The organism is Pseudomonas sp. TUM22785 (genome assembly GCF_028198105.1).
Taxonomy (GTDB): Bacteria; Pseudomonadota; Gammaproteobacteria; order Pseudomonadales; family Pseudomonadaceae; genus Metapseudomonas; species Metapseudomonas solani.
In genome coordinates, this window is sequence record NZ_CP116239.1 from 1,844,534 (window position 1) to 1,959,876 (window position 115,343).

A 115,343-nucleotide genomic window follows, 5' to 3' on the forward strand; every position below is an offset into this window, starting at 1 on the left:
TTCATCACCACGGCGGCTCGCCAGGTGTTGTAGTGGCCTTCATCGCCTTGCACGTTGTCGTCGGCGGTGGTGGCCAGCTCGGCGTCGAAGCGCGGGTAGAACGGTGACTTGGCCGACTCGTATTGCTTCTCCGCCGCCTGCACGTCGGCCTGGGCCGATTTCAGGAAGGGGTTGTTGTCCATCATGGTCTGGCGTGCGGCCAGCAGGTCCGCCGGCATTTCGCCGCGGATGGTCGCCGGGGTTTCCAGTTCGTCGGCCGGACGACCGACGGCGCTGAGGAAGTTGGCCTCGGCGTCGGCCAGGTTCACTTCCTCGGTGTAGAGGTTGTTCTCGGCCAGGGCCAGACGGGCGGCGGACTGGTCGGAGTCGGCCATGCTGCCGACGCCGCGCTGGCTGCGCAGGTTGATCTGGTCGCCCACGCGCTGGTGCGACTGCAGGTTGTTGCGGGCCAGGGCCACCATTTCGCGACGCTTGAGCACTTCGAGGTACACCTCGATGGTGCGCAGCGCCAGGCTCTCGGACGTGCCCAGGGTGTAGTAGGCGCGGGAGTTGATCACGGCCTCGGTACGGCCCACCTCGTTAGGGGTGTTGAAGCCGTCGAAGAGCATCTGCCGCAGGCGCAACTCGGCGTTGCGGTAGTTCATCGTCTCCGTGTTGTGATCGCCCAGCGCGCGCGTGCTCGGACTATCGGTGTTTTCACGGCCCACGCCGGCTATCAGATCGACGGTCGGTAGATAGCCGCCCTTGGCGACCTTCTTCTCCTCGTCGGCGACGAGCCGTGCGTTGGCTGCTGCCCGGATCTCCGGGTGGTTGTCGAGAGTGCTCTGGATGGCCTCGGTGAGGTTCATCGCCTGGACCTGGGCGCTGGCGAGTGCCAACAGCATGCTGCTCCAGAGTGGGGTCATTGCTCGCATGAGAGGGTGTCTCCTTGTTCGATGCTCTTTTTACGGATCGCCATTTTTTTGGCGAAATCGCCTGTTCAACCGTTTCAGGCTTGTAACATCAGAGCTAAGAACATCTTTTGGAGAACCTAAGAAATTTTTTTCACATGGTTTATGCCGAAAAAATCTTATGCACTCCTCTGAATCGAGCACATCTTCTTTCCCTGTCAGCCGCGTTTATTGAGGCCTGCAGGGCCTTTTCGGCGAACGGCTTGGGTGGTCAAACCAGTTTCACAGCCAAAGGGGCGGGGATGTTCTGATGGAGTAGTACGACACGGAGAATGAGTGACGATTTTTTGTCGCGAATTTTTTGACCAAAATACTGTCGTTCCATTCCGCTTCAGTTTTTCCTTTTTCCAGTCCCCGATGCAGAACGGTCTTGGCCCTATTGCGATAGGTGTCGGCGGTGGTCGGCAGCGTGGTGGAGGAAGGATTCATGGCTACGGTAATCGGTGTCGTCAGTCGGGTAGTAGGCGAGGTGTTCGCGGTAGCAGGCGACGGAACGCGCCGGCCCCTGGTGGAAGGCGACAGGCTGTTCGCCGGCGAGCAATTGCTCACCGGTGCTGAAGGTGCGGTCTCGGTGGCGCTGGCCAATGGCGGCGAGCTGACCCTGGGACGCGACAGCAGCATGAACCTCGGTACCCAGTTGCTGGCCAACCCCGGCAACGGCGATGCGCCGGTCGACCCCACCGCTGACGCGCAGCAGCCGCAACCGCCGAGCCAGCAGGACCTGACCGACGTGCAGCAACTGCAGGCCGCGATCGAGGCCGGCGCCGACCCGACCCAGACCGGTGAAGCGACCGCAGCAGGCCCCGGTGCCGGTGGTGCAGGCGGTGCAGGGGGGGTTGGCGGTGGCCACTCCTTCGTGCTGCTGTCGGAAACCGCCGGTGCGCTCGACCCGACCATCGGTTTCCCCACCGGCCCCATCACCGCCGGCCCGTTGTTCCCCGAGGCGGAGATTCTCGCGCCTGCCGACTTCAGCCCCGAGCTGACCGTGGTCTTCCTCGATAAGGAGGGCAGTGTGGTCACCGGCCCCGGCGTGGTGGACGAAGAAGCGCTGGATGGCGGCGAGAACGGTGGCGGCCACCCGGGCAGCAACCCCGGCAGCAACGCCGAGACCACCTCGGGCACCCTGATCATCAATTCCCCCGACGGCATCAGCCGCATCGAAGTGCTGGACGCCGCCGGCAACTGGATCAACGTCGCCGGTGGCGGCACCGTGCAGGGCACCTATGGCGTGCTGGTGTTCGATGCCGCCGGCAACTGGACCTACACCCTCACCGACAACAGCCTGGATCACAGCAACCCCAATGCCACCGGGGCCGACGACCAGCTGTTCGATAACTTCAGCGTGCGCGTGTTCGACCTCGACGGCGACGTATCGCCCACCGTGCCGCTGACCATCGCCATCAATGACGACGGCCCCAGCGCCGGCCTGGAACTCTCCCGCGAAGGCGGCGACGTGATCATCGACGAGAGCGCCGGCCTGCAACCGGGCAGCCATGACGTCGCCGGCCCCCTGGCGGTATTCGATGGCGTTGCCAACCCTTCGTCGGATATGCGCGCCTACGCCCAGGGCACCGCCCCGGCGGTGATTGCCAACTATGACTTCGGCGCCGACGAAGGCGGCGCCACCGCCGTCTATTCCCTGGCGCTGATCGAAGGCGAGGGCGGCGAAGGCCAAGGGGAGGGCGGCTTCGGGATCGAGGCCGTCAGTGGGCTCACCACCACCAGTGGCAGCCCCATCACCCTGAGTGTGGAAGGTGGCCTGGTGGTCGGCCGCGACGCCGACGGCAACGCCGCGTTCGCCATTGCCATCGACCCGGATACCGGCGTCATCAGCGTCGCCCAGTACCAGTCCCTGCATCACCCCGATGGCAGCGACGCCAATGACAGCATCGACCTCAGCGGCCTGATCCGCGCCGTGCTGACCGTCACCGATGGCGACGGCGACAAGGCCGTGGCCAGTGCCGACATCGGCCAGCTGATCCGCTTCGTCGACGACGGCCCCACCGCCAGCATCCAGACCAACGAAGGCGTGCGCGTCAGCCATGACGAAAGCGCCGGCCTGCAGAACGGCACCGTCACGCCCACCCCCGGCGGTGACGCCAACGACAACGACACCAATGCCCCGTCGGTGGTCAGCCTGTTCAGCGGCGTGAGCAACACCGGCACCGACCTGTCCAGCACCGGTTACGCCACCAGCAATGGCGCGGTGGTGGATATCTCCGGCAGCAGCACGGGTGAGGACAACGAAGGCGCCACCACCGTGCTCAGCCTCTCCATCGTCGACGGCAACGGCAGTGACTCCGGCCTCACCACCACCGATGGCCAGACCATTCGCCTGTACCTGGAGAACGGCCTGATCGTCGGCCGCGTGGACGGTGGCGACACCGGCCCCGGCGCGGCGGCCTTCGCCATCGCCATCGGCCAGGACGGCAGCGTCAGCGTGGCCCAGTACATCTCCCTCAACCACCCCGACACCGGCAGCGCCGATGATGCCGTGACCCTGTCCGGCAAGGTCCGCGCGGTGGTCACCGTGACCGACGGCGACGGCGATGTGGACACCGCCCAGGTGGGCATCGGCGGCGCCATCCGCTTCGAGGACGACGGCCCCAGCGCCGTGATCGAGCGGCTGGAAGGCGTGCGCGTCACCCATGACGAGAGCGCCGGGCTGCAGAACGGCACCGCGACCCCGACGCCCCAGGGCGATGCCCTGGATGACGACACCAGCAACCCGGATGTGATCGCCCTTTTCGCCGGCGTGAACAACGTCGGCACCGACCTGTCGGGCTATGCCACCAGCGCCGGCCCGGTGGTCAGCACCGCGGGCACCAGCACCGGTGAAGACAACGAAGGCGCCACCACCGTATTGAGCCTGGAGATCACCGGCGGCGACGGCACCGATTCGGGCCTCACCACCACCGCCGGCCAGGTCATCCGCCTTTATATGGAGAACGGCCTGATCGTCGGCCGCGTCGACGGGGGCGACCAGGGCCCCGGCGCCGCGGTGTTCGCCGTGGCCATGGGCCAGGACGGCACCCTCAGCGTTGCCCAGTACATGTCGTTGAACCACCCGGACACCGGCAGCCGCGATGAGGGCGTCGACCTCGGCGGCCTGGTCAAGGCCGTGGTCACCGTCACCGACGGCGATGGCGATGTGGACGTGGCCAAGGTCAACATCGGCGGAGCCATCCGCTTCGAGGACGATGCGCCCACCGCGAACATCCAAGCGGTCGAAGGTGCACGCGTCACCCATGACGAGACCCCCGGCCTGCAGAATGGCACCGCCACCCCGACCCCGGGCAGCGACGCCAATGACAACGACACCAACAACCCCAGCGTGATCGCGCTGTTCAGCAGTGTGACCGATGCCGGCACCGCGCTGGCGGCCGGCTATGCCACCAGCAACGGCCCGGTGGTCGACGCCTCCGGCAGCAGCACCGGTGAAGACCAGGAGGGCGCGACCACCGTGCTCAGCCTGGAAGTGCAGGACGCCAACTCGGGCCTCACCACCCTGGACGGTTCGTCCATCGTGCTCACCGTGGAGAACGGCCTGATCGTCGGCCGCGTGGACGGCGGCACCTACAACGGCCAGGCCGCGTTCGCCGTGGCCATCGTCCAGGACGGCAGCATCAGCATCGCCCAGTACATTCCGCTGCAGCACCCGGATACTGCCAGCCATGACGAGGCGCTCAACCTCTCCGGCAAGATCCGCGCCGTGGTCACCGTCACCGACGGCGATGGCGACGTGTCGACGGATTCCGTCGGCATCGGCGGCGCCGTGCGCTTCGAGGACGACGGCCCCACCGCCACCAAGGTGACCGCCACCAGTACCCTGGACGACGAGGGCCTGTCCGGCGGCATCAATGGCGGGCCTGGCGACGTCTCCGGCGCCCACACCAGCACCAGCGGCAGCCTCGGCTACGATGCCGGCGCCGACGGGCTGAAATCCATCGAGCTCACCGGGCCCAGCAGCCTGGGCAGCGAGAGCGTCACCTCCACCTGGAACGCCTCGACCAACACCCTGACCATCAGCAGCGCCCGTGGCGACCTGATGACCGTGGTGCTGACCGATCTGGCCACCGGCGCCTACACCGTCAACCTGCTGAAACCGCTGATGCACACGGTGAGCGGCACCGAGGACAACATCACCCTCAACGTCGGCTACAAGGTCACCGACGGCGATGGCGACACCGCCGACGGCTCCCTGGCGGTGACCATCAACGACGACACCCCGACCTTGCAGGTGGGCGCCCTGGACCTGAACTCCTCGGTGACCTTCGTCGGCACCGATGCCGGCTACAGCAACAGCTACGGCTACTACATCAAGGGCGACGACGGCACCCCGCTCAGCGGCAAGGTGATCTGGGCCAACGTCCACGACCAGAGCACCGGCGACACCTTCGACCTGGGCAACCTGGACCCGGCCAGCACCGGATTCTTCATCATTCCCGACGGCGGGGCCAACGGCGGCCTGGCCAACGGCGCCGACATCACCTTCCAACTGGTGGGCGGCAAGTGGCAGGCCTTTATCGGCAGCACCCCGCTGACCGGCGCCGACGGTGCCAACGTGCTGTTCAGCGACGCCGCCCTCAACCCCGGCGGCTCGCACCTGCAGGACACCGGCAACGCCGGCAACCAGAACTGGGAAGACAAGACCGCCACCTCCGATTACGACTACAACGACGTCAGTACCAGCGTCACCTGGGGCTCGACCCTGCAACTGCAGGTGGATGAGACCAACCTCGGGCTGGGTGCCACGGCCACCGCCAGCGCTGATTTCAGCGGCCTGTTCAACGTGCAGCCCGGTGCCGATGGCCTGGGCAGCCTGGACTACGGGCTGGAAGTCACCAACCCGGCCTCCGGGCTGGTGGACACCGAGACCGGCGATGACGTGGTGCTGTTCCTGGAGAACGGCCAGGTCGTGGGCCGCGTCGGCGACGCCAGCGGCGAAGTGGTCTTCACCCTGACCGTGGGCGCGGACGGCAAGGTCACCCTCGAGCAACTGCGTGCCATCGAGCACCCGACCTCCGACCCGGACGAAGCGGCCTTCCTCGGCTCCGGCCACGTCAAGCTCAACCTGACGGTGACCGACGGCGACGGCGACACCGCCAGCGGCGGCCTGGACATCGGCAAGGTCATCAGCTTCCGTGACGATGCCCCGAGCATCAGCGCCGGCGAGATCGCCAGCGGTGAGCTGCAGGTGGATGAAACCAACCTGCTGGTGGACAAGACCGTCGACTACAGCACCGCCTTCACCTCCAGCTACGGCGCCGACGGGGCCGGCAGCATCAGCTACAAGCTGGCCATCAGTGCCACGGGGGCCGACAGCGGCCTGAAGGACACCGCCAGCGGCAGTGACATCAAGCTGTACCTGGAAGGCGGGCAAGTGGTTGGCCGCGTGGGCGGCCCGGCCGGGGCGATTTCCTTCACCGTCACGGTGGACGCCGACGGCAAGGTCACCCTCGACCAGAAACTGGCCATCGTCCACCCCACCGGCGACCCGGACGAGGCCACGGGCCTTTCCGCCGCCGACCTGGTGAAACTGGTGGCGACCATCACCGACAAGGATGGTGATTCCAGCAGCGCCACCCTCAACCTGGGCAACGCCATCAGCTTCAAGGACGACGGCCCGAACATCGACCCGGGCCCGGTCGAATCCGGCAGCCTGCAAGTGGATGAAACCGTCCTCGGCACCGATGCCACCCGTGACTTCAGCGGCTCGTTCACCCACGCCTTCGGCAACGATGGCGCCGGCACCATCACCTATGCGCTGACCATCAGCGCACCGGGCGCCGACAGCGGGCTGAAAGACACCGCCAGCGGCAGCGACATCAAGCTGTACCTGGAAGGTGACGAAGTGGTGGGCCGTGTGGGCGACCAGAGCGGCGCCGTCGCCTTCAAGGTCACGGTGGATGCTTCCGGCAACGTCACCCTCGACCAGGTGCGTGCCATCGTGCACTCGCCCAACACCGGGCCGGACCAGGCCACCGGCCTGTCTGCGGCCGACCTGGTGAAACTGACGGCGACCATCACCGACAAGGACGGTGACACCGACAGCGCCACGGTGAACCTGGGCAATGCCATCAGCTTCAAGGATGACGCGCCCAGCATCCGTGCGGCCGAAATTCCGGCTGACAGCCTGCAGGTGGATGAAACCTTCCTCGGCAGCAACAGCACCACGGACTTCAGCTCCGCCTTCATCAAGAACTACGGCGCCGACGGCGCCGGCACCACCACCTATGCCCTGGACGTGAAGTCCCAGGGCGTCGACAGCGGCTTGAAGGACACGGCCACCGGCAGCGACATCAAGCTGTACCTGGAGGGCGGTGAAGTGGTGGGCCGTGTCGGCGGCGACACCGGTGCCGTCGCCTTCAAGGTCACGGTGGATGCCAGCGGCAAGGTCACCCTCGACCAGGTGCGCGCCATCGTCCACTCGCCGAACACCGGCCCTGACCAGGAAAGCAGCCTGGGTGCGGCCGACCTGGTGAAACTGGTGGCGATCATCACCGACAAGGACGGTGACGCCAACAGCGCCACCCTCAACCTCGGCAATGCCATCAGCTTCAAGGACGATGCCCCGAGCATCAACGCCGGCCAGGCCCAGGTGGGCAGCCTGCAGGTGGACGAAACCAACCTGGCGCTCAACGCCACCACCAACTTCAGCGGCGCCTTCACCGGCAACTACGGCGCCGACGGTGCCGGCAGCATCGGCTATGCGCTGGAGGTAAAAGCCCAGGGCGCTGACAGCGGCCTGAAGGACACCGCCACCGGCAGCGATATCAAGCTGTACCTGGAAGGGGGCGAAGTGGTGGGCCGTGTCGGCACCTCCACCGGTGCCGTTGCCTTCAAGGTCACGGTGGATGCCTCGGGCAATGTCACCCTCGATCAGGTGCGTGCCATCGTGCACTCGCCCAACACCGGGCCGGACCAGGCCACTGGCCTCTCTGCGGCCGACCTGGTGAAACTGGTGGCCACCATTACCGACAAGGACGGTGACGCCAGCAGCGCCAGCCTCAACCTCGGCAATGCCATCAGCTTCAAGGACGACGCCCCGACCATCAACGCCGGTACGGCCACTGCGGCCAGCCTGCAGGTGGATGAAACCAATCTGGCGCTCAACGCCACCACCAACTTCAGCGGTTCCTTCACCAGCAGCTACGGCGCCGACGGTGCCGGCAGCATCGGCTATGCGCTGGAGGTAAAAGCCCAGGGCGCTGACAGCGGCCTGAAAGACACCGCCAGCGGCAGCGACATCAAGCTGTACCTGGAAGGTGACGAAGTGGTGGGCCGTGTGGGCGACCAGAGCGGCGCCGTCGCCTTCAAGGTCACGGTGGATGCTTCCGGCAACGTCACCCTCGACCAGGTGCGTGCCATCGTGCACTCGCCCAACACCGGGCCGGACCAGGCCACCGGCCTGTCTGCGGCCGACCTGGTGAAACTGGTGGCCACCATCACCGACAAGGACGGTGACGCCAGCAGTGCCAGCCTCAACCTGGGCAATGCCATCAGCTTCAAGGATGACGCGCCCAGCATCCGTGCGGCCGAAATTCCGGCTGACAGCCTGCAGGTGGATGAAACCTTCCTCGGCAGCAACAGCACCACGGACTTCAGCTCCGCCTTCATCAAGAACTACGGCGCCGACGGCGCCGGCACCACCACCTATGCCCTGGACGTGAAGTCCCAGGGCGTCGACAGCGGCTTGAAGGACACGGCCACCGGCAGCGACATCAAGCTGTACCTGGAGGGCGGTGAAGTGGTGGGCCGTGTCGGCGGCGACACCGGTGCCGTCGCCTTCAGGGTCACGGTGGACGCCAGCGGCAAGGTCACCCTCGACCAGGTGCGCGCCATCGTCCACTCGCCGAACACCGGCCCTGACCAGGAAAGCAGCCTGGGTGCGGCTGACCTGGTGAAACTGGTGGCGACCATCACCGACAAGGACGGTGACGCCAACAGCGCCACCCTCAACCTCGGCAATGCCATCAGCTTCAAGGACGATGCCCCGAGCATCAACGCCGGCCAGGCCCAGGTGGGCAGCCTGCAGGTGGACGAAACCAACCTGGCGCTCAACGCCACCACCAACTTCAGCGGCGCCTTCACCGGCAACTACGGCGCCGACGGTGCCGGCAGCATCGGCTATGCGCTGGAGGTAAAAGCCCAGGGCGCTGACAGCGGCCTGAAGGACACCGCCACCGGCAGCGATATCAAGCTGTACCTGGAAGGGGGCGAAGTGGTGGGCCGTGTCGGCACCTCCACCGGTGCCGTTGCCTTCAAGGTCACGGTGGATGCCTCGGGCAATGTCACCCTCGATCAGGTGCGTGCCATCGTGCACTCGCCCAACACCGGGCCGGACCAGGCCACTGGCCTCTCTGCGGCCGACCTGGTGAAACTGGTGGCCACCATTACCGACAAGGACGGTGACGCCAGCAGCGCCAGCCTCAACCTCGGCAATGCCATCAGCTTCAAGGACGACGCTCCGACCATCAGCGCCGGCCAGGTCGAAGCCGGCAGCCTGCAGGTGGACGAAACCGTTCTCGGCACCGATGCCACCCGTGACTTCAGCGGTTCCTTCATCCGCAACTACGGCGCCGACGGTGCCGGTACCACCACCTACGCCCTGGACGTCAAGGCCGCAGGCGCCGACAGCGGCCTGAAAGACTCCGCCACTGGCAGCGACATCAAGCTGTACCTGGAAGGCAATGCCGTGGTCGGCCGTGTCGGCAGCGACACCGGTGCCGTCGCCTTCAGGGTCACGGTGGATGCCGACGGCAAGGTCACCCTCGACCAGAAACTGGCCGTGCTGCACACCCCCAACAGCGGCCCGGATCAGCCTACCGGCCTCTCCGCCGCCGACCTGGTGAAACTGACCGCGACCATCACCGACAAGGACGGTGACGCCAGCAGCGCCACCCTCAACCTGGGCAATGCCATCAGCTTCCGTGACGACGCGCCCACCGCCGGCAACAGCACCGCTCCGAACGTGCTGGACGACGAAGGCCTGTCCGGCGGCATCAACGGCGGGCCCGGCGATGTGGCCGGCGCCAGCACCAGCACCAGCGGCACGCTGAACTACAGCGCCGGCGCCGACGGGCTGAAGTCCATCGAACTGACCGGGCCCACCAGCCTGGGCAGCGAGAGCGTGACCTCCACCTGGAACGCCTCGACCAACACCCTGACCATCAGCAGCGCCCGCGGCGCCCTGATGACCGTGGTGCTGACCGACCTGGCCAGTGGCGCCTACACCGTCAACCTGCTGAAACCGCTGATGCACACGGTGAACGGCACCGAGGACAACATCACCCTCAACGTCGGCTACAAGGTCACCGACAAGGACGATGACTCGGCCACCGGCAGCCTGGCCGTGACCATCAACGACGACACCCCGACCATCCAGGTCGGCGCCCTGGACCTCAACTCCTCGGTGACCTTCGTTGGCAGCTCGGCCGGCTACAGCAACAGCTATGGCTACTACATCAAGGGCGACGACGGCACCCCGGTCAGCGGCAAGGTGATCTGGGCCAACGTGCACAGCCAGACCGCTGGCGACACCTCCGACATCAGTGGCCTGGACCCGGCGCACACCGGCTTCTTCATCATCCCCAACGGCGGCGCCAACGCCGGGCTGGCCAACGGTGCGGAAATCACCTTCCAGCTGGTGGGCGGCAAGTGGCAGGCCTTCATCGGCAGCACCCCGCTGACCGGCGCCGACGGTGCCAACGTGCTGTTCAGCGACGCCACGCTGAACCCCGGCGGCTCGCACCTGCAGGACACCGGCAGCGCCGGCAACCAGAACTGGGAGGACCAGACCAACTCGTCCGACTACGACTACAACGACGTCAGCACCAGCGTGACCTGGGGCGCCACCCAGCAGTTGCAGGTGGACGAGTCGAACCTGGCGCTGAACGCCACCGCTGATTTCAGCGGCCTGTTCAACGTGCAACCGGGTGCCGACGGCCTGCAGAGCCTGGCCTACAAACTGACCGTGCAGGACGCCAACTCCGGCCTGGTGGATACCGCCAGCGGGCAGAACGTGGTGCTCAGCGTCAACGGCGCAGGCGTGGTCGAAGGGCGTACCGCCACCGGCAACGACCTGGTGTTCACCCTCACCGTGGGTGCGGACGGCAAGGTCACCCTTGACCAGCTCCGCTCCATCGTCCACCCGACCTCTGATCCGGACGAGGCCAAGTTCCTTGGCTCGGGCCATATCAGCCTGAGTGCCACCGCCACCGATAAGGACGGCGATACGGCCACCGGCAACCTGGACATCGGCAAGGTCATCAGCTTCAAGGACGACGCCCCGGCCACCGGCACCAACCAGACGGTGCAGCTGGACGACGACGCACGGCCCAACGGCATCCCCGGCGGTACCGGCGACGACGCCGACTCGCAGAATGCCACCGGCACCCTCAGCCATAGCTATGGCAACGACGGTGCGGGCAGCATCAGCTGGGTCAACACCGGCGCACCGGCAGGCTTCACCTACGAGACCTCGGGCAACAACCTGGTGATCAAGCAGGGCACCACCACCGTACTGACGGTGACCCTGACCAATAGCCAGACCGGTGCCTACTCGGTGGTGCAGAACGCGCCGATCCACCACGCCGATGGCGACAACGAGAACAACCAGGCCTTCCAGCTCACCTACAAGGTCACCGACAAGGACGGTGACAGCGCCAACGGCACCCTGAACATCAACGTCGACGACGACACCCCGGTGGCGAAGAACGACGTGGCGACCGTGGGCGAAAGCGTGGCGCCGGACATCAACATGGTGTTCGTGCTGGACTTCAGCGGCAGCATCAGCAAGTCCGAACTCGGGCAGATGCTCGATGCCGTGAAGGCTGCTGCCCAGGCGCTGTTCACCGGTAACACCGGTGATGTGCAGATGCAGGTGGTGGCCTTCTCGGGAGACGCCAAGTCCTACGCGCCGGTGACCAGCTATGCGGCCTTCGAAAGCCTGATCAACTCCCTCGACCCGAACGAGCCCGGTGGCGTGCGCCCCTATGACGGCAACACCGACTTCACTGCGGCCATCGAGAAGACCATGGATGCCTTCAACCCGCTTCCGGGCTGGAACAACCAGGTCGTGTTCATCAGCGACGGCAACCCCAACGAGCAGACCCAGAGCGGCAATGCGCTGCTCAACCAGACGGCCACCGACTGGCAGCAGTTCATCAACGACAACGGCATCAACGTCACCACCATCGGTATCGGTGACGGCATCGACAACGACAACCTGCAGGACGTCGATCTCGACGGCAGCGGCTCGCCCATCCTGATCGGGGACTTCTCCGACCTGGTGGACACCCTGCTCGACCAGGTCAGCACCGGCATGGTTTCCGGCAACGTGCTCAATGGCAGCGATGGCGTCGCCGGCACCGCCGACGACGACGGCTTCGGCGCCGACGGCAAGGGCGGTATCAAGTCCCTGACCGTCGATGGCGACGTGTATACCTGGAACGGCAGCAATGCCACCGCCCAGTTGAACATCACCACCGACCTGGGTGGCAAGCTGGCCTTCAACTTCGCCACCGGCGCCTGGAGCTACACCGCGCCGAGCGGGTTGACCGGCAATACCGCCGAGCAGATCGGCTACACCATCGTCGACTCCGACGGTGACCCGTCCAGTGCCACGCTGACCATCAACATCACCGCCGCGAACGACGCGCCGGTGGCGGTCAACGACACCTTCAGCACCAACGAAGACACCTCGGTGACCATCACCAGCGCAGGCCTGTTCGGCGCCGATGGCACCGGGCCGCTGAACGACCACGACGCGGACTCCAGCGCCTTCACCACCATCAAGGTGACCCAGCTGGCGAGCAACGGCGTGCTGCAGTTCAACGGCGCTGCGGTGACCCTGAACCAGGTGATCAGCATCGCCGACATCAACGCCGGCAAGCTGGTGTTCGTGCCGGACGGCAACGAGAACGGCGCGCCCTATGCGACCTTCAAGTACCAGGTCAGCGACGGCAGCACCTACAGCAACGTGGCCACGGTGACCATCAACGTCGCGGCGGTCAACGATGCGCCGGTGGCGGTCGACGACAGCTTCAGCACCAACGAGGACACGGCCGTCACCATCACCGCCAACGGGCTGATCGGCGCCGATGGCACCGGGCCGAACAACGACAGTGATGTCGATTCGGGTGCCTTCGACAACATCAAGGTGACCCAGCTGGCCACCGACGGTGTGCTCAAGCTCAACGGCGTGGCCGTGACCTTGAACCAGGTGATCACCCTCGCCGATATCAACGCCGGCAAGCTGGTGTTCGTGCCCGATGGCAACGAGAACGGCTCGCCCTATGCCACCTTCCAGTACCAGGTGAGCGACGGCAGCCTCTATAGCAACACGGCCACCGTGACCATCACCGTCAACCCGGTGAACGATGCGCCGGTGGCGGTCAACGATACCTTCAGCACCACCGAGGACACCTCGGTGACCATCACCGCCGCCGGGCTGTTCGGCGCCGATGGCACCGGGCCGGACAACGACAGCGACGTGGACTCCAGCAGCTTCGCCAACATCAAGGTGACCCAGCTGGCCAGCAACGGCGTACTGCAGTTGAACGGCGTGGCCGTGACCCTCGGCCAGGTGATCAGCGCCGCTGACATCAACGCCAACAAGCTGGTGTTCGTGCCGGACAGCAACGAGAACGGCTCGCCCTACGCGACCTTCCAGTACCAGGTGAGCGACGGCAGCCTCTATAGCAACACGGCGACCGTCACCATCAACGTCTCGGCGGTGAACGATGCGCCGGTGGCGGTCAACGACACCTTCACCACCACCGAAGACAACGCGGTGACCATCACCAGCACCGGGCTGTTCGGTACCGATGGCACCGGGCCGCTGAACGACAGCGACGTCGACTCCGGCGCCTTCACCGACATCAAGGTGACCCAGCTGGCTACCGACGGCGTGCTCAAGCTCAACGGCGTGGCGGTGACCCTGAACCAGGTGATCAGCATCGCCGACATCAACGCCGGCAAGCTGGTGTTCGTGCCGGACGGCAACGAGAACGGCGCGCCATATGCCACCTTCCAGTATCAGGTGAGCGACGGCAGCCTCTATAGCAACACGGCCACGGTGACCATCAACGTCACGGCGGTGAACGACGCGCCGCTGCTTGATCTGGACGGCAACGACAGTGCCGGTGTGGTGGGTACGGGTTACCAGACCACCTACACCGAAGGCTCTGCCGCGGTGGCCATCGCCGATATCGACACCCTGGTGACCGATATCGACAACAGCACCATCGCCTCGGCCAAGGTCGTGCTGACCAACGCCCAGGCAGGAGACGTGCTGACCGCCACCGGCCTGCCGAGCGGCATCACCGGCGTGGTGGACACCAGCGTCGCCGGCAAGATCACCGTCACCCTCACCGGTGTCGCCACCAAGGCGGCCTACGAGACGGCGATCGAGACCATCCGCTACTCCAGCACCAGCACCAACCCGAGCACCACGCCGCGCAACGTGACGGTGGTGGTCAACGACGGTGTGACCGACTCCAACACCGCGCAGACCACCATCAAGGTGGTGGCGGTGGACAACGGGCCGGATGCCAAGAACGATGTCGCCAACGTGGTCGAAGGCCATGGCCAGGACTTCAACGTGGTCTTCGTCCTCGACTTCAGCGGCAGCATCGACAACACCGAGCTGAACCAGATGCTCACGGCGGTCAAGCAGGCGGGCGCCGAGCTGTTCGACGGCACCTCGGGGCATGTGCAGCTGCAGATCGTGGCGTTCTCCTCGACCGCCACCTCTTATGTGCCGGTCACCAGCGTCGAGGCCTTCAGCTCGCTGATCGACAGCCTCAACCCGAATGCCGGTGGGGTCCGTCCGTTCGACGGCAACACCGACTTCACCGCAGGTATCCAGCAGACCATGAGTGCCTACACCCCGATCTCGGGCTGGAGCAACCAGGTCGTGTTCATCAGCGATGGCAACCCCAACGAGCAGACCGGTACCGGTGGCAACTCGCTGACGGATGCCACCTCGACGGCCTGGAACACCTTCGTCGACAGCAATGGCATCAACGTCACCACCGTGGGCATCGGCGACGGCATCAACAATGCCCGCCTGCAGGACGTCGACCTCGACGGCCAGGGTTCGCCGCTCAACGTGGCCGGCTTCGGCCAGCTGGTGGACGCGCTGCTCGGCCAGGTGGTCGGTGGCGATGTCTCCGGCAACGTGCTCTGGGGCAGCGATGGCGTCAGCGGTACCGCGGACGACGACAGCTACGGCGTTGACGGGGCCGGCTACATCAAGTCGGTCACCATCGGCAGCGTCACCTACACCTGGAACGGCACCTCGACCATCACCCCGAGCAGCGGCTCGCCGATTTCCGGCAGTGTGCTGACCGGTATCGAGACGCCGGAACACGGCAAGCTGACCTTCAACTTCGCCACCGGTGCGTGGAGCTACGTGGCGCCCGACGGGCTCACCAGCAACCTCACCGAGCAGTTCGGCTACAGCCTGGTGGATTCCGATGGCACCACCGACACCGCGACCCTGACGGTCAACGTGACCGACGCCAACAGCCCACCGGCCGGTGCGGACGCGACCCTCAGCCTGCTGGAAGATGCCAGCCACGTGCTGAGCGCGAGCAGCTTCGGCTTCTCCGATGCCGAGGGCGACAGCCTGGCTGCCGTGAAGATCACCACCCTGCCCACCGCCGGTCAGCTCACCCTGAACGGCAGCGCCATCAGTGCCGGGACCACCGTCTCGGTGGCTGATATCAACGCCGGCAAGCTGGTCTTCACCCCGGCGGCGAATGCCAGCGGCACCGGCTACGCCAAGTTCACCTTCCAGGTGCAGGACGACGGCGGCACGGCCAACGGCGGGGTCAACCTCGACCCGAACCCCAACACCATCACCTTCAACGTCACCGCGGTGAACGATGCGCCGGTGCTGGGTGGCATGGGCGGTACGCTGAACTACACCGAGAACGCCGGCGTGAAGATCATCGACAGCAGCGTCACGCTGAGCGATGTCGACTCGCCGAACTTCAACGGTGGCTCGCTGGTGGTGGCCTTCACCGCCAACGGCACGGCAGCCGACCAGCTGTCGGTGGTCAACCAGGGCACCGGTAGTGGCCAGCTCAACGTGAGCGGCAGCAACCTGCGCCTCGGCTCCACCAACATCGGCACCATCGCCGGCGGCACCAACGGCAGCAGCCTGACGATCAGCTTCACCAACAACCTGGCGACCCTCGCCGTGGTCCAGGCGCTGATCCAGCAGATCGCCTACGCCAACACCTCCGACAACCCGTCCACCCTGGACCGTACCCTGAGCTTCACCGTCAAGGATGGCGACGGCACCGCCAACGGCGGCGTCGACAGCGCCTCGGCCATCGCCTACGTGCACCTCAATGCCGTGAACGATGCACCGGTCGCCAACGCCGACCACGTGGTGGCCTACAACGCCTCGGTGGTGGTGCCGGACTGGGCGCTGCTGTGGAACGACAGCGATGCAGACAGCAATGTCCTTTCGCTGAACAGCGTCGGCGGTGCCAGCGGTGGTTCGGTCTCCCACAGCGGCAGCGGGCTGGCGGGCACCACCAGCTTCACCGACAGCGGCTCGGTGGGCGGCTCCTTCACCTACACCACCAAGGATGAGCAGGGCGCCGTCAGTGGCTCGACCACGGTCGATGTCGACCGCGACAACAGCGGCACCCTTGGCAGTTCGGGTGACAGCAGCGACCAGATCGTCATCGACAACAGTGCTCTCGGGAACACGCTGGCCGGTGGCAGTGGCAACGATGTGCTGATCGGTGGCGTGGGCGATGACACCCTCAACGGTGGCAACGGCAACGACCTGCTGGTGGGGGGCGCCGGCAACGACGCGCTCAACGGCGGCGGCGGGATCGATACCGCCAGCTACATCGACGCCACCTCGGGGGTGACGGTGAGCCTGGCTTCCGCAGCAGCGCAGAACACCGGCGGTGCGGGCACCGACACCCTGTCGGGGATCGAGAACCTGATCGGCTCCAACTTCGGCGATGTGCTCACCGGCAACTCCGGTGACAACACGCTGAGCGGGCTGGCGGGCAACGACACCCTGATCGGCAACGGTGGCAACGACATCCTCAGTGGCGGCGACGGGGCCGACACCTTCAAGTGGCAGGCGGGCGAGACGGGGCTGACCCATATCACCGACTTCACCAAGGGTGTGGATTCGCTGGACCTGTCCCAGCTGCTCTCCGGCGAACATGCCAACCTGGGCAGCCTGAGCCAGTACCTGACCTTCAGCTTCGGGGCCAGCACCACCATCACGGTGGACTCCAATGGCGCCGGTGCCGGGGCCACGGGGCCGACCATCGTGCTGGACGGCATCAACCTGCAAACCTCCTACGGGGTGGCGGATGCTGGCGGTGTGATCTCCGGCATGCTGGGCGATGGCACGTTGAAGGTTGACGTCTAAGCTCTGTAAACGAAGCGGCCCGCCACCTCTCCGGGTGGCGGGCCTTTTTTATGCGGATTGGGGAGAGCAGTCCATGGTGTACGTACAGCGTGATGAGCGGGGCCGGGTGCTGCGGGTCGAGTCGGAGCCTTTCGAGCACATGACCCACAGCATGCCGGCCGCAGATCCGGAGGTGCAGAGCTGGCTGGCCAGCCGCTCGCTGCACGAGCACCTGATGTCGCTGCAGCATTCCGACCTGGAGCTGGTGCGGGTGATCGAGGACCTGGTCAGTGTCCTCGTCGACCGTGGCGTGATGCGCTACACCGACCTGCCCGAAGCCGCACGCAACAAGCTCCAGCACCGTGCCCAGGCCCGCGCCCAGGTGGAAGGGCTGGGCAGCCTGGTGCAGGACGAGGGGCGTTTGCCGTATTGAGCCACGGTCGCCGTTGGGCGGTGCCCATGCGCGAAAGGGCTTGGATGCGTGCCTGGGCCCATCGCGGTTGAAACCGCTCCCACGGGCTTTTTCTTCCTGAAATGAATGGCAAAGGATAAAGCCCCGGAGGCGACAGAACCGGCGCCTGCCGTTGCGTTCTATTGCGCGACGGCTCCTCGGTTCACCGAGGGTGACCCGGGTTGCGGCCGTCATGTCCTCTTCAGGAGCGATACGCGAGATGGCGACAAAAGCGGGTGTCTTCACCAGACGAGTGTTGGGCGTGCTTTTGACTGTGGTGGCGCTTGGGGCGGTGACGGCCCATGCGGTGGATTACGACCTGGATAACGATGGCTATCGTGATGCCCAGTTCGGTGGCAGCGACCACGACCTGGACAACGACGGCTACCGCGATGCCCAGTTCGGCGGCAGTGACCATGACCTGGACAACGACGGCTATCGCGATGCCGAGTTCGGTGGCAGCGACCATGACCAGGACAATGACGGTTACCGCGATGCGCAGTTCGGCGGCAGTGATCATGATCTGGACAACGACGGCTACCGTGATGCCCAGTTCGGTGGCAGTGACCATGACAGCGACAACGACACCAACCGTGACGATTAACCGGCTCCACCCGTAACGAGAACGCCCGCAGATGCGGGCGTTTTCTTTATCTGCGTTAAGTGTTGCTAGGGGATTTGAGCCCCGCTGATTGTCGAGTTTTGCTGATGCTTTTGGTTTCGCCCACCCGGGCGAGTCACTTTTCTCAGTCGCCAGAAAAGTAACCAAAAGGGCTTGCCCCTCCATACGGGTCTGGCTGAAGCCAGACTTCCCTCGCTCCATCATCGTTCCAGGGGCACGCCGCGAAGGGCCATCCCTGGCCCATCGCGGCTCTCGCGACATCCATGTCGCTCAACCCCTTCCACGACGATTCGCTCGGCCTCCTGGGAAGGGGCGTTTGGCGGCTGCTCCAACTGTCTTCGCCCAACGTATCAACCACGTGGTGCGCACGGACTTTCGTAGGATGGGTCGGGCGGCGCTCCGCGAGCGGAGCGAAACCCATGCAGTGGAGGTGGCAGAGGTCCATAAATGCCCGGAAACCACTGTGCTTAAGCGCTTGCTTTAACGCCGCAACAGCTAACGCAGGCATAGCCTTTTCTTTTGCGGACGGCTTGGTGGGCTGAAGCCCACCCTACGGGTTGTGGGAGCGAATTCATTCGCGAAAAGGGCTGGGCCGGGTGCCTGGGTTTTCGCGGTTGAAACCGCTCCCACAGGTGCGCCGCCGGCCAACATTCATCAGGCCTGGGTTTCGCTCCAGGGGGCGGGGGGGCCGATGAGGCGGCCCATGGCGCCCTGGATGCCCAGCTCGCCGAGCACGGCCAGCTCGCCCGGGGTTTCCACCATCTCGGCGATCAATGGCAGGTCGATACTGTTGGTGGCGCGGTACATCGCTTCGATGAACATGCGCTTGTCGTTCTCCTGGTCGATGGCGCGGATGTAGGTGCCGTCGATCTTCAGGTAGGCCAGCCCCAGGTGGGTGAGGTTGCCGATCAGGCTGAAGCGCCCGCCGAAGTGTTGCAGGCCGAGGTGGAAGCCGGCTTCGCGTACCGCCTGGCTGAGCTGCTCCAGAGCGGCGGGGGGCGGCAGGAAGCGCTCGTCCACTTCCAGGGTCATCAGGTCGGCGTGCTGCGGGTGGGCGCGGAGCATGGCGAGCAGGCGTTCCTGGCTGGCAGGCTCGCGCAGGGTGGCGGCGGAGAGGCTCAGGGCCAGCGGCTCGGGGTGCTGCTCCAGATGGGTGAGGGTGTGTTCGAGCATCGCCAGGTCGAAGCGCGCGGCCCAGCCCAGGCGTTCGATCCAGGGCAGGAAGCGGCCGGCGGCCACGGCTTCGCCCTGCGGGTCGAGCAGGCGCGCGAGGACCTTGCGGTGCAACAGCTTGCCGGTATCGGCGCAGTCGGCCACGGGCTGGAAGTAGAGCTGCAGCTTGCCTTGCTGCAGGGCTTCGTCGATCCACGCGCGCCAGCTGTGCAGGCCCTGATTGGGCGCGGCCTGGTAGTCGTCGAGGCGCTCCCAGGGGTGTGTCGGGTTGCTTTGCGCCTGGGCCAGGGCCTGGTCGGCGCGGCCGATGACGCTGGCGGCGTCCTCGCCGGGGCGGAAGGCGGCGATGCCCAGGTGGGCCACCGGGGTGCAGTCGCTGGCGCCGGTGCTGCGCAGGCTTTCCAGGGCGTCGCTGAGGCTCTGGGCGAGGAGGTCGGCGTCGTCGTTGACCAGGCCGGGGGCGAGCAGGGTGAATTCACCGCCCCGGCTGCGGGCCGCCAGCCAGTCGGGGTTGCCGCGGTCTTCCAGGACTTTCTTCAGCAGTTCGCCGATCTCGCCGATCAGGGCGTCGGTGCGCTGGCCGCCGAGGCGCTGGTTGAGGCCGCCCAGGTCATTGACCCGCAGCAGCAGCAGGTAGCCGGCGGCGTTCTGCTCGGCCACGGCCAGCTGGTTGCCCAGGCGGATGTCGAACTGGCGGCGGTTGGCCAGGCCCGTGAGGCTGTCCTGGTAGGCCTCCTCGCGCAGCTTCTCGCTGCGCGCGGCCTCTTCGGCGAACAGGGTCTTGAGCTTGTCGACCATCTGGTTCATGGCCAGCACCACGCGCTTGAGTTCGGGTGTGCGCGGCACCCGGGGCAGGGTGAGGAACTCGCGGCGGCTGATGGCCTGGGCCTGCTGCACCATGTTGTCCAGCGGGCGCAGCTGGGTGCGCAGGAGGAAGCCGCCGAGCACGGCGCTGACCAGGCCGCAGAGCAGCAGCCAGAGGAGGCTGCCGATGGCGCTGTCCCACAGCTTGGCCAGGGCGAATTGCGGGTGGCTGAGCACCTCGACCCGCGCGGCCTGCTCCCAGCCGCGCATGATCAGGGCGTCGCCGCCCTGGGCACGCAGGTCGACCAGTTTCACGAACCAGGCGGGCACCTTGTCCGAGGTCGGGTCGGCCTGGCGTTCGACGATGACCTTTTCGTCGGCGATGTTGACCACGCGGATGCGGGCGAAGTAGCCGCTGTCGAAGATGGAGCTGACCATCAGCTCGATCATCGCTGGGTCGTCCACGTGGGGCGTCATGGACAGGGCGAGGGCGGTGGCGGCGTCCTGGGCGTGGGAGCGCAACTGGCTGCGTAGCTGTTCCCGGGAGCTTTCCACCCCGGCGAGGAAGCTGCCGGTGAAGGCCACCACGAGGAACAGGCAGATCGCCAGAAACAGCTGCTTGAGTAACGACATCGTCTATCCCTCTCCAATGGCGAAGCCTTCGGCGCGCATCTTCTGCAGGATGTCCTGCCAGCGCGAAAGCTTCTTGCTGTCACCACTGCGCTTGCCGGCGGTGTACAGGCCTTCGGCGTTGAAGGCGTACACGGGCAGCAGGTCCTTGCGTTGCGAGGCCGGCCTTATTTCGCCGATCAGGTTGTCCAGTACCAGCGGGTCCGAGCTGGGGCTGGCGTAGTAGGTGAGCACCATGTGTGCCTGGTTGTAGTTGAGTGCCTTGACGTAGGTGATGCGCAGCTTCTCGGACGGGATGCCGAGGCGGCGCAGGGTGAAGTACTTGGCGATGGAGTAGTCCTCGCAATCGCCGGCGCCCTTGACCAGGGCTTCGACGGGGGTGGCCCAGTAATCGTTCTGGCCCCAGTTGCGCTGGTCGTCGACGAAGCGCAGCTGGCGGTTGAAGAAGCGGTTGACCGTGGCGAGCTTCTCCTTCTCGGGCAGCTCGCCACTGCCGTTGATCAGCGCGCTCCAGGCCTCGATGCGTTCCTTGGCGGTGCCCAGGCTGCCGTAGCGTTTCTGCGCGTTCTGCAGGATCAGGCCGAAATCCCAGTTGGCGGCGACCGCCGAGACCAGCAGGCAGGCGAGCAAGGCCAGCCACGTCGTTCGTGGCCGTCCTTGCTTCGCTTTCGCACGCCGCCCTAGCTGCATCATCAGGGTCTCCGCCCTTGGATCAGTGCAGTCTAGGTGGTGGCCGGGCTTTTTGCCGGTGGGCTCGAAGGATGTTGCGGGGTGGGCTCAGTCGCGCCCCAGGGTCTTCTGGCGAAGGATGTAGAGGGTGACCAGCACGGCGCTGGTGAGCATGAAACCGCGCGCCCAGGGCAGTGGCACGAGGTAGCAGGAGAAGGCGATGCTGATCCACATCAGGCCGATGGCGTAGACCTTGCCCTTGAGCGGGATGCCGTTGCCTTCGAGGTAGTCCCTGATCCAGGGGCCGAGATGCCTGTGGTTGACCAGCCAGAGGTAGAAGCGCCGCGAGCTGCGCACGAAGCAGGCGGCGGCGAGGAGGAGGAAGGGCGTGGTCGGCAATACCGGCAGGAAGATGCCGATCACGCCCAGGGCGACGGCGAGCCAGCCGACCACCAGCAGTACGTAGCGCACTGCCGGGCTGCGGCTCTGGCGGATGTCACCGTGCGCCATCAGCGCGACCGTCTCAGTGACGCGGCTTGAGCAGGGCGGGCTTTTCTTCCGGGGCGTTGCACAGCAGGAACAGGGCGGTCAGCAGCTCGGGGATCTGCTCGACCATTTCGTCGACCAGGTTGCGATCGGCGGCGATATCGGCGAATTCGGGCTGTTCGTCGAACAGGCCGGAACCGACCATGATCGGCAGCAGCAGCTCGCTGACTTCCTCTTCGGCGTCTTCGAACCACACGGATTCGCGCAGGAACACGCCTTCCATGAAGCCGATGCACCAGCCGCGCAGGTCGGAATCATCCGGGTCGTCGCCCAGGTCGAGGTCGCAGGGCATCTCCGGGTCTTCGTCGCTGGCCAGCTGGCGGGCGATGTGGGCCTTGAGCAGCAGCAGGGTGGCTTCGATCTCCTCGCGCTCGGCGTCGCTGCGGTAGTGCGGCGGCTCGGCGAACAGGGCGTCGATCCACTCGCGCTCCGGAACCTGGTCCGGGCAGATGCACAGGGCGGTCAGGTAGCCATGGGCGGCCACGTAGTCCAGGGCTTCTTCGTGCAGGTCATCGGCATCGAGGAAGGCTTGCAGGCGGGACAGTTGCTCAGCGAAGGACATCGTGGGACTACCTTGAGGAATAAACGAGGGTGGATTCTAGTCGAGTGGAAGGCCCGCGGCAAAAGCGGCCCCGATGGGCGAGGGCTTCCTCGGGCGTTTGCTGACGTATAATGCGCGGCTTCCTTCGGAGACCCGCATGCTCGACCACGCCCAGCGCATCCTCAAAGACGTATTCGGCTACGACGCCTTCCGCGGCCACCAGGCGGCGATCATCGACCGCGTGGCCAAGGGCGGCGATGTGCTGGTGCTGATGCCCACCGGCGGCGGCAAGTCCCTGTGCTTTCAGGTGCCGGCGCTGCTGCGCGACGGATTGGCGGTGGTGGTTTCGCCGCTGATCGCACTGATGGAGGACCAGGTCGCCACCCTCGACGAGCTCGGCGTGGCCGCCGTGGCGCTGAACTCCACCCTGAGCAACGACGAGCAGCGCGATATCGCCGACCGCATCCGCCGGGGCGAGATCAAGATGCTCTACCTGGCGCCGGAGCGCCTGGTGCAGCCGCGCATGCTGGCCTTCCTGCAGAACCTGGACATCGCCCTGTTCGCCATCGACGAAGCCCACTGCGTGTCCCAGTGGGGGCACGATTTCCGTCCGGAATACCTGCAGCTGGGCCAGCTCGCCGAGCTGTTCCCCGAGGTGCCGCGCATCGCCCTGACCGCCACGGCGGACATGCGCACCCGCGAGGAGATCGTGCAGCGCCTGCACCTGCAGAACGCCGAGCGCTTCCTGTCGAGCTTCGACCGGCCGAACATCTTCTACCGCATCGTCGCCAAGGACAGCCCGCGCAAGCAGTTGCTGTCCTTCCTCACCGAGCGCCGTGGCGACGCCGGCATCGTCTATTGCCTGTCGCGCAAGAAGGTCGATGAGGTCGCCGCCTTCCTTTCCGAGCAGGGCTACCCGGCGCTGCCGTACCACGCGGGCCTGCCCAGCGACCTGCGTGCCTACCACCAGAAGCGCTTCCTCAACGAGGAGGGGCTGATCATGGTGGCGACCATCGCCTTCGGCATGGGCATCGACAAGCCCAACGTGCGCTTCGTCGCCCACCTCGACCTGCCCAAGTCCCTGGAGGCCTATTACCAGGAGACCGGCCGTGCCGGCCGTGACGGCCTGCCCGCCGATGCCTGGATGGCCTACGGCCTGCAGGACGTGCTGCTGCTCAAGCAGATGCTCAACAATTCCGAGGGCGACGAGCGCCACAAGCGCATCGAGCAGCACAAGCTCGACGCCATGCTGGCCCTGTGCGAGGAAATCCGCTGCCGCCGCCAGGCGCTGCTGGCCTACTTCGACGAAGAGCTGCCCCAGCCCTGCGGGCATTGCGACATCTGCGTCGACGGCGTGCAGACCTGGGACGCCACCGAGCCCGCGCGCCAGGCGCTCTCGGCCATCTACCGCAGCGGCCAGCGCTACGGCGTCGGCCATCTGGTCGACCTGCTGCTGGGCCGCGACAACGAGAAGGTCCGCGCCGCCGGCCACCAGCACCTGTCGGTCTTCGGCATGGGCAAGGCGCTGTCCGAAGGCGAATGGCGCACGCTGTTCCGCCAACTGGTCGCCCGTGGCCTGGCCGATGTCGACCTCGACGGCTTCGGCGGCCTGCGCCTGACCGATGCCTGCCGCCCGCTGCTGCGCGGCGAGGTGAGCCTGCAACTGCGCCGGGACATCTCCACCAAGGCGCCGAAGCCCGCCGCCAGTGCCGCCAGCCAATTGGTGCGGGGCGAGGAACGCGAGCAGTGGGAAGCCCTGCGCGCCCTGCGTCGCAAGCTGGCCGAAGAGCACAGCGTGCCGCCCTATGTGATCTTCCCCGACGCCACCTTGCTGGAAATGCTGCGCAGCCAGCCGAGCACCCTGGCGGAGATGGCGCGGGTCAGTGGCGTGGGCGCGCGCAAGCTGGAGCGCTACGGCGAGGCGTTCCTCGAGGTGCTCAACGGTGGCGCCGAAGCCGCGCCAGCCCCGCGCGCGGTGGCCGACCTGCGCCACGAACTGGTCAGCCTGGCCCGCGCGGGCATGACCCCGGCGCAGATCGCCCGCCAGCTCGACTGCACCGAGAAGAACGTCTATTCGCTGCTGGCCGAGGCCATCAGCGAGCAGCAACTGAGCCTGGAACAGGCCCTGGACCTGCCCGAGTCGATGCTCGGCGAGGTGCAGGACGCCTTCCTCGATGGCGAGGGCGAGCTGCCCAGCGTCGCCCAGGTTGCCGAGATGCTCGGCGGCAAGGTGCCGGAAGGCGTGCTGCATTGCGTGCGTGCCGCGCTGCAGGCGGAATTCGAATCCTGAGTGGAGGGGCACGGCCCCTCGTGACCCCTCCGGCCTCTTGTGGCCGATTCCGCCTGCTACTAATGTGCAACAAGGCTTCCGGCCGGCGATGTGAGGTCGCCGCCGGTGCCGTGAGGGTCAGGGCTGTGAGGGCGCTTCGTCTACGTGAGGTAGGCGGCGATGTACTCCTGTCCTGACGCTGCAAGGCCGGGCGCGGCAGTAGGTCCCGGCTCAAATAAGAAGAGGTGGCAGTGTCGACACTCAACGCCTGGCTGGACGAAGTGCGCCCGAATCCCTATGCCGACCAGCTCGCCCTGGGCTTCCGGCAACTGCGTTTCGTCCGACCGCTGGAACAGGAATACCGCAACTACTTCCTCGAGCAGACCTTCGACCTCAAGCGCATCGCGCTGCTGCTCGGGCTGCCCATCTGGCTGGCCTTCGCCTTTCTCGATTTCCACCTGATCGCCAGCGCCGAACGCTGGTGGATGCTTGCCGTGCGCCTGGGGGTGCTGGTGCTGCTGGTGGTCTGCGGCTTGCTGATCCTGCAGCGGCGCCATGTTCATCTGCTGGTGCCCCTGAGCCTGGTGTGCGTCAGCGCCCTGGGCGTGGGGGCGGCGGCGGTGGTGGCCATCGCCCATCGGGTCGACCCGTCATTCCCCTATGAAGGCCTGCTGCTGGTGTGCATGGCGGCCTATTTCGTGGTGGGCCTGCGCCTGGGTGAAGCGCTGCTGGTGTCACTGCTGATCCTGGTGGCCTACGTGGCGCTGGAGCTCTGGGCCGGGTTGCCCTGGCCGCGCCTGGTCAACAACCTGCTGTTCCTAGTGTTCGGCAACCTGGTGGGGGCGGTGGGCTGCTACCTGCTGGAGTTCAAGTCGCGGGAGCACTTCCTCGTCAGCCGGCTGATGCGGGTGCTGGCCGAGCACGACAGCCTCACCGGGCTGCATAACCGGCGCAGCTTCAACCGCCAGTTGGAGCGCGTCTGGCGCCAGGCCCAGCGCGAGGGGCTGCCGCTGGCGCTGATGCTCTGCGATGTCGACCACTTCAAGGCCTACAACGACCTCTACGGCCACCAGGGCGGCGACCACGCCCTGCAGCGGGTGGCGGGGGTGCTGGAAGATGCCGCGCGACGGCCGCTGGACATGGCGGTGCGCCTGGGGGGCGAGGAGTTCGCGGTGCTGCTCTATGGCACGCCGGAAGCGGAGGCGCGGCAGTGCGCGGAGAACGTGCGCGCGGCCCTGGAGGGCCTGGCGATCCGCCACGAGGGCTCGCAGGTGGCCGAGGTGCTGACGATGTCCATCGGCCTGGCCTGCATCTTCCCGGGCAACGATATGCCCCTGGGCCAGCTGTACGAACTCTACGAGCACGCCGACCGCGCGCTCTACGAGGCCAAGGCGTTCGGGCGTAACCAAGTGGTGGCGTAGTTCGTCGCTCGCGGTGGCGCGCTGCGTGACTGCGCGCCCTGGTACGGCGGTGCTAGGATCGCGCCTTCCCACCTGACGAGCCCTGCCCATGGACAAGCTGATCGGCGCTGGCGGCCAGCCGCATTACGGACTTTTCGACGGCACTCCCGGTCTGGTCAACTACCGCGATTTCGACTTCCGCTCGCCCATGGGCCGTCGCCTGGGGGCCCTGGCGAAGTGGCGGCGCTTCCATCAGTTCCAGTACTTCGGCCTGATCAGCGACCAGCTCATCGGCGGCTGCGCCCTGGCCAACCTGAGCCTAGCCGGCATCGGTTTCGTGTATCTGTTCCACCCGGCCAGCGGGCGCATGATCGAACGCCAGTTCAAGCTGCCGCTGGGCATGGGCACGCGTTTTTCCCAGGTGCCGGACGCGGGCGTCTGCGAACTGCGCCAGGGGCGCAACCTGCTGCGCCTGGAGAATTCGCCGAACCCCAAGGAGAAGCGCCTGCTGGTGGAGCTGGACGACGGCACCCGCATCGACGCCTGTTTCTCCGAGGATGAGCCGGCCTTCCAGCCCATGAGCCTGTGCACGCCTACTGCCGTGAACGGCTGGGTCTATGCGCGCAAGGTGGCGGGCGTCACCTGCCGGGGCGAGGTGCGCAGCGCGCTGGGTGATTTCGACCTGCAGGCCATCGGCGCCTTCGCCCACCACGACTGGTCCGCCGGCTACATGCGCCCGGAGACCTTCTGGAACTGGGCCTGCCTGTCCGGCGAGGCCCAGGGGCAGCGGGTGGGGGTGAACCTGTCCTGCGGGGTCAACGAAACCAGCTTCACCGAGAACTGTTTCTGGATCAATGGCGAGCTGATCAAGGTGGACTGCGTGCGCTTCGCCTTCGATCGCGACCGGCCGCTGGAGCAGTGGCTGATCACCTCCAACGACGGCCAGGTGGAGCTGCGCTTCACCGGCACCGGCCTGCACAAGGAGCGCCTGAACCTGGGCTTCATCGCCAGCAACTTCAAGCAGATATTCGGCCGCTTCGACGGCGTGCTGCGCCCCCACGGCTGGGCGCCCGTGAGCATCGATGGGCTCTGGGGCTTCGTCGAAGACCAATATGTGAAGTGGTAGATACAAAGCTGCGCTTGCTCCCGGCTGTCGCCTATGGTTAGCTCGCTAATTATTAGTTTAGGCAGTTAGAGTCCGTTTCAATGTCCCATACCGATCAACACCGCTTTGCCATGCAGCTCGCGCAGATGTCGCGGGCCTGGCGTGCGGAGCTGGATCGCCGGCTCGTCGACCTCGGCCTGTCCCAGGCTCGCTGGCTGGTTCTCCTGCATCTCGCTCGCTTCGAAGAACTCCCCACCCAGCGTGAACTGGCGCAGAGCGTCGGCGTCGAGGGCCCGACCCTGGCCCGGCTGCTCGACAGCCTGGAAGCCCAGGGGCTGGTGCAGCGCCTGGCCGTCGCCGAGGACCGCCGCGCCAAGAAGATCACCCTGTGCCCCAAGGCACGGCCGCTGATCGAGAAGATCGAGGCCATCTCCAACCAGCTGCGCAGGGAGGTCTTCACCGATATCGATGAAGAAGAACTGCGCCGCTGCCAGCAGGTACACGCGCGGATACTGGCCAACCTGGAACGGCGTTGATGCAGGACCTCGAGGCCCTGCACGCGCGCTACGGCACGCGTTACCCGCAGTTGCTGCTGGGGCTGCTGATGGTCGGCAGCATGGCGATGATCCTCGCGTCCACCAGCATCAACGTGGCCTTGCCCGCGATCATGGCCGACTTCGCCATCGGCCGGCCGCTGGCGCAATGGCTGGCCACGGGGTTCCTCGCTTCCATGACCGCCGGCCTGCTGCTCGCCGCCTGGGCCCAGTCGCGGCTCGGTGCGCGCCGCACCGTGCAGGGCGGTTTGCTGATCTTCACCCTGTGCTCCCTGCTGGCCCTGGCGGCCACTTCCGCCTGGCAGCTGATCGCCCTGCGCATCGTCCAGGGGGCCTGCGCCGGGATCATCCAGCCGCTGGCCATGGTGCTGATCTTCCGCATCTTCGCCGAGGGTGGGCGCGGCATGGCACTGGGCACCTACGGGCTCGGGGTGATGATTGCGCCAACGCTCGGGCCGACCATCGGCGGCTACCTGATCGACCATTTCGGCTGGGAGGCGGTGTTCTGGCTGCCCTTGCCCATGTGCCTGGCGGCGGCCGTTGGCGCTCAGTGGCTGATGCCCTCGGACCGCGACCGCAGCACGCCGGGCGTCGATCTCGTGGCGTTCCTGTTCCTCAGCGTGGCGCTGTTCGCGCTGCTCGGCGCCTTGGCCGAAGCCCAGCGCTTCGGCTGGCTGACACCGAGCTGCTGGATCCCCGGGCTGCTGGGCCTGGGCGCAACCCTGGGCTTCGTCCTGCGCAGCCGCGCCAGCCCACGGCCTTTGCTGCCGTTGGCGCTGTGGCGCCACCGGGCCTTCCGCAAGGCCAGTTGGGTGGCGCTGATCCTCGGCCTCGGGCTCTACGGCTCCACCTACCTGATCCCGCTGTTCCTGCAGACGGTCGAAGGCTACAGCGCCGGCCGCGCGGGCCTGTTGCTGCTGCCCACCGGGGTGGTGCTGGGCGTGGCGTCGTTCGTGGGCGGCTGGCTCAGCGACAAGCTTTCCGCCGCGCTGCTGCTGGTGGCCGGGCTGCTGGTGTTCGCCCTGTCATCCCTGGGGCTGGGCCTGGTGGACAGCGGCGCCTCCTTCCTCGTGCTGTGCTTCTGGGCCTGCCTCGGTCGCCTCGGCCTGGGCTTGCTGCTGCCCGCCCTGAGCACCGGTTCGCTGGACGTGCTCAGCGCCGAGGAACTTGCCCTGGGCGCCGGTGCCATCACCTTCGTGCGCCAGCTTGGCGGAGCCTTCGGGGTCAATCTGATGACCTTCTTCCTGGAGTGGCGCTACCACGCCGGCGGCGGCGACCTGCAGGCCGAGGCACTGGCCTTCCAGCAGACCTTTTGGCTGGTCGCCGGGCTTTTCCTCCTGGCGGTGTGGCCTGCGTGGGGCGTGCGCGCGACAAAAGGCTGACGAAGCTCTATAAATATTCAGTAAAGGTGTGATTTCCGTCACTTTCATGGCGAACTTGCGGTAGGATTCCACCTGCCTGATGGCCCAAGGCCTCTACGCCGGGCAATCTGGGAAATTGCATCCATACTTATTTTCAGTTGGGTTCCAGGGATCGCCGCCCGACGCGTTTTCTTTCAATGCCGACGCCCGTTTTCGCCCCTCCATGGACTCAGGATCGTAGGGAGGCGGCTGTGGCGTTCGAGCCGGCATGACCGGGGGAGGGCACATGGCTCGAGTCAACAGGATCCTGCTTGCGCTTGCATCGGGACCTATCCTTTATTCCAGCCTGGCCTCCGCCATAGGCCTGGGCGAAATCACCCTGCATTCCGCGCTGAACCAGCCGCTCGAGGCTGACATCGGCCTGCTCGACGTCGGCGACCTGACCGACAGCGACATCAAGATCAGCCTGGCCCCCGCCGATGTGTTCGAGCGTGCCGGCGTCGACCGCGTCCTGTTCCTCAACGACCTGCGCTTCAGCCCGATGATCCGTGGCGCCAGCGGCCACATCCGCGTGGTCTCCAACAAGCCGGTGCGCGAGCCCTACCTGAATTTCATCGTCGAGGTGGCCCGCCCCAACGGCCGCCTGCTGCGTGAATACACCCTGCTGCTGGACCCGCCGGAAGCCTCCGCCTACAACCCGGTGGCCGCGCCCCTGGGCAACACCGCTGCCCAACGGGACAACCGTCGCAGCAGCGCCGCCAGCAGCCAGCCGGCCCCGACCGAGGCGCCGCCCGCCACCCAGGGCAAGCGTTACACCGTGGTCAAGGGCGACAACCTCTGGGCCATTGCCCAGCGCCAGAGCGCCGGCAGCGGCATGAGCACGGCGCAGATGATGAGCGGCATCCACGCCCTCAACCCCAGCGCCTTCGCCAATGGCGACCCGAGCCGCCTGAGCGTGGGCCAGAGCCTGTTGCTGCCCGATGCCGCCATGTCGATGGGCGCCGCTGCGAATGCAGCGGCCAACGATGCCGGCACCACCGGCCAGGCCATGGTCGGCAGCGCCCCCGGCCCGGTGTCCGCCCCCGGCACCCCGAGCCAGCCGGCGCCGTTGCCCCAGCAGATCGCCGAGGTGCAGCGCCGCGTCGACACCGAACTGGTCAACAGCGAGAACGAACGCCTGCAACTGCGCCAGGACATCGCCGACCTCCAGCTCAAGCTGGAAACCCTGCAACGGCAGATGGAGCAGAAGGACGCTCAGCTGGCGCGCCTGCAGAGCGCGCTCGGTCCGAACAGTGTCCAGCAGGCGTCCGCCGATGCCGGGCTGCCGCCGCTAACGGCCACCGCCCCGGCGGATACGCCGGTCGCCGATGCAACCAACTTGCCCCCGCTGGACGATGGCGCCCCGGTCGCACCGCAAGCAGCCCAGGAGCCTGCCCCCAGCGAAAGCCCCGCCCCTGTGGACAGCGCCGTTCCACAGGCTCCGGCCGAGCCGGCTGCCGAGGCGACCCAGCAGGGCACGCCGGCGGTCGCGGCGCCCGATGTGGCGGTGCAAGAGCCGGACAGCCTGGACACCTGGTCCCGCGCGCTGATGATCATCGGCGGCATCCTGCTGCTGTTCGTCCTGGCCGTGGCACTGCTGCGTCGCCGCCAGGAAACCCGCCCCGAGGCGCCTGAGCCGGTGGTCAAACCCAAGGTGCGTCCGGCCGAGGCCGTCGCCGTGCCGGCCGAGCGCCCCCGTATCGCCGCTGTGCCCCAGGTCCGCCCCGAGCCGGTGGTGGCGGTCGGCGCTGCCGCTGCACCGGTGGCGGCTCCCGCGCCCAGGCCGCAACCCACCCTGGCGACGGTACGCCCGTCCAGCGATTCCCTGGATGGCGCCAACATCTACATCGCCTATGGCCGCTTCAACGATGCCGAGAGCGCGCTGCGCAGTGCCATCGTCCAGGAGCCCAACCGCACCGACCTGCGCTTCCGCCTTCTGGAAGTGCTGGGTGAACTGCGTGACCCGAGCGGCTTCGCCATCGAGGAAAGCAACCTGCTGGAGATGGGCGTCGGTTCGGCCCGTATCGACCCGATCAAGGCGCGCTATCCCGGCATCGACCAGGGCCGCAAGGCCGAGCCGATGTTCGAGGAGCCGGAGTTCGTCCTCGGTGACCAGGCCCCGGACCTGCAGCCGGCCGAGCCGCTGATGGTGCGTGATGATGAGCTGACCGATGAATTCCAGCTCAACCTCGACGACCTGCCCCTGGATGCTGACTGGGACAGCCTCAGCCCCTTCAAGACCGAGGCGCCCAAGACCAAGGCGACGGGCAGCAAGCCCGAGCCGGTGCATCACCACGTTGACCCGGCCTTCCGCAGCAACCTGCAGGACATGCCCGAGGTGTTCGAACTGGACGACCTGGAGCAGGCCGATCGCCTCGAACTGCCGGAGCTGCCCCAGGCCGAGGAGCTGGACGAGCTGTCGTTCGACTTCGAGGACCCGCTGGAAGCCAGCGATGACCTGGACCACCTGGCCGCACGGCAGGAAAACCTGATGAAGCTCAACCTGGCGCTGGCCTACATCGACCAGGGCGACATCGAAAGCGCCTGCAGCATCCTCAACGAGGTGATCGACGGCGGTGACGAAGAGCAGAAGCAGGAGGCCCGCCAGCTGTTGGCGAAGATCGCCTGACCGCTCACGCAACACCCAAAAGCCCGGACACTGTTCCGGGCTTTTTCATGGCTGATCACGGCGCGTATTGCCCGGCAGCGCTTCGCGAGCAGAGCTCGCTCCTGCAGGGAAGTAAGTGAGTCGGGTGCTTAGAACACCCGGCCCAGCTTGAGGTAGAGCGCCTGCTCGGAGACGTCGTTGAGGCCGTAGCTGAAGTCCAGCGGGCCCAGGGGCGTGTCGAAGCTGATGAACAGGCTTCCGGCGTTGATGTAGCCGCTGTCGAAGCTGTTGTCGTGGTTCCAGGCCCGGCCGCGCTCCAGGCTGGCGCCGAGGTAGAAGGGGAAGTCCAGCGGCAGGAAGGAGCGCTGGGTCATCCGGCGGTAGTACACCATCCGGGCCAGGGCGACGTTCTGCCCGGAGATCGAATCCTCGCGGAAGCCCGAGAGCTGGCGTGCGCCGCCGAGCTGGAAGCTGGAGGTGACCACCTCGGCGCTGTCCAGGGTGCGGCCGTAGCGGCCACCGAGGACGAAGGTGTTGGCGTCGCTGGAGAGGGCCTTGTCCAGGCTCAGTTCCCACTGCCGGTAGCGATCGTCCGAGCCCAGTTCGGGGTCGTACTGGCGCAGGGTCAGCTTGATGTCTTCGCCCTCGTGGGGGTAGTCGACGTTGTCGAGGGTGTCGAAGGAGTACTTGGCCTCGTAGTAGCCCTCGCTGAAGCTGAAGCTGGGCAGGCGGCGGTCGCCGATGCGCACGTCGGCATCGCCCCAGCCCTGGCCGATGCCGAGGCGCAGCTCGCCGTTGTTGGCGATCTGCCGGCCGATGTTGAAGCCGTAGCCGTAGCGCTGCAGGCGGTATTCGGCGATGGGGTCGTTGTCCAGGGTGGCGTCGACGTTCTGCGCCTCGGCGGCGATATAGGGCGCGACGAAGTAGCGCGAGCCATAGTCCAGCGGCTGGTAGAACTCGCTGTAGAGCTCCTGGTCACTGCCGATCTGGGCGCGGGTCAGCCATTCGGCGCCGAGTTTGTTGATGCCGTTGACCCGGTAGCTGGCGCCCAGGTTGAAGGTGCTGCCGCCGCGCATGTCGTCGTCCAGGCTCAGGCCCAGGCGCAGGTAGTCGGTGCCGGTGCGCTTGCCGCGGGCGTTGATCACCAGGGTGTTGCCATCCTTGCGCTTGACCACGCGGTAATGCACCTGCTCGAAGTAGTCGAGGCCGTAGAGGGTGCCCATGTCGCTCTGCAGGCGCTCCAGGTCCAGCGGCTGGCCGGTTTCCTGGCGGATGATGCGGCGGATCACCTCGTCGCCCACCTTGGAGTCGTTCTCCACGCTGATGCGGGCGATTACCGGGCGGCGTTCCACGGGCAGGCGCGCCTCGGCCAGTTCCGCTTCGTGCTGGCCGTGCTGGCGCGCCAGCGGGGCGAAACGGTGCTTGAGGATGGTGGCCGCGCGGTACCCGGCGTCGATCATCTGCCGCGCGCGGCCGAAGTCGGTGGCGCTGAAACCCGCCAGCGGCGGCTGCACCAGGATGTCGTCCGGGCCGAGGGTGGCCAGTTGCGCCTCGGAGTTGCGCCGGGTCATCAGGGTCACCGACTGGTTGAGCACGTCGACCACGGTGAGCAGCTCCTTGCGCCCGCGCAGCGGGGTGCCGATATCCACCGTGATCACCAGGTCGACGCCCATCTCCCGGGCCACGTCCACCGGGATGTTGTCCACCATGCCGCCGTCCACCAGCAGTTGGCCGTCCACCTCCACGGGCGCGAACACCGCCGGGATCGACATGCTGGCGCGGATCGCCTGGGGCAGGTGGCCCTTGCGGAACACCACCTTCTCGCCGGTGGAGATGTCGGTGGCCACGGCGCGGAAGGGGATGGCCAGGCGGTCGAAGTCGCGGGTGTCGCTGGTGTGCACCAGCAGGCTTTCCAGCAGCAGGGCGAGGTTCTGGCCCTGGATCACGCCGAGCGGCAGGCCCAGGCTGCCGTCGTCGCGGAAGCTGAGCTTCTGCTTGACCAGGAAATCGCGATCGTCCTGCTTGCGGCGGAAGGGGACGTCATCGCGCAGGGGCGCGTCGGAGAGCGCCTGGCGCCAGTCGATGGCCAGGGCCAGCTTTTCCAGTTCGTCGACGCTGTAGCCCGAGGCGTAGAGGCCGCCGATCACCGCGCCCATGCTGGTGCCGGCGATGGCGTCGATGTGCACGCCCTGTTCTTCCAGGGCTCGCAGCACGCCGATATGGGCCAGGCCGCGTGCGGCGCCACCGGATAGCACCAGGCCGATGCGTGGGTGGGCCTGGTCGGCCAGGGTGGCCAGTGGCAGGAGGATAAGGGCGAGGAAAACGAGCACGCGGCGCATAACGCATCCCTGGTCAGGCGGGGAGGAAAAAGGCCGCTATTATAGGCGCCCCGCACGCCGCCACCGAGTCCCGTCATGTCCAGCTCCAGGCCCGAGATCGTCATCACCTACTGCACCCAGTGCCAATGGCTGCTGCGCGCGGCCTGGCTGGCCCAGGAGCTGCTCAGCACCTTCGCCGACGACCTCGGCCGGGTGGCCCTGGAGCCGGGCACTGGCGGTGTGTTCCGCATCACCTGCGACGGCGAGCAGATCTGGGAGCGCAAGGCCGACGGCGGCTTCCCCGAGGCCAAGGTGCTCAAGCAGCGGGTGCGTGACTGCATCGATCCGACGCGTGACCTGGGCCACAACGACCGCCCCTGAGCGGCCTTGCCCCAGGTCAACGGCGGGCTGATCACGCAGGCATAGCCTTGACGGTACTTCCACGTCCCTGGAGTGCCGTCATGAGCATCATCGTCACCGGTGCCGCCGGCTTCATCGGCAGCAACCTGGTCAAGGCCCTCAACCAGCGCGGCGAGACGGACATCATCGCCGTCGACGACCTGACCGAAGGCGACAAATTCCGCAACCTCGCCGATTGCGAGATCCGTGACTACCTGGACAAGCGCGACTTCGTGCCGCGCTTCGCCGCCGGCGAGTTCGGCATGGTCCGCGCGCTGTTCCACCAGGGCGCCTGCTCCAGCACCCTGGAAGCGGACGGGCGCTACATGATGGACAACAACTACCGCTACAGCTGCGAGCTGCTGGACGCCGCCCAGCGCCGCGGCCTGCCCTTCATCTATGCCTCGTCGGCGGCCGTCTATGGCGCGGGCCAGGTGTTTTGTGAAGGCCGCGAGCACGAGCTGCCGCTGAACGTCTACGGCTACTCCAAGCTGCTGTTCGACCAGCGCGTGCGGCGCCTGCTGCCCCATGCCCGCGCCCAGGTGGTGGGGCTGCGCTACTTCAACGTCTATGGCCCGCGCGAAGGGCACAAGGGGCCCATGGCCTCGGTGGCGCTGCACTGCTTCCACCAGTACCGGGCGGAGGGGCGGGTACGCTTGTTCGGCGGCTGCGACGGTTACGCCGCTGGCGAGCAGCAGCGCGACTTCGTGTCGGTGGAGGACGTGGCGCGGGTCAACCTGCACTTTCTCGACCATTCCCAGCGATCGGGCATATTCAACCTCGGCACTGGCGTCGCCCGGCCTTTCAACGCGGTGGCCATGGCGGTGGTCAATGCCCTGCGCGCCGAGGAGGATCGGCCGCCCCTGGGCCTGGCCGCGCTGATCGAGCAGGGCGTGTTGCACTACGAGGACTTCCCCGCCGTGCTCCGGGGCCGTTACCAGAGCCATACCCAGGCAGACATCGAGTTGCTGCGCGAGGCCGGTGCCGGCGAGGGCTTCCTCGATCTGGAGACCGGCGTGGCGCGCTATTGCCGCTGGCTGCTGGAGCAGGAGCGGGCCTGAGGCGGGCGTGTATCAGGACGTTTACCCCGGATTTACACAGGGCTGACGCTCGCCCGGGGGCGCCGGGCGAATAATTCCCTCCAGAGGCCGCGAACCCTACGGCCGTATTGCACGAGGTGAATGATGTCCTTGAAAACGACCCTGGCGCTGGCACTGCTGCTCGGCCTGTCCACCCCGCTATTCGCCGGCCCCGGCCAGGGTGGCCCTGGCGGCCATGGCGGTGGTCCCGGCCCGGGCGGGCAGGGTGGCTGGGGCCCGGGTGGCGGTGGGCACGACCGTGGCCTGCCGTCCGGCGCCCGCGAACTGTGGATCGGCAGTGCGCTGTACTTCGTCGCCGCCGGCACCTACTACCTGTGGAACGCCAATGTGCAGCGCTACGAAGTGGTGACGCCGCCTGCGGTGGTCCAGGGCAACGCTGCCGTCAGCTATGAAGTGATCGCCTACCCGGCCAACGGCCAGAGCGTCGACCAGCAGGGCCGCGACCGCTATGAGTGCCACACTTGGGCGGTGTCCCAGAGCGGTTTCGACCCGGCCACCGTCACCCGCCCGGTGGGCAGCGACAGCACCGACCGCTACCGCCGCGCGCTGGGCGCCTGCCTGATGGGGCGTGGGTACAGCGTCAACTGAGCACGCCGGGTTGCGCAGGGGGCGGTGCGTAGCCCGGACTTCAGTCCGGGCTTCCGGTAGTTGCCGTCAGCTCGCCGCTTCGGCGGGCTTCACCGCGTTGGCTTTGCGCGCCGGGAAGGCGATGGCGGCGATGATCAGCGTGCCGCCTGCAAGCATGCGCAGCGAGGGCTCCTCGCTGAACAGCCACCAGGCGAAAGCGATGCCGTAGACCGGCTCCAGGGCGAAGATCACCGCCGTGGTGCGCGCCTTGAGCACCTTGAGGCTGGCCACGAACAGGCTGTGGGCGAGGCCGGTGCAGAGCACGCCGAGCATGGCGATCCACAGCCAGTCGATGGCCCGCACCGTGGGCAGTACCGCCCAGCCCAGGGGCAGCACGCAGACGACGATGCAGAGGTTCTGCCACAGCGCCACTTTCACCGGGTCCAGCCCCTTGGTGCTGGCACGGTTGAGCAGCGACAGCAGGGAGAACAGCAGGCCGGAGAGGATGGCGGCGATCAGCCCTTGGGTGGCGTCGCTGGCGAAATCGAAGTCGGGCGTCACCAGCACCAGGCCCAGGCTGACCAGGGCCACCACCACGAATTCGCGCAGGTGGATGCGCTCGCGGAACAGCAGCCCCTCCAGCAGCAGGGTGAAGGCCGGGAAGCTGGCGAAGCCCAGGGTGGCGATGGCCACGCCGCCGATCTTCACCGCCTGGAAGAACAGCACCCAGTGCCCGCCCAGCAGCAGGCCGCCGAGCAGCAGCAGGGGAATCTGCCGCAGTACCGGCGCGCCGCCACGGGCACGGCCGGCGAACTGGGCGAACAGCGCCAGGGCGATGACGGCGAACAGCGCACGGCCGAGGGTGATCACCACCGGCGTGGTTTCCGCCAGCTTGCCGAAGATGCCGGAGAGGCCGAAGAGCAGGGCGCCCAGGTGGATGGCGAGCAGCGCGTTGCGTTCGTTCATGCCAGGCGCGCGCCGTTGGGCAGCGGCTTGTCGAAGCCGGCCAGCACCACCTTGCCTTCGGCATCGTGGACGCCGGTGACCAGCACTTCCGAGCGCACCCCGGCGATGCGCTTGGGTGCGAAGTTGCAGACGCACAGCACCTGGCGGCCGACCAGCTCCTCGGCGGCGTAGTGGGCGGTGATCTGCGCGCTGGAGGTCTTCACCCCCAGCTCGCCCAGGTCCACTTCCAGCACGTAGGCCGGCTTGTTGGCCTTGACGTTGGGTGCGGCGGATACGACGGTGCCGACGCGCAGTTCAACGCGCTCGAAATCCGCCCATTCGATGGTCGATGACATACAGCCCCCTTGTTTGACGATGGCCGCAGTCTAGAGGGCGGCGGGGTGGCTTGTCTGTCGCGGGACTCGCGGCTTTCGTCGCGGCCCTCGCGTCAGCCGCGCTGGCGGCGCAGGGCGCGCGGGGTGGTGCCGAACTCGCGGGATAGTGCAGCGGTGAAGGCGCTCTGCGAGCTGTAGCCCACCTGGGCCGCGATCTCGGCCACGCTCAGGCTGCACTCCAGCAGCAGGCGGCGGCCCTGGAGCAGACGCCGGGTGCGCAGGTAGTCCATGGGCGTTTGCCCGGTGGCCGCGAGGAAGCGGCTGTGGAAGCGCGCCACCGACAGCCCACAGAGCCGGGCCAGGTCGGCCACCTGCAGGGGGCGTGCAGCGTGCTGGTCGATATAGGCGTCGAGGGCTGTCAGCGGCAATGTGTTCTGCTCCGACGCCGGTGTGGTGCTCGGTGCCACCAGGCTGGCCAGGAGCAGGCCGACGCCCTGGGCGGCGATCACCGGGTCATCGATGGGGCTGGCGGCGAGCCAGCCCACCAGTTGGCTCTGGGCGGGGTCGAGCTGCAGGGCGCCGGGTTTCTCCAGCAGGCGCCGGCTGGCGTCGAAGTGACCGCCGAGGGTGCGTTGCAGCCAGGCGTCGTCGGGTACGTCGAGCACCAGGCACAGGCTGCCGCGCGGGCTGCCGCAGGCATGGTGTTCGCCCGGCGGGACCACGGCGAGGTTCTGCCGCTCGACCCGCGCGCCGATGCCACCCACCTCGAATTCCAGGCTGCCGCTCAGGCCGAACACCAGCTGGGCGTGGTCGTGGCTGTGGGCGAGCAGGTCGTGGTTGTAGCGGCGCAGGGTCAGCATCGGGCTCATGGGGTGTTCCTCGGCAGGCGGCCAGTCTACTCCCCGGCGCGGGCGCCGCCAGTGTCATCGTTCTGCAGCCTAACCGTCACCTGCACTTCACCGGGCCTGCGCAAGATCGGAAAAACCCAGCTGGAGGCCGCCCATGAGCAGCGTTCAACGCCTGGAGCCGGCCGACCCGGCTCGTCCCCGCAAGCAACGCGTCCGCACCCTGTGGATATCCGACGTTCACCTTGGCACCCGCGATTGCCAGGCGGAGCACCTGGCGCGTTTCCTCAAGCGCCACCATGCCGACCGCATCTACCTGGTGGGCGACATCATCGACGGCTGGAAGCTGCGGGGCGGCATCTACTGGCCCCAGGCGCACACCAACGTGATCCGCCGCCTGCTGACCATGAGCAAGCGTGGCACCGAGGTGATCTATGTCACCGGCAACCACGACGAATTCCTGCGCCGTTACTCCAGCCTGATGCTGGGCAATATTCAGCTGGTGGACGAAGCGATCCACGAGACCGCCGACGGCCGCCGCCTGCTGGTGATCCACGGCGACCAGTTCGACGTCATCACCCGCTACCACAAGTGGCTGGCCTTCCTCGGCGACTCGGCCTACGAGTTCACCCTGACCCTCAACCGCTGGCTCAACCACTGGCGCGAGCGCTGGGGCTACGGCTACTGGTCGCTGTCGGCCTTCCTCAAGCACAAGGTCAAGACGGCGGTGAACTTCATCAGCGACTTCGAGGAATCCATCGCCCACGAGTGCGTCAAGCGCGGGCTGGATGGTGCCGTCTGCGGCCACATCCACCACGCCGAGATCCGCCAGGTCGGCGGCGTCGAGTACATGAACTGTGGCGATTGGGTGGAATCCTGCACCGCGCTGATCGAGCACTGGGACGGCACCATCGAGCTGTACCGCCTGGCCGATGACCAGGCGCGCCTGGCAACCGAGACCAAGCAGCCCGCCCTCGAGCCCGCTGCATGAGGATTCTCATCGTCAGCGATGCCTGGGCGCCCCAGGTGAATGGCGTGGTCACCAGCCTGCAGGCCCTGGTGGCCGAACTGCGCGGGCTTGGCCACCTGGTGAAGGTGCTGTCGCCCCGGGATTTCCGCTCGCGGCCGTGCCCGACCTACCCGGAAATCCCCCTGGTGTGGGACCTCTGGCGCGTGGGCCCGGCGATCCGCGATTTCCGCCCGGACTGCGTGCACCTCGCCACCGAAGGGCCGTTGGGCTGGGCCGCGCGGCGCTGGCTGAAGCGCCGCGGCCTGGCCTTCTCCAGTGCGGTGCATACGCGCTTCCCCGAATACGTGCACACCCGCTGGCCGCGTTTGCCGCTGGAATGGGGCTACGCCGTGCTGCGGGCCTTCCACCGCCCCAGCCAGACGGTGCTGGTGACCACCGAACGCCTGCGTGGCGAGTTGGCCGGCCGTGGGCTGGGCCACCTGTCGCTGTGGCGCAAGGGCGTGGACACCCGCCTGTTCCACCCGCGCCCGGAGCAGCCGCGGCCGCTGAAACCGGTGTTCCTCTACGTCGGCCGCATCGCCCCGGAGAAGAACTTGCGGGCCTTCCTCGACCTGGAGCTGCCCGGCGAGAAATGGCTGGTGGGTGATGGGCCGCAACGGGCCGAGCTGGAAGCCGACTACCCCGATGCGCGCTTCCTCGGCTACCGCCACGGCCAGGCGTTGGCCGATGCCTTTGCCGGCGCCAGCGTGCTGGTCTTCCCTTCGCGCACCGATACCTACGGCCTGGTGATGCTCGAGGCCCTGGCCTGCGGCACGCCGGTGGCCGCCTTCCCGGTGCCCGGCCCGCTGGACGTGCTGGAAGCGGACCTCACCGGGGTGATGGACGAGGATCTTCACGCTGCCTGCCTACGCGCACTGGAGCTGGACCGTGGCGTCTGCGCCGAGCGTGCCGCGCGCCTGTCCTGGCGGGCCTCCGCCCAGGAGTTCCTGGCACGCCAGCCGTTGCTGGATGGCGAGCTGTGCGGCGAGGCGGTGGGGGAAGGGTCGCTGTCGTAGGGTTAATTCCCGTGATCCCGATTGCGAATGGATTCGCGCCAGCCGACGTACAGCTTCGCGAGCAGAGCTCGCTCCTACGGAGGGTGCCATGGACGTATGTGAAAAAACGTCCTTGCGGCCTGAGACACCTGCATCGCGCCCATGAAAAAGGCCGCCCGAGGGCGGCCTTCTTGTGACCCATTAGGTCAGAGAATGACTTTGTCGCGCAGTTTCTCGGCAGCCAGGTGCAGGGCCTGGATGACCTTTTCCTTGTCGTAGTTCTGGATGCCGTTGGTGTCCAGGTACATGGAGAAGCCCGGCAGTTCGTGCTCGACGTAGCTGGAGGTGGCGCCCAGGTCGCGGCGGAAGTCCACCACCTGGTAGATCTGCACCGGGCGGGCGAAGCCCTTGACGGTGATCTGGCCCTTGTCGCGGCACATGATCACGTCCTTGATCAGCGAATAGGTCTCGTGGGAGATGAGGATCTCGCCGGCTTCGGAGGCGCTTTCCAGGCGGCTGGCGAGGTTCACGTCGCGGCCGATGATGGTGTAGTCCATGCGCGTGTCGGCGCCGAAGTTGCCCACGGTGCAGTAGCCGGTGTTCAGGCCCATGCGGATTTCCAGGGGCTTGGTGATGCCCTGGGCGCGCCACTGCTGGCGTAGCACCTTCATGTGCTTGCGCATGGCGATGGCCATGGACACGGCGGCCACGGCGTCCTTCTTGGCGCCTTGGGTGGAGGGGTCGCCGAAGAACACCATCACGCAGTCGCCGACGAACTTGTCGATGGTGCCGCCGTACTTGAGGGCGATCTTCGACATTTCGTTGAGGTAGTTGTTGAGCAGGTCGGTGAGCGCTTCGGCCTCCAGTTCCTCGGAGAGCTCGGTGAAGCCCTTGATGTCGGAGAAGAACACCGTGAGCTTCTTGCGCTGGGTTTCCAGGCGCACGTGGCGCTTGCCGCTGAAGATCATTTCCCAGACCTGCGGCGACAGGTACTTGGCGAGGTTGCGGGCCAGGCGCGCGGCCTTTTCCTGCTCCAGCTTGATCTCGCTGCGCGCCAGCGCCAGGCGCAGGCCCTGCTGGTGCACGAAGAAGGCGGTGATGCACACGTAGAGCGTGGTGAAGCAGATGCTGACGAAGGACACCAGGGCCGGCGTGCCGAGCTTGAGGTCGGGGTGGGCGATTACCGTGGTCAGTACCGTGGCGCTGGCGGCGACGAGGATGGCCAGGCCCAGTTGGCGCAGGCCGCCGATGATCAGTGCGCTGAACGACAGGGTGAGCAGGAACATCAGGCTCGGCACCACCGAGAAGCCGAGTAGGGCCGCGCCGGCGCCGGCGTGCAGGGCGTCGATGAACAGCAGGACCAGGTGGGTGCGCTCGGGGTGGTCGCGCTTGAAGCGCAGGCTCAGGTGATGGGCCAGGTGCGGATAGAGCAGGGCGTAGGGGACGATCCACAGCACATCGAAGCCGAAGTACTGGGTGTAGGTGCCGGCGGCGATACTGGCGGCGGTGGCGATATAGGCCAGTACGCGGGAGTAATACTCGCGGAGCGGCGGGGTCGGAAGACTGCTGAGCCGGTCTAGATTGGCTGACTTCATGTAAACGAACGATCCCTGATGTTTTTCTGACGCGTTGTACGGGCGTCCGATGGTCTGCAAGACCTGAGCCAATGCCTGGCGGGTGCGGGATCATAACCAAGTGCCACTGCGGCGGCCAAGCGTGGCCGCCGAACGGTGGGGCGGAATGGACGGTCAGCTCGCGTTGCGTTCCATCGCGGCCTTGTAGATGGATTGCTTGGGCTGGGCGAAGACCCGACGCAGCATCGGCTCGAAGTAGTCCAGGGGCAGGTACTCGGCTTCCGGGTCGAAGGCGGCGGCGTCGTAGCGCGCGCAGAACTCGATGGTCTGGCGGTACTGCGGGTGGTCCTTGAACTGCTCGCGCAGGTGGCGATCCAGGCCCAGGTGGTGGAAGAAGTAATAGCCCTGGAAGATCGCGTGCTTCTCAACCATCCAGTGGTTCTCGGGGCTGACGAAGGGCTTGAGCATGGCGGCGGCGATATCGGCGTGGTTGAACGAACCGAGCGTGTCGCCGATGTCGTGGAGCAGTGCGCAGATCACGTACTCCTCGTCCTTGCCGTCGCGGTGGGCAAGGGTTGCGGTCTGCAGCGAGTGGGTCAGGCGGTCCACCGGGAAGCCGCCGAAGTCGCCGTCCAGCAGCTTGAGGTGGGTGAGGATGCGGTCGGGCAACTGGGCGGCGTAGCGGGCGAAGTCCTGGGCGATGATGCCCCAGTCCTCGGCGGTGCCGTCTTCCATATGGGTGAAGCGGGCGTGGGCATTCATCAGGGGCCTCTCTTGTTGTTTTCGGGGGCCTGCCGCTTCCTCAGAAGCGGATGCGGCCGGTGAAGGCGTCCTTCAGCATCACCCAGTCGCCCATCAGGCTGTAGAGCGGGTACTTGAAGGTGGCGGGGCGGTTCTTCTCGAATACGAAATGGCCGACCCAGGCGAAGCCGTAGCCGGCCACCGGCAGGGCCAGCAGCCACAGCCACTGCTGGGTGACGATGGCGTAGGCGAGGATGCTCAGGACCAGCAGGCTGCCGACATAGTGCAGGCGGCGGCACACGTCGTTGCTGTGTTCCTGGAGGTAATAGGGATAGAACTCGGCGAAGCTGTTGAAACGCTCGGCGGGCACGGTGCTCATGGGATATCTCCTCTTTCTTGTTGGAAGAGAGTGTAGGACCGGAGCCTTTCCAGACCAGTGACATTAGGTGCCAGTTTAGTATCCCGGCGCGCCGCCAGTGATTCCGGGGTTTTCAGCTCTATTGTTGCCATCAAGCGGGCATTTCCGGCGAAAAGGAGCGACGTCTCCCCCGATTTGAGTAGCGTCCAGCTGTTGTGTGTGGGTCTGGCTAGCTGGGCCGTCAAGGCGGGATTCGGTGTGGGAGGTGCGGGTGGATGTACAATCCGCGCCCCAAAATCAGGATGTGCCAATGGATAGCTTGAGCCGCAGGATTGATCAGTTACGTCGGAGAATCCCCGGCTTCGAGTGCAAGCCAGGCTGTCACGACTGCTGCGGGCCGGTTACTGCGAGCTCGGTGGAGTTGGCCAGGCTCCCCGTCAAGAGTGAGGCCGAACATGAAGCCGCCCTGGGGGAGTGGAACTGCGTCCACCTTGGCCCCAATGGATGTGAGGCCTATGAGCAGAGGCCGCTCATCTGCAGGCTATTCGGAACTACACCCCAAATGCCTTGCCCGGAAGGGAGAGGGCCAGAGACGCCGACTGATGAATCAGTGGTGCTTCAGATCAACCAGCTGATTGCCAGCACGCGGCAGGTTTTGGTTTAGGCAGGCGGATATGAGGAGGAGGGAAGAGGAGTCAGTTGCCCGGGGCGCGCCGTAGTGACCGGAGATCTTGTAACTGTATGGGGAGGCCTCGCGCAGTGCGACCTCCGTGTCAGGTGTATGGCGTCATGCCTTCACCGTGATGGGGCTGTCGCTATGGAGCAAGAGGCTGAGCAGGCTGCCATCAAGCCGGCATAATCCACCCAATTCAGCCCGTTTATATCCGGTTTTCAGTGCGGTGAGATCGCTGAAAGCCGCATAGATACTGAGCCTTACATTCACCCTCTTGGGTTAGTATCCTTCGTCGCCAGGCCGTGTCCTGCGGTCTCCGTGTCTGACAGAACAAGAAGGCGCCATGAGCGAACGTACCACGTCATCGAGCTGGGCCCTGGGGATTGTCCAGGCGCTGGAAATGGGCGGCGTCGACTGCCGCAACCTGTTTCCCGAGCTGGGCCTCGACTATGCCGCACTGAGCGATCCCGATGCCCGTTTCCCCCAGGACGGCATGACCCGCCTGTGGTTGCGTGCGGTGGAGCTCTCGGGCAACCCGGCCATCGGCTTGAACATGGCCAAGGTGGTGAGGCCGGCGTCTTTCCATGTGGTGGGTTATGCGCTGATGTCCAGCCGCACCTTGAAGGAGGGCTTCGCCCGCCTGGTGCGCTACCAGCGGATCATCGCCGAAGGCGCGGACCTGAGCTTTCGCGCTACGCCGGAAGGCTATGCGCTGATCCTGGCGATCCATGGCGACCGGTTGCCACCGGCACGGCAGAGCGCCGAGGCGTCCATGGCCTATTCCCTGGCCTTCTGCCGCTGGATGACCGGGCGGCCGATCAACCCGTTGGAGATTCGTTTCCAGGGCCCGCCGCCTGTGGACATGGAGCCCTATCGCCAGGTGTTCCAGGCGCCGCTGCGGTTCAACGCCGAGCACTATGCGCTGCTGTTCGATCGCGCCGACATGGAGACGCCGCTGCCCACGGCCAACGAGTCCCTGGCGCAATTGCATGACCGTTTTGCGGGCGAGTACCTGGCACGTTTCTCCGGCAGCCGGGTGACCCACCAGGCGCGCCAGGTGCTGTGCCGCCTGCTGCCCCAGGGCGAACCCAAGCGGGAAGTGGTGGCCAGCGTCTTGCACCTGTCCCAGCGCACCCTGCAGCGTCGCCTGCAGGAAGAGGGCACCAGCTTCCAGCAACTGCTGGACGACACCCGCCGCGAACTGGCCGGGCAGTACCTGGCCCAGCCCAACCTGACCTTGCTGGAGATCGCCTACCTGCTGGGCTTTGCCGACCCGAGCAACTTCTTCCGCGCCTTCCGCCGCTGGTTCGACGCCACGCCTGGCGAGTACCGCGCGCGCCTGTAATCACCTTCCGGGCCTGTAGGGGCGACTTCAGTCGCCCAGCGGCGCCCGCGCCGCCTCGCATCCGCCGGCCTCCGATCTCCACCTGAAGAGCAGGAGCCAGTTCTCAGCGCATGCGGGAGCCTCAATGCCTCCAGAAGTACGGCGTGCAGATCACCAGCACGGTGATGATCTCCAGGCGGCCCAGCAGCATGCCGAGGGAGAGCAGCCACTTGGCGCCATCGGGCAGGCTGGAGAAGTTGCCCGCCGGCCCGATCACTTCGCCCAGGCCGGGGCCGACGCCGGAGACGGTGCTGGCGGCGCCGGTCAGCGCGGTGATCCAGTCCACCCCCATCAGCGAGAGGCCCAGGGCCATGACGCAGATGGTGATGGTGAAGAAGAAGGAGAAGGTAAGGATCGAGCGGACGATCTCTTCGTCCAGGCGGTGGCCGTTGTACTTCTGCTTGATCACCGCGCGCGGGTGGATCAACTGGTAGAGGTTGGCCTTGAGCAGGATGTAGGCGACCTGGAAGCGGAAGATCTTGATGCCGCCGGCAGTGGAGCCGGAGCAGCCGCCGATGAAGCCCAGGTAGAAGAACAGCATCAGCGAGAAGTTGCCCCACAGGCTGTAGTCGCCTAGGGCGAAGCCGGTGGTGGTGAGAATCGAAGTGGTGTTGACCGCCACGTGGCGCAGGGCGTCGAGCCAATGCAGCTTGGTGGTGGCCCAGTACCACGTACCGAGTACCAGCCAGATCACCAGCAGCAGGCCGAGGAAGCCGCGCACCTGGTGGTCCTTGATCAGCGCCTTGCGGTGCCCGCGCAGGGTGGAGACGTAGAGGGCGAAGGGCAGGCTGCCGAGGATCATTACCACCACCGCCACCCAGTGCACCGCCGGCTGCGGCCATTTGGCCAGGGACTGGTCGGAGGTGGAGAAGCCGCCGGTGGAAATGGCCGACATGGCGTGGTTGACCGCGTCGAATGGGCTCATGCCGGCGACCCAGAAGCCCAGGGTGCCGAGCAGGGTGAAGCTGACGTAAACCAGGACGATGTACTTGGCCACCATGTGCGAGCGCGGCATGACCTTGTCGGAGCGGTCGGAGGATTCGGTCTGGAACAGGCGCATGCCGCCGATGCGCAGCAGCGGCAGGATGGCCACCGCCATGCCGATGAAGCCGATGCCTCCCAGCCAGTGCAGCAGCGAGCGCCAGATGAGGATGCCGGGGGACATGCTGTCCAGCCCGCTGAGCACGGTGGCCCCGGTGGCGGTGACGCCCGACATGCTTTCGAAGAAGGCGTCGGTGTAGCTGATGTGCTGGGTGAAGAGGAAGGGCAGCGCGGCGAAGACCGCCACCACCACCCAGCTGGAAACGGTGAGCAGGTACATGTCGCGTGGGCGCAGGTGCACATGCTCCGGGCGCCCGGGAATGACCAGGGCCAGGCCGGCGAGGAAGGTGATCAGGCTCGACCAGACGAAGGAGTGGATGTCCTGGGTGCGTTCGAAGATGAACAGCGTCAGCACGGGGATGGCCATGCTCACGGCGAGGGTGATGAGGAATATGCCGATGATGAAACCGATGATGCGCAGGGTCGGCAATGCCATGGGTCAAGCTCTGAAAGGTGAAGGCCGCCATTCTAGCCGTGCTGGGGCGCCTGTCCACGGCCGGCCTGCCGGTGAGGTCAGTGTTTCCAGAATGCCCGGGTGAAGAGTACCAGCACGGTGAGGATCTCCAGGCGCCCCAGCAGCATACCGACGGTCAGCATCCACTTCGCCGCATCCGGCAGGCTGGAGAAGTTGCCCGCCGGGCCGATGGTCGGGCCCAGGCCTGGGCCTACGTTGCAGACGGCGGTGGCGGCACCGGTGATGGCGGTGGCCCAATCGACGCCAACCAGGCACAGGCCCAGGGCGATGACACCGATGGTGACGGTGAAGAAGAAGGAGAAGGTGATCAGCGAGCGGACGATCTCTTCGTCGATGTTATGCCCGTTGTACTTCTGCCGGATCACCGCGCGCGGGTGCACCAGTTGCTGCAGGTTGGCCTTGAGCATCACCAGGGCCACCTGGAAGCGGAAGATCTTCAGGCCGCCGGCGGTGGACCCCGAGCAGCCACCGACGAAGGTCAGGTAGAAGAACAGCATGACCGAGAAGCTGCCCCAGAGGGTGTAGTCACCCAGGGCGATGCCGGTGGTGGTGACCACCGAGGTGACATTCACGGCGACGATGCGAACGGCGTCGAGCCAGCTGTTTTCCGAGTTGGCCCAGAACCAGGTGCCGAAGAGCAGCCAGGTGATGACCAGGAAGCCAATGAAGCCTCGGACCTGATGATCGCGGATCAGGGCCTTGCGATTGCCTCGCAGGCTGGCAACGTAAAGGGTGAAGGGCAGGCTGCCGAGGATCATCACCGCTATCGCCACCCAGTGCACCGCCGGCTGCGGCCAATGGGCGATGGAGCTGTCGGAGGTGGAGAAGCCGCCGGTCGAGATCAACGAGGTGGAGTGGTTGATGGCTTCGAACGGGGTCATGCCGGCCAGCCAGAAGGCCAGGGTGCCTAGCGCGGTGAGGCCGATGTAGACGACGAGGATGTACTTGGCCGCGATGTGCGAGCGCGGCATGACCTTTTCTCCCCAGTCGGAGGATTCTGTCTGGAACAGGCGCATGCCGCCGATACGCAGCAGCGGCAGGATGGCCACCGCCATGCCGATGAAGCCGATGCCCCCCAGCCAGTGCAGCATCGAGCGCCACAGCAGCAAGCCCGGCGAGGCGGTGTCCAGCCCGGTCAGCACGGTCGACCCGGTGGTGGTGATGCCGGACATGGTCTCGAAGAAGGCGTCGGTGTAGCTGATGTGCTGGATGAGCACCATCGGCAGTGCCGCGAAGCAGCACACCACCACCCAGCTGCTGGTGGTCAGCAGGTACATGTCGCGGGGGCGCATGTGCAGGTGTTCGGGACGGCCCGGAGCGACCAGGGCCAGGCCGCAGACGAAGGTGATCAGGCTCGACCAGGTGAAGGCGCTGAGGTCGTCGGTACGTTCGAACACCAGCAGTGCCAGCATGGGCACGACCATGCTGACGGACAGGGTGATGAGAAAGATGCCGATGATGAAGGCGATGATGCGGAGGGTCGGCAGTGCCATGGCAAGTCTGGACCGAGGGGAAAGGAGCGAGATTCTACGTAGGTGCATGACGCTGTAAAGCAGAGTGTGAGCCCGGAATGCGTCGCAACTTCGGCTAGAATGCCGCTTCACTCGAATCTGGAGGTGGCCCGATGGAGGCTCTAGACGCTCTGCTCAACCGCGTATCCCTGTCTCGCCTGGTGGAGCCGGCGCCCGATGCGGCGCAACGCGAGGTGCTGTTCCGCGCCGCCCTGCGTGCACCGGATCACGGCTACCTGCGGCCCTGGCGCTTTCTTACCGTCGAGGGCGAGGCCCGTAACCGGCTGGGCGAGCTGTTGGCCGAGGCGGTGAAGGCCAAGGACCCGCAAGCCCCCGAGGCGGCGGTGAACAAGGCCCTCGGCATGCCGCTGCGTGCGCCCCTGCTGGTGGTAGTGATCGCCAGCCTGACCGCGGGGCACAAGGTGCCGGAAAGCGAACAGGTGCTGTCGGCTGCCTGTGCTGCCCACGGCATCCTCCTGGCCGCCCATGCCCAGGGGCTGGGTGCCATCTGGCGTACCGGCGAGTTGAGCTATGACCGCCATGTCGCCCGTGGCCTGGGCCTGGCGGACAACGAACAGGTGGTGGGTTTCCTTTACCTGGGCAGTGTCGACGGCGAGCGTCGTGGCCCGCCGGAGCTGGCGCCTGCTGATTTCGTCAAAGCCTGGGGCTGATCGGCAGCGGCCCAACGAGCCCGGCGCAGGTTGCCTGCGCCGGGCTTTTTATTGCCTGGAGGGTGGTTCAGTTCAGCGGCCGCAGCGGCAGTTCGATGCTGGCGACGAAACCGCCACCGGGGTGGTTGGCCAGCGCCAGGGTGCCGCCGTGGCGCTCCACGGCGCGACGGGCGATGGCCAGGCCCAGGCCATGGCCGGGAGCTGCCTGGCCCGGGGCCCGGTAGAAGGGCTCACCCAACTGGGCCAGGTGCTCGGGTTGCACGCCGGGCCCATGGTCACGCACCTGCACGCACAACAGGCCCTCGGCCTGGCTGGCGTCTATCTCCACCGGTTGTTCGGCCGGGTTGAAGCGCAGGGCATTGCGCAGCAGGTTGTCGAGGGCTCGTTCGAGCATGTCCGGCCAGCCGTCCAGGCGCAGCTCGGCGGGGCAGCGGATCTCGATGCGCTGATCCGGGTGCAGCAGGCGCGCGTCATCGGCCAGGCTTACCAGTAGCGGCCGCACCGCGATCGGGCGGGTGGCGCCCGGCTCGGCGTCGAGGCGGGCGAGGGCGAGGATTTCGCTGATCAGCGCTTCCAGTCGGTCACATTCCTGGCTCAGGCGTGGCCACAGGGCCTCGCGTTGCTCCGGGCCGGCGCGCTCGGCCAGGGCGAGGGCGATGCGCAGGCGAGCCAGGGGCGAGCGCAGCTCGTGGGAGACGTCCCGCAGCAGCTGGCGCTGGCTGCCGATCAGGCCCTGCAGGCGCTGGCCCATGCGGTTGAAGTCGCCGGCCAGCACGCCCAGCTCGTCGCGACGCCGTGACAGGCGCGCCAGGCTGTCCTGCTGGTAGGCCGTCTGGCCGAGGTCGTGCACGGCGCGGCGCAGGCGGTTGAGTGGCCGGGTGATGTAGAGCGTCAACGCCAGGCTGAACAGGGTCAGTACTACCAGGGCGATGCCAAGGGCGCTGAAGGGCCAGAGCAGGCTGCCACGGTGCCAGGCTTCCAGTTCGGGGTAGGGGATGCGGTAGATGAGCAGGAAGGAATCGCCGCTGCGGGTGCTGGTGTATTCCTCGGTGAGGCGGCGCCAGGGCAGGCGTTCATCGTGCTGGCGGGCCTCGAAGGCGGCGGCGCGGGGCGGGAAGGTGCCGCGCACCACGGGCTGGCCGCTGTCGTTGAGGATTTGCACGTCGATGCGGGCGCGGCGCTTGAACTGCTCGAGCATACGCTGCACCTCATCCGGGCCGCCGACTTCGTAGCGTTGCACCAGGGTTTCCGCCAGGCCTTGCAGGGCGGGGTGGCGGCTGAGGATCCAGGCGTCCTGGTTGAGCGCGCGGCCCAGCAACATGGCCAGGCCGGCGACCAGCGCCAGGGCGAGCCAGAAGGCGGCGAGGATCCGCCAGAACAGTGAACGCACGCGATGCTCCTCCGGAAACGGCAAAGCCCATCAGGTGGGAGCCTGATGGGCGGTAGGACGGGCGGTCAGGCCGCCGTGGTCATTGGGCCTTGGCGCGCTGGGCTTTCCAGGCTTCGAACTCGGCACGCTCGGCGCGACGCTCTTCCATCTTCTTCTGCTGCGCGTCGAACTCCTTCTGCTGCTCGGGGGTGAGCAGCGCGCGGATGTCGGCGCGGTTCTTCTCTTCGCTGGCCTTCAGCTCGTCCTGCATGGCCTTCTTGTCGGCGGCGGGCAGCTTGTCCAGGTACTTCTGGGTGATGTCGTGGCGGTTCTTCATGGACTCGCCCATCAGTTTGCCGACCTGGTGGCGCTGGTCGCGGCTGAGGTCCAGTTCCTTGAACAGGCCGGGGCCACCGTGGCCGGGGCCGCCGAAGCCGCGTTCCGGGCCGGGGCCACCTTCGGGCATGGCCATGGCGACGGTGGGCAGGGCGGCTGCGAGAAGCAGGGCGGCGATTGTCTTGCGCATGGTCTATCTCCTTGTCTCTGAACCGGCTGGTTGCCGGATGTGCTCAGTCTAGGGAGGGCAAGGTCAAGGGCGGTCAGGCCAGGGTAAAGCTTGGGTAAAGAGAGGCTCAGGGAACTGTTACGAAAGGCCCGGGGCGCTCTGCGACGCGGCGCCGGGTGAGGCGTGTCAGGCGCTGTAGTAGTAGCCGCGGCTGCGCAGGGCGACGATGCGTGGCCGGCCATCGGCGTGCGGGCCGAGCTTCTTGCGCAGGTTGCTGACGTGCATGTCGAGGCTGCGGTCATAGAGGGTGAGCTTGCGGCCCAGGGCCAGTTGCGCGAGCTCCTGCTTGTCCAGCGGCTCGCCGGGCTGGCGCAGCAGGGCCTCCAGCAAGCGGCCTTCGGAAACGGTGAGGCTGATTTCGTGATCGCCGACGTTGACCACGCCACGCACCGGGCTGTAGCAGAGGTCGCCCAACTCCAGCTGGCTGGATTGCGCCGGCGGCTGGGTGCGGCGCAGCACGGCGCGCAGGCGGGCGGTGAGCTCGCGCGGGTCGCAGGGCTTGGCCAAGTAGTCGTCGGCGCCCAGTTCCAGGCCGAGGATGCGGTCCAGCGGCTCGCCCCGTGCGGAGAGCATTAGCACCGGCAGCTCGGGGTGGTCGCCGCGCAATTGCTTGAGCAGTTCCAGGCCGCTGCCGTCGGGCAGCATCACATCGAGCACGACGACCGCCGGTGCATGGGCCGCGAGGGCGGCGCGGGCACTGACGCCGTCGTGGCAGGCGCGCACGCTGAAGCCTTCCTGGCTCAGCCAGCTGTTGAGCAGCTCGCAGAGTTCCTGGTCGTCGTCGATCAGCAGCAGTTCACTCATGGCCGTCGTTTCGCATCAGTTGATCCACGGGCGGGGCTGGCGTCGTCCGCCGCGGGCGAACAGGCCGATCAGCAGCGACAGCAGGGCGACGCCGCCGCCGATGGCGAACCACATCTGGTCGTCGCTGACCAGGCGCGGCGAGCGATCCGCCTGGGCCTCCTTGAGTTGCAGCTTGAGGCGCTGGTTTTCCTGGCGCAGGCGCGCCAGCAAGGCGGTGTCGCGTTCGGCGGTGGTGCCGTTGGCCAGTTGCGCGGCCAGCTCGTTGCGTTGGCGCTCGCTTTCCGCCAGGCGCTGCTGCAGGGCGGTGAGTTCCTGGGCAGCGACGTTTTCCACCGGGCGTGGCTCCATCGCCACGCTGGGGGCCACCGTTGGCAGGGCCTCTTCGGCCTGGGCCAGCGCGGCGGTCAAGGACAGGGCGAACAGCAGGGACAGCGAGGCGTGGCGCATCGGAACTCCTGTTTCCTACGAATAGATTCGGCGTGCTGCTGTCAGAAGACCTGCTTGAAGGGTTTTACGGTCACGTTGGCGTAGACGCCCGAGGTGCGGAAGGGGTCGGCGTCGGCCCAGGACTGGGCGGCGACCAGGGACTCGAACTCGGCGACGACCAGGCTGCCGGTGAAGCCGGCGCTGCCCGGGTCGTTGCTGTCCACGGCCGGGTGCGGGCCGGCCAGTACCAGGCGGCCTTCGGCTTTCAACTGCTCCAGGCGGACAAGGTGCGCGGGGCGGTTGGCCACGCGTTTTTCCAGGGAGTCGGCAACATCGGTGGAGATGATCGCGTAGAGCATGACAGTCCTTATTCTTGAGGTTTTTCGGATTCGGGATCGTGCATGTGGCGCGCCAGGAAGATGCCCTGGCCGATGAGGAATAGCAGGGTCAGGCCCAGGCTGCCGAAGACTTTGAAGTCGACCCAGAACTCTTGATAGGTGAAGGCGACATAAAGGTTGGCGAAGCCACAGAACAGGAAGAAGACGATCCAGGCCAGGTTGAGGCGCACCCAGATGGCCTGGGGCAGCGCAACGGCGTGGCCCATGACGCGCTGGATCAGCGGCTTGTCGCCGATGAAGTGGCTGGCGGCGAAGCCCAGGGCGAACAGCCAGTTGACCACCGGCGCCTTCCATTTGAGGAAGGTTTCGCTGTGGAAGGCCAGGGTCAGGCCGCCGAACACCAGGCAGGCGGCCAGGGTCAGCCACTGGCCTTTTTCCAGGCGGCGCTGGGTGACGAAGATTGCCCCGTAGACCACCACCGAGGCGGCGATCAGCACGGCGGTGGCGCTGAAGATTCCGCCCAGCATGACGCTGTGCCCGGCGAATTCGATGGCGCGCGGCTCGAGCTTGTAAACGATGAAGAAGAGGATGAGCGGGATGAAGTCGATGAATTGTTTCACGGCGGCAGCCAGAAGCGGGATGTGGCGGCATAATAACAAACCATTCTCGTAGCGAAAGCGCACGCCATGCACATTGATCTGCACTGTCACAGCACGGCCTCCGACGGCGCCCTGGCGCCCGCCGTACTGGTGGCGCGCGCCCATGAAAAGGGCGTGCGGGTGCTGGCGCTGACCGACCACGACACCCTCGAAGGGCTGGAGGAAGCACGCAGCGCCGCCGCCGACCTGGACATCGAACTGATAAACGGCGTGGAGCTGTCCTGCACCTGGGGCGGCGCCACGATTCACGTGCTCGGCTATGCCTTCCGTCAGGACGCGCCAGAGCTGCGCCAGGCCATCGCCGACCTGCACCAGGGCCGCTGGTCGCGTGCCGAGGAGATCGACCGGCGCCTGGCCGCCAAGGGCATGCCCGGGGCGCTGGAAGGCGCGCGAGCGATCCAGCGCGAACTGGGCGACAGCGGCAACGCGCCGGCACGCCCGCATTTCGCCGAGTTCCTGGTGCGCGAGAAGCATGTGCGCGACCGTGCCGAGGCCTTCCGCAAATGGCTGGGCTCGGGCAAGCTCGGCGACGTCAAGCAGCACTGGCCGCCCCTGGCCGAGGCGGTGGGTACGCTGCGTGCCGCCGGGGCCTGGATCAGCCTGGCGCATCCCTACCATTACGACTTCACTAAGACCAAGCGTCGCAAGCTGGTGGCGGATTTCATCGCCGCCGGCGGCCACGCCATAGAGGTGGTCAACGGTATGCAGCCTGCGGAGCAGGTGGGCGTGTTGACCATTCTCGCCCGCGAATTCGGCTTGCTGGTGAGTGCCGGCAGCGATTTCCACGCACCTGGGGACTGGTCGGAGCTGGGCGTGTACCGACCCATACCGGAGGACCTGCCGCCCCTGGCGGCGCGTTTCCAACATGCACAACGACCAACTGAACGCTGAACAGGGAGATAACGTGAGTCAGTTTTTCCAGGTCCACCCGGAGAATCCCCAGCCGCGGCTGATCAAACAGGCGGTGGAGATCGTCAGGGCGGGGGGCGTGATCGTCTATCCCACCGACTCCTCTTATGCGGTCGGCTGCGCCATCGGCGAGAAGAACGGCGTGGAACGCATCCGCCGCCTGCGCCGCCTGGATGACAAGCACAACTTCACCCTGGTCTGCCGCGACCTTTCCGAGCTGGGGCTGTTCGCCAAGGTCGACACCGCTGCGTTCCGCCTGCTCAAGGCGCATACGCCCGGGCCTTACACCTTCATCCTCAGCGCCACCCGCGAAGTGCCGCGCATGCTGCTGCACCCCAAGCGCCGCACCATCGGCCTGCGGGTGCCGGACCACCCTATCGCCCTGGCGTTGCTGGAGGAGCTGGGCGCGCCCTTGATGAGCGCCACCCTGACCCTGCCCGGTGAAGCCCTGCCGATGAGCGATCCCTACGAGATGCGCCAGATCCTCGAGCACCAGGTGGACCTGATCATCGACGGCGGTTATGGCGGCATGGAAGCCTCCACCGTGGTCGACCTGTCCGAAGGCGAGCCGCGCCTGGTGCGCGCGGGGTGTGGTGACCCGGCGCCCTTCCTGACGGACGCCGAGGCGTGAGTGCAGAGGCTACGCCCCAGGTCGATAGCCAGGCCGGTGCCCAGCAGGAACTGCCGTTCGCCCTGGTCTACGGGCAGGCGGTCACCGAGCTGCCCATCGACCTCTATATCCCGCCGGATGCCCTGGAGGTGTTCCTCGAAGCCTTCGAAGGGCCGCTCGACCTGCTGCTTTATCTGATCCGCAAGCAGAACATCAACATCCTCGATATCCCCGTGGCGGAGATCACTCGCCAATACATGGGCTATGTCGAACTGATGAAGTCGGTGCGTCTGGAGCTGGCCGCCGAGTACCTGGTGATGGCCGCCATGCTCGCCGAGATCAAGTCGCGCATGTTGTTGCCGCGCTCCAGCGAGGCGGAGGTCGAGGAAGAAGACCCGCGCGCCGAGCTGATCCGCCGCCTGCAGGAGTATGAGCGCTACAAGGCCGCCGCCGAAGGCATCGACATGCTGCCCCGGGTTGGCCGCGACAACACCGTGCCGCGCCTGGATGCTCCCGAGGCGCGGGCCCGCAAGCTGCTGCCGGATGTGAGCCTGGAAGAATTGCTGCTGTCCATGGCCGAGGTGCTGCGCCGCGCCGACATGTTCGAAAGCCACCAGGTGACCCGCGAGGCGCTGTCCACCCGCGAGCGCATGAGTGAAGTGCTGGAGCGCCTCAAGGGGGGCGCCTTCCTGCCGTTCGTCAGCCTGTTCACCGCCGAAGAAGGGCGATTGGGCGTGGTGGTGACCTTCATGGCAGTGCTGGAGCTGATCAAGGAACAACTGGTGGAACTGGTGCAGAATGAGGCCTTTGCACCCATCCACGTCCGCGCAAGAGCCGAGTAGATGAACCTTAACGACCCCAAGGAGCTGGCCTCCCTGCTCGAGGCGTACCTGCTGGCTTCCGGCAAGCCGCTGTCGCTGGAGCGCATCGCCGAGCTGTTCGAGGAAGCCGAGCGACCGGAGCTCGCGCAGATCCGTGCCGCACTGGCGATCCTGGCCACCTCCTGCAAGGGGCGCGCCTTCGAACTCAAGGAAGTGGCATCCGGTTACCGCCTGCAGGTGCGTGAACGCTTCGCGCCCTGGGTCGGCCGCCTGTGGGAGGAGCGCCCGCAGCGTTATTCCCGCGCGATGCTGGAAACCCTGGCGCTGATCGCCTACCGCCAGCCGATCACCCGGGGCGAGATCGAGGACATCCGTGGCGTGGCGGTGAACAGCCAGATCGTCAAGACGCTGATCGAGCGCGAGTGGATTCGTGTGGTCGGTTACCGCGATGTGCCCGGCCGCCCGGCGATGTTCGCCACCACCAAGGGCTTCCTCGACCATTTCAACCTGAAGAACCTCGATGACCTGCCGCCGCTCGCCGCCCTGAGAGAGCTGGAGCCCGAGCCGGTTCTGGCCCTCGATGACGTCGACGTGCCGGTGCCCGAAGGTTTGCAGGCGCGCGCCGACCTGGCGAGCGAAGAGCCCGCCGAGCCCCGCGAGGAAACCAGCTTCCGCTCCTTGCTGGCGGAGCTGGACACCATGGAGCAGGGGTTGAAGATCGACTTCGACGACCTGCCCGTCGCCGACGCCGAGCAACCGGCGGGCGAGGAGCCCGCCGAGGTGGAAGCGGGCGACGAGGCGCTGTTCGATGAGGCGCCTGACGAGACCCGTCACTGAGGCCACAAGACGAGGCGCTGCGATGAAGGACCCCTGCATCAAGGTTTGCCAGTTTGCCGACGACGTTTGCCGGGGTTGCGGACGTACCCGCAGCGAAATCAAGGGCTGGAAGAAGCTCGGCAAGCAGGCGCGCCGCGAGGTGCTGGCCGAAGCCGATATGCGCCTGCTGGCCCTCGCCGCGACCGGCCGGCGAAAACACTGACGACCCCGCGCGCGCTCAGCTAGCCTGAGGTTCGCCCGCCGCGTATGATGCGCGACCTTTTTGAATGACTACACCGGGAGGTGCCCAGATGAACGAAGACGAATACAGCCCCGCTGGGGAAAAGCTGCAGAAGGTCCTGGCCCGCATTGGCCTGGCTTCGCGCCGAGACATCGAGGCCTGGATCACCGAAGGCCGCGTCAAGGTCAACGGCGTGGCCGCGACCCTCGGCCAGCGCGTCGACCGTCATGACGCCATCAGCGTCGACGGCCGCCTGCTCAAGCGCGAGGAAGAGACCGAAGCCGTCCGCCGCGTGCTGATCTACAACAAGCCCGACGGCGAAGTCTGCACCCGCGACGACCCGGAAGGCCGCCCCACCGTATTCGAGCGCCTGCCGCGGCTGCGCGCTGGCCGCTGGATCAACATCGGTCGTCTGGACATCAACACCACCGGCCTGCTGCTGTTCACCACCGACGGTGAGCTGGCCAACCGCCTGATGCACCCCTCCTACGAGATGGACCGCGAGTACGCCGTGCGCGTGCGGGGTGAAGTCACCGAGGAGATTTTGGAGAACCTGAAGAACGGCGTGATGCTGGAAGACGGCCCCGCCAAGTTCACCGACATCCAGGAAGCGCCCGGCGGCGAAGGTTTCAACCATTGGTACCACTGCGTGGTGATGGAAGGCCGCAACCGCGAAGTACGTCGCCTTTGGGAATCCCAAGGCCTGGTGGTCAGCCGCCTGAAGCGCGTGCGTTTCGGCCCGGTGTTCCTCACCTCCGAGCTGACCATGGGGCGCTGGCGCGAGATGGACCAGTCCGAAGTGGACATCCTCAGTGGCGAAGTGGGCCTCAAGCCTATCCAGCTGCCGGAGGTTTCCAGCAAGCACAAGGACAAGGTCGAGCGCATGCAGCGCAAGCTGGTCAAGCCGGTGAGCGGCCGTGGCCGGCGTCAGGGCGATGAGCGCCCGGCCCGTGGCCCGCGCAGCGAAGGTGGCGAGCGTCCTGCCCGTGGTCGTGGCGAAGGTGCTGAGCGCCCGAGCCGTGCACCGCGTGGTGAAGGTTCGGATCGTCCGGCCCGTGCTCCTCGTGGCGAGGGTTCTGACCGCCCGGCACGCAGCCCCCGTGGCGAAGGTGCCGAACGTCCCGCCCGCGCTCCGCGCCCGGCAGCCCGTGGCGAGCAGAACCGTGGCACGCCGCTGGCGGAGCGCCCGCGTGATGTGGCCAAGAAGCCCCGTGGCAAGCCCCAGGGCGATGCCAGCGAAGTGGCTGAACGCCCGCAGCGCAAGCCGGCGCGCCCGGTAAGCAAGCGCACCAATGGGCCGGCAGGCGAGGGCCAGCGCCCCGGTTTCGGCCGCAAGCGCTGATTTGCCGATGCAATGAAAAAGGGGCCCGATGGGCCCCTTTTTCGTGGGTGTCGTTCGCGTTGGGCGGGACTTAGCCAGCCATGGACAGGCGATTGCGGCCGGTGCGCTTGGCCACATAGAGGGCGCTGTCGGCACGGCGCAGCAGGCTGTCCACCGATTCGGCCGGCAGCAGCGTGGCGCAGCCCAGGCTCATCGACAGCTCGATGGGACGCCCGCCAACCAGGTGCTGGATCTCCATCACGCCCATGCGCAGGCGCTCGCCGACCATGCCGGCGGCTTCGCGGCAGGTGTTGGAGAGCAGGACGAGGAATTCCTCACCGCCGTAGCGGAACACCATGTCGACGTTACGCAGCTTGCCCTTGAGGGTGGCGGCCACGGCTTTGAGCACTTCGTCGCCGGTGCTGTGGCCGTATTCGTCGTTGACGCGCTTGAAGTGGTCGATGTCCAGCATCAGCACCGACAGCGGCTGTTGGCTGCGCCGCGCCAGGTCCACCTCGCGTTGCAGCGCCTGGTCCATGGCGATGCGGTTGCCGGTGTCGGTCAGCGGGTCGCGCAGTGCCGATTGCACCGCAGTGCGGTAGAGCAGGGCGTTGCGCAGCGGGAAGAGCATGCAGGCGAGCAGCGATTCGAGCTGGCTCAGTTCGGCATCGTCGAAACGCTGGCGGCGACGGAAGATCAGCTCGCCCAGGTACTCGCCCTCGTGGCTCAGGCGGTAGCCGGCCGAGTGGGCGGCACGCTCGCCGTATTCCAGGCGCAGGTCACTGCTCTGGTGCTGGTAGGCCAGGGCGTCGAGGGGGACGAGGCGCTGCACTTCACGGAAGAACAGGCTGACGATGCGCTCCACATCCAGGCTGGTCTGCAGCTGCATGCTCAACTGGCGACGCAGTTCCAGCAGGGTCATCTGCCGCAGCTTGCTTTGCGCCGGGCTGGTAAAGCCCAGGCGCTGAAGCTTGGCAGCATCGAAATCTATGGTGTTGGTAGGGGTGGACGGGACCATTTGGCGAACCTCTGACGCTCGAAGCGACGACACCAGGCATAGAGCGATTTCCGTGCCAGAACCGTTTTACGTCTTTAAAAGCGTTTGGATTCAAGGTGTTATCTGTAGTGGCAAAAAGCCTGTGGCAAGCTTTTGCCGGTGGATTGGCGCACGCCTGGCAACGTGATGCCGTTCACGGGGGAGCGGTGACGGTTTAATGGCGGAGGGGGCGGCGGCGACTGTTGCGGTCGCCGCGTGAGGCGGTTGCCGGGTTACTGGGCGTCGAAGGCCTGGCCGTTGACGCCGGTGCTGTCGGCGCCCATGAGGTAGAGGTAGACCGGCATGATGGCGTCGGGCAGCGGATTGTTTTCCGGGTTCTCGCCCGGGTAGGCCTGGGCGCGCATGCTGGTGCGGGTGGCGCCGGGGTTGACGCTGTTGGAGCGGACGTTGGCGATGCCGTCCAGTTCGTCGGCCAGGGTCTGCATCAGGCCTTCGGTGGCGAACTTGGAAACCCCGTAGGCGCCCCAGTAGGCGCGACCCTTGCGGCCAACGCTGCTGGAGGTGAAGACCACCGAGGCGTCGCTGGACAGCTTGAGCAGCGGCAGCAGGGTGCTGGTCAGCATGAACATGGCGTTGACGTTGATCTGCATGACACGCATGAAGTTGTCGCCGGACAGCTGCTCCATCGGCGTGCGCGGGCCGATGATGGAGGCGTTGTGCAGCAGGCCGTCGAGGCGGCCGAATTCGTTCTCCACCATGGCCGACAGTTCGTCGTACTGGTGCGGCTGGGCGGTTTCCAGGTTGAAGGGGATGACTGCCGGCTGGGGATGGCCCGCCGCTTCGATCTCGTCATAGACCTGGTTGAGGTTGGCTTCGGTCTTGCCCAGCAGCAGCACGGTGGCACCGTGGGCCGCGAAGGCCTTGGCGGCAGCGGCGCCGATGCCGCGGCCTGCGCCGGTGATCAGGATGACCCGGCCCTTGAGCAGGTCGGGGCGGGCGGAATATTGAAACATATGAAACTCCTTCGGAGAGCTGGAAGCTTGAAGTTGAAAGCTGGAAGCATGCGGATCGCTTCCGGCTTCAGGCTTTCAGCTTCCGGCTCAGCATGAGCACAGCGCGCGATCGAGTACGGCGCGCAGTTCGAGGGGGTGGTCGACGACCACGTCGGCGCCCCAGTGGCTGGGGTTGTCGTCGGGGTGGATGTAGCCATAGGTGACGGCGGCGGTGCGGGTGCCGGCGGCGCGGCCGGACTCGATGTCACGCAGGTCGTCACCGACGAAGAGCACGCTGGCCGGGTCCAGCTGCAGGCGGCTGCAGGCCAGGAGCAGGGGCTCGGGGTCGGGCTTGCTGTTCTTCACGTGGTCCGGGCAGATGAGGATCGCCGAGCGTTCGGCCAGGCCGAGCTGCTGCATGATCGGCTCGGCGTAGCGCACCGGCTTGTTGGTGACCACGCCCCAGATCAGGCGTGCCTTCTCGATATCCTGCAGCAGTGCATCGATGCCGTCGAAGGGGCGGGTGAGCACGGCGCAGTGGGCTTGGTAGCGCTCCAGGAATTCCTGGCGCAGGGTTTCGAAGCCCTCGGCTTGCGGGTCCATGTCGAAGGCGGCGGCGACCATGGCACGGGCGCCGCCGGAGACCTGGTCGCGCACCAGTTTGTCGTCCAGGACCGGCAGGCCCCGGTCGGTGCGCATGGCCTGGGTCACGGCGATGAAGTCCGGCGCCGAGTCCAGCAGGGTGCCGTCCATGTCGAAGAGTACCGCTCTGAGGCGCATGCCGGTCACTCCTCGCGCAGCGTGTGGATCATGTAGTTGACGTCCACGTCGCTGGCCAGCTTGTAGTGCTTGGTGAGGGGGTTGTAGGTGAGGCCGATGATGTCCTTCACCTGCAGGCCGGCGGCGCGGCTCCAGGCGCCCAGCTCGGAGGGGCGGATGAATTTCTTGAAGTCATGGGTGCCGCGGGGCAGCAGGTTCATGATGTATTCGGCGCCCACGATGGCGAACAGGTAGGCCTTGGGGTTGCGGTTGATGGTGGAGAAGAACACCTGGCCGCCCGGCTTGACCAGGGTCTGGCAGGCGCGGATCACCGAGGCCGGGTCCGGCACGTGTTCGAGCATCTCCAGGCAGGTGACCACATCGAACTGGCCGGGCATCTCGGCGGCCAGCTCTTCGGCGGTGATGCGGCGGTATTCCACCGGCACGCCGGATTCCAGCTGATGCAGGCGGGCGACGGCCAGGGGCGCTTCACCCATGTCGATGCCGGTGACCTTGGCGCCACGCTGGGCCATGGCCTCGCTGAGGATGCCGCCGCCGCAGCCGACGTCGAGCACCGTCTTGCCGGCGAGGCGGGCGCGCTCGTCGATCCAGTTGACCCGCAGGGGGTTGATGTCGTGCAGCGGTTTGAACTCGCTTTCGCGGTCCCACCAGCGGTGGGCGAGGGCTTCGAATTTGGCGATTTCAGCGTGGTCGACGTTGCTCATGGAGACACCTTTTCATCAATCGGAATTCAGTGGCCGGCGATCCGCTCGCCCCAGGCTTTCGCGGTGGCGATCAGGCGGTCTTCGTCCAGGCGGGTGAGACGGCCTGCATCGAGCAGGGGCTTGCCGTCGACCCACACATGCCGGACGCAATCGCGGCCGGTAGCATAGATAAGCTGCGAAACCGGGTCGTAGACCGGTTGCTGCGCCAGCCCGGAGAGGTCGAAGGCGACCATGTCGGCGGCCTTGCCGATCTCCAGCGAGCCGGTGTCCTGTTCCATTCCCAGGGCCCGCGCTCCATTGAGCGTAGCCATGCGCAGGGCGCGGTGGGCGTCCAGGGCGGTGGCCGAGCCGGCGACGGCCTTGGCCAGCATGGCGGCGGTGCGGGTTTCGCCCAGCAGGTCGAGGTCGTTGTTGCTGGCGGCACCGTCGGTGCCCACGGCGACGTTGACCCCGGCCAGCCATAGGCGCTCCACCGGGCAGAAGCCGCTGGCGAGCTTTAGGTTGGATTCCGGGCAATGGATGACGCTGGTGTTGCTTTCTACCAGCAGTGCCAGGTCTTCATCGCTGATCTGGGTCATGTGCACGGCCTGGAAGCGCGGGCCGAGCAGACCGAGGCGGGCCAGGCGGGCCAGGGGGCGTTCACCGCGCTGCTCCAGGCTCTGCTGGACCTCGAACGCGGTTTCCTGCACGTGCATGTGGATGCCGGCATCCAGCTCTTCGGCGAGCATGCGGATGTTTTCCAGCTTGTCGTCGCTGACCGTGTAGGGCGCATGGGGGCCGAAGGCGACCTTGATGCGCGGGTGGTGCTTGAGGTCGCTGAACAGTTCGAGGCCATGGCGGATGGCTTCGGCGGCGTCGAGGGCGCCGGGAATGGGGAAGTCGATGACCGGGATGGTGATCTGCGCCTTGATCCCGCTGCCGTGCACCGCCTCGCTGGCCACGGCGGGGTAGAAGTACATCTCGGAGAAGCAGGTGATGCCGCCCTTGATCTGCTCGGCGATGGCCAGTTCGGTGCCGTCACGGACGAAGGCCTCATCGACCCATTTGGCCTCGGCCGGCCAGATGTGCTGCTCCAGCCAGGTCATCAGCGGCAGGTCGTCCGCCATGCCACGGAACAGCGACATGGCGGCGTGGCCGTGGGCGTTGATCAGTCCGGGAGCCAGCAGCATGCCCGGCAGCTCGCGCACTTCCGTCGCGGGCCAGCGCAGGGCCTCTTCGCGCGTGGCGATCAGCGCGATACGCCCGTCACGGATGCCCAGCGCATGGTCACGCAGAACCACGCCTGCGGGTTCCACGGGGACTATCCAGGTTGGCAGCAGGAGCAGGTCGAGCGGGGCTTTGGCGTCGGGCATGGTGGCGCATCCTGGGCGCAGGAAAATATCGCGGCAGTATACCCGAGCCAGACAGGCTCGGGATCGCTATAATCCGCGGTTTTTCCGCGAGTTTATTGGTGGCGAGGTGTTCCATGCGTGAGCAACTGTTGGCAGCCGAGAAGGTGATCGCCATCGACTGGCGGGACGGGGTCCTGCGACTGCTCGACCAGCGCCTCCTGCCCCAGGAGGAAACCTGGCTGGAATACGCCACGGCGGCCGACGTCGCTGAAGCGATCCGCCTGATGGTGGTGCGCGGTGCGCCGGCCATCGGCATCAGTGCCGCCTACGGGCTGGTGCTGGGCGCCCGTGCGCGGCTGGCGGCTGGCGGCGATTGGCGTGAGGCGCTGGAGCAGGATTTCAGCGTACTGGTGGACTCGCGACCCACGGCGGTCAATCTGTTCTGGGCGCTCAATCGTATGCGCGAGCGTCTGGAGCGCCTCAAGGATGGCGAAGACCCGCTGCAGGTGCTGGAGGCAGAAGCGGTCTCCATTCACGAAAGCGACCGCGAGGCCAATCTGACCATGGCCCAACTGGGCATGGAGTTGATCCGCAAGCACCAGGGCAATCCCCAGGCGCTGTTGACCCATTGCAATACCGGTGCCCTGGCCACGGGCGGCTTCGGTACCGCATTGGGGGTGATTCGTGCCGCCCACCTGGATGGACTGGTGGAGCGCGTCTATGCCGACGAGACCCGCCCCTGGTTGCAGGGCGCGCGCCTTACCGCATGGGAGCTGGCCAACGAAGGCGTGCCGGTGAGTCTCAATGCCGATGCCGCGGCAGCGCACCTGATGAAGACTGCCGGCATCACCTGGGTGATAGTCGGGGCGGACCGCATCACTGCCAATGGCGATGTGGCGAACAAGATCGGCACCTACCAGTTGGCGGTGTGCGCCATGCACCACGGTGTGCGCTTCATGGTCGTGGCGCCGAGCTCCACCATCGATATGGCGCTGGAGAGCGGTGATGACATTCCGATCGAGGAGCGTGAGGGGCGCGAGCTGCTCGAATTGGGTGGCAAGCGGGTGGCGGCCGATGTGCATGCGGTCAATCCGGTGTTCGATGTGACCCCGGCGGACCTGATCGACGCCATCGTGACCGAGAAAGGCATTGTCGAGCGGCCCGACACCGCCAAGCTGGCGCAACTGATGTGCCGCAAACGCCTGCATTGAGGCGTGGGCCTGCGCCCGGCGGGGCTGGGTGCAGGGCAGTGACTGTGGTAAGCTCCGCCAGTTATCGAGCCTCCCTTTGCAAGGTCGGCATTCTGTGCGGATCCGTGGCTTAACTCGTTGATTTGTCGTGAGTCGTGCTGGCGCAGCCAGGCGACGAGCCTCGCGTCATCCAGGAAGGATGTGTCGGGGTTTCACTAGAAAAAGGAATCAGGCTTCTCATGGGCGAACTGGCCAAAGAAATCCTCCCGGTCAATATCGAAGACGAGCTGAAACAGTCCTACCTCGACTACGCGATGAGCGTGATCGTCGGGCGCGCCCTGCCGGATGCGCGCGACGGTCTGAAACCGGTACACCGTCGCGTGCTGTTCGCCATGAGCGAGCTGAGCAACGACTGGAACAAGCCGTACAAGAAATCCGCCCGTGTGGTCGGTGACGTGATCGGTAAGTACCACCCCCACGGTGATACCGCCGTGTACGACACCATCGTGCGCATGGCCCAGCCTTTCTCCCTGCGCTACATGCTGGTCGATGGCCAGGGCAACTTCGGTTCGGTGGACGGCGACAACGCCGCAGCCATGCGATACACCGAAGTGCGCATGTCCAAGCTGGCCCACGAGCTGCTGGCGGACCTGGACAAGGAAACCGTCGACTGGGTGCCCAACTACGACGGCACCGAGCAGATCCCGGCGGTCATGCCGACCAAGATCCCCAACCTGCTGGTCAACGGCTCCAGCGGCATCGCCGTGGGCATGGCCACCAACATCCCGCCGCACAACCTCTCCGAAGTCATCGACGGTTGCCTGGCGCTGATGGACAACGGCGAGCTGACCGTCGATGAGCTGATGCAGTACATCCCCGGTCCGGACTTCCCGACCGCGGGCATCATCAACGGTCGTGCCGGCATCATCGAGGCCTACCGCACCGGCCGTGGCCGCATCTATATCCGTGCCCGCGCCGAAATCGAGGACATGGAGAAGGGCGGTAACCGCCAGCAGATCATCGTCACCGAGCTGCCCTACCAGTTGAACAAGGCGCGTCTGATCGAAAAGATCGCCGAACTGGTCAAGGAGAAGAAGCTCGAAGGCATCACCGAGTTGCGCGACGAGTCCGACAAGGACGGCATGCGCGTAGTGATCGAGCTGCGTCGTGGCGAAGTCGGCGAGGTTGTGCTCAATAACCTCTACGCTCAGACCCAGATGCAAAGCGTGTTCGGCATCAACGTGGTGGCCCTGGTCGACGGCCAGCCGCGCACGATGAACCTCAAGGACATGCTCGAGGTGTTCATCCGTCACCGCCGTGAAGTGGTGACCCGCCGTACCGTCTACGAGCTGCGCAAGGCCCGTGAACGCGGCCACATCCTCGAAGGCCAGGCCGTCGCCCTGTCGAATATCGACCCGGTGATCGAGCTGATCAAGAACTCGCCGACCCCGGCCGAGGCCAAGGACCGCCTGATCGCCACCGCCTGGGAATCCTCCGCCGTGGAAGCCATGGTCGAGCGCGCCGGTGCCGATTCCTGCCGTCCGGAAGACCTGGATCCGCAGTACGGCCTGCGCGAAGGCAAGTACTACCTGTCTCCGGAGCAGGCCCAGGCCATCCTCGAGCTGCGCCTGCACCGCCTGACCGGCCTGGAGCACGAGAAGCTTCTGGCCGAGTATCAGGAAATCCTCACCCTGATCGGCGAGCTGATCCGCATCCTTACCAACCCCGAGCGCCTGATGGAAGTCATCCGCGAGGAGCTGGAGAAGGTCAAGGCCGAGTTCGGCGACGCCCGCCGCACCGAGATCGTTGCGTCCCAGGTGGACCTGACCATCGCCGACCTGATCACCGAAGAAGAGCGCGTCGTCACCATCTCCCATGGTGGCTACGCCAAGTCCCAGCCGCTGGCCTCTTACCAGGCGCAGCGTCGCGGTGGCCGCGGCAAGTCCGCCACCGGTGTGAAGGACGAGGACTACATCGAACACCTGTTGGTCGCCAACAGCCACGCCACGCTGCTGCTGTTCTCCAGCAAGGGCAAGGTGTACTGGCTGAAGACCTTCGAAATTCCGGAAGCCTCGCGTACCGCCCGCGGTCGTCCGCTGGTGAACCTGCTGCCGCTGGACGAGGGCGAGCGCATCACCGCGATGCTGCAGATCGACCTGGAAGCGCTGCAGCGCGAAGCCGGCGACGAGGATGACCTCGAGGAAGCCGAGGGCGCAGTGCTCGAAGGCGAGATCGTCGAGCAGGAAGTCGAGGAAGTCGAAGGCGATACCCCGGAACTGGTGGCTGAGCCTACCGGTGCCTACATCTTCATGGCCACCGCCTTCGGTACCGTGAAGAAGACCCCGCTGGTGCAGTTCAGCAAGCCGCGTTCCAGTGGCCTGATCGCTCTGCGCCTGGATGAGGGTGACACCTTGATCGCTGCCGCCATCACCGACGGCGCCAAGGAAGTCATGCTGTTCTCCAGCGCCGGCAAGGTGATCCGCTTCGCCGAAAGCATGGTGCGCATCATGGGCCGTACCGCCCGTGGTGTCCGCGGCATGCGCCTGGCCAAAGAACAACAACTGATCTCCATGCTGATCCCCGAAACCGGTGCGCAGATCCTGACCGCATCGGAGCGCGGCTTCGGCAAGCGCACCGGCCTGGGCAAGTTCCCGCGCCGTGGCCGTGGTGGTCAGGGTGTGATTGCCATGGTCATCAACGAGCGTAACGGCAAGCTGGTCGGCGCCATTCAGGTGCAGGACGGCGAGGAGATCATGCTGATCTCCGACCAGGGCACCCTGGTGCGTACCCGTGTCGACGAAGTCTCCAGTTCCGGCCGCAACACTCAGGGCGTGACCCTGATCAAGCTGGCCAAGGACGAGACCCTGGTTGGCCTGGAGCGTGTGCAGGAGCCGTCCGGCGTCGACGAGGACGAGGAGCTGGAAGACGGCGAGGTGGCAGTCGATGCCGCAGCCGACGCTCCGGCGGACGACGTCCAGCAGGATGACGCGCAACCGGCAGGTGAAGAGTAAGAAGCTGCAGAGCGGGCGGGCCCTAGCCGGCCTGTCCACTCGGTAGAAGACCATCAGTGGGGGTGCAGGTGCCCCCGCGCTACCCAGTGAGAGTGGATGTGAGCAAGCGAGCCTTTAACTTCTGCGCCGGCCCGGCCGCGCTTCCGGAAGCTGTCCTGCAACGCGCCCAGGCGGAGCTCCTCGATTGGCAAGGCAAGGGCCTCTCCGTCATGGAGATGAGCCATCGCAGTGACGATTATGTCGCCATCGCCGAGAAGGCCGAGCAGGATCTGCGCGACCTGCTCTCCATCCCCTCCAACTACAAGGTGCTGTTCCTCCAGGGCGGTGCCAGCCAGCAGTTCGCCGAGATCCCGCTGAACCTGCTTCCGGAAAACGGCGTGGCCGACTACGTCGAGACCGGCATTTGGTCGAAGAAGAGCATTGAGGAAGCTGCCCGCTACGGCCGCGTCAATGTGGCTGCCAGCGCCAAGGGCCTGGACTACTTCGCCATTCCCGGGCAGAACGACTGGAAACTCAGTGCTGATGCCGCCTATCTGCACTACGCCTCCAACGAGACCATCGGTGGCCTGCAGTTCGACTGGATTCCCGAAACCGGCGATGTGCCGCTGGTTGTGGATATGTCTTCCGACATCCTTTCCCGCCCGCTCGATGTGTCCCGCTTCGGCCTGATCTACGCCGGCGCGCAGAAGAACATCGGCCCGAGTGGCCTGGTCGTGGTCATCGTCCGCGAGGACCTGCTGGGCCGTGCTCGCTCGTCCTGTCCGACCATGCTCAATTACAAGATCGCCGCGGATAACGGCTCCATGTACAACACGCCTGCGACCTTCTCCTGGTACCTCTCGGGCCTGGTGTTCGAGTGGCTGAAGGAGCAGGGCGGCGTCGAGGCCATGGAGCAGCGCAACCGCGCGAAGAAGGAGCTGCTCTACGGCTACATCGACAAGAGCGACTTCTATACCAACCCGATCGCGGTGAATGCGCGTTCGTGGATGAACGTTCCGTTCCGCCTGGCCGATGAGCGCCTGGACAAGGACTTCCTTGCCGGTGCCGATGCTCGTGGTCTGCTCAACCTCAAGGGCCACCGCTCGGTGGGCGGCATGCGTGCCTCCATCTATAACGCTGTCGGCCTGGATGCGGTCGAAGCCCTGGTGGCCTACATGGCGGAGTTCGAGAAGGAGCGCGGCTGATGTCCGAGCACGAACTGAAGGCCCTGCGCCTGCGTATCGATAGCCTTGACGAGAAGATCCTCGAGCTCATCAGTGATCGCGCCCGCTGCGCCCAGGATGTGGCGCGGGTGAAGATGGCCGCTCTGCCGGAAGGCGAAAAGCCGGTCTTCTATCGCCCCGAGCGTGAGGCCTGGGTGCTCAAGCACATCATGGAGCGCAACCAGGGGCCGCTGGGCAACGAAGAGATGGCGCGGCTGTTCCGCGAAATCATGTCGTCCTGCCTGGCGTTGGAACAGCCGCTCAAGGTCGCGTACCTGGGGCCGGAGGGTACTTTCACCCAGGCTGCGGCGATGAAGCATTTCGGTCACGCGGTGATCAGCACGCCGATGGCGGCTATCGATGAGGTGTTCCGCGAAGTGGCGGCCGGTGCGGTCAATTTCGGCGTGGTGCCGGTGGAAAATTCCACCGAAGGGGCGGTCAACCACACGCTGGACAGCTTCCTCGAGCACGACATGGTCATATGCGGTGAGGTGGAGCTGCGTATCCACCATCACCTGCTGGTGGGGGATACCACCAAGACCGACAACATCACCCGCATCTATTCCCACGCCCAGTCCCTGGCCCAGTGCCGCAAGTGGCTGGACGCGCACTACCCGAACGTCGAGCGCGTGGCTGTTTCCAGCAACGCCGACGCCGCCAAGCGGGTGAAGAGCGAGTGGAACTCCGCCGCCATCGCTGGCGACATGGCCGCCAGCCTCTACGGGCTGACCAAGCTCTGCGAGAAGATCGAGGACCGCCCGGACAACTCCACGCGCTTCCTCATCATCGGCAGCCAGGAAGTGCCGCCCACCGGCGACGACAAGACCTCGGTCATCGTTTCCATGCGCAACAAGCCCGGCGCGCTGCATGAGCTGCTGGTGCCCTTCCACACCAACGGCATCGACCTGACTCGCATCGAGACCCGCCCGTCCCGCAGCGGCAAGTGGACCTATGTGTTCTTCATCGACTTCATCGGCCATCACCGCGATCCGCTGATCAAGGATGTGCTGGAGAAGATCAACCAGGAAGCCGTGGCGCTGAAGGTGCTGGGGTCCTACCCGAAAGCGGTTCTCTGAACCCAAGAGATTTTCAAGGAGCGCCCATGAGCTGCGACTTCCTCGCCCTGGCACAGCCGGGCGTGCAGAAACTTTCGCCTTACGTGCCGGGCAAGCCGGTTGATGAGCTGGCCCGCGAGCTGAGTCTCGATCCGGCCGGCATCGTCAAGCTGGCCAGCAACGAGAACCCCTTGGGCCCGAGCCCGAAGGTGCTCGAGGCCATTCGTGCCGAGCTGGCCGAGCTGACCCGCTACCCGGACGGCAATGGCTTCGAGCTCAAGCGCCGTTTGGCCGAGCGTTATGACCTGAAGCCGGAGCAGGTAACCCTAGGCAACGGCTCCAACGACATTCTCGAGCTGGTGGGTCGTGCTTACCTGGCCCCGGGCCTGAATGCGGTCTTCAGCGAGCATGCTTTTGCCGTCTATCCCATCGTCACTCAGGCTGTCGGTGCTACCGCGAAAGTGGTGCCGGCCAAGGAGTGGGGCCATGATCTGCCGGCGATGCTGGCGGCCATCGACGAGCAGACCCGTGTGGTCTTCGTCGCCAACCCGAACAACCCGACCGGTACCTGGTTCGGCCCGGAGGCGCTGGATGATTTCCTCGCCAAGGTGCCGGAGAACGTGCTGGTGGTGCTGGACGAGGCCTATATCGAGTATGCATCGGGCGATGAGCTGCCTGACGGCCTCGACTACCTGGCGCGCTACCCGAACCTGCTGGTCTCCCGCACCTTCTCCAAGGCCTATGGCCTGGCTGCGCTGCGGGTGGGTTATGGGATTTCCTCCGCCCGTGTCGCCGATGTGCTGAACCGTGTACGCCAGCCGTTCAACGTCAACAGTCTCGCCCTGGCAGCCGCGTGCGCGGCCCTGGCGGATGTGGATTACCTGGCCGAAAGCCGTCGTCTCAATGATGCCGGCATGGCGCAACTGGAAGACGGTTGCCGCGCGCTGGGCTTGGGGTGGATTCCGTCCCGTGGCAACTTCATTGCCATCGATTTCGGTCGTGATACTGCCGGGATCAACAAGGCCTTGCTGGCTGCCGGCGTTATCGTGCGCCCGGTAGCCGGCTATGGCATGCCGAACTTCCTGCGTGTTTCCATCGGTCTCCCCCAGGAGAACCAGCGCTTCCTCGACGTTCTGGGGCAGGTGCTTGCCCGTGGCTGATGTCATGCCGCTGCAACAGCGTTCTCCTAAGCTCGGGCGCCTTGTGGTGATCGGGCTTGGCCTGATCGGTGGCTCCTTTGCCAAGGGGCTGCGTGAGAAGGGGGCGTTCGATGAAGTCGTGGGTGTCGATCTGGACGCCGAGTCGCGCCGCCTGGCCGTGGAGCTGGGCGTGGTCGACCGTTGCGAGGTCGATCTCGCTGCCGCCTGTCAGGGGGCTGCGGTGATCCAGCTCGCCGTGCCTATCCTGGCCATGGAGCGCCTGCTGAAAGAGCTGGCGCAGCTGGATCTCGGCAATGTAGTGCTCACCGATGTCGGCAGCGCCAAGGGCAATGTCGTGCGTGCCGCGCGCCTGGCTTTCGATGGCATGCCGGCACGCTTCGTACCCGGGCACCCCATCGCCGGCTCCGAGCAGAGCGGTGTGGAGGCGGCCAATGGCGCGCTCTTCAGTCGCCACAAGGTGATCCTGACGCCTCAGGATTCCACCGATGCCGACGCGCTGGCTCTGGTCGATGCGCTCTGGCGCGAGCTGGGTGCCGACGTCGAGCACATGCAGGTCGAGCATCACGACGAAGTGCTTGCCGCCACCAGCCACTTGCCGCATCTGTTGGCATTCGGCCTGGTGGATTCGCTCGCCAAGCGCAGCGAGAACCTGGAGATTTTCCGCTATGCCGCCGGTGGCTTCCGCGACTTCACGCGGATCGCTGGCAGTGATCCAGTCATGTGGCACGACATCTTTCTCGCCAACCGCGACGCCGTGCTGCGGGTGCTGGACGCATTTCGTGGCGACCTCGACGCCTTGCGCGACGCGGTCGACGCTGGGGATGGGCATCAACTGCTGGGCGTTTTCACTCGCGCCCGCGTCGCCCGCGAACATTTCAGTAAAATCCTGGCCCGCAGGGCCTATGTGGACGCCATGCACAATAACGACCTGATTTACCTGGCCCAGCCGGGTGGCCGCCTTTCCGGGCGTATCCGCGTTCCGGGCGACAAGTCCATTTCCCACCGCTCGATCATGCTCGGCTCCCTGGCTGAAGGCACGACCGAGGTCGAGGGGTTCCTCGAGGGTGAAGACGCCCTGGCGACCCTGCAGGCGTTCCGCGACATGGGGGTGGTCATCGAAGGCCCGCACCATGGTCGCGTGACCATCCATGGCGTTGGCCTGCATGGCCTGAAGCCGCCGCCCGGCCCGTTGTACCTGGGTAACTCCGGTACCTCCATGCGCCTGCTCAGTGGCCTGCTCGCCGCCCAGCCGTTCGACACCACCCTGACCGGCGACGCTTCGCTGTCCAAGCGCCCGATGAATCGCGTGGCCAAGCCGCTGCGCGAAATGGGCGCGGTGATCGAAACTGCCGCCGAAGGCCGTCCTCCGATGGTCATCCGCGGTGGCCAGCGCCTTACCGGCATGAGCTACGAGATGCCGATGGCCAGTGCTCAGGTCAAATCCTGCCTGCTGCTCGCCGGTCTCTATGCCGCCGGTGAGACCTCCGTCACCGAGCCCGCGCCGACCCGTGATCACACCGAGCGCATGCTGCAGGGCTTCGGCTACCCCGTTGCCGTGGATGGCAGCACTGCAACCGTGGAAAGCGGTCACAAGCTGTCCTCGACCCATATCGAAGTGCCTGCGGACATTTCCTCGGCAGCCTTCTTCCTGGTCGCCGCGAGCATCGCCGAGGGCTCCGAACTGCTGCTGGAACACGTGGGCACCAACCCGACCCGTACCGGCGTGATCGACATCCTCAAGCTGATGGGCGCCGATATCACCTTGGAGAACCAGCGCGAAGTGGGTGGCGAGCCGGTTGCTGATATTCGCGTGCGCGCAGCGAAGCTCAAGGGCATCGATATTCCCGAGGACCTGGTGCCGCTGGCCATCGACGAGTTCCCGGTGTTGTTCGTCGCTGCCGCTTGCGCCGAAGGGCGTACCGTACTGCGTGGCGCCGAAGAGCTGCGGGTCAAGGAATCCGATCGCATCCAGGTGATGGCCGATGGCCTAGTAGCGCTGGGCGTGAAGGCCGAGCCGACCCCGGATGGCATCATCATCGACGGCGGCGCCTTCGGTGGCGGTGAGGTCTGGAGCCACGGCGACCACCGTATCGCCATGTCCTTCAGCGTCGCTTCGCTGCGGGCGGGTGGGGCGATCCGTATTCACGATTGCGCCAACGTCGCGACCTCCTTCCCGAACTTCCTCGGGCTGGCGGCGCAAGTGGGCATCCAAGTCGCCGAAGAGGGCAAGTGATGAATACTGCAGCGCCGGTCATCGCCATCGACGGCCCGGGTGGCTCGGGCAAGGGCACGGTTGCGGGCTTGCTGGCCAAGCGCCTCGGCTGGAACCTGCTGGACTCCGGTGCGCTTTATCGCCTGCTGGCCTTCGCGGCGCGTAACCATGGCGTCGACCTGACCAACGAGGAGTCGCTGAAGGTTCTGGCGGCGCACCTCGATGTGCAGTTCCTCTCCAATGCCGGTGGCGTGCAGCGGATCATCCTCGAAGGTGAGGACGTCTCCGACGTCATCCGCACCGAGACGGTGGGGGCGGGGGCTTCGCAGGTTGCCGCATTGCCGGCGGTACGCGATGCGTTGCTGCAGCGTCAGCGTGCGTTCCAGGAGGCGCCTGGCCTGGTCGCCGATGGTCGCGACATGGGCACCGTGGTGTTTCCCGATGCGCCGCTGAAGATATTCCTCACCGCTACTGCAGAAGAGCGTGCGCGCCGCCGCTATCTGCAGCTGAAAGGCAAGGGCATGGAAGTCGAGATGGCTTCCCTGCTGACCGAGATCATCGAGCGGGATGAGCGTGATACCCAGCGCTCGGTTGCGCCGCTCAAGCCCGCCAAGGATGCGCTGATTCTCGACTCCACCCATCTGAGCATCGATGAGGTGCTGGAGCGGATTCTCGCGGCTTTTGCTGATCTGGGGCTGGATGACTGATCGGGTATCTGCGCCGACAACGCCGCGGCCTCCGGTCGCGGCGTTGTCGTTTTCACCGCGACCAGGGCAGTAGCAACCCGTCGGGCTGAAGGCCCGGCTTCGCCAAGTCGTGGCAATTGACGGCAGTCAGCCTCATTGCTAACATTCCAGCCCTTATGTCGGCTTGATTTCTCTCGTTAGAGGTCGAGCCGGTTCTGATTCCGAAAGGATGTGCCTCATTGCCAGTCATCCGACTGAGCGTGGTGCCGCAGGGGTGGAACGGGATACCAGTTAACGTCCCTTTCACCTTTAATCACTGACTTGACCGCATTTGCTGGTAGTGCGGAATAGGGCCTTTAGTGGCCTTTGACTACAGGTATGATCATGAGCGAAAGCTTTGCAGAACTTTTTGAAGAAAGCCTGAAATCCCTCGACATGCAGCCGGGTGCCATCATCACCGGCATCGTGGTCGACATCGACGGTGACTGGGTCACCGTGCATGCTGGCCTCAAGTCCGAGGGCGTCATCCCGGTCGAGCAGTTCTACAACGAACAGGGCGAGCTGACCATCAGCGTGGGTGACGAAGTTCACGTTGCGCTGGACGCGGTAGAAGATGGCTTTGGTGAAACCAAGCTGTCCCGCGAGAAAGCCAAGCGCGCCGAGTGCTGGATTGTTCTGGAAGCTGCTTTCGCTGCTGAAGAAGTGGTCAAGGGCGTTATCAACGGCAAGGTCAAAGGCGGTTTCACCGTCGACGTCAGCGGCATCCGCGCGTTCCTGCCGGGCTCCCTGGTGGACGTCCGCCCCGTGCGCGACACCACTCACCTGGAAGGCAAAGAGCTCGAGTTCAAAGTCATCAAGCTCGACCAGAAGCGCAACAACGTTGTCGTTTCCCGCCGCAGTGTCCTGGAAGCCGAGAACAGCGCCGAGCGTGAAGCTCTGCTGGAATCCCTGCAGGAAGGCCAGCAAGTCAAAGGTATCGTCAAGAACCTCACTGACTACGGCGCATTCGTTGATCTGGGTGGCGTAGACGGCCTGCTGCACATCACCGACATGGCTTGGAAGCGCATCAAGCACCCGTCCGAGATCGTCAACGTTGGCGACGAGATCGACGTCAAGGTTCTGAAGTTCGACCGCGAGCGCAACCGCGTCTCCCTGGGCTTGAAGCAACTGGGCGAAGACCCATGGGTTGCCATCAAGGCTCGCTACCCGGAAGGCACCCGCGTAACCGCGCGCGTTACCAACCTGACCGACTACGGCTGCTTCGCAGAGCTGGAAGAAGGCGTGGAAGGTCTGGTGCACGTTTCCGAGATGGATTGGACCAACAAGAACATCCACCCGTCCAAAGTCGTTCAGGTTGGCGACGAAGTGGAAGTTCAGGTTCTCGACATCGACGAAGAGCGTCGTCGTATCTCCCTGGGTATCAAGCAGTGCAAATCCAACCCGTGGGAAGACTTCTCCGGTCGCTTCAATAAAGGCGACAAGATCTCCGGCACCATCAAGTCGATCACCGATTTCGGTATCTTCATTGGTCTGGAAGGCGGCATCGACGGCCTGGTTCACCTGTCCGACATTTCCTGGAACGAAGTTGGCGAAGAAGCCGTACGTCGTTTCAAGAAAGGCGACGAGCTGGATACCGTCATCCTGTCCGTAGATCCGGAGCGCGAGCGCATCTCCCTGGGTATCAAGCAGCTGGAAGACGATCCGTTCTCCAACTACGCCTCCCTGAACGAGAAAGGCACCATCGTGCGCGGTATCGTCAAGGAAGTTGATGCCAAGGGCGCTGTAATCACCCTGGGCGATGACATCGAAGGCATCCTGAAAGCCTCCGAAATCAGCCGTGACCGCGTTGAAGACGCGCGCAACGTGCTGAAAGAAGGCGAAGAAGTCGAAGCCAAGATCATCAGCATCGACCGTAAGAGCCGCGTCATCAGCCTGTCCGTCAAGTCGAAAGACGTGGACGACGAGAAAGACGCAATGAAGGAACTGCGCAAGCAGGAATCCGAGAGCACTGGTCCGACCACCATTGGTGATCTGATCCGCGCTCAGATGGAGAACCAGGGCTAAGTCCTGATTCCTTCATCAAAAAGGGCGGCCTAGGCCGCCCTTTTTGTTGCCTGAGTTTTACCCTCGGTTATTAGGGCTGTTCAAAGCTCCGTGGTCATGCTAAAACCGCGTAGAGCTGATCTAGCCGCTTGATATAGAAGGGAAAAAACATGACCAAGTCGGAGTTGATCGAACGAATCGTTACCCACCAGGGCCAGCTTTCCTCGAAGGATGTGGAGCTTGCCATCAAGACCATGCTCGAGCAGATGTCCCAGGCATTGGCCACGGGCGATCGTATCGAGATACGCGGCTTTGGCAGCTTCTCCCTCCATTTTCGTGCGCCGCGTACGGGGCGCAATCCTAAAACTGGTGAGTCGGTTCGTCTGGACGGGAAATTTGTGCCGCATTTCAAGCCAGGAAAGGAATTGAGAGATCGGGTCAATGAGGAGTAATTGGTAGTCGGATTTATTTCTTCTCTGAAGGTCGTTATCCTTTTATTAAGAGAACGCTAGCTTAAGCTTCTTCGAAGTTAATTATGTACACATGTTGGTCTGGAAGATTATGTTATATTGACATTATGGATGTTTAGCAAAAGAATTTATTTAAGCGCTGACAAAGTGCCTCTCCTAAGTTTACATATCACTATTTTCGATTTTCACTCTTGCTGAATGGTAAAGTTTTGAGTGATATTATCCGGTGTTGATTATATGAGTTTTATACCAGTTGTTCTTTGTGGTGGTTCTGGCACTCGTCTTTGGCCATTGTCTCGTAAAAGTTTTCCAAAGCAGTTTTTGCCTCTCATAAATAATAAGAGTTTGCTTGAGCTTACTTTTGAGAGAGTTACTTCTCAAGAGTTGATGGTGGTCGCTGCTGAAGAGCATCGATTTATGGTTCTGGAAAAAATGGTTTCGTTAGGGAAGCAAGGGGTTATTCTTTTAGAGCCCACATCAAAAAATACAGCGGCCGCAATGACAATTGCAGCATTAGAGAAGAAAAACTCCGACAGTTTGTTACTTTTCTGCCCTGCCGACCACTATATCCCCGACAGCGATTATTTTTTAAATACAATCAAGAGTGCACTCCCTGCAGCAAAGGATGGTGCAATTGTCACTTTTGGCGTTTCTCCGTTTTTTCCAAGTACTGCATATGGCTATATTCTAAGAGGAGATGCCAATTCGGCTGGCGGTTACCTAGCCAAGGAGTTTGTTGAAAAACCTAGTGAAACACGGGCAAGTGAGCTTTTGCTCTCTGGTAACTATTTTTGGAATGCAGGAATATTTCTATGCAAACCGAGCACCCTACTTGATGCGGTAGAGCGATATGCGCCTGATGTACTAAAGAGCTGCCAGGCGGCAATGGCCTCGAAGCAAAAAGAGGAAATTGCGGCCAACTGCACTTTTGTTCGACCTGATGAAACCGTTTTTGCAAGCTGTAGATCTCAAAGTATAGATTATGCTGTTATGGAGCATCACGACCGTGTGGTTGTTTTTCCATTCGGTGGGCAGTGGAGTGACGTCGGAAGTTGGAAAGCTGTGGCGGAGTTGCTTCCTTCAGATGATGTAGGGAATCGAATAGTCGGGAATGGAATAGCTTGTTCTTCCCAGAATGTCTTTATACATGCTGGCGATAGGCCGGTTGTTGCGCTAGGTGTGCAAGGTCTAACTGTTATTGATACCCCAGATGCGGTGCTTGTGCTTGATCATAAGCATGTTGAGCAAGTAAAGGATTTGGTTTTACAGCTTGAGGCAAAGAAATATACACAAGCTATTTCTCATCGAAGAGTTGCTAGGCCTTGGGGGTGGTACGACTGCGTTGATGCAGGGGAGCGCTTCCAGGTTAAGCGTATCGGTGTTAAGCCTGGTGCCTCACTATCACTGCAAAAGCACCAGCATCGAGCTGAGCATTGGATCATAGTGAAAGGGACTGCTGAGGTCACGAGAGATCAAGAGGTATTTATTTTAACTGAAAATCAGTCAACCTATATCCCAATAGGTGTTACTCACCGACTTAAGAATCCTGGAATGGTAGAACTTGAAATAATAGAAGTTCAGTCTGGAAGCTATCTTGGCGAAGACGATATAGTTAGAATTGAAGACAATTATGGAAGAGCATAATGACTAAGGTTGCATTAATTACCGGGGTTACTGGGCAAGATGGAGCATATCTATCTGAGTTTTTGTTGAATAAAGGTTATGAGGTCCATGGCTTAAAGCGTAGGACCTCTTTATTTAACACAGCGCGTATAGATCACCTTTTTCATGATGCGCATGAGTCAGGGCGCCCGTTTTATTTGCATCATGGTGATATGACGGACTCTTCTAGTTTGACCCATATTATTCAAAAAATTCAGCCAGACGAAATATATAATTTAGCCGCTCAAAGTCATGTTGCAGTTTCTTTTGAGGAGCCTGAGTATACTGCAAACTCAGATGCTCTAGGGGCTTTACGTATTCTAGAGGCCATAAGAATACTTGGGTTGACGAAGAAAACCAGATTCTATCAAGCATCAACATCCGAGCTTTATGGGCTGGTTCAAGAGGTACCCCAAAAAGAGACAACGCCATTCTATCCTCGCAGCCCATATGCAGTGGCAAAGTTATACGCATACTGGATTACTGTAAATTATCGGGAGGCATACGGGATTTATGCTTGTAACGGGATACTTTTCAATCATGAGAGCCCTATTCGGGGAGAGACATTTGTTACCCGTAAAATAACTCGGGCATTAGCGAGAATTAAGCTTGGTCTACAAGAGTGCCTGTATCTAGGGAACATGGACTCTTTGAGGGACTGGGGACACGCGCGAGACTATGTTGAAATGCAGTGGCTTATGTTACAGCAGCCGTCCCCTGAAGACTTCGTTATCGCCACAGGGGTTCAATATAGCGTTCGAGACTTTGTTAGCTTAGCGGGAAAAGAGCTAGGCATCGATATTTCTTGGGAGGGCCAAGGAGTTGAAGAGAAGGGGTATGCTAATGGCAAGTGCATTGTCGCGGTTGATCCTCGGTATTTTCGTCCAACAGAAGTAGAATCTCTTCTCGGTGATGCATCTAAGGCAAAGCAAAGGCTTGGATGGACGCCTAAAATCTCTTTCTCTCAACTGGTTTGTGAAATGGTTCAGGAGGATCTAAAAAGCGCTGAGCGCGATGTGCTTATTGGCGCGCATGGCTACAGTGTTGTACCTGGGCAGGGATGACGAGTAGGATGATGAGAGTACTCATTACTGGTGGTAGCGGTATGGTTGGCCGAAATCTACTAGAGCACACTGCATCTAATAGATTTTCAATAATTGCGCCTTCTAGCCAAGAGCTTAATCTATATGATTTCGATGCCACTAAGAAATTTTTGCTGAAGTGCAGTCCAGATATTCTAATTCATTCGGCAGGAATTGTCGGGGGTATTCAAGCAAATATAAGAGAGCCTTTTAAGTTCCTTGTTGGCAATCTTGATATCGGGCGAAACCTAATCTGTGCTGCAAGAGATGTTGGTATAAAGCGCCTAATAAATTTAGGCAGCTCTTGCATGTACCCACGTAATTGTTCGGATCCACTTAGCGAAGAGATGGTTCTGAAGGGGGAGTTGGAGCCTACAAACGAAGGTTATGCTCTTGCAAAAATTGTTTCAGCCCGGCTCTGTGATTATATTTCGCGTGAAAATTCAGAGTATCAATATAAAACACTTATTCCCTGCAATATTTATGGGCGTCATGATAAATTTGATCCGTCTCAGTCTCATCTAATTCCAGCCATAATTCACAAAATTCAAGTGGCAATTTCCAATAAAAAAGACTCAGTTGATGTATGGGGAGATGGTCTGGCCCGACGAGAATTTATGTACAGTGAAGATTTGGCGGATGCGATATACAGTGCTATTGACCGGTTTGAGACTCTTCCTTCCATAATGAATGTTGGGCTGGGTTATGATCATACTATTAATGAGTATTATAAAGAAGTAGCCGCTATCGTTGGTTTCGAAGGTCAATTTGTGAATGATCTTAGTAAGCCCGTAGGGATGGCGCGTAAGCTGGTTTGTGTGAAACGTCTAAATAAATGGGGCTGGGAGGCAAAACACTCTCTTTCCGAAGGTATTGAGAAAACTTATAAATTTTATTTGGAGAAGCATAATAAATGAATGTCAGTTTTCCATTAGCTACTTCCTCTTGGGAAAAGGAAGAGCTTGAGGCTATGTTACGAGTTATATCGTCCGGTATGTTTACTATGGGCGAACACGTAAAAAAATTTGAACATGATTTTGCACAGTATGTTGGTAGCAAGCACTGTGTTATGGTTAATTCTGGATCTTCTGCAAATCTACTGATCGTAGCTGCCTTGTTCTATACTAAAAACACTTCGCTTAAATTAAAGCGGGGTGATGAAATAATTGTTCCGGCCGTATCTTGGAGTACGACTTATTATCCGTTATATCAGTACGGGCTCAAGATTAAATTCGTAGATATAGATTTACAGACACTAAATTATGATTTGGAACAGCTTGAAAATGCTGTAACTGATCGCACACGTGCGATCATGGCTGTCAACTTGTTAGGTAATCCCAACGATTTTGATAGAATAAAGGAGATAATTGGAAGTCGTAGTATCGTTCTAATAGAGGATAACTGCGAGTCTATGGGGGCCACGTACAATAATAAGCATGCTGGTACATTTGGAGTGATGGGTAGCTTTAGTAGCTTTTTCAGTCACCATATTTCCACTATGGAAGGAGGCTTGATTGTTACTGATGATGATGAGCTTAATCAAATTCTTCTCTCTTTGCGAGCCCATGGATGGACACGAAATCTACCTAAGCAAAATCTCATTTGCAGCGACAAAAGTGATGATCCGTTTGAGGAAGCGTTTCGCTTTGTTCTTCCTGGTTATAACGTCAGACCACTAGAACTAGAAGGTGCACTAGGTATAGAGCAGGTTAAGCGGTTGCCATATATTATTGAGCAGCGGAAAAAAAATGGACAGCTCTTTAAGGCGGCAATGAATGGTCATCCTGACTTAATGATACAAAGCGAGGTAGGTTGTTCAAGTTGGTTTGGTTTCAGTTTGCTCATTCGACCCGAGAGCAGCTTGTCTAGAAAAGAGCTTATAAAAAAGTTAAATGGAAAAGGATTTGAGTGTCGTCCTATAGTTGCGGGTAATTTTGCAAAAAATGAAGTTGTGAAATTTTTCGACTCTGAAGTATTTGGCGACTTGAAAAATGCAGAGTACATTGATCTGCATGGATTGTTTGTAGGGAATCACCATTACGAAATTTCAGATGCTATTGACGTACTTGCTTCACTGTAATATTGGCGACTAACAGCATGGTGCATCTCTTCAGATATGTTAATGAGTAAGCTAATCGGTTGAACGCAGCCCGATCTATATGATCGGGCTTGGTATTTAGCATAGCCTTACTTCTAATATTTGAGCAGGTTGTCGGCACTGACTGATTTAAGCCATAGATTGCCGGTTTGGTATATTTAAAATGGAATTTTTATATGAACGCTATCACCATGCCAGAGCAACTCTCTAGTCCTAGAGAGAACGCTGTCGATATGCTTTTCTTACTTCGAGTACTCTGGGCTCAGAAGGCGCTCATAATATTATTTGTCTTAGGGTTCGGCGCTCTAGGTGCGCTCTATGCGTATACAGCTACGCCATACTATGAAGTAAAGAGCATCCTACATGCAGCGGATCTCAAAGAATTTGATCATGTTAATAGGTTGGGTATCTATTCAATTACCCCGGAGGATGCTCTCAGAAAAGTGTCATTTGCTTTGAGCTCCTATGAGAATCGGCAGGAATACTTCAAGAAAAATGCTAATACCTTGCAGGATATAGAAATCCCAGGCTTGACCAGTGAGCAGTCTTTTGCTCATTTCAATGAAGCCGCATTTAAAATGATTTACCCTGACGCTAAATCATCAAATCCTGTCTCTCTTGTTGGTATTCAATTAAATTACACTAAAGGACTTGATGGCGTTGCTTTAGTTAATGGTTTTGTCGATTTTAGCTTGGCCCGGGTCCGTAAGCAGATAGATAATGATATTACTACACTCATTAGAAATAGAATTATCCAGCTTGAAGCCAAGGTTAGCGCAGCTCGTATAAAATACGAAGTCAATAAAGAGTCTGAGATAGCTAAAATTTTAGAGGCTGATGATATCAGGCGATTAGAGTTGCAAGATAAGCTGTCTGCTTTGAGAATGCAGTTGCGTCTTCATCGCGAGAATCGGATAAAGATCCTTAATGAGTCTATTGAGATAGCAACTGCTCTTAATATTTCTAAACCAGCTAGCCTCTTCGCTTATGATATTCAACACGCCACCAAAGATACTGTTATTGGCTCTAGGCTATTAACGTCTGACGTGCCTCTTTAACTTATGGGGAAGGATGCGCTGCTGGCGGAGCGTGCGACCTTAATTAACCGGAAAGATGATGATTTTTCTGACCCAAATGTTGTACAGCTTCTAGGTAAGCTTAAGTTGCTTGAGCACAATAGAAAAACTGAACAAATGAAAAAACGAAAAACTGAAGATCTATTTGTTCCTGACTTATCTGCTTTGCGTGAAGAAATTGCGTTACTAAAAAGCTTTGAAAATGATCATCATATAAAAGATATTGTTAAAGTCGATCAATTTGCTGTTGAGCCTAGTGAGACAATTAGGCCAAACAGGTTATTTCTCGTGCTAGGAGCAATGATTTTAGGAGGAGCAGTAGGTGTAGCCTTGGTGATTTGTATCTTCGCTTCTAAGCTAGTTCAAACACGAAATTCTTCCGTTAGTTAACCCTAATTTAGATTGGCTGCATCCTGACTGGCTAAATATAGATATTTTTACTCTTATGAAGAGTCAGTCTCGTTGAGACATAATGATTTGCCAAGGTGAATGACATGATCGATTTTCTAAGTTTGAAAGACATTAACGCGCTCATGGAGGAAGAACTGCTCGAAGCGACAGCGCGCGTAATTAGGTCAGGTTGGTATATTAACGGGGAGGAAGTAAAGAAATTTGAACTTGCGTTCTCTCACCATTGCGGGTGCAAACATACAGTAGGTGTGGCTAATGGACTGGATGCTCTTAATCTTACGCTGCGCGCCTGGAAAGAATTAGGGAAATTAAAAGATGGTGATGAGGTTATCGTTCCGGCTAATACATATATAGCCAGCATACTTGCTATTACTGAGAACAGATTGATTCCGGTACTTGTCGAGCCTGAGTCTGGTAGTTTCAACCTCTGCATACGAAATTCAGAGCATGCAGTCAGTAAACGTACGCGGGCGATTCTCCCTGTACATTTATATGGGCAACTAGTTGACATGCCGGCTGTTATGAGCGTTGCTGAGCGTTATGATCTACTTGTCTTGGAGGATTCAGCGCAAGCCCACGGAGCCTCTTTACATGATCGGAAAGCAGGAAGCTGGGGAGATGCCTCGGGTTTTAGTTTCTATCCAGGGAAAAACTTGGGTGCACTTGGTGATGCAGGCGCAATAACCACAAATGACGATGAACTAGCTGAGGTCTTACGCGCGCTAGGGAACTATGGGTCTCACCAGAAATATAAAAATATTTATCAGGGGGTAAATAGTCGTCTTGATGAAATGCAGGCAGCTATTTTATCTGTAAAATTAAAATACTTGGACATGCAAAATGCTCATCGCAGGGCATTGGCAAATTTTTATATTTCTGAAATTACTAACCCCGCCATTCAGTTACCCTCAATAGATAATGTGCACTCTTTAAGCCATGTGTGGCATCTCTTTGTTATTCGTTGCAAGTTACGTGCTGAATTGCAGGAACACTTGAGTAAAAATGGTGTTCAGACACTGATTCACTACCCTATTCCGCCACATAAACAACATGCCTACCATGCTTGGAATAATCTCTCATTTCCGCTTACGGAGGAGATTCATAATAGTGTCCTTAGTCTTCCGATTGGACCTACTTTATCTATCAGCGAGGCAAGAGTGGTTGTAAGTGCATGCAATAGCTTTAATCCGAAGCTATGAATCTAGTTAAAACGAGTTTGCTTAATGGAATGGCGGTGATTATTAAGATCGTCACGCTATTAGGTATAAATAAAATTCTGGCCCTTTATGTGGGACCTTCAGGATACGCGATTATTGGGCAGTTCCAGAATGTCGTTCAGATTATAACCTCGATGGTAGGTGGCTTTATCACCACCGGTGTAACGAAGTACATCGCTCAGTTTAAGGATGATGGCGCAAGAGAGTTAGTGCTATTGAGAACCGCGGGAACATTGATTCTCTCCGTTTCTCTCATTGCTTCAGTTATGATTTTTTTCCTATCAGAAAAACTTTCTGTTTGGGTTTTTAAAGATGGCCAGTATGGCGATGTTTTCGTTTGGCTTGCTATTTCTGTGACATTTTTTAGTTTTAACGCTTTTCTACTTGCGGTGCTAAACGGAAGAAAAGAGATAAAATTATATGTTATGTCAAATATTGGAGGGAGCCTTCTTTCCTTATTACTGGTATCGCTGCTTTCCCTGAGTTATGGCTTACGTGGTGCATTAGTTGCCCTCGCCATCTACCAATCATTTTCTCTATTTGTGACATTTGCTTTCTGTCAAAAGGCTAAATGGTTTTCTGCACGCAGGCTTATCGGGGCTGTTGACTATCAGTCGCTAAAGGGACTATCCAAATATGCCGCCATGGCTATTGTCTCAGCAATATGTATTCCCCTTAGTCATATTTTCATTAGAAATCACATAGGCGCTACTTTAGGCACTGAGGCTTCCGGGTACTGGGAAGCAATGTGGCGTATCAGCTCTGCCTATTTGATGGTAGTGACGATGACTCTATCTGTATATTTCTTGCCAAGGTTCTCTGAACTGACCGGAACTTCTTCAATTTTTAATGAAATAGTTAAGGGGTATAGACTTTTATTGCCAGCTACTATTGTCACTGGTCTATTCATGTATCTTCTAAGGGACATGATCATTAAAGGGTTACTGTCAGATGAGTTCCTACCAGTGCGCGAACTGTTCTTATGGCAAGTCATCGGGGATACATTGAAAATTGGGGGGTGGCTAGTAGCCTACATAATGCTTGGTAAGGGAATGGCAAAAACTTTCATATTAACTGAAGTGATTTTTTCTGTATCATTTTACCTATTGGTTTATTTTTTTGTAGACAGCTTTGGTCTTGTTGGGACTGCGATAGCGCATGCGATAAATTATGCTATTTACTGGGCTGTAGTTTCAGGCTTTGTGTGGCGTAATGCTGTAAGAACAAATGGTTGGGAAGAGCAGGGTCGTAGAAATGCCTGAGACACAACTCTATTTTCCAAATATTAATCGTGCTGTTGTACTCTACCAAGATCAGTTTGGCGGTACTGATTTATTGCTTAATAGATTAGAAGGTTGGCTAATTAATAAAGGTGTAATAGTTGTCGATGAGTCATGCCTTCAGCAAGGAGACAATATTGATTTATTATTGCTTCCAACTTCTCGGATGGACTCTATCTATACCTTGTCAAGGCAAGGTATTAATTATAGCAAGGTACTGGTTTGGGCTATGGGGTATGGGGCTTTCGAGGCAGCATTTTATAGTCCGAGAGCAAAGAGTTACTTATTTTCATTGTCGACTATACCGATAAGATCGCTTCAATATTTTTTTCTTAAAGAGCTTCTAGAGCACAACTCGCTTGTTTTTACCGATGTCGCCGGGATGGACTATGATCTTCGAAGCGTACAGCTATCATCTTTAGCTTCAGCTAAACTTATTGCACCTATTGCTGTAAAATCGCACAATTTTATACCTACATTGCAAGGGTGTAAGAAGAGATTGCGAGTAGGGTGGGTCGGTCGTATCAGTGCTGATTTTAAAATTTATCCTTTAATAAAATTATTGGATGATTTACAAGAGTTGGTTGTTTTTAAAAGGCTGGAGATTGAGTCAATTACAATTGTTGGTGATGGCGATGCTGAATGGTTACTTAGAGACTATCTTAAGACGTATAAAAAAATCAGCATAAAATGGATAGCTAGCATATTGCCTGACTCAATTGGCCAGTTTATTTTTGATGAAATGGATGTTTTGTTTGCAATGGGCACGTCTGCTTTAGATGGTGCGAGATTCTCGACTCCAACTGTGATTGTTAAGCCATTTTCTAAGGTCGAGCAGCGATCTGATATTAGCTACCGTTGGATTTATGAATCACAGGGCTATTCTTTGGGCGAGTTGCCCGATTCTAAATCATCTTTAGAACAACCTAGTAAGAATTTGGAAGCAATTTTTAAAGAGCTCTCGCTAATGGGGCCTAGTGAGATAGGCTCTCGATGTTATTCCTACTCGACAACTTTTTTTGAAGATAATGCCTTTGAGTTGTTGCTTGATCGAGATTTGCGTTCTGTTTCAAGGCGGGTAATTTATTATTCTAAGTTTTTATTTTTATTGAATACAGTGAAGATGCTAGTAAAGCGCATCATTAAACTTGGTATGAGCTAATTTTTTGGATGCAAGTATATGGCTAGAGTGTTTTTGCTTTTAACAGCTTTCCTGACTTTTGCATTTTGCGTAATTTTATTTTTGACAAAAGGATTTGTATCTTACGCTGTCTTTGCAAATACATTTATCCTGGTACTAATAACTTCATTGCTCATTATTCTGTACCTTTCCTCACAGTCGGGAAGCATCATCTCACCCATTGGCTATTTTATTTTATCTCTTTTGGTATTTGTTTTGGCTAGGCCGATTATAGGGCTTTTCTTGCCGATGCAATATGTTGAGGCTGGTTTTACTGAGTCTTATGTTGGGGTTGTTGAAACGGTAGCTTGGATAGGTATCGGTTTGGCTTTCATCGCATTTGGGTTTGGCCTTGTGAAGCCTAACTATGTTATTGATAAGCTTAGCCAGAGTTCTCTATGTTTCCCTAAATCTAGACTCATATACATACTTCTTGTAGTTGCATCCATTGGACTATTGATTGCTTTCTTAATTGTTTCATATCAGAAATCAAAGATCTTTAGTGAGTTGAATTATCTAGATGCACTTAATGATCAGCTCCATAGCCATTTCTTTCTATTTTTCATTGCGAAAAATCTCGTTTTAATATCTCTATTTTTCCACACCAGTCAGCGTGCTGTGCTTTTTTTATCACTACTGGTTTTCATTGGGTCTATAGGTTTTTTAATTCTGGGTCTGCGAGGGTACACTGTTGCTTATTTTTTTCTCTTTATGTTCTTCTTGAATGAGCGATGGGCCATAAATAAGGTGGTGCTCCTCGGTATTATGGTTGGATTAGTGTATATAGCAGGAGTTGTCTTGGAATATCGAGTGGGTCATGCAGTTTATGATGGACTCGGTGACCTTATTTTTAAGGTAATACATCAACAAGGTGCAACTTTTGAAGTCATATATGGCGTTGTTAATTATTTGAATGAGGTGCGTAGCTGTATTGGTTATAAAGAATATTTTAATGGTGCTGATTTTGGTAGCTGTGTAGATACTTCTAGAGGGGTATTTTGGCTGCAAGGGGGCTTTGCGAGTAGTTTTTATGCAGAAGCCTTATATCTTGGATGGGGAGTGTATATAGTTCTTTGTTTTTTAATTGGGAGCTTGTTGAAAGTATTAGATGTCTTAACTTTCCTTAGGCGTCTACGCGGAGCATCTGCGGATTTCTCCAGCATTTTCCTGTTTGCAATTATTCCAAACTTGGTATATTTCTCAAGAGCGAGTGCTTTCGACCTGATTGTAAAATTTTGCCTGCTCTGGCTTATTCTTTTTATGGTCAGTGCATTATGGAACATTTTTAGGCCAAAATATGAGGTGCATAGTTGATAATTAGTAACGTTTTCGGTGGGCTTGGCAATCAAATGTTTCAGTACGCCGCCGCACTTTCTGTTGCCAAAAAAAACCAAACGGATCTTTACGTCGATATTAGTAGTTTTAGTCGCTATGAATTGCACAATGGTTTTGAGTTAAATAATGTCTTTGATATTAGTTGTCCAGTAGCAGATGATGGTTCCGTCAGTAGTGTTATTGGTTGGCAATCTGTGCCGCTCTTTTTTCGATTATTGCGTAAGCCCCTATTGGAAGGTATTAGGTATAAAAATTTTATCGTAGAGCCGCATATTCACTACTGGTCGGATATAGAGAGGGTTTCAGATAATTCTTATTTGCTTGGATACTGGCAATCTGAAAGATATTTTGATTCGATTGTTAGCGATGTAAGGAAGGCATTCAGATTTCGTAATCAGTTATCTGCGCCGGCCTTAGAGCTTTCAACGCAAATTGGTTCCGTCAACTCTGTGAGCTTACATATACGACGTGGTGACTATATCACGAACTCTAAGGCCAATGCCCTTATGGCTGAGTGTAGTATTGAATATTATAATCGCGCAATAGATCACGTGCGTAATAAGTTACTAGAGCCACATTTCTTTGTTTTTTCTGATGATTTGAATTGGGCTGAAGATAATTTAAAACTTGATTTCCCGACAACCTATGTAGATATAAATCGGGGAGAAGATAGTTATAATGATATGCGCCTAATGAGCATGTGTCATAGTAATATTATTGCTAATAGCTCATTTAGTTGGTGGGGGGCTTGGCTGAATACAAACGCTGATAAAATCGTCATTTCACCTTCGAGGTGGTTTAAGAAAATAAATATGCGTTGCAATGATCTAATTCCTCTAAATTGGGAAAGAATGTAATTTACGGGGCTATAATTCTAAATGATCAGTGTGGTAATGGGCATCAATCGTTTCGATTCGTATGCGCCAGTCGCAATAAACAGCATCCTGGCACAGACTCTCTTGGAGTTTGAGTTTATAATTGTTGCAAATGGCGCAAACTGCCACGAGGTCGCGCAGAAGGTCAGGCAGCAGTTTGGTTTCGATTCTCGGCTTCGCGTATTGGAAACTCATATTCCACAGCTTGCTTATGCTTTGAATCTTGCAGTTGACAATGCAGCTTATGAATTCATTGCTCGCATGGATGCTGATGATGTAAGTTCTCCATGTCGACTTGAACGACAACTCAAATTTCTCCTTGAGAATAATCTTGATTTAGTCGGTTGTGATGTGGCCATTATAGATGAGGGCGGTGCTGAGGTTGGTCGACGTATAACCAAAAAGGGGCGCTATATAGACAAGTGCTTATGGTATACAAATCCCTTTGTTCATCCGACCACATTATATAGGAAAGCTATTTTTCTCAGCGCTAGGGGCTATAATGCTGGGTTTAATTCCGAGGACTATGACCTGTGGCTTAGATTAAAAAGGAACGGTATAGCTTGGGACAATATACCTGATATTTTATTAAGTTATAGAGTGCATAGTGCTGCCTCTCAGCGCCGTTTGCTGGGGTATGCTGAGGTAGCAGGACTTTTTATGAGGGAATTTCTACTGAATAAGAACATCAAGTACATGGCTTCCATTTTTATTGCATCTATAAAAGCTCTATTATTTGCTCGTTAAAGATAACATAAGATAGGTTCTGTATGAGTGTCTTGGTCGCCGGAGGAGCTGGTTATATAGGCTCTCATGTCATTTTGGAGTTGCTAGAAACCGGACACGATGTCGTTGCTATTGACAATTTGTCAAATAGTAGTTTTGAGGCCGTGTCGCGCATAGAGAAATTGACGAATTCACGTGTCAAATTTGTAGAGGGAGATATTCGTGATAAAGCAGTCTTGGATGATGTTTTCACCAAGCACTCAATAGATTCTGTTGTCCTGTTGGCAGGTTTGAAGTCTGTAAGTGAAAGTCTTCACAATCCCCTTAACTATTATAGTAATAACGTGGGAGGAGCTATAAGCCTGCTTCAGGCGATGGAGCGCCATGGCGTCTTCAGCGTTATCTTTAGCTCATCCGCGACTGTTTACGGGAAGGCTACGAGCGTACCTATTTTAGAATCCTCTCCTACGGGGCTTCCTTGCTCTCCATATGGCTACTCCAAATTAGTTATTGAAAGTCTTTTACAAGATCTAGCTTCTTCTAGCCCTGCCTGGTCTATTGCTGTTTTGCGCTATTTTAATCCAATAGGCGCGCATGCTAGTGGGATAATAGGTGAAGATCCACATGGTATCCCAAATAACTTGGTTCCCTACATTAGTCAGGTTGCTGTCGGTAAGCTGAAGGAACTTTCGGTTTTTGGCGGAGATTATCCTACCGTAGATGGCACTGGAGTGCGTGACTATATCCATGTTGTGGACTTGGCCAAAGGGCACCTTGCTGCTCTGGAATACATCCGAAGTCGGCAAGGGATATATACTTGGAATCTCGGAACTGGTGTAGGATATTCAGTATTGCAAGTTATAGCTGCCTTCGAGTCGGCTTCTGGAGTAAGTGTTCCCTACAAAATCATTTCTCGCCGCCCAGGTGATATCGCTGAGTGTTGGTCTTCTCCCGCTAAGGCCCTCTTAGAATTGAACTGGAAAGCCAAGTTTGAACTGCAGCAGATGATGGAGGATACATGGCGCTGGCAAACAATGAACCCCAATGGCTACCGATGACGGGAAGAGTTGCTTGAAAATCCTCTATGTTATTACACGCTCTGATGTTATGGGCGGAGCCAGCATGCATTTGCTTGATCTAGCGCTGGGGGCTTCTCGTGCTGGATACGAGATTCTTATATTGGCAGGTGGTAATGGTGTTTTTTTTAATAGGGCTCATGATAAAGGACTCTCTTGCATTTCACTGAAATATATGGTGAGAGAGATAAATCCATTAAAAGATTTACTGGCCTTTTTTGAGCTGAAAAAGCAGATATCTAAGTATAAGCCTGATATTGTTCATCTGCATTCTTCAAAGGCAGGGATTCTTGGTCGCCTAGCATCTGCAATGCTGGATATTCCTGTTGTTTTTACTGCCCATGGCTGGGCATTTACTGAGGGGGTTTCAAATTTACGCCGTGCTTTTTACAGGCTTGTAGAAGCTAAAATGGCCAAGTATGCCGCACGTATTATTACTGTTTCAGATTATGATCAGGCACTTGCATTGAGATTGGGAGTGGGCGCCTCCTCAATGATTTCTACCATCCATAATGGTATATCTTATTGTAGCCAGCAGCCTCGTGCTTTACCCCGTGCTAGGCCGTCAGAGGTTCGTATGATCATGGTCGCTAGATTTGACCGGCCGAAAAATCATGCCTTCTTATTATCGGCTCTTGCTGATGTAGCACACTTACCTTGGAGTATAGAGTTTGTCGGTGATGGGCCGTTGCTTTCTACTGCAAAAAAGCTAGCGACGGATCTTGAACTTCAAGATAGAGTTATTTTTTCGGGCGAGTGCAATGATGTTGAGTGCAGGCTGTTACGATCTGATATTTTTATCCTAATATCTGATTGGGAAGGGCTGCCATTAACTATTATAGAAGCGATGCGCGCCCAATTGCCAGTTATCGCTTCAGATGTTGGAGGGGTCCCTGAACTTGTTGAGCGTGAGCGAAGTGGCTATCTTGTTTCTCGTAATGATAAAGTCGCTCTAGTTGAGGCTTTGGAGAGTTTAATACATTCGGCTGAAATAAGGTTGACAATGGGGGCGCATGGTCGCTCTAGGTTTGATGCCTTTTTTACTCTTGATGGGATGTTAAATAAAACTTTTGATATCTATCAAGAGGTAAGTGAGCGTAAATGAAGATTCTTGTAACCGGGGCGGCGGGTTTCGTTGGTAAGGTGTTGTCAACTCGCCTTGTAAAATCCTCATATACAGTTCGGGCGGCAGTGAGAGCTTGCTCAGTTAGTGATGTTGGTCTAACTGCAGTGGGTGAGATTACTGAGTTAACAGACTGGACCGCAGTGTTAGATGGTGTTGATGTAGTCATTCACCTTGCTGCTCGAGCTCATAAGCTGAATGAGCGAGGGGCTGATCTGCTTTCTGAGTACCGCAGAGTAAATGTAGGAGGTACTAAAGGCCTAATTGATCAATGCATAAAGTCTGGTGTTAAGCGCTTCATCTTCGTGAGTTCAATTGGAGTTAATGTTTCTGGGGATCCTGTTGATACTCCTTATTCTGAGTGTTGTGTATGTTCTCCATATACGAGCTATGCCTTGTCGAAGTATGAGGCTGAGCAAGTAGTAACTCGGGCTTCTAATGCTGGTCTTATTGAAACTGTTATTGTTCGTCCTCCATTAGTATATGCTGGTCACGCTCCCGGAAATTTTCAGCGACTGCTAAAAATTGTGCACTCTGGACTGCCGCTTCCCTTTGCCGCTCTAAATAATAAGCGCAGTATGATTGCGTTAGAGAATCTAGTGGATTTCTTGACTTTGTGTGTTTGGCACCCAGCTGCAGCCAATGAACTGTTTCTCGTTGCTGATGAGTTGTCGGTTTCTACGCCACAGATTGTCCGATATATATCGGAGGGAATGGGAAAAAAAGCGAATTTATTGCCTGCTCCAGACATTTTCATGCGCTGGGGGGCGCAGCTAGTTGGTAGAAAGGATTTGTATTTTCAGTTGTGTAAGTCACTAGTTGTGGATGCAAGTAAGGCCCGTGATTTGTTGCGATGGACTCCCTCGCTCTCTATTGAAGAGGGGCTGCGTAACTCTGGTTTAGAGTTTTCCAATCGTTTTGCTCGGCTATAATTTTTTAATTATATGTGGACAGTTAACATGTTCTTTTTTTTGCTCTCGATTTTCATCCTTTCTGTTTTGTTGACTTGGCTGCTCAGGGTTTATGCAATCTCTCGTAAGATTATAGATGTTCCAAATTCGCGCAGCTCTCATTCGATCCCTACGCCGCGCGGCGGGGGAGTTGCTATTGTCATTTCCTTTATATTTTCCCTGTTAACTATTTCCCTGTTTGAGTATGTACCTGCTTCACTGGTGGTTTCACTGGTAGGAAGTGGTCTTTTAGTTGCTGCCATAGGCTTCTTAGATGATCTTGGGCATATTGCTGCGCGGTGGCGACTATTAGGGCATTTTCTCTCAGCGTTCTGGATTTTATATTGGTTAAATGGTTTTTCTAGTATTGTGCTCTTTGGCTCAGAGGTTCAGCTTGGATGGAGTGGGGTAGTTCTTGCGTCTATCTATTTAGTCTGGATGCTGAATCTATATAATTTTATGGATGGCATTGATGGTATCGCATCGATAGAGTCAATATGCGTTTGTCTTGGTGGGGCGATTATTTTTTTAATTTCTAAAGAGAGCTTTTCGGGTTTTGCTGTTGTTGTGATGGCGTTATCTTTTTCAGTCATGGGATTTCTGGTTTGGAATTTTCCTCCGGCACGCATATTTATGGGGGATGCGGGTAGTGGTTTTCTAGGGATCTCCATAGGTGCTTTGTCGCTGTGGTCCTCCTCTATTGAGTTACATTGGCTGTGGTCATGGCTGATTCTATCAGGTGTATTTATTGTTGACTCTACTGTTACACTATTGCGCCGACTGCTAAGAGGGGAGAAAATTTACGAAGCTCATCGCAGTCATGCGTACCAATTTGCCTCTAGGTGGCACGGTGGGCACTTGCCTGTTACATTGGCTGTTTTGGGCATTAATGTACTTTGGTTGCTTCCCTTTGCAGTGTGCGTAGGTGTTGGGCTTTTAGATGGAGCGGTTGGGCTTGTTTTGGCTTATATGCCGTTATTGGTGCTGGCTATTTGGTATAAAGCGGGTGCGAAGCACCAGCCTTTTTAGTTATAAATATCTTTTTGATGATTAGTGCTCGTTATGGATAGATTTCGAGATTATTTAGTCAGCTTGCCCCGAAGCTATAAGCGTTCTTTGCTGGTTTCAGCTGATGTGATTCTAATTTGGATTGCTCTTTGGCTTGCATATGCAGTTCGTCTTGGTGTCGATGAGGCAGTAAATCCTCTAGGATCACACCTGTGGCTATTTGTTTTAGCTCCGCTAATAGCTATCCCTATATTTATTCGTCTCGGTTTATATCGAGCAGTGATGCGTTATTTTGGTGGTGATGCACTTTTTACAATATTGAAAGCGGTTACTCTTTCTGTCGCGGGCTGGGCTTTATTTGTCTATTGGTACCGTGATGTTGGGACTCTTGTTCCTCGTTCTCTCGTTTTTATCTATTGGTGGACCTCCTTAATGCTCACGGGGAGCCTGCGCTTGTTTTTGCGTCAGTTCTTTATGGGGGATTGGTATTTTATTAAGTCATCAGGGTACGATCCCAAGGGCAAAATTACGGTAGGTCCTAAGGTTGCCATTTATGGAGCTGGAGCCGCCGGCAATCAATTATTGGCTGCTATTCGAATTGGACGCACTATGCGGCCTGTTGCTTTTGTTGATGACGATAATAGTATTTCTAATAGAGTTATTTCGGGTATAAAGGTCTATAAGCCACGAAATATCGAGAGAATGTTAGAAGAGACAGGGGCTGAAGAGATATTACTTGCAATTCCCTCTGTTTCCAGGTCCCGTCGCAAGGAAATTCTTGTATCTCTTGAGAGATACCCGATTCATGTACGTACGGTCCCTAGTTTTATGGATCTTGCCAGTGGCCGCGTCAATGTCAGCGACCTGCAAGAAGTGGATATCGCTGACCTGCTTGGGCGTGACTCGGTACCTCCCCGTACTGACTTGTTTGAGCGCTGCATTCGTGGCCAGGTAGTGATGGTTACTGGCGCAGGCGGTTCTATCGGCTCAGAGCTTTGCCGCCAGATCCTCAGCTCCAACCCTGATACTCTGCTCCTCTTTGAGCACAGTGAATTCAACCTCTACAACATTCACACAGAGTTGGAGAGACGTATTCGTGCTCAGGGGCTGCCTGTCTGTTTGCTGCCGATCCTTGGTTCTATCCGTAATGGTGAGCGGCTTTTGGATGTGATGCGTACTTGGAAGGTGAATACCGTATATCACGCGGCCGCCTACAAGCATGTCCCCATTGTTGAGCACAATGTTGCAGAGGGAGTGTTCAACAATGTGCTGGGGAGCCTTAATACGGCGCAAGCCGCTGTACGGGCGGGTGTTGAGCACTTCGTACTGATTTCCACGGACAAGGCGGTGCGCCCCACCAATGTGATGGGCAGCACCAAGCGCCTCGCCGAGATGGTGCTCCAGGCGTTGAGTCGTGAAGCTGCGCCTGTGCTGCTGGGTGACAAGGCTGGTGTAAACCAGGTCAACAAAACCCGCTTCACCATGGTGCGGTTCGGCAATGTGCTGGGGTCGTCTGGCTCCGTCATCCCGCTGTTCCGCGAGCAGATCAAGCGGGGTGGGCCGGTTACGGTTACCCATCCGAATATCACGCGCTACTTCATGACCATCCCCGAGGCTGCCCAACTTGTTATCCAGGCAGGGTCGATGGGGCAGGGCGGTGATGTGTTCGTGCTGGATATGGGGCAGCCGGTGAAGATAGCCGAGCTTGCAGAAAAGATGGTCCACCTCTCGGGCCTTAGTGTCCGTTGCGAGACCAATCCCAATGGCGATATCGCCATAGAGTTCACTGGGTTGCGCCCCGGGGAGAAGCTCTATGAGGAGCTTCTGATCGGTGAAAACGTTAGCCCCACTGATCATCCGATGATCATGCGGGCGAACGAGGAGCATCTGGCCTGGGAAGACTTCAAGGCTGTGCTTGAGCGTCTGTTAAATGCTGTTGAACGGGATGACTACAAAGAGGTTCGTCAGATCCTACGGAGTACCGTTAACGGCTACAGCCCAGAAGAGGAAATTGTTGACTGGATCTATCAGCAGCGTGCAATTGAGTCACCTTTGTCTAGGGGCTAGCTTGAACCGGCGGTGCAAATAAGCTCCGCCTCAAGCTAGTTACATGGAGAGAACAATGACTCTGATACGGATCCTACCCCTGCTGCTTATGTTGTTTGGCTTCACCGGTGTTGCTGTTGCTGTGGAGGCTCCACCAAAAAGCGATGCTTCCGCTGCTGTGGCTCAGAAGGCAGCAGCAGGAAAGATCGATATCAACAAGGCAGATGCTGCCGCGTTGCAGGAGAGCATGATTGGAATTGGTGAGATGAAGGCCAAGGCAATCGTCGCTTACCGTGAGGCCAACGGTGCTTTCACTTCGATCGATGACCTGCTTCAAGTGAAAGGAATCGGTGCGAAGACCCTGGAAGCCAACCGTGATCGACTCAGTATCGACTGACTCGGGTAACCAGAAGAGACCGGCTTAGGCCGGTCTTTTTGTTTCTGGTGTGGCGGATGGAGTGGTAGCCGAGGCTCGACGGAGAAGCCGAACGCGCTTCAGCGCGGCCCCGGAGGGGTGAGGGCCGAAGGTCCCGAATAACCTGCGACGAAGTCTCAGGTGAGGGTCCAGTGGTTAAACGAAAAAGCCCCCTGGCATGTGCTGAGGGCTTTGAATTTGGCTCCGCGACCTGGACTCGACGGCAAAGCCGAACGCGCTTCAGCGCGGCCCCGGAGTGGTGAGGACCGAAGGTCTCGAATAACCGGGGACGGAGTCCCTGGTGAGAGTCCAGTGGCTTAAACGAAAAAGCCCCCGGCATGTGCCGAGGGCTTTGAATTTGGCTCCGCGACCTGGACTCGAACCAGGGACCCAATGATTAACAGTCATTTGCTCTACCGACTGAGCTATCGCGGAACAACGACGCGTATCCTACTGATTAAGAAGGAGAAGTCAAGCGTTTGGCTTGAGCTTCTCCTGCTTTTTTCACAGTACCTGGGTGATGGCGCGGGTGACGCTTTCCAGGTTGCCGTTGTTCAGTGCGGCGACGCAAATGCGGCCGGTGCTGACGGCGTAGATGCCGAACTCGTTCTTCAGGCGTTCTACCTGCTCGGCGGTGAGGCCGGAGTAGGAGAACATGCCGCGTTGGCGGGCAACGAAGCTGAAGTCGCGCTTGGCGCCGAAGGCGGCCAGTTGCTCGACCATGGCCAGGCGCATGTGGCGGATGCGTTGGCGCATCTCGCCCAGTTCCTCTTCCCACAGCGCGCGCAGCTCGGGGCTGTTGAGCACCGAGGCGACGACTGTGGCGCCGTGGGTCGGCGGGTTGGAGTAGTTGGTGCGGATCACGCGTTTGGCTTGCGACAGCACGCGGCTGCCCTCGTCCTTGGAGCCCGTGACGATGGACAGGGCGCCAACGCGCTCGCCGTACAGCGAGAACGATTTGGAGAAGGAGCTGGAGACGAAGAAGCTCAGGCCGGACTGTGCGAACAGGCGAACGGCTTCAGCGTCCTGCTCGATGCCGTCACCGAAGCCCTGATAGGCGATATCGAGGAAGGGCACGTGCTCGCGCTCACGCAGCACTTCCAGAACGGCTTTCCAGTCGTCGAGGTTCAGGTCGACGCCCGTCGGGTTGTGGCAACAGGCGTGCATCACGACGATCGAACGAGGAGGCAGGGCCTTGAGGTCTTCGAGCATGCCGGCACGGTTCACTCCGTGGCTGGCTGCGTCGTAATAGCGGTAGTTCTGCACCGGGAAGCCGGCGGACTCGAACAGCGCGCGGTGGTTTTCCCAGCTCGGGTCACTGATGGCGACCACGGCGTCAGGCAGCAGGCGCTTGAGGAAGTCGGCACCGGTCTTCAGGGCCCCGGTGCCCCCGACAGCTTGGGTGGTGATGACGCGGCCGTCCACGATCAGCGCCGAGTCGTTACCGAACAGCAGCTTCTGCACGGCCAGGTCGTAGGCGGCGATGCCCTCGATCGGCAGGTAGCCGCGCGGTGCATGGGCTTCGATGCGGGCCTTCTCGGCCTCGGCAACGGCGCGCAACAGTGGAATACGGCCCTGTTCGTTGTAGTAGACGCCCACGCCAAGGTTGACCTTGGTCGGGCGCGGATCGGCGTTGAATGCTTCGTTGAGGCCCAGGATGGGGTCGCGCGGAGCCATTTCGACGGCAGAAAACAGACTCATGATGCGGCTGCTCGAGAGGAAGGAAGTTGGAGGCCTGGCAACCCCGCGAGCATCGTGCATTGGGGTTGCGCAATCGGGCCGGTATTATAGCGGTCAAGGTCGCGTGCCGCGACAACGTACGCTAGCTTTTCGCCTGGTTTGACGCTGCCGCTGGGCGGGTGTCACATCATTTTGCCGAGGTCAGCCATGTCAGAGTTTCAACTCGTCACCCGCTTCCAGCCGGCCGGCGACCAACCCGAAGCCATTCGCCAGTTGGTCGAGGGCCTGGAAGCGGGCCTGTCGCACCAGACGCTGCTGGGGGTGACCGGTTCGGGCAAGACCTTCAGCATCGCCAATGTCATCTCCCAGGTGCAGCGCCCAACGCTCGTACTGGCGCCGAACAAGACGCTGGCTGCCCAGCTCTACGGCGAGTTCAAGGCCTTCTTCCCGAACAACTCCGTCGAGTATTTCGTCTCCTACTACGACTACTATCAGCCGGAGGCTTACGTTCCTTCCTCGGATACCTATATCGAGAAGGATGCTTCGATCAACGATCACATCGAGCAGATGCGCCTGTCCGCCACCAAGGCGCTGCTTGAGCGGTCCGATGCGATCATCGTGGCAACGGTTTCATCCATCTATGGCCTGGGCGACCCCACGTCCTACCTGCGGATGGTTCTGCATCTCGATCGGGGCGACAAGATCGACCAGCGCGAGCTGTTGCGTCGCCTGGCGGACCTGCAATACACCCGCAATGACATGGACTTCGCCCGTGCCACCTTCCGTGTCCGCGGCGATGTGATCGATATATTCCCGGCGGAATCCGATCTCGAAGCCATCCGCGTCGAGCTTTTCGATGATGAAGTGGAGAGCCTGTCGGCCTTCGATCCGCTGACGGGTGAGGTGATCCGCAAGTTGCCGCGTTTCACCTTCTACCCCAAGAGTCACTACGTAACGCCGCGGGAAGTGATCCTGGGCGCGGTGGACAAGATCAAGGAGGAGCTCAAGGAGCGCCTCGACTACCTGCGCAGCAACAACAAGCTGGTGGAGGCCCAGCGCCTTGAGCAGCGCACCCGTTTCGACCTGGAGATGATCGTCGAGCTGGGCTACTGCAACGGCATCGAGAACTACTCGCGCTATCTCTCCGGACGTGAGCCCGGCCAGGCGCCACCCACTCTCTATGACTACCTGCCGGCCAACTCCCTGTTGGTGATCGATGAGTCCCACGTCAGCGTTCCGCAGGTCGGTGCGATGTTCAAGGGCGACCGCTCGCGCAAGGAGAATCTGGTGGAGTACGGTTTCCGCCTGCCGTCGGCGCTGGACAACCGACCCATGCGTTTCGACGAGTGGGAAGCGATGAGCCCGCAGACCATCTTCGTTTCCGCAACGCCTGGACCCTACGAGGCGGAGCATGCCGGTCGCGTGGTGGAGCAGGTGGTGCGGCCGACCGGCCTGGTGGACCCGGAGATCGAGGTGCGACCGGCCACCACTCAGGTCGACGACCTGCTCTCCGAGATCCGCAAGCGCGTTGCCGTGGAGCAGCGCGTGCTGGTCACCACCCTCACCAAGCGCATGGCCGAGGACCTCACCGACTACCTCGCCGACCATGACGTGCGTGTGCGGTACCTGCACTCGGACATCGATACCGTGGAGCGCGTCGAGATCATCCGTGACCTGCGCACCGGTGCCTTCGACGTGTTGGTGGGCATCAACCTGCTGCGTGAGGGGCTGGACATGCCCGAGGTGTCCCTGGTGGCCATCCTCGATGCCGACAAGGAAGGTTTCCTGCGCTCCGAGCGCTCGCTGATCCAGACCATCGGCCGCGCGGCGCGTAACCTGCACGGCAAGGCGATCCTCTATGCCGACAACATGACCGGCTCCATGCAGCGGGCCATCGACGAGACCGATCGCCGCCGCAACAAGCAGATCGCGTTCAACGAGGCGAACGGCATTGTTCCCCGGGGCGTACAGAAGGACGTCCAGGACATCCTTGAAGGCGCCACCGTGCCCGGCTCGCGCAGCAACAAGCGCAAGGCCATGGCCAAGGTGGCGGAGGAGCACGCACGTTACGAAGCCGAGCTGCGCTCGCCGAGCGAGATCACCAAGCGCATCCGCCAGATGGAAGAGAAGATGTACCAGCTGGCCCGCGACCTGGAGTTCGAGGCCGCCGCGCAGCTGCGCGACGAGATCCAGAAGCTCCGCGACAGGTTGCTGCAGGTGTGAACGAAAAGGGCGCCATCAGGCGCCCTTCTTCTATCCGCGGTCCGCGGCTCAGCGCCGGCCGAAGATGATCATCATCACCCCGCCCAGGGTCGCCAGGCAGGCCAGCAATGCCGTTACGCTGAGACGCTCATCGAGGATCAGGAAACCTAGCAGCAGCGCCACCACCGGGTTGACGAAGGCGAAGGTGGACACCAGGCTCGGGCGCACTTCGCGCAATAGCCAGAAATAGGCCGGGTAGACACCAAGGCTCACCGGCAACACCAGATAGGCCAGCCACGCCCAGCCAGTCGGGGACAGCCGCGCCAGCTCGAAGCCCTGCCAGTCTCCACGCCACAGGCCGAAGCCGGCCAGCAGCACGGTGCCCATGAGCATCTGCATGGCCAGGCCCATCCAGCTGGAGCGGAAGGGCCCGCGCTTGCGCAACAGCCAGGCACCTACGGCCCAGAGTAGGGTGGCGGTCACCACCAGGGCGCCGGCGAACCACTGCTCGAAACCAGGGTTCTCGCCCAGCCCGTTACCCATCAAGAGCAGGATGCCGCCACTGGCCATGGCCAGCCCGCATAGCACCCAGAGCGGCGGGCGTTCGTCCAGCAGCCACTCCAGCGCCACGCTCCATAGAGGCAGCGTGGTGTAGAGCATCGCCAGCATCCCGGTGGGCAGGTACTGGTTGGCGTAGATCAGTGCGCCCTGGCCCACGGCGATCAGCATCACCCCGCCGATGAAGGCACTGCCCAGGTCGCTGCGTTGCACCTTCGCCTGGCCACGCAGCAGCACCCAGCCGAGGGCCAGCAGGCCGGCGAAGAGGAAGCGCAGGGTGGCGATGACGAAAGGCGGCTGCTCGCGCAGGAGGAAGTGGTTGGCCAGGTAGGTGGTGCCCCAGCCGATGTAGATGAGGGCGAAGGCGCCCACCAGGAGGAGGGCGCGGGTTCTTGCGTTGATGCTGGACATGCAAAGCCTGAAGCGGAAGCGCGCCGCCTCAGGCAGCGCGTGGGTTAGTGAGCAGCGCCGCCGGAGGCGCCAGCGGGCAGGGAACGGGTCAGCAGCACGGCGATCATGCTGATGCCGAGTGCGATGCCGATGAAATGGAAGGCGTCATTGTACGCCATGATCGCCGCCTGCTGATGGGCGATCTCGCTGAGCTTGCCCAGGGCCGCCTGGTCGCTGCCGAGCTTCTCGCTGAGCAGGGCCAGGCGCTCGGCCACCTGCGGGTTGCTTGGCACCAGGGATTCGCGCAGGTAGTCGAAATACACCTTGGCGCGGCTGTCCAGCAGGGTGGCCAGCAGGGCAATGCCGATGGCGCCGCCGAGGTTGCGCAGGATGTTGAACAGGCTGGAGGCCGAGCCCGCGTCCTGCGGCGTGATGTAGGCGGTGGCGATCAGCGAGATGGTCACCATCACCAGCGGCTGGCCCAGCGCGCGGATGATCTGGATCTGGTTGAACTGCGGGCCGGCGAAATCCGGGTTGAGCACCCCCGAGGCGAAGCTGGCCGCGCCGAACAAGCCGAAGCCCAGGGCGCAGAGCAGCTTGGGCGAGATGATCTTCATCAGCTTGGGCACCAACGGGATGAGGAACAGTTGCGGTACCCCCATCCACATGATCACCTCGCCGATCTGCAGCGCGTTGTAGCCCTGGATTTGTGCCAGGTACAGCGGCAGCACGTAGATCGAGCCATAGAGCCCCATGCCCAGGCCCACGCTGGAGATGCTCGAGAGGCCGAAGTTGCGGTTCCTGAGGATGCCCAGGTTGATCAGCGGGTTGGGTCGCGAGGTCTGCAGGATGACGAACAGCACCAGGCTCACCAGGGCGATGCTGCCCAGGCCGACGATCAGCTGCGACTCCAGCCAGTCCTTGCGATGGCCCTCTTCGAGGAACACCTGCAGGCAGCCCAGGCCGAGGCCTAGGGTGAGGATGCCGGCGTAGTCGGTGCTCTTCAGCAGCTCCCAATGCGGCGCCTTCTTTTCCAGGCCATACATCAGCCCGGCGATCATCAGCAGGCCCGGGGGCACGTTGATATAGAAGATGTATTCCCAGCCAAAGTTCTCGGTCAGCCAGCCGCCCAGGGTCGGGCCGATGGAGGGCGCGAAGGTGGCGGTGATGGCGAACAGCGCCATGCCCTTGGCCCGGTGGTGCTCCGGCAGCTTGATCAGGGTGAGGGTGAAAGCCAGGGGAATCAGCGCGCCTCCGGTGAAACCCTGCATGGCGCGGAACACGATCATGCTCTCCAGGCTCCAGGCGAAGGAGCAGAGCAGGGAAGAGGCGAGGAAACCCAGGGATACCCAGACCGCCAGGCGTCGCGCCGAGAGCACCTGCACCAGCCAGGCGGTGAGCGGGATCATGATGATCTCGGCCACCAGGTAGGAGGTGGAGATCCACGAGCCTTCCTCCAGCGTCGCCGAAAGCGCGCCCTGGATGTCCTTCAGCGAGGAGTTGGTGATCTGGATATCCAGCACCGCCATGAAGGCGCCAAGCATGGCGCTCATCACGGCGATCCAGTCGCGGCGGCTGGGCTCGCCGGTGGGGCGGATCAGGGTGTCACCGGCCACCGTCATTCATCCAGCTTGATGGCGACTTTCACCAGCACCGACATGCCGGGGCGGATGCGGCCCTTGAGTGGGTTGTCGCGGTCGAAGGTCAGTTTCACCGGGATGCGCTGCACCACCTTGGTGAAGTTGCCGGTGGCGTTGTCCGGCGGCAGCAGGCTGAACTGGGCGCCAGAGGCGGCGAACAGGCTCTCGACCTTCGCCTCGATGGGGGTACCCGGGAAGCTGTCGAAGATCAGCTCGGCCTTCTGCCCGGGCTGCATGTGCTCGATCTGGGTTTCCTTGAAGTTGGCCTGGACCCAGATGTCCTGGTCCGGCACCAGCGACATCAGGTGGGCGCCGACCTGTACGTACTGGCCGTTGCGCGCAGCGCGCTGGCCGACCATGCCGTCGATGGGGGCGCGGATCTCGGTACGGGTCAGGTTCAGCTCGGCCTGGGCGATATCGGCACGGGCGTTGGCGATCTGCGCTTCCAGGCGCTTCACATCGGCGCGCAGTGCGTCGGTCTGCACGCGCTGGGCCTTGAGGTCAGCCTCGGCGCGGGCCACTTGCGAGCGGGCCACGCGGGAATCGGCGGAGAGGGTGGTGACGCGCTCCTCGGAAACATAGCCCGGCTTGCGCAGGGTCTGGGCGCGGGACAGGTCGATCTGGGTGCGGCCCAGGGTCGCCTGGCTGGCCGCTACGTCGGCCTCGCTGGCGGCGATCATGCTGTCCTGCTGGGTGAGCTTGCTGCGCGACTGGGCCAGCTCCGCCTCGCGAGTGGCCAGGGCGGCCTGGGTGCGTTGCAGGGCCAGTTTGAAGTCCTCTGCTTCCAGGCGCACCAGCAGGTCGCCTTTCTTCACGTGCTGGTTGTCGCCCACCAGCACTTCTTCTATTCGCGCACCGAGCTGGCTGGAGACGCGGGTGATCTCGCCCTGGACATAGGCGTTATCGGTGGTTTCCAGGAAGCGGCCTACCAGCAGCCAATGCAGGAAGAAGCCGCCCACCACGAGGATCAGCAGGGCAATGAAGATAAACAGGCGACGTTGCAGTTTGGCTGGCATTCCAGGAGCTCGAAGGGCGGGCGGAAAGGCGGGAATCTAGCACTGTTCCAGTCAGGCAAGTAGCCAGTACACTTCAGAAACTTTGTTGCTTATGGGGAACAATAATGGGTCTGGATGACGCCCTGATCTTCACCCGCGTCGTAGAGCTGCATAGCTTCACCCAGGCCGCGCACAGCCTGGGCATGCAGAAGTCCACCGTGAGCCGCCGCATCGCCCTGCTGGAAGAGCGCCTGGGCGTTCGTCTGCTCAATCGCACCACGCGCAAACTGCGGCTGACCGAGGTCGGGCAGGCTTATTACGAGCGCTGCCGGCAGATCATGGTCGACTTCGCCGAGGCCGAGCAGGCCGTCATGCAGTTGCAGCAGGAGCCCTCCGGTCTGCTGCGCATCACCGCGCCCATCGAGTTCGGCCAATTGTTCCTCGGCAAGGTCCTCGGCACCTTCATGAGCCAGTACCCGCAGATAACCGCCGAGGTGGAGATCACCTCGCGGGATGTCGACCCGTTGGAAGAGGGGGTCGACATCGCCATCATGGTCGGCCAGCCCCAGGATTCCACCCTGATCGCCCGCAAGCTGTTCGAGAACGGACGCCGCCTCTGCGCCAGTCCCGCTTACCTCGCAGCGCACGGTACCCCCCATGATGTGCTCGCCCTGGCTGGCCATCGCGCCGTGCTGCTGCCCCAGGACCCGCAACGCTACTGGCCGCTGCTGGACGAAAGCGTGCCCTGCCAGCGTGTGTTGCACTGCAACAACATCACCTTCGCCCGCGAAGCGGTGCTCAGCGGCGCAGGCATTGCCTCGTTGCCGTTGATGATCACCGAGGACGCGGTGCGCCGCGGCGAACTCGTGGAATTGCTGCCGGGCGTGCAGTTACCCAGCGGCGAAATCTACGCCGTCTATCCTTCCCGGCGTTTCCAGGCGATGAAGGTGAAGGCTTTCCTCGATTTCCTCATGGCCAGCCTGCCGAATGATCGCAGCCACTGGCTGGAGCATGGCGCCGCGCCCCTGCTAACATCGCGCCTTTGACCGTTCCGCACCAGGACCCGCCATGACCACTGTCCGTACCCGCATTGCGCCCTCGCCAACCGGCGACCCGCACGTCGGCACCGCCTATATCGCCCTGTTCAACCTCTGCTTCGCCCGTCAGCACGGTGGCCAGTTCATCCTGCGCATCGAAGACACCGACCAGCTTCGCTCCACCCGCGAATCCGAACAGCAGATCTATGACGCCCTGCGCTGGCTGGGCATCGAGTGGGACGAGGGTCCGGACGTCGGCGGCCCGCACGGCCCGTATCGCCAGAGCGAGCGTGGCGAGATCTACAAGAAGTACTCCCAGGAGCTGGTGGACAAGGGCCACGCCTTCCCCTGCTTCTGCACCGCCGAGCGTCTGGACAAGCTGCGTGCCGAGCAGACCGAGCGCAAGGAAACCCCGCGTTACGACGGCCACTGCATCAACCTGAGCCACGATGAGGCGAGCAAACGCATCGCCGCTGGCGAGCCTCATGTCGTGCGCATGAAGATGCCCACCGAGGGCGTCTGCGTGGTGCCGGACATGCTCCGTGGCGATGTCGAGATCCCATGGGATCGCATGGACATGCAGGTGCTGATGAAGACCGATGGCCTGCCCACCTACTTCCTCGCCAACGTGGTCGACGACCACCTGATGGGCATCACCCACGTGCTGCGCGGCGAAGAGTGGCTGCCCTCGGCGCCCAAGCTGATCAAGCTGTACGAGTACTTCGGCTGGGAGCAACCGGTGCTCTGCTACATGCCGCTGCTGCGCAACCCGGACAAGAGCAAGCTCTCCAAGCGTAAGAACCCCACCTCCATCACCTTCTACGAGCGCATGGGCTACCTGCCCGAGGCGATGCTCAACTACCTCGGCCGCATGGGCTGGTCGATGCCGGACGAGCGCGAGAAGTTCTCCCTGGCGGAAATGATCGAGCACTTCGACCTCTCGCGCGTCTCCCTGGGTGGTCCGATCTTCGATCTGGAGAAGCTTTCCTGGCTCAACGGCCAGTGGATCCGCGAGCTGCCGGTGGAGCGTTTTGCCGCCGAGGTGCAGAAGTGGGCGCTGAATCCCGAGTACCTGATGAAAATCGCGCCCCACGTACAGGGCCGCGTCGAGACCTTCAGCCAGATCGCCCCGCTGGCCGGCTTCTTCTTCGCCGGTGCGCTGCCGCTGGATGCCAAGCTGTTCGAGCACAAGAAGCTCTCGCCCGACCAGGTGCGCCAGGTCATGCAGCTGGTCCTGTGGAAGCTGGAGTCGCTGCGCCAGTGGGACAAGGAGCGCATCACCGCCTGCATCCAGGGTGTTGCCGAGCACCTTGAGCTCAAGCTGCGTGACGTGATGCCGCTGATGTTCCCGGCCATCACCGGCCAGGCCAGCTCTGTCTCCGTGCTGGATGCCATGGAAGTCCTCGGTGCCGACCTCACCCGCTTCCGCCTGCGCCAGGCGCTGGAGCTGCTGGGCGGTGCGTCGAAGAAGGAAACCAAGGAGTGGGAGAAGATTCGCGACGCCATTCCTGGCTGAGTGATTTCCCCTTCGACAAGGCCCGCCTCGCGCGGGCCTTTTCATGTCCGGGGGAGGGCGCTAGGTTCGCTCATCGGTGGCGGCGCACGGGGGCTTCCTGCCGAATCCGGTAAGTGATTGTTCTTGCGATGAAAATTTTTCGATCTCGGTGAAAAATTTTGTTGACAGCCTTCAGGGTCGCCCTTAGTATGCGCCCCGTTCTCACGACGAACTCGAAAGCGAAGTGAGATGTTCCAGCGTTACTGTGGGGCTATAGCTCAGCTGGGAGAGCGCTTGCATGGCATGCAAGAGGTCGACGGTTCGATCCCGTCTAGCTCCACCAAATTGCCAGGATTCGCAGCCAAGGCTGCAGTCCTACGAAGGTTAAAGTCCCCTTCGTCTAGTGGCCTAGGACACCGCCCTTTCACGGCGGTAACAGGGGTTCGAGTCCCCTAGGGGACGCCACTTTCCAGCAGCGACAACCATCAGGTTGATCGCGCACCGAGAAGGTTTCGGGGCTATAGCTCAGCTGGGAGAGCGCTTGCATGGCATGCAAGAGGTCGACGGTTCGATCCCGTCTAGCTCCACCAAATCAGATGCCCAGCGCATCGAAATAAGGCCAGCCTCCGGGCTGGCCTTGCTTTTCGAAGGTTTAAAGTCCCCTTCGTCTAGTGGCCTAGGACACCGCCCTTTCACGGCGGTAACAGGGGTTCGAGTCCCCTAGGGGACGCCACTTTTTCCCGCTCTGCGGGGCTTTTAAGGGTCATTCCGTCATGGAGTGGCCCTTTTGTTTTTTCGCTCCGAAAAATCTCATCCCCCTCGTTTTTTCCCGCTCTTGCCGTCTCTCGACCGGTGGTGTGCATAAAGGCTTGCCAGATTGAATGATGAATATAATATGATTGCCATCATGCAACGGGAGACGGCCGTGAGCGACAAGAGCAGCCAGACACGCAAGCGTATCCTCGCCGAGGCGGGCAGGGCGCTGTTCACCCGGGGCCCGCTGGAGCCCAGTGTTAGCGAGGTGATGGCGGCTGCCGGGCTCACGGTGGGTGGCTTCTATGCCCATTTCGACAGCAAGGAGGCGTTGATGGTGGAGGCGTTCGGCGAGCTGCTGCGGGAGCGGCGGCAATCGATGAAACAGCTCGACTCGACGCTCGCGCCACTTGACCGGCGCACCCTCGCGGCGGCCTTCTACCTATCCCGTCGGCACCGCGACAGCACTGACCGTGGTTGCCCGCTCCCCGGTTCGGTGGGCGAGGTGGCGCGCAACGCCGAGCCCTACCAGCACTTGCTGGCCGAACACCTCGAATTGCTCGCGGCCGATCTCGCCGTTTCCCCCGAGGACGGCGACAAGGCCCTGGCCGACATCGCGCTGATGGTGGGCGGCCTGGCCCTTGCCCGTGCCCTGGGGGCCGGCGAGCTGTCGGACCGGATACTGCGTGCCGCCCGTATGGCGGTGATCTAGGAGAAACGAGATGAACAGCCTGGACCTGCTCCGAGGATTCAACGCCACCGTCGGCCGCGTGGCGCCCCGGCACGTCGCCGACCAGGCCCGGCGGCGCTTCATGACGCCCCGCGACACCCATCCCCGTGACTGGGAGCTGCCCTGGCTCGAGCGCGCCGAGCGCATCACCCTGCGTTTCGGCCTATCCGCGCTGCGCTGGGGCAGTGGCCCGACCGTGTTGCTGATGCATGGCTGGGAGGGGCGCCCGACCCAGTTCGCCAGCCTGATCGATGCCCTGATACAGGCCGGCTATGGCGTGGTGGCCCTCGACGCGCCCGCCCATGGCCACTCGCCGGGGCGCGAGGCGAACATCGTGCTCTTCGCCCGCGCGCTGCTCGAAGCGGCCGAGGAGCTGCCACCGCTGCACGGGGTGGTGGGCCACTCCATGGGCGGCGTCAGCGCCATGCTCGCCACCCAGCTGGGACTGCGAACCCAGGCCCTTGTCACCATCGCCGCGCCCAGTCGCGTCCTCGGGATGCTGCGCGGCTTCGCCCGCTTCATCGGCTTGCCGCCCCGGGCCGGCGAGCAGTTCATCAGGCGCGTCGGCGAGCACGCCGGCATTCCCGCCGAGGACATCGATGTACGCCGCTACCGCCTGGATATCCCAGGCCTGGTCGTCCACGCGGAGGACGATCGCATGGTCCCCGTGATCGAGGCCGGCCGCATCCACGAGGCCTGGTCCGACAGCCAGCTGCTGCGCCTGGAGGGAGGAGGGCACCAGCGGGTACTGGCCGACCCGCGCGTGGTGGCGGCGGTGCTGCATCTGTTCGACGAGGTCGGCCTGCGCGCCAGCGCCTGATCGCGCTCCCCTTGCACGGCGGGCTTGGCGACAGCCGCCGGGTGCAGGAAGATTCGCCAATGGAATGCGTCGAAGGCCCACCGCCGGTCGGTGACCTGCTGTCGATGCTGCGCTTCCAAGGTCCATGTCTGTTGCGCCGCCAGCGGCGGCCCGGGCGTGGTCGCCGGGGCGAATCAATTCCGGGCCCGAGCGCGGGGCCGGAGGCACGAATCAAGGGGAAAGATGCAATGAGCCTGACTATGGATGTGGTGCTGCAGCGGGCGCGACCCGTCCTGCCGGTGCTGGTCATCGAAGACACGGGGCTGGCCCTGGACCTGGCCGGCGCGCTCAGTGCCGGTGGGATCGAGGTGCTGGAGGTGACGCTGCGCACGCCGCGTGCCCTGGACGCGGTGGCGGCGATCCGCAAGGAATTCCCGGACCTGCTGGTGGGCGCGGGCACCCTGATCCACACCGAGCAGTTCCTCGAGGCCCGCGACGCCGGTGCCCACTTCGCCGTCAGCCCCGGTTGCACCGAACGTCTGGCTGCAGCGGCGGAAGATTCCGGCCTGCCGTACCTGCCCGGGGTGATGACCCCCTCGGAAGTGCTGCTGGCCCTGGAATACGGCTACCGCTCGCTGAAGCTGTTCCCGGCCAACGGCAATGCCAGCGTGAAGATGCTCAAGAGCTTCAAGGGGCCCTTCACCGGCATCCGCTTCTGCCCCACCGGCGGGGTCACGCCGGACAACCTGCAAGGCTTCCTGCAACTGCCCAACGTCGCCTGCGTCGGCGGCACCTGGATCGCGCCGTCGAGCCTGATCCGCGCCCGCGCCTGGGACCAGATCACCCAACTCGCCGCCGAAGCGCGCGAGCTGGCCAGCAACTCGGAGCACGCCTGATGAACTGGGACCTGTCCACCCCCTTCGTCATCGACATCAAGGTCGCCGCCGATGACATCGACGGCCTCGGCCACGCCAACAACGCCGTCTACGTCAGCTGGCTGGAGCGTTGCGCCTGGCGCCACTCCCAGAGTCTGGGGCTGGACCTGGCCGAATACCGCCGCCTGGATCGCGCCATGGCCGTGGTGCGCCACGAGATCGACTACCTCGCTGCTGCCTATGAGGAGCAGGAGCTGCAGATGGCCACTTGGATCGTCGAATCCGACCAGCGCCTGAAGATGGACCGCCGCTTCCAGCTGATCCGCCCCGAAGACGGCGCGACCCTGCTGCGGGCCAGGACCACCTTCGTCTGCATCGAGCTTTCCAGCGGCCGCCCCAAGCGCATGCCGCCGGAATTCATCGAGGGCTATGGCCGCGCATTGATGCAGCCGTTCCCCCTGGAGCTCTGAGCGCTCAGTCCACCGCTGGCGACAGGAACAGCTCGGTCGGGTTCTGCACGATGCGGAAGTGCCGCCGCTCGCCGGGCTGGATCAGCACCGACTGCGGGCGCCCGGCGAGGTTGCCGGCGCAATAGCCCGAGGGGCTCTGGGCGACGTTCAGGGTCATCTCGCCGGCCGGCACGCTGAGGCTGATGGCCTGCCCGGCAGACAGTTGCGCCACCAGTTCGTCCTGCAGGTAGAGGCCCACTTCGCAGGCATTGGCGGCGTTCTCGTCGCGGCTGACCACCAGCTCCGCCACTGAGTCGGGCGCCGGTTGCAGCGGGCTCTCCAATAGGGTTTCTGCATCGGCCAGCGGGGCCAGGCTGCCAAGAGCCAGGCAGAGCAGGGCAGGGCGGAGCGTCTTCATCGGCGGTTCCTTCTCCAGGGCATACGGCTTTCGACTGCGCCGGCGCGAACTTGCTCCCGCGGTTTTCGTCGGGAGGATTCTGTGCAGGCCCGCTCCGCGCTTACACTACGCGCCCATTTTTCCAAGGCTTCCCCTATGCAAATCGCCCTGGCGCCCATGGAGGGCCTGGTCGACGAGATTCTCCGAGATGTGCTGACCCGTGTGGGCGGCATCGATTGGTGCGTCAGCGAGTTCATCCGCGTCAGCGATCGCCTGCTGCCGGCCAGCACCTACCAGAAGCTCGCTCCCGAGCTGGAGAGTGGTGCGCGTACCCGTGCCGGCACGCCGATGCGCGTGCAGCTGCTGGGCTCCGATCCGGTGTGCCTGGGGGAAAACGCTGCATACGCCTGTGAACTGGGCGCGCCGGTGATCGACCTCAACTTCGGCTGCCCGGCGAAAACGGTGAACAAGTCCCGTGGCGGCGCCGTGTTGCTCAGGGAGCCCGAGCTGCTGCATGCCATCGTCAGTGGCGTGCGCCGTGCGGTGCCTGCCGCCATTCCGGTCACGGCGAAGATGCGCCTGGGCTTCGACAGCCCCGATGGCGTGCTCGACTGCGCCCTGGCCCTGGCCGAAGGTGGCGCCTCGCAACTGGTGGTGCATGCACGCACCAAGGTCGAGGGCTACAAGCCGCCGGCCCACTGGGAGTGGGTGGCGCGGGTGCAGGATGTAGTCAAGGTGCCGGTATTCGCCAATGGCGAGGTGTGGACGCTGGACGACTGGCGACGCTGCCGCGAGGTCAGCGGCGTCGAGGACATCATGCTCGGTCGCGGCCTGGTCTCGCGCCCCGACCTGGCCCGGCAGATCGCCGCCGTGCGTGCCGGCGAAACACCCGAGGAGATGAGCTGGGCGGAGTTCCAGCCGCTGCTCCGCGACTTCTGGCGCCAGGCTCGGCGCAAGCTTGCCCCGCGTTACGCCCCGGGGCGGCTCAAGCAATGGCTGGCGATGCTCACGCGCACCTATCCGGAGGCCGTGCTGCTGTTCACCGAGATCCGCCGCGAAAGCGACTGTGCTCGCATCGACGCCCTGCTGGGCCTGCCCAGCCTGGAGCGGGAGTTCGCGGCGGCTTGATGCGCCTTACCTGTTCCTTGGTTTTCCCGGGCTGAAGCCCGGGCTACGCACTGAGGTACGAAGCGCAGCATCAGGGTTGTTTCGTTGGGCCTCGCTGCGCTCGGCGCCAACCTACGATGCGCGTGCTCAGCGGCCGCCGGCGACATCCAGCAGGGCGCCGGTGGTATACGAGGCCTCGTCGCTGGCCAGCCAGAGAATGGCCTTGGCGATTTCTTCCGCTTCGCCGCCCCGGCCCAGGGGGATGCTGGCGGCGACCCGCTCCACCCGCTCCGGCTCCCCGCCACTGGCATGGATTTCCGTGCGGATCACGCCGGGCCGCACCGCGTTCACCCGGATGCCTTCGGCCGCTACTTCCTTGGCTAGCCCTACCGTCATCGCATCGATGGCGCCCTTGGCCGCCGCATAGTCGATGTACTCGTTGGGCGCACCCAGGCGCGCGGCGATGGACGACAGGTTGATGATCGCGCCGCCCCGGCCGCCGTGGCGGGTGGACATCCTGCGGATCGCCTCGCGGGCGCAGTGGAAGCTGCCGAAGACGTTGGCGCCGAACACCCGCAGCAGCCGGGCGCCGTCGATCTCCTCCAGGCGTGCCTGGCGTTCGAGCATTCCGGCGTTGTTGACCAGCACATCCAGACGGCCGAATTCGCTCTCGATGGCTGCGAACAACTGTGCCACCTGTCGCTCGTCGGCCACGTCCGCGGCAACCGCGATGGCCCGGCCGCCCTGGTGCGTGATCTCGTCCACCAGTTGCTCGGCCGCCTCGCGCTGTTGCCGGTAATTGATGCACAGCGCATAGCCGCGCGCCGCCGCCAGTCGCGCGGTGGCGGCGCCGATGCCACGGCTGGCGCCAGTGATGAGCATGACCTTGTGCATGGAGCCTCCATTGTAAAAAAGCCCCTTGAAATCATTTCGGCCGTCCCTATCTAGGGGAATGCGGGATGCCGAAGTCGGGTCCCGCGACTTTAGACACTTGCTGATCATTCAGGAGAGATTTTCATGACCACTGCATTTTCCCTCGCTCCGCTGTTCCGTCATTCCGTGGGCTTCGACCGGTTCAACGACCTGTTCGAGTCCGCCCAACGCAACGACAGCGGCAGCAGCTATCCGCCCTACAACGTCGAGAAGCACGGTGATGACCAGTACCGCATCGTGGTCGCTGCAGCCGGCTTCCAGGAAGAAGACCTGGAGCTGCAGGTCGAGCGTGGCGTGCTCACCATCAGTGGTGGCAAGCGCGACAAGGGTGTCGAGAGCGTGACCTACCTGCACCAGGGCATCGCCCAGCGCGGCTTCAAGCTGTCGTTCCGCCTGGCCGACCACATCGAAGTGCGCAGCGCCGGGCTGCAGAACGGCCTGCTGAACATCGACCTGGTACGCATCGTGCCGGAAGACGCCAAGGCCAAGCGCATCCCCATCAATGGTGCCCGCGCGGTGCTGGAGAACTGATCCGGCAGCGGTTGCTGCGGTAGAAGAGGGCGCCTGCGGGCGCCCTTTTTCATGGGGCCGGGGGTAAAGCCTGCTCGTTGTTCCTGGCCAGCAGTGCGCGGAATTCCTCCAGCGGCACCGGCCGGCTGAACAGGTAGCCCTGGTACAGGTGGCAACCCTGCTGTTCGAGGAAGTCCAGCTGCTCCTTCTGCTCCACCCCTTCGGCCACCATGCCCAGGCCCAGGCTGCGGGCCATGGCGACGATGGCGCGGATGATCTCGGCATCGTTGGGGTCGTTGGTGGCATCGCGGACGAATGACTGGTCGATCTTCAGCACATCCACCGGCAGGCGCTTGAGGTAGGTCAGAGAGGAGTAGCCGGTGCCGAAGTCGTCCATGGCGAAACTGACGCCGAGCTTCTTCAGGCGGCGCATCTTGCCGATGGTGTCGTCGAGGTTCTGGATGACGATGCCTTCGGTGATCTCCAGCTTGAGAATGCCCTGTGGCAAGCGGGTATCGGCCAGGCTCTTCTCGATGCGTTCGACGAAGTCGTTCTGGCGGAACTGCCGGGGGCTGATGTTCACGCACAGGCTGAAGTCGTCGGGGTTGGCCAGCCGGTCGGCGAGCAACTGTTCGCAAGCCCGGCAGGCCTCGGCCAGCACCCAGCTGCCCACCTCGAGGATCATCCCGCTTTCCTCCAGCACCTGGATGAATTGCGCCGGCGACTGCGGCCCCAGGGTCGGGTGCATCCAGCGCAGCAGCGCTTCGGCGCCTATCACCCGGTTGCTGCGGGCGTCCACCTGGGGCTGGAAGTACAGCTCGAACTCGCCGCGAACCAGGGCCAGGCGCAGGTCGTTCTCCAGGCGCAGGCGCTCGCTGGCCGCCTCCTGCATGGTGGCGCGGAACATCTGGATGGCGTTGCGCCCCGAATCCTTGGCCCGGTACAGGGCGATATCGGCGCGCTTGAGCAGGTCGGCGGGCGTCTCGCCGTGATCGGGAATCAGCGCCACGCCCATGCTCGGCGTGACCTGCAGGTGATGGCCGTCCAGCAGCATGGGCTCGGCCAGCAGCTTGCGCAGCTTGTCGGCGATCTGCCGCACCTGGCGCGTTACCTCGGAGCGCTTGCCCTCCAGGCCGGTGAGCAGCACCACGAATTCGTCGCCGCCCAGGCGCGCGACCGTATCTTCCAGGCGCACGCTGGCTTCCAGGCGTGCGGTGACCATTTTCAGCACCGAGTCGCCCACCGGATGGCCGAGGGAGTCGTTGATGTGCTTGAAGTGGTCGAGGTCGAGGAACAGCAGGGCACCGCGCAGCTTATGACGGCGTAGCAGGGCGATCTGCTGGGTCAGGCGGTCCATCAGCAGGGCGCGGTTGGGCAGGTTGGTCAGCGAGTCGTGGTAGGCCAGGTGCTGGATCTGCGCCTGGGCGTCCTTCAGCGCACTGATGTCGCGGGCCGTCAGCAGCAGGCAGGCCTTGCCGTCGAGGTCGATCTGCTCCACCGAGACCTCCACCACCTTGCGCGTGCCGTCGCGGTGCTGGCCGGACATCTCCAGGTGGTGGGCGCGCCCATCCCGGCGCATGACCTCGATCAGGTGCTCGCGCTCACCGGGCCGGGCCCAGATGTGCAGGTCGTCGGCGGTGCGCCCGATCACTTCCTCGGCGCTGTAGCCGGTGAGGCGGCAGAAGCCTTCATTGACCTCGATGTAGCGGCCCGTGTCGCGCTCGGTGATGGTGATGGCGTCGGGGCTGGAGTGGAACGCCTTGGCGAACTTCTCCTGGCTGGCCTTGAGCGCTGCTTCGGACTGCTGACGCTCGGTGATGTCGCGGAAGGTGGTGGTGATGCACAGCTGGCGGTCGACGCGGATGAAGCGGCTGGACACTACGCAGGTCAGCATCCGTCCGTCCTGGGTCAGGTACTGGGCCTCGACGTTGTCCAGGCCCTTGTCGCGCATCAGCGTGCGCGAAAGCTGGTCGCGCTGCTCCAGGTCGGCCCAGAAGGCGATCTCCGGTGCACGGCGGCCGACGATCTCATCGGGGCGCCAGCCGAACACCTCGGTGAAGCTGGGGTTGATCTCGATGAAGGCGCCGTCGCGCACGCGGGTCACGCAGATGGGGTCGGGGCTGGCCTGGAACAGGGTGACGAACTTCTCCTCCGACGCCGCCAGGCGCTGCTCGCGGCGCACCCGTTCGGTGATGTCGATGAGGATGCCGGCCATGCGCAGCGGCTCGCCCGCTTCGTCACGGTAGAGCTTGGCGGTGCTTTCCAGGAAATGGATCTCGCCATTGGCGAAGCGTGAGCGGTAGGTGAACTGGTAGTCCTTGGTTACCCCGGTGAGCAGGTCCTGGTAGGCCTGGCGCATGGCCATCTGGTCTTCCAGGGGCACGAAACTGAAGAAGTTCTTGAAGTCGCCTTCGTACGGCTCGGTGGCCAGCCCGTGCAGCGCCGAGGCCCGGGCAGAGCCATAGAGGCTGCTGCTGGGGATGTGCCAGTCCCAGGTGCCCAGGTCGGCGGATTCCAGAGCCAGGGCCAGGCGCTCCTGGCTGTCCTTCAAGGCGCGCTCCTGGGCGCGCATCTCGGTGATGTCGCGCACCGTCAGTACCAGGCAGGTACGGCCATTGAGCTGGATCTGGTCGCCATACAGCAGGTTGGTGCTGACGGTACCGTCGCGGCCGCGCAGTTGCACTTCCAGGCCGGCGAGGATGCCGCTGTTGCCGAAGGCGTCGAGCATCTCGCGGCGCTGCTCGGGATTGACCCAGATACCCAGTTCCAGCGAGCTGCGGCCGATGGTTTCGCTGGCATCCCAGCCGAACTGGCGCTGGAAGCCGGGGTTGGCCTCGATGAAGCAACCGGTCTCGCGGTCGGTGATGACCACGGCATCGGGGGTGCTGCGGAAGGCCTTGGAGAACTTCTCCTCGCTGGTGCGCAGGGCGGCTTCGGCGCGCTTGCGCTCGGTGGTGTCGAGGAAGGTGCTGATGAGGAAGGATTCGCCGTCCAGGTCGACGAACTGGCTGGACAGCACCCCGTCGAGCACCCGCTCGTCGCGGGTGCGCAGCTGCACCTCCTGGACGATGGGGTCTTCCGAGCCGGGGCTGTTGCGGTAGAGCAGTTCACGCTGCTGCGGGTGGACCCAGATGCCCAGTTCCTGGGTGCTGCGGCCGACCACCTCGGCGGCCGGCCAGCCGAACACGCTTTCGAAGTGCTGGTTGGCCTCGGTGATGATGCCGCCGTCCATGCGCACCAGCAGGATCACGTCGGGGCTCAAGTGGAACAGGCTGGAGAAGCGTCGCTGGGAGTTCTCCAGCGCCTCGGCCCGCTCCTGCTGCTCGGTGACGTCGCGGATCACCCCGATGATGCGCTTGCGCCCGTCGGGGTCTTCCTGCGGGCTGCCGCTGATCTCCAGCC

Annotated in this window: 92 protein-coding genes and 5 tRNA genes (2 of these 97 running past the window's edge); 63 read left to right on the plus strand and 34 right to left on the minus strand. The window is 61.9% G+C overall.

What is annotated here, in order from left to right; genetic code table 11:
- Window positions 1-914, minus strand: partial view of a TolC family outer membrane protein gene (locus tag PI990_RS08735; protein WP_263403270.1) — the 5' portion only. The gene continues 442 nt to the left of window position 1, outside the view; the window shows 914 of its 1,356 coding nt (coding positions 1-914); the start codon lies at window positions 912-914; the stop codon falls past the left edge of the window.
- Between the two features lie 258 nt (window positions 915-1,172).
- Complete coding sequence (locus tag PI990_RS08740) at window positions 1,173-1,379, minus strand: hypothetical protein (RefSeq protein WP_271660388.1); 207 nt, start codon at window positions 1,377-1,379, stop codon at window positions 1,173-1,175.
- Between PI990_RS08740 and PI990_RS08745 the strand changes: the two genes are divergently transcribed.
- The 3 genes from PI990_RS08745 to PI990_RS08755 all read left to right on the plus strand — a co-directional run bounded on the left by PI990_RS08745 (window position 1,378) and on the right by PI990_RS08755 (window position 18,401).
- Entirely contained in the window at window positions 1,378-17,367 is a 15,990-nt protein-coding gene (locus PI990_RS08745; protein WP_271660389.1) for a retention module-containing protein, read from the plus strand. The two genes, PI990_RS08740 and PI990_RS08745, sit on opposite strands and share 2 nt — an antisense overlap.
- Window positions 17,368-17,440: 73 nt before the next feature.
- Window positions 17,441-17,779 carry a tryptophan synthase subunit beta gene (locus PI990_RS08750; RefSeq protein ID WP_111259521.1) on the plus strand — a complete coding sequence of 113 codons (339 nt, stop codon included), beginning with the start codon at window positions 17,441-17,443 and terminating at the stop codon, window positions 17,777-17,779.
- Between the two features lie 280 nt (window positions 17,780-18,059).
- Window positions 18,060-18,401 carry a hydrolase gene (locus tag PI990_RS08755; protein WP_228723558.1) on the plus strand — a complete coding sequence of 114 codons (342 nt, stop codon included), beginning with the start codon at window positions 18,060-18,062 and terminating at the stop codon, window positions 18,399-18,401.
- 672 nt (window positions 18,402-19,073) lie between these two features.
- On the opposite strand, the gene lapD is transcribed toward PI990_RS08755, so the two are convergent.
- The 4 genes from lapD to PI990_RS08775 all read right to left on the minus strand — a co-directional run bounded on the left by lapD (window position 19,074) and on the right by PI990_RS08775 (window position 22,803).
- Window positions 19,074-21,029: a cyclic di-GMP receptor LapD gene (gene lapD, locus PI990_RS08760; RefSeq protein WP_271660390.1), complete on the minus strand. Its 1,956-nt coding sequence runs from the start codon at window positions 21,027-21,029 to the stop codon at window positions 19,074-19,076.
- A 3-nt stretch (window positions 21,030-21,032) separates the two neighbouring features.
- Window positions 21,033-21,716 (minus strand): cysteine protease LapG, encoded by a 684-nt coding sequence (gene lapG, locus PI990_RS08765; RefSeq protein ID WP_236207429.1) that lies wholly within the window; start codon window positions 21,714-21,716, stop codon window positions 21,033-21,035.
- An 87-nt stretch (window positions 21,717-21,803) separates the two neighbouring features.
- Window positions 21,804-22,205, minus strand: coding sequence for a YbaN family protein (locus PI990_RS08770; RefSeq protein ID WP_111259518.1), 402 nt, complete (start codon window positions 22,203-22,205; stop codon window positions 21,804-21,806).
- A gap of 13 nt (window positions 22,206-22,218) precedes the next feature.
- Complete coding sequence (locus tag PI990_RS08775; RefSeq protein WP_173177028.1) at window positions 22,219-22,803, minus strand: UPF0149 family protein; 585 nt, start codon at window positions 22,801-22,803, stop codon at window positions 22,219-22,221.
- A gap of 136 nt (window positions 22,804-22,939) precedes the next feature.
- Between PI990_RS08775 and recQ the strand changes: the two genes are divergently transcribed.
- From recQ to PI990_RS08805, 6 genes are all read left to right on the plus strand, one after another.
- A complete protein-coding gene (recQ, locus tag PI990_RS08780) occupies window positions 22,940-25,072 on the plus strand; it encodes a DNA helicase RecQ (protein WP_271660391.1) in 2,133 nt (710 codons plus the stop codon).
- A gap of 230 nt (window positions 25,073-25,302) precedes the next feature.
- The gene (locus tag PI990_RS08785) at window positions 25,303-26,472 is read left to right on the plus strand and encodes a GGDEF domain-containing protein (RefSeq protein ID WP_021221135.1); all 1,170 of its coding nucleotides are present in this window, start codon (window positions 25,303-25,305) and stop codon (window positions 26,470-26,472) included.
- 88 nt (window positions 26,473-26,560) lie between these two features.
- Window positions 26,561-27,577, plus strand: coding sequence for a DUF2804 domain-containing protein (locus PI990_RS08790; RefSeq protein ID WP_271660392.1), 1,017 nt, complete (start codon window positions 26,561-26,563; stop codon window positions 27,575-27,577).
- Between the two features lie 80 nt (window positions 27,578-27,657).
- Window positions 27,658-28,092, plus strand: a complete 435-nt coding sequence (locus tag PI990_RS08795; RefSeq protein ID WP_021221137.1) for a MarR family transcriptional regulator — start codon at window positions 27,658-27,660, stop codon at window positions 28,090-28,092.
- Complete coding sequence (locus tag PI990_RS08800; protein ID WP_271660393.1) at window positions 28,092-29,492, plus strand: DHA2 family efflux MFS transporter permease subunit; 1,401 nt, start codon at window positions 28,092-28,094, stop codon at window positions 29,490-29,492. Before PI990_RS08795 ends, PI990_RS08800 begins: the two co-directional genes overlap by 1 nt.
- A gap of 265 nt (window positions 29,493-29,757) precedes the next feature.
- Window positions 29,758-32,139 carry a FimV/HubP family polar landmark protein gene (locus PI990_RS08805; protein WP_271660394.1) on the plus strand — a complete coding sequence of 794 codons (2,382 nt, stop codon included), beginning with the start codon at window positions 29,758-29,760 and terminating at the stop codon, window positions 32,137-32,139.
- Between the two features lie 128 nt (window positions 32,140-32,267).
- Here PI990_RS08805 and PI990_RS08810 read toward each other — a convergent pair whose 3' ends face one another.
- A complete protein-coding gene (locus PI990_RS08810; protein ID WP_271660395.1) occupies window positions 32,268-34,457 on the minus strand; it encodes a patatin-like phospholipase family protein in 2,190 nt (729 codons plus the stop codon).
- 75 nt (window positions 34,458-34,532) lie between these two features.
- Between PI990_RS08810 and PI990_RS08815 the strand changes: the two genes are divergently transcribed.
- The 3 genes from PI990_RS08815 (at window position 34,533) to PI990_RS08825 (ending at window position 36,523) form a co-directional block, all read left to right on the plus strand.
- Entirely contained in the window at window positions 34,533-34,817 is a 285-nt protein-coding gene (locus PI990_RS08815) for a SelT/SelW/SelH family protein (protein ID WP_021221141.1), read from the plus strand.
- Between the two features lie 80 nt (window positions 34,818-34,897).
- Window positions 34,898-35,896 (plus strand): ADP-glyceromanno-heptose 6-epimerase, encoded by a 999-nt coding sequence (gene rfaD, locus PI990_RS08820; protein ID WP_271660396.1) that lies wholly within the window; start codon window positions 34,898-34,900, stop codon window positions 35,894-35,896.
- A gap of 123 nt (window positions 35,897-36,019) precedes the next feature.
- Window positions 36,020-36,523, plus strand: a complete 504-nt coding sequence (locus tag PI990_RS08825) for a hypothetical protein (RefSeq protein ID WP_271660397.1) — start codon at window positions 36,020-36,022, stop codon at window positions 36,521-36,523.
- A gap of 66 nt (window positions 36,524-36,589) precedes the next feature.
- On the opposite strand, the gene PI990_RS08830 is transcribed toward PI990_RS08825, so the two are convergent.
- From PI990_RS08830 to PI990_RS08840, 3 genes are all read right to left on the minus strand, one after another.
- A complete protein-coding gene (locus tag PI990_RS08830) occupies window positions 36,590-37,468 on the minus strand; it encodes a DMT family transporter (RefSeq protein ID WP_184490714.1) in 879 nt (292 codons plus the stop codon).
- On the minus strand, window positions 37,465-37,803 hold the full coding sequence (locus PI990_RS08835) for a tRNA-binding protein (RefSeq protein ID WP_021221145.1): 339 nt from the start codon (window positions 37,801-37,803) through the stop codon (window positions 37,465-37,467). Before PI990_RS08835 ends, PI990_RS08830 begins: the two co-directional genes overlap by 4 nt.
- Window positions 37,804-37,895: 92 nt before the next feature.
- Complete coding sequence (locus PI990_RS08840; RefSeq protein WP_271660398.1) at window positions 37,896-38,651, minus strand: AraC family transcriptional regulator; 756 nt, start codon at window positions 38,649-38,651, stop codon at window positions 37,896-37,898.
- A gap of 133 nt (window positions 38,652-38,784) precedes the next feature.
- On the opposite strand from PI990_RS08840, the gene PI990_RS08845 reads away from it, so the two are divergent.
- Window positions 38,785-39,618 carry a UDP-2,3-diacylglucosamine diphosphatase gene (locus PI990_RS08845; RefSeq protein WP_021221147.1) on the plus strand — a complete coding sequence of 278 codons (834 nt, stop codon included), beginning with the start codon at window positions 38,785-38,787 and terminating at the stop codon, window positions 39,616-39,618.
- On the plus strand, window positions 39,615-40,652 hold the full coding sequence (locus tag PI990_RS08850) for a glycosyltransferase family 4 protein (RefSeq protein ID WP_271660399.1): 1,038 nt from the start codon (window positions 39,615-39,617) through the stop codon (window positions 40,650-40,652). The genes PI990_RS08845 and PI990_RS08850 overlap by 4 nt, the downstream gene beginning before the upstream one ends.
- Before the next feature lie 185 nt (window positions 40,653-40,837).
- Here the strand turns inward: PI990_RS08850 and PI990_RS08855 are convergent, their stop codons facing one another.
- From PI990_RS08855 to PI990_RS08865, 3 genes are all read right to left on the minus strand, one after another.
- The gene (locus PI990_RS08855) at window positions 40,838-42,226 is read right to left on the minus strand and encodes an adenylate/guanylate cyclase domain-containing protein (RefSeq protein WP_021221149.1); all 1,389 of its coding nucleotides are present in this window, start codon (window positions 42,224-42,226) and stop codon (window positions 40,838-40,840) included.
- A 153-nt stretch (window positions 42,227-42,379) separates the two neighbouring features.
- A complete protein-coding gene (locus PI990_RS08860) occupies window positions 42,380-42,967 on the minus strand; it encodes an HD domain-containing protein (protein ID WP_021221150.1) in 588 nt (195 codons plus the stop codon).
- Window positions 42,968-43,007: 40 nt separating this feature from the next.
- Window positions 43,008-43,325: an Mpo1-like protein gene (locus tag PI990_RS08865; RefSeq protein WP_021221151.1), complete on the minus strand. Its 318-nt coding sequence runs from the start codon at window positions 43,323-43,325 to the stop codon at window positions 43,008-43,010.
- 289 nt (window positions 43,326-43,614) lie between these two features.
- On the opposite strand from PI990_RS08865, the gene PI990_RS08870 reads away from it, so the two are divergent.
- On the plus strand, window positions 43,615-43,968 hold the full coding sequence (locus PI990_RS08870) for a YkgJ family cysteine cluster protein (RefSeq protein WP_021221152.1): 354 nt from the start codon (window positions 43,615-43,617) through the stop codon (window positions 43,966-43,968).
- Between the two features lie 352 nt (window positions 43,969-44,320).
- The gene (locus tag PI990_RS08875; RefSeq protein ID WP_271660400.1) at window positions 44,321-45,322 is read left to right on the plus strand and encodes an AraC family transcriptional regulator; all 1,002 of its coding nucleotides are present in this window, start codon (window positions 44,321-44,323) and stop codon (window positions 45,320-45,322) included.
- 121 nt (window positions 45,323-45,443) lie between these two features.
- On the opposite strand, the gene PI990_RS08880 is transcribed toward PI990_RS08875, so the two are convergent.
- Both PI990_RS08880 and PI990_RS08885 read right to left on the minus strand, forming a co-directional pair.
- A complete protein-coding gene (locus tag PI990_RS08880) occupies window positions 45,444-46,898 on the minus strand; it encodes a TrkH family potassium uptake protein (protein WP_021221154.1) in 1,455 nt (484 codons plus the stop codon).
- Window positions 46,899-46,975: 77 nt separating this feature from the next.
- Window positions 46,976-48,430, minus strand: coding sequence for a TrkH family potassium uptake protein (locus PI990_RS08885; protein ID WP_271660401.1), 1,455 nt, complete (start codon window positions 48,428-48,430; stop codon window positions 46,976-46,978).
- A gap of 131 nt (window positions 48,431-48,561) precedes the next feature.
- On the opposite strand from PI990_RS08885, the gene PI990_RS08890 reads away from it, so the two are divergent.
- Window positions 48,562-49,119, plus strand: coding sequence for a nitroreductase family protein (locus tag PI990_RS08890; RefSeq protein ID WP_184490622.1), 558 nt, complete (start codon window positions 48,562-48,564; stop codon window positions 49,117-49,119).
- A gap of 67 nt (window positions 49,120-49,186) precedes the next feature.
- Here PI990_RS08890 and PI990_RS08895 read toward each other — a convergent pair whose 3' ends face one another.
- The 6 genes from PI990_RS08895 to PI990_RS08920 form a co-directional block, all read right to left on the minus strand.
- The gene (locus PI990_RS08895; protein WP_184490623.1) at window positions 49,187-50,509 is read right to left on the minus strand and encodes a sensor histidine kinase; all 1,323 of its coding nucleotides are present in this window, start codon (window positions 50,507-50,509) and stop codon (window positions 49,187-49,189) included.
- Between the two features lie 79 nt (window positions 50,510-50,588).
- The gene (locus tag PI990_RS08900) at window positions 50,589-51,014 is read right to left on the minus strand and encodes a hypothetical protein (RefSeq protein ID WP_021221158.1); all 426 of its coding nucleotides are present in this window, start codon (window positions 51,012-51,014) and stop codon (window positions 50,589-50,591) included.
- A gap of 165 nt (window positions 51,015-51,179) precedes the next feature.
- Window positions 51,180-51,857, minus strand: a complete 678-nt coding sequence (locus PI990_RS08905) for a response regulator transcription factor (RefSeq protein ID WP_021221159.1) — start codon at window positions 51,855-51,857, stop codon at window positions 51,180-51,182.
- Between the two features lie 15 nt (window positions 51,858-51,872).
- Window positions 51,873-52,304 (minus strand): hypothetical protein, encoded by a 432-nt coding sequence (locus PI990_RS08910; RefSeq protein WP_271660402.1) that lies wholly within the window; start codon window positions 52,302-52,304, stop codon window positions 51,873-51,875.
- Window positions 52,305-52,345: 41 nt separating this feature from the next.
- Window positions 52,346-52,642, minus strand: a complete 297-nt coding sequence (locus PI990_RS08915) for a YciI family protein (RefSeq protein WP_021221161.1) — start codon at window positions 52,640-52,642, stop codon at window positions 52,346-52,348.
- Window positions 52,643-52,650: 8 nt separating this feature from the next.
- Window positions 52,651-53,241 (minus strand): septation protein A, encoded by a 591-nt coding sequence (locus PI990_RS08920; protein ID WP_021221162.1) that lies wholly within the window; start codon window positions 53,239-53,241, stop codon window positions 52,651-52,653.
- A 66-nt stretch (window positions 53,242-53,307) separates the two neighbouring features.
- On the opposite strand from PI990_RS08920, the gene PI990_RS08925 reads away from it, so the two are divergent.
- The 6 genes from PI990_RS08925 (at window position 53,308) to rluB (ending at window position 58,019) form a co-directional block, all read left to right on the plus strand.
- Window positions 53,308-54,171, plus strand: a complete 864-nt coding sequence (locus tag PI990_RS08925) for a PHP domain-containing protein (protein WP_184490626.1) — start codon at window positions 53,308-53,310, stop codon at window positions 54,169-54,171.
- Window positions 54,172-54,184: 13 nt separating this feature from the next.
- Window positions 54,185-54,820, plus strand: a complete 636-nt coding sequence (locus tag PI990_RS08930; RefSeq protein WP_148304265.1) for an L-threonylcarbamoyladenylate synthase — start codon at window positions 54,185-54,187, stop codon at window positions 54,818-54,820.
- A gap of 122 nt (window positions 54,821-54,942) precedes the next feature.
- Window positions 54,943-55,641: a segregation and condensation protein A gene (locus PI990_RS08935; protein WP_169708463.1), complete on the plus strand. Its 699-nt coding sequence runs from the start codon at window positions 54,943-54,945 to the stop codon at window positions 55,639-55,641.
- Window positions 55,642-56,457, plus strand: a complete 816-nt coding sequence (scpB, locus tag PI990_RS08940; RefSeq protein WP_271660403.1) for an SMC-Scp complex subunit ScpB — start codon at window positions 55,642-55,644, stop codon at window positions 56,455-56,457.
- A gap of 22 nt (window positions 56,458-56,479) precedes the next feature.
- Complete coding sequence (locus PI990_RS08945; RefSeq protein WP_021221167.1) at window positions 56,480-56,659, plus strand: DUF1289 domain-containing protein; 180 nt, start codon at window positions 56,480-56,482, stop codon at window positions 56,657-56,659.
- An 88-nt stretch (window positions 56,660-56,747) separates the two neighbouring features.
- Window positions 56,748-58,019 carry a 23S rRNA pseudouridine(2605) synthase RluB gene (gene rluB, locus PI990_RS08950; RefSeq protein ID WP_271660404.1) on the plus strand — a complete coding sequence of 424 codons (1,272 nt, stop codon included), beginning with the start codon at window positions 56,748-56,750 and terminating at the stop codon, window positions 58,017-58,019.
- A gap of 70 nt (window positions 58,020-58,089) precedes the next feature.
- On the opposite strand, the gene PI990_RS08955 is transcribed toward rluB, so the two are convergent.
- From PI990_RS08955 to PI990_RS08975, 5 genes are all read right to left on the minus strand, one after another.
- Window positions 58,090-59,016: a GGDEF domain-containing protein gene (locus PI990_RS08955; RefSeq protein ID WP_021221169.1), complete on the minus strand. Its 927-nt coding sequence runs from the start codon at window positions 59,014-59,016 to the stop codon at window positions 58,090-58,092.
- A gap of 251 nt (window positions 59,017-59,267) precedes the next feature.
- Entirely contained in the window at window positions 59,268-60,008 is a 741-nt protein-coding gene (locus PI990_RS08960; protein ID WP_021221170.1) for a YciK family oxidoreductase, read from the minus strand.
- A gap of 87 nt (window positions 60,009-60,095) precedes the next feature.
- Complete coding sequence (gene mupP, locus PI990_RS08965) at window positions 60,096-60,767, minus strand: N-acetylmuramic acid 6-phosphate phosphatase MupP (protein ID WP_271660405.1); 672 nt, start codon at window positions 60,765-60,767, stop codon at window positions 60,096-60,098.
- A gap of 5 nt (window positions 60,768-60,772) precedes the next feature.
- A complete protein-coding gene (gene ubiG / locus PI990_RS08970; protein ID WP_021221172.1) occupies window positions 60,773-61,471 on the minus strand; it encodes a bifunctional 2-polyprenyl-6-hydroxyphenol methylase/3-demethylubiquinol 3-O-methyltransferase UbiG in 699 nt (232 codons plus the stop codon).
- A gap of 26 nt (window positions 61,472-61,497) precedes the next feature.
- The gene (locus PI990_RS08975; RefSeq protein WP_271660406.1) at window positions 61,498-62,823 is read right to left on the minus strand and encodes a TRZ/ATZ family hydrolase; all 1,326 of its coding nucleotides are present in this window, start codon (window positions 62,821-62,823) and stop codon (window positions 61,498-61,500) included.
- A gap of 113 nt (window positions 62,824-62,936) precedes the next feature.
- Here PI990_RS08975 and mtnA point away from each other — a divergent pair, with 113 nt between their 5' ends.
- The 27 genes from mtnA to PI990_RS09110 all read left to right on the plus strand — a co-directional run bounded on the left by mtnA (window position 62,937) and on the right by PI990_RS09110 (window position 95,373).
- The gene (mtnA, locus tag PI990_RS08980; RefSeq protein WP_271660407.1) at window positions 62,937-64,013 is read left to right on the plus strand and encodes an S-methyl-5-thioribose-1-phosphate isomerase; all 1,077 of its coding nucleotides are present in this window, start codon (window positions 62,937-62,939) and stop codon (window positions 64,011-64,013) included.
- Between the two features lie 218 nt (window positions 64,014-64,231).
- Window positions 64,232-67,003, plus strand: coding sequence for a DNA gyrase subunit A (gene gyrA / locus PI990_RS08985; protein WP_271660408.1), 2,772 nt, complete (start codon window positions 64,232-64,234; stop codon window positions 67,001-67,003).
- Window positions 67,004-67,101: 98 nt separating this feature from the next.
- On the plus strand, window positions 67,102-68,187 hold the full coding sequence (gene serC / locus PI990_RS08990) for a 3-phosphoserine/phosphohydroxythreonine transaminase (RefSeq protein WP_271660409.1): 1,086 nt from the start codon (window positions 67,102-67,104) through the stop codon (window positions 68,185-68,187).
- On the plus strand, window positions 68,187-69,281 hold the full coding sequence (gene pheA / locus PI990_RS08995) for a prephenate dehydratase (RefSeq protein ID WP_442969322.1): 1,095 nt from the start codon (window positions 68,187-68,189) through the stop codon (window positions 69,279-69,281). Before serC ends, pheA begins: the two co-directional genes overlap by 1 nt.
- A 26-nt stretch (window positions 69,282-69,307) precedes the next feature.
- Window positions 69,308-70,420, plus strand: a complete 1,113-nt coding sequence (gene hisC / locus PI990_RS09000; protein ID WP_271660410.1) for a histidinol-phosphate transaminase — start codon at window positions 69,308-69,310, stop codon at window positions 70,418-70,420.
- Window positions 70,413-72,653 carry a bifunctional prephenate dehydrogenase/3-phosphoshikimate 1-carboxyvinyltransferase gene (locus PI990_RS09005; protein WP_271660411.1) on the plus strand — a complete coding sequence of 747 codons (2,241 nt, stop codon included), beginning with the start codon at window positions 70,413-70,415 and terminating at the stop codon, window positions 72,651-72,653. The genes hisC and PI990_RS09005 overlap by 8 nt, the downstream gene beginning before the upstream one ends.
- Window positions 72,653-73,339 carry a (d)CMP kinase gene (cmk, locus tag PI990_RS09010; protein ID WP_271660412.1) on the plus strand — a complete coding sequence of 229 codons (687 nt, stop codon included), beginning with the start codon at window positions 72,653-72,655 and terminating at the stop codon, window positions 73,337-73,339. Before PI990_RS09005 ends, cmk begins: the two co-directional genes overlap by 1 nt.
- Before the next feature lie 363 nt (window positions 73,340-73,702).
- A complete protein-coding gene (gene rpsA, locus PI990_RS09015) occupies window positions 73,703-75,382 on the plus strand; it encodes a 30S ribosomal protein S1 (RefSeq protein WP_043243257.1) in 1,680 nt (559 codons plus the stop codon).
- Between the two features lie 149 nt (window positions 75,383-75,531).
- A complete protein-coding gene (gene ihfB, locus PI990_RS09020; RefSeq protein WP_142016069.1) occupies window positions 75,532-75,813 on the plus strand; it encodes an integration host factor subunit beta in 282 nt (93 codons plus the stop codon).
- A 255-nt stretch (window positions 75,814-76,068) separates the two neighbouring features.
- The gene (locus PI990_RS09025) at window positions 76,069-77,475 is read left to right on the plus strand and encodes a mannose-1-phosphate guanylyltransferase/mannose-6-phosphate isomerase (RefSeq protein WP_271660413.1); all 1,407 of its coding nucleotides are present in this window, start codon (window positions 76,069-76,071) and stop codon (window positions 77,473-77,475) included.
- Complete coding sequence (gmd, locus tag PI990_RS09030) at window positions 77,475-78,557, plus strand: GDP-mannose 4,6-dehydratase (RefSeq protein WP_271660414.1); 1,083 nt, start codon at window positions 77,475-77,477, stop codon at window positions 78,555-78,557. The genes PI990_RS09025 and gmd overlap by 1 nt, the downstream gene beginning before the upstream one ends.
- 11 nt (window positions 78,558-78,568) lie before the next feature.
- Window positions 78,569-79,492 (plus strand): NAD-dependent epimerase/dehydratase family protein, encoded by a 924-nt coding sequence (locus tag PI990_RS09035; protein ID WP_271660415.1) that lies wholly within the window; start codon window positions 78,569-78,571, stop codon window positions 79,490-79,492.
- Entirely contained in the window at window positions 79,489-80,655 is a 1,167-nt protein-coding gene (locus tag PI990_RS09040; protein WP_271660416.1) for a DegT/DnrJ/EryC1/StrS family aminotransferase, read from the plus strand. The genes PI990_RS09035 and PI990_RS09040 overlap by 4 nt, the downstream gene beginning before the upstream one ends.
- Window positions 80,656-80,849: 194 nt before the next feature.
- Window positions 80,850-81,731 carry a Wzz/FepE/Etk N-terminal domain-containing protein gene (locus tag PI990_RS09045; protein ID WP_271660417.1) on the plus strand — a complete coding sequence of 294 codons (882 nt, stop codon included), beginning with the start codon at window positions 80,850-80,852 and terminating at the stop codon, window positions 81,729-81,731.
- Between the two features lie 3 nt (window positions 81,732-81,734).
- Entirely contained in the window at window positions 81,735-82,139 is a 405-nt protein-coding gene (locus PI990_RS09050) for a hypothetical protein (protein WP_271660418.1), read from the plus strand.
- A 104-nt stretch (window positions 82,140-82,243) separates the two neighbouring features.
- Window positions 82,244-83,359 (plus strand): DegT/DnrJ/EryC1/StrS family aminotransferase, encoded by a 1,116-nt coding sequence (locus PI990_RS09055; RefSeq protein WP_271660419.1) that lies wholly within the window; start codon window positions 82,244-82,246, stop codon window positions 83,357-83,359.
- 29 nt (window positions 83,360-83,388) lie between these two features.
- A complete protein-coding gene (locus tag PI990_RS09060) occupies window positions 83,389-84,639 on the plus strand; it encodes an O-antigen translocase (RefSeq protein WP_271660420.1) in 1,251 nt (416 codons plus the stop codon).
- Complete coding sequence (locus tag PI990_RS09065; RefSeq protein WP_271660421.1) at window positions 84,632-85,819, plus strand: hypothetical protein; 1,188 nt, start codon at window positions 84,632-84,634, stop codon at window positions 85,817-85,819. Before PI990_RS09060 ends, PI990_RS09065 begins: the two co-directional genes overlap by 8 nt.
- Before the next feature lie 18 nt (window positions 85,820-85,837).
- Window positions 85,838-87,151 (plus strand): O-antigen polysaccharide polymerase Wzy, encoded by a 1,314-nt coding sequence (gene wzy, locus PI990_RS09070; protein ID WP_271660422.1) that lies wholly within the window; start codon window positions 85,838-85,840, stop codon window positions 87,149-87,151.
- Window positions 87,152-87,186: 35 nt separating this feature from the next.
- Window positions 87,187-88,029: an alpha-1,2-fucosyltransferase gene (locus PI990_RS09075; RefSeq protein ID WP_271660423.1), complete on the plus strand. Its 843-nt coding sequence runs from the start codon at window positions 87,187-87,189 to the stop codon at window positions 88,027-88,029.
- A gap of 36 nt (window positions 88,030-88,065) precedes the next feature.
- Window positions 88,066-88,794: a glycosyltransferase gene (locus PI990_RS09080; protein WP_271660424.1), complete on the plus strand. Its 729-nt coding sequence runs from the start codon at window positions 88,066-88,068 to the stop codon at window positions 88,792-88,794.
- Between the two features lie 23 nt (window positions 88,795-88,817).
- Window positions 88,818-89,831, plus strand: coding sequence for a UDP-glucose 4-epimerase GalE (galE, locus tag PI990_RS09085; protein WP_271660425.1), 1,014 nt, complete (start codon window positions 88,818-88,820; stop codon window positions 89,829-89,831).
- A 13-nt stretch (window positions 89,832-89,844) separates the two neighbouring features.
- Window positions 89,845-90,954: a glycosyltransferase family 4 protein gene (locus tag PI990_RS09090; RefSeq protein WP_271660426.1), complete on the plus strand. Its 1,110-nt coding sequence runs from the start codon at window positions 89,845-89,847 to the stop codon at window positions 90,952-90,954.
- A complete protein-coding gene (locus PI990_RS09095) occupies window positions 90,951-91,904 on the plus strand; it encodes an NAD-dependent epimerase/dehydratase family protein (RefSeq protein ID WP_271660427.1) in 954 nt (317 codons plus the stop codon). The genes PI990_RS09090 and PI990_RS09095 overlap by 4 nt, the downstream gene beginning before the upstream one ends.
- 27 nt (window positions 91,905-91,931) lie before the next feature.
- Window positions 91,932-92,951: an MraY family glycosyltransferase gene (locus PI990_RS09100; RefSeq protein ID WP_271660428.1), complete on the plus strand. Its 1,020-nt coding sequence runs from the start codon at window positions 91,932-91,934 to the stop codon at window positions 92,949-92,951.
- Between the two features lie 33 nt (window positions 92,952-92,984).
- Entirely contained in the window at window positions 92,985-94,997 is a 2,013-nt protein-coding gene (locus tag PI990_RS09105) for a polysaccharide biosynthesis protein (protein ID WP_271660429.1), read from the plus strand.
- A 55-nt stretch (window positions 94,998-95,052) separates the two neighbouring features.
- The gene (locus PI990_RS09110; RefSeq protein WP_271660430.1) at window positions 95,053-95,373 is read left to right on the plus strand and encodes a ComEA family DNA-binding protein; all 321 of its coding nucleotides are present in this window, start codon (window positions 95,053-95,055) and stop codon (window positions 95,371-95,373) included.
- Between the two features lie 377 nt (window positions 95,374-95,750).
- Here PI990_RS09110 and PI990_RS09115 read toward each other — a convergent pair.
- Together PI990_RS09115 and PI990_RS09120 are read right to left on the minus strand one after the other, a co-directional pair.
- A tRNA-Asn gene (locus PI990_RS09115) sits at window positions 95,751-95,826 on the minus strand.
- A gap of 69 nt (window positions 95,827-95,895) precedes the next feature.
- A complete protein-coding gene (locus PI990_RS09120) occupies window positions 95,896-97,092 on the minus strand; it encodes an amino acid aminotransferase (RefSeq protein WP_271660431.1) in 1,197 nt (398 codons plus the stop codon).
- Window positions 97,093-97,278: 186 nt separating this feature from the next.
- Here PI990_RS09120 and uvrB point away from each other — a divergent pair, with 186 nt between their 5' ends.
- Window positions 97,279-99,294: an excinuclease ABC subunit UvrB gene (gene uvrB / locus PI990_RS09125; RefSeq protein ID WP_184490656.1), complete on the plus strand. Its 2,016-nt coding sequence runs from the start codon at window positions 97,279-97,281 to the stop codon at window positions 99,292-99,294.
- A 48-nt stretch (window positions 99,295-99,342) separates the two neighbouring features.
- Here uvrB and PI990_RS09130 read toward each other — a convergent pair whose 3' ends face one another.
- The 3 genes from PI990_RS09130 to PI990_RS09140 all read right to left on the minus strand — a co-directional run bounded on the left by PI990_RS09130 (window position 99,343) and on the right by PI990_RS09140 (window position 102,877).
- Window positions 99,343-100,242, minus strand: coding sequence for an EamA family transporter (locus PI990_RS09130; protein WP_021217878.1), 900 nt, complete (start codon window positions 100,240-100,242; stop codon window positions 99,343-99,345).
- Between the two features lie 44 nt (window positions 100,243-100,286).
- Window positions 100,287-101,777, minus strand: coding sequence for an MDR family MFS transporter (locus tag PI990_RS09135; RefSeq protein ID WP_271661282.1), 1,491 nt, complete (start codon window positions 101,775-101,777; stop codon window positions 100,287-100,289).
- 62 nt (window positions 101,778-101,839) lie between these two features.
- Window positions 101,840-102,877, minus strand: coding sequence for an HlyD family secretion protein (locus tag PI990_RS09140; RefSeq protein ID WP_271660432.1), 1,038 nt, complete (start codon window positions 102,875-102,877; stop codon window positions 101,840-101,842).
- Window positions 102,878-102,981: 104 nt separating this feature from the next.
- Between PI990_RS09140 and PI990_RS09145 the strand changes: the two genes are divergently transcribed.
- From PI990_RS09145 to PI990_RS09190, 10 genes are all read left to right on the plus strand, one after another.
- Window positions 102,982-103,902 (plus strand): LysR family transcriptional regulator, encoded by a 921-nt coding sequence (locus PI990_RS09145; RefSeq protein ID WP_021217519.1) that lies wholly within the window; start codon window positions 102,982-102,984, stop codon window positions 103,900-103,902.
- 22 nt (window positions 103,903-103,924) lie between these two features.
- Window positions 103,925-105,409 (plus strand): glutamate--tRNA ligase, encoded by a 1,485-nt coding sequence (gene gltX / locus PI990_RS09150; RefSeq protein ID WP_184490658.1) that lies wholly within the window; start codon window positions 103,925-103,927, stop codon window positions 105,407-105,409.
- Between the two features lie 246 nt (window positions 105,410-105,655).
- Window positions 105,656-105,731 (plus strand) — tRNA-Ala (locus PI990_RS09155).
- A 46-nt stretch (window positions 105,732-105,777) separates the two neighbouring features.
- A tRNA-Glu gene (locus tag PI990_RS09160) sits at window positions 105,778-105,853 on the plus strand.
- Window positions 105,854-105,902: 49 nt separating this feature from the next.
- Window positions 105,903-105,978: transfer RNA gene (locus PI990_RS09165), tRNA-Ala, on the plus strand.
- Window positions 105,979-106,045: 67 nt separating this feature from the next.
- Window positions 106,046-106,121 (plus strand) — tRNA-Glu (locus PI990_RS09170).
- A gap of 192 nt (window positions 106,122-106,313) precedes the next feature.
- The gene (locus PI990_RS09175; RefSeq protein ID WP_184490659.1) at window positions 106,314-106,853 is read left to right on the plus strand and encodes a TetR/AcrR family transcriptional regulator; all 540 of its coding nucleotides are present in this window, start codon (window positions 106,314-106,316) and stop codon (window positions 106,851-106,853) included.
- A gap of 10 nt (window positions 106,854-106,863) precedes the next feature.
- Window positions 106,864-107,691 (plus strand): alpha/beta fold hydrolase, encoded by an 828-nt coding sequence (locus PI990_RS09180; protein WP_271660433.1) that lies wholly within the window; start codon window positions 106,864-106,866, stop codon window positions 107,689-107,691.
- A gap of 227 nt (window positions 107,692-107,918) precedes the next feature.
- Window positions 107,919-108,566, plus strand: coding sequence for a bifunctional 4-hydroxy-2-oxoglutarate aldolase/2-dehydro-3-deoxy-phosphogluconate aldolase (locus PI990_RS09185; RefSeq protein ID WP_031287421.1), 648 nt, complete (start codon window positions 107,919-107,921; stop codon window positions 108,564-108,566).
- On the plus strand, window positions 108,566-109,015 hold the full coding sequence (locus tag PI990_RS09190) for an acyl-CoA thioesterase (protein WP_265167947.1): 450 nt from the start codon (window positions 108,566-108,568) through the stop codon (window positions 109,013-109,015). Before PI990_RS09185 ends, PI990_RS09190 begins: the two co-directional genes overlap by 1 nt.
- A 4-nt stretch (window positions 109,016-109,019) precedes the next feature.
- On the opposite strand, the gene PI990_RS09195 is transcribed toward PI990_RS09190, so the two are convergent.
- Window positions 109,020-109,412 carry a hypothetical protein gene (locus tag PI990_RS09195; protein ID WP_043243374.1) on the minus strand — a complete coding sequence of 131 codons (393 nt, stop codon included), beginning with the start codon at window positions 109,410-109,412 and terminating at the stop codon, window positions 109,020-109,022.
- A gap of 135 nt (window positions 109,413-109,547) precedes the next feature.
- Here PI990_RS09195 and PI990_RS09200 point away from each other — a divergent pair, with 135 nt between their 5' ends.
- Window positions 109,548-110,519 carry a tRNA dihydrouridine synthase gene (locus PI990_RS09200; protein WP_271660434.1) on the plus strand — a complete coding sequence of 324 codons (972 nt, stop codon included), beginning with the start codon at window positions 109,548-109,550 and terminating at the stop codon, window positions 110,517-110,519.
- A gap of 126 nt (window positions 110,520-110,645) precedes the next feature.
- Here PI990_RS09200 and PI990_RS09205 read toward each other — a convergent pair whose 3' ends face one another.
- Entirely contained in the window at window positions 110,646-111,392 is a 747-nt protein-coding gene (locus PI990_RS09205; RefSeq protein WP_271660435.1) for an SDR family oxidoreductase, read from the minus strand.
- Between the two features lie 123 nt (window positions 111,393-111,515).
- On the opposite strand from PI990_RS09205, the gene PI990_RS09210 reads away from it, so the two are divergent.
- Complete coding sequence (locus tag PI990_RS09210; protein WP_271660436.1) at window positions 111,516-111,962, plus strand: Hsp20 family protein; 447 nt, start codon at window positions 111,516-111,518, stop codon at window positions 111,960-111,962.
- A gap of 49 nt (window positions 111,963-112,011) precedes the next feature.
- On the opposite strand, the gene PI990_RS09215 is transcribed toward PI990_RS09210, so the two are convergent.
- Window positions 112,012-115,343 carry the 3' portion of a sensor domain-containing protein gene (locus PI990_RS09215; RefSeq protein ID WP_271660437.1) on the minus strand. 352 nt of this gene lie beyond the right edge of the window, so only the last 3,332 of its 3,684 coding nucleotides appear in the window; the start codon falls outside the window, past its right edge; its stop codon occupies window positions 112,012-112,014.

Bases quoted from the DNA above. Each gene is read 5' to 3' on its own strand.
- PI990_RS08750 (WP_111259521.1), top strand. From the start codon at position 17,441: ATGGTGTACGTACAGCGTGATGAGCGGGGCCGGGTGCTGCGGGTCGAG.
- PI990_RS08975 (WP_271660406.1), bottom strand. From the start codon at position 62,823: ATGCCCGACGCCAAAGCCCCGCTCGACCTGCTCCTGCTGCCAACCTGG.
- PI990_RS08905 (WP_021221159.1), bottom strand. From the start codon at position 51,857: ATGAGTGAACTGCTGCTGATCGACGACGACCAGGAACTCTGCGAGCTG.
- recQ (WP_271660391.1), top strand. From the start codon at position 22,940: ATGCTCGACCACGCCCAGCGCATCCTCAAAGACGTATTCGGCTACGAC.
- gyrA (WP_271660408.1), top strand. From the start codon at position 64,232: ATGGGCGAACTGGCCAAAGAAATCCTCCCGGTCAATATCGAAGACGAG.
- PI990_RS08855 (WP_021221149.1), bottom strand. From the start codon at position 42,226: ATGAAGTCAGCCAATCTAGACCGGCTCAGCAGTCTTCCGACCCCGCCG.
- PI990_RS08915 (WP_021221161.1), bottom strand. From the start codon at position 52,642: ATGCTCTACGCGATCATCTCCACCGATGTTGCCGACTCCCTGGAAAAA.
- PI990_RS09205 (WP_271660435.1), bottom strand. From the start codon at position 111,392: ATGCACAAGGTCATGCTCATCACTGGCGCCAGCCGTGGCATCGGCGCC.
- PI990_RS09055 (WP_271660419.1), top strand. From the start codon at position 82,244: ATGATCGATTTTCTAAGTTTGAAAGACATTAACGCGCTCATGGAGGAA.
- PI990_RS09190 (WP_265167947.1), top strand. From the start codon at position 108,566: ATGAACTGGGACCTGTCCACCCCCTTCGTCATCGACATCAAGGTCGCC.
- PI990_RS09095 (WP_271660427.1), top strand. From the start codon at position 90,951: ATGAAGATTCTTGTAACCGGGGCGGCGGGTTTCGTTGGTAAGGTGTTG.
- PI990_RS08790 (WP_271660392.1), top strand. From the start codon at position 26,561: ATGGACAAGCTGATCGGCGCTGGCGGCCAGCCGCATTACGGACTTTTC.
- gmd (WP_271660414.1), top strand. From the start codon at position 77,475: ATGACTAAGGTTGCATTAATTACCGGGGTTACTGGGCAAGATGGAGCA.
- PI990_RS09025 (WP_271660413.1), top strand. From the start codon at position 76,069: ATGAGTTTTATACCAGTTGTTCTTTGTGGTGGTTCTGGCACTCGTCTT.
- PI990_RS09065 (WP_271660421.1), top strand. From the start codon at position 84,632: ATGCCTGAGACACAACTCTATTTTCCAAATATTAATCGTGCTGTTGTA.
- PI990_RS08870 (WP_021221152.1), top strand. From the start codon at position 43,615: ATGGATAGCTTGAGCCGCAGGATTGATCAGTTACGTCGGAGAATCCCC.
- PI990_RS08890 (WP_184490622.1), top strand. From the start codon at position 48,562: ATGGAGGCTCTAGACGCTCTGCTCAACCGCGTATCCCTGTCTCGCCTG.
- PI990_RS08775 (WP_173177028.1), bottom strand. From the start codon at position 22,803: ATGTCCTTCGCTGAGCAACTGTCCCGCCTGCAAGCCTTCCTCGATGCC.
- PI990_RS08740 (WP_271660388.1), bottom strand. From the start codon at position 1,379: ATGAATCCTTCCTCCACCACGCTGCCGACCACCGCCGACACCTATCGC.
- PI990_RS09130 (WP_021217878.1), bottom strand. From the start codon at position 100,242: ATGTCCAGCATCAACGCAAGAACCCGCGCCCTCCTCCTGGTGGGCGCC.
- scpB (WP_271660403.1), top strand. From the start codon at position 55,642: ATGAACCTTAACGACCCCAAGGAGCTGGCCTCCCTGCTCGAGGCGTAC.
- PI990_RS08835 (WP_021221145.1), bottom strand. From the start codon at position 37,803: ATGTCATCGACCATCGAATGGGCGGATTTCGAGCGCGTTGAACTGCGC.
- PI990_RS08955 (WP_021221169.1), bottom strand. From the start codon at position 59,016: ATGGTCCCGTCCACCCCTACCAACACCATAGATTTCGATGCTGCCAAG.
- PI990_RS08795 (WP_021221137.1), top strand. From the start codon at position 27,658: ATGTCCCATACCGATCAACACCGCTTTGCCATGCAGCTCGCGCAGATG.
- PI990_RS08810 (WP_271660395.1), bottom strand. From the start codon at position 34,457: ATGCGCCGCGTGCTCGTTTTCCTCGCCCTTATCCTCCTGCCACTGGCC.
- PI990_RS09140 (WP_271660432.1), bottom strand. From the start codon at position 102,877: ATGCCAGCCAAACTGCAACGTCGCCTGTTTATCTTCATTGCCCTGCTG.
- cmk (WP_271660412.1), top strand. From the start codon at position 72,653: ATGAATACTGCAGCGCCGGTCATCGCCATCGACGGCCCGGGTGGCTCG.
- PI990_RS08805 (WP_271660394.1), top strand. From the start codon at position 29,758: ATGGCTCGAGTCAACAGGATCCTGCTTGCGCTTGCATCGGGACCTATC.
- PI990_RS08900 (WP_021221158.1), bottom strand. From the start codon at position 51,014: ATGCGCAAGACAATCGCCGCCCTGCTTCTCGCAGCCGCCCTGCCCACC.
- PI990_RS09105 (WP_271660429.1), top strand. From the start codon at position 92,985: ATGGATAGATTTCGAGATTATTTAGTCAGCTTGCCCCGAAGCTATAAG.
- PI990_RS09110 (WP_271660430.1), top strand. From the start codon at position 95,053: ATGACTCTGATACGGATCCTACCCCTGCTGCTTATGTTGTTTGGCTTC.
- PI990_RS08745 (WP_271660389.1), top strand. From the start codon at position 1,378: ATGGCTACGGTAATCGGTGTCGTCAGTCGGGTAGTAGGCGAGGTGTTC.
- rpsA (WP_043243257.1), top strand. From the start codon at position 73,703: ATGAGCGAAAGCTTTGCAGAACTTTTTGAAGAAAGCCTGAAATCCCTC.
- rluB (WP_271660404.1), top strand. From the start codon at position 56,748: ATGAACGAAGACGAATACAGCCCCGCTGGGGAAAAGCTGCAGAAGGTC.
- lapG (WP_236207429.1), bottom strand. From the start codon at position 21,716: ATGCAGCTAGGGCGGCGTGCGAAAGCGAAGCAAGGACGGCCACGAACG.
- PI990_RS09185 (WP_031287421.1), top strand. From the start codon at position 107,919: ATGAGCCTGACTATGGATGTGGTGCTGCAGCGGGCGCGACCCGTCCTG.
- PI990_RS09035 (WP_271660415.1), top strand. From the start codon at position 78,569: ATGAGAGTACTCATTACTGGTGGTAGCGGTATGGTTGGCCGAAATCTA.
- PI990_RS08825 (WP_271660397.1), top strand. From the start codon at position 36,020: ATGTCCTTGAAAACGACCCTGGCGCTGGCACTGCTGCTCGGCCTGTCC.
- PI990_RS09050 (WP_271660418.1), top strand. From the start codon at position 81,735: ATGGGGAAGGATGCGCTGCTGGCGGAGCGTGCGACCTTAATTAACCGG.
- PI990_RS09075 (WP_271660423.1), top strand. From the start codon at position 87,187: ATGTTTCAGTACGCCGCCGCACTTTCTGTTGCCAAAAAAAACCAAACG.
- mtnA (WP_271660407.1), top strand. From the start codon at position 62,937: ATGCGTGAGCAACTGTTGGCAGCCGAGAAGGTGATCGCCATCGACTGG.
- PI990_RS08845 (WP_021221147.1), top strand. From the start codon at position 38,785: ATGAGCAGCGTTCAACGCCTGGAGCCGGCCGACCCGGCTCGTCCCCGC.
- PI990_RS08875 (WP_271660400.1), top strand. From the start codon at position 44,321: ATGAGCGAACGTACCACGTCATCGAGCTGGGCCCTGGGGATTGTCCAG.
- PI990_RS08945 (WP_021221167.1), top strand. From the start codon at position 56,480: ATGAAGGACCCCTGCATCAAGGTTTGCCAGTTTGCCGACGACGTTTGC.
- rfaD (WP_271660396.1), top strand. From the start codon at position 34,898: ATGAGCATCATCGTCACCGGTGCCGCCGGCTTCATCGGCAGCAACCTG.
- PI990_RS08770 (WP_111259518.1), bottom strand. From the start codon at position 22,205: ATGGCGCACGGTGACATCCGCCAGAGCCGCAGCCCGGCAGTGCGCTAC.
- PI990_RS09080 (WP_271660424.1), top strand. From the start codon at position 88,066: ATGGGCATCAATCGTTTCGATTCGTATGCGCCAGTCGCAATAAACAGC.
- PI990_RS09045 (WP_271660417.1), top strand. From the start codon at position 80,850: ATGAACGCTATCACCATGCCAGAGCAACTCTCTAGTCCTAGAGAGAAC.
- PI990_RS09200 (WP_271660434.1), top strand. From the start codon at position 109,548: ATGCAAATCGCCCTGGCGCCCATGGAGGGCCTGGTCGACGAGATTCTC.
- PI990_RS09180 (WP_271660433.1), top strand. From the start codon at position 106,864: ATGAACAGCCTGGACCTGCTCCGAGGATTCAACGCCACCGTCGGCCGC.
- PI990_RS09060 (WP_271660420.1), top strand. From the start codon at position 83,389: ATGGCGGTGATTATTAAGATCGTCACGCTATTAGGTATAAATAAAATT.
- hisC (WP_271660410.1), top strand. From the start codon at position 69,308: ATGAGCTGCGACTTCCTCGCCCTGGCACAGCCGGGCGTGCAGAAACTT.
- PI990_RS08910 (WP_271660402.1), bottom strand. From the start codon at position 52,304: ATGCGCCACGCCTCGCTGTCCCTGCTGTTCGCCCTGTCCTTGACCGCC.
- PI990_RS08800 (WP_271660393.1), top strand. From the start codon at position 28,092: ATGCAGGACCTCGAGGCCCTGCACGCGCGCTACGGCACGCGTTACCCG.
- PI990_RS09195 (WP_043243374.1), bottom strand. From the start codon at position 109,412: ATGAAGACGCTCCGCCCTGCCCTGCTCTGCCTGGCTCTTGGCAGCCTG.
- pheA (WP_442969322.1), top strand. From the start codon at position 68,187: ATGTCCGAGCACGAACTGAAGGCCCTGCGCCTGCGTATCGATAGCCTT.
- PI990_RS08850 (WP_271660399.1), top strand. From the start codon at position 39,615: ATGAGGATTCTCATCGTCAGCGATGCCTGGGCGCCCCAGGTGAATGGC.
- PI990_RS08880 (WP_021221154.1), bottom strand. From the start codon at position 46,898: ATGGCATTGCCGACCCTGCGCATCATCGGTTTCATCATCGGCATATTC.
- PI990_RS09145 (WP_021217519.1), top strand. From the start codon at position 102,982: ATGGGTCTGGATGACGCCCTGATCTTCACCCGCGTCGTAGAGCTGCAT.
- gltX (WP_184490658.1), top strand. From the start codon at position 103,925: ATGACCACTGTCCGTACCCGCATTGCGCCCTCGCCAACCGGCGACCCG.
- PI990_RS09040 (WP_271660416.1), top strand. From the start codon at position 79,489: ATGAATGTCAGTTTTCCATTAGCTACTTCCTCTTGGGAAAAGGAAGAG.
- PI990_RS08865 (WP_021221151.1), bottom strand. From the start codon at position 43,325: ATGAGCACCGTGCCCGCCGAGCGTTTCAACAGCTTCGCCGAGTTCTAT.
- PI990_RS09210 (WP_271660436.1), top strand. From the start codon at position 111,516: ATGACCACTGCATTTTCCCTCGCTCCGCTGTTCCGTCATTCCGTGGGC.
- PI990_RS09120 (WP_271660431.1), bottom strand. From the start codon at position 97,092: ATGAGTCTGTTTTCTGCCGTCGAAATGGCTCCGCGCGACCCCATCCTG.
- ihfB (WP_142016069.1), top strand. From the start codon at position 75,532: ATGACCAAGTCGGAGTTGATCGAACGAATCGTTACCCACCAGGGCCAG.
- ubiG (WP_021221172.1), bottom strand. From the start codon at position 61,471: ATGAGCAACGTCGACCACGCTGAAATCGCCAAATTCGAAGCCCTCGCC.
- PI990_RS08830 (WP_184490714.1), bottom strand. From the start codon at position 37,468: ATGAACGAACGCAACGCGCTGCTCGCCATCCACCTGGGCGCCCTGCTC.
- lapD (WP_271660390.1), bottom strand. From the start codon at position 21,029: ATGTCGTTACTCAAGCAGCTGTTTCTGGCGATCTGCCTGTTCCTCGTG.
- uvrB (WP_184490656.1), top strand. From the start codon at position 97,279: ATGTCAGAGTTTCAACTCGTCACCCGCTTCCAGCCGGCCGGCGACCAA.
- PI990_RS09100 (WP_271660428.1), top strand. From the start codon at position 91,932: ATGTTCTTTTTTTTGCTCTCGATTTTCATCCTTTCTGTTTTGTTGACT.
- mupP (WP_271660405.1), bottom strand. From the start codon at position 60,767: ATGCGCCTCAGAGCGGTACTCTTCGACATGGACGGCACCCTGCTGGAC.
- PI990_RS08860 (WP_021221150.1), bottom strand. From the start codon at position 42,967: ATGAATGCCCACGCCCGCTTCACCCATATGGAAGACGGCACCGCCGAG.
- PI990_RS08960 (WP_021221170.1), bottom strand. From the start codon at position 60,008: ATGTTTCAATATTCCGCCCGCCCCGACCTGCTCAAGGGCCGGGTCATC.
- wzy (WP_271660422.1), top strand. From the start codon at position 85,838: ATGGCTAGAGTGTTTTTGCTTTTAACAGCTTTCCTGACTTTTGCATTT.
- PI990_RS08840 (WP_271660398.1), bottom strand. From the start codon at position 38,651: ATGAGCCCGATGCTGACCCTGCGCCGCTACAACCACGACCTGCTCGCC.
- galE (WP_271660425.1), top strand. From the start codon at position 88,818: ATGAGTGTCTTGGTCGCCGGAGGAGCTGGTTATATAGGCTCTCATGTC.
- PI990_RS08925 (WP_184490626.1), top strand. From the start codon at position 53,308: ATGCACATTGATCTGCACTGTCACAGCACGGCCTCCGACGGCGCCCTG.
- PI990_RS08815 (WP_021221141.1), top strand. From the start codon at position 34,533: ATGTCCAGCTCCAGGCCCGAGATCGTCATCACCTACTGCACCCAGTGC.
- PI990_RS08885 (WP_271660401.1), bottom strand. From the start codon at position 48,430: ATGGCACTGCCGACCCTCCGCATCATCGCCTTCATCATCGGCATCTTT.